The 113317-nt window shown below is 43.8% G+C and carries 132 protein-coding genes, 1 pseudogene and 1 riboswitch (1 of these 134 only partly in view); of the genes and pseudogenes, 118 read left to right on the top strand and 15 right to left on the bottom strand.

The window, feature by feature from the left end; genetic code table 11:
- From AC4EG4_RS01900 to AC4EG4_RS01775, 26 genes and pseudogenes are all read left to right on the top strand, one after another.
- Window positions 1–361, top strand: the final stretch of a protein-coding gene (locus AC4EG4_RS01900; protein ID WP_490986791.1) for a DUF2213 domain-containing protein. The gene continues 728 nt to the left of window position 1, outside the view; the window shows 361 of its 1089 coding nt (coding positions 729–1089); its start codon lies beyond the left edge, outside the window; it ends in the stop codon at window positions 359–361.
- Between the two features lie 18 nt (window positions 362–379).
- Window positions 380–838 (top strand): structural cement protein Gp24, encoded by a 459-nt coding sequence (locus AC4EG4_RS01895; protein ID WP_490986790.1) that lies wholly within the window; start codon window positions 380–382, stop codon window positions 836–838.
- 24 nt (window positions 839–862) lie between these two features.
- On the top strand, window positions 863–1759 hold the full coding sequence (locus AC4EG4_RS01890; protein ID WP_490986789.1) for a DUF2184 domain-containing protein: 897 nt from the start codon (window positions 863–865) through the stop codon (window positions 1757–1759).
- Window positions 1759–2094, top strand: a complete 336-nt coding sequence (locus tag AC4EG4_RS01885) for a hypothetical protein (protein WP_490986788.1) — start codon at window positions 1759–1761, stop codon at window positions 2092–2094. The genes AC4EG4_RS01890 and AC4EG4_RS01885 overlap by 1 nt, the downstream gene beginning before the upstream one ends.
- A gap of 14 nt (window positions 2095–2108) precedes the next feature.
- Entirely contained in the window at window positions 2109–2453 is a 345-nt protein-coding gene (locus AC4EG4_RS01880) for a DUF4054 domain-containing protein (RefSeq protein ID WP_490986787.1), read from the top strand.
- Between the two features lies 1 nt (window position 2454).
- A complete protein-coding gene (locus tag AC4EG4_RS01875; protein ID WP_490986786.1) occupies window positions 2455–2937 on the top strand; it encodes a hypothetical protein in 483 nt (160 codons plus the stop codon).
- On the top strand, window positions 2937–3305 hold the full coding sequence (locus AC4EG4_RS01870) for a hypothetical protein (protein ID WP_490986785.1): 369 nt from the start codon (window positions 2937–2939) through the stop codon (window positions 3303–3305). Before AC4EG4_RS01875 ends, AC4EG4_RS01870 begins: the two co-directional genes overlap by 1 nt.
- The gene (locus AC4EG4_RS01865; protein ID WP_490986784.1) at window positions 3302–3781 is read left to right on the top strand and encodes a phage neck terminator protein; all 480 of its coding nucleotides are present in this window, start codon (window positions 3302–3304) and stop codon (window positions 3779–3781) included. Before AC4EG4_RS01870 ends, AC4EG4_RS01865 begins: the two co-directional genes overlap by 4 nt.
- Window positions 3782–3799: 18 nt before the next feature.
- On the top strand, window positions 3800–4819 hold the full coding sequence (locus tag AC4EG4_RS01860; protein WP_490986783.1) for a DUF3383 family protein: 1020 nt from the start codon (window positions 3800–3802) through the stop codon (window positions 4817–4819).
- 13 nt (window positions 4820–4832) lie between these two features.
- Window positions 4833–5234, top strand: coding sequence for a phage structural protein (locus AC4EG4_RS01855; protein ID WP_490986782.1), 402 nt, complete (start codon window positions 4833–4835; stop codon window positions 5232–5234).
- Between the two features lie 98 nt (window positions 5235–5332).
- Window positions 5333–5593 (top strand): hypothetical protein, encoded by a 261-nt coding sequence (locus AC4EG4_RS01850; RefSeq protein ID WP_490986781.1) that lies wholly within the window; start codon window positions 5333–5335, stop codon window positions 5591–5593.
- Between the two features lie 216 nt (window positions 5594–5809).
- On the top strand, window positions 5810–9610 hold the full coding sequence (locus AC4EG4_RS01845; RefSeq protein WP_490986780.1) for a peptidoglycan DD-metalloendopeptidase family protein: 3801 nt from the start codon (window positions 5810–5812) through the stop codon (window positions 9608–9610).
- Between the two features lie 2 nt (window positions 9611–9612).
- Complete coding sequence (locus AC4EG4_RS01840; protein WP_490986779.1) at window positions 9613–10185, top strand: LysM peptidoglycan-binding domain-containing protein; 573 nt, start codon at window positions 9613–9615, stop codon at window positions 10183–10185.
- Window positions 10186–10292: 107 nt separating this feature from the next.
- The gene (locus AC4EG4_RS01835) at window positions 10293–10838 is read left to right on the top strand and encodes an NUMOD4 domain-containing protein (protein WP_490986778.1); all 546 of its coding nucleotides are present in this window, start codon (window positions 10293–10295) and stop codon (window positions 10836–10838) included.
- Between the two features lie 51 nt (window positions 10839–10889).
- Window positions 10890–11204 (top strand): phage baseplate plug family protein, encoded by a 315-nt coding sequence (locus AC4EG4_RS01830; RefSeq protein ID WP_490986777.1) that lies wholly within the window; start codon window positions 10890–10892, stop codon window positions 11202–11204.
- Window positions 11201–11983, top strand: coding sequence for a phage protein (locus tag AC4EG4_RS01825; RefSeq protein ID WP_490986776.1), 783 nt, complete (start codon window positions 11201–11203; stop codon window positions 11981–11983). Before AC4EG4_RS01830 ends, AC4EG4_RS01825 begins: the two co-directional genes overlap by 4 nt.
- A gap of 11 nt (window positions 11984–11994) precedes the next feature.
- Window positions 11995–12372, top strand: a complete 378-nt coding sequence (locus tag AC4EG4_RS01820; RefSeq protein WP_490986775.1) for a Gp138 family membrane-puncturing spike protein — start codon at window positions 11995–11997, stop codon at window positions 12370–12372.
- The gene (locus AC4EG4_RS01815; RefSeq protein ID WP_490986774.1) at window positions 12369–12728 is read left to right on the top strand and encodes a contractile injection system sheath initiator; all 360 of its coding nucleotides are present in this window, start codon (window positions 12369–12371) and stop codon (window positions 12726–12728) included. Before AC4EG4_RS01820 ends, AC4EG4_RS01815 begins: the two co-directional genes overlap by 4 nt.
- Window positions 12718–13896 carry a baseplate J/gp47 family protein gene (locus AC4EG4_RS01810; protein WP_490986773.1) on the top strand — a complete coding sequence of 393 codons (1179 nt, stop codon included), beginning with the start codon at window positions 12718–12720 and terminating at the stop codon, window positions 13894–13896. The genes AC4EG4_RS01815 and AC4EG4_RS01810 overlap by 11 nt, the downstream gene beginning before the upstream one ends.
- Window positions 13889–14527: a hypothetical protein gene (locus tag AC4EG4_RS01805; RefSeq protein WP_490986772.1), complete on the top strand. Its 639-nt coding sequence runs from the start codon at window positions 13889–13891 to the stop codon at window positions 14525–14527. Before AC4EG4_RS01810 ends, AC4EG4_RS01805 begins: the two co-directional genes overlap by 8 nt.
- Before the next feature lie 15 nt (window positions 14528–14542).
- A complete protein-coding gene (locus AC4EG4_RS01800; RefSeq protein ID WP_490986771.1) occupies window positions 14543–16729 on the top strand; it encodes a tail fiber protein in 2187 nt (728 codons plus the stop codon).
- A 23-nt stretch (window positions 16730–16752) separates the two neighbouring features.
- Window positions 16753–17103, top strand: coding sequence for a hypothetical protein (locus tag AC4EG4_RS01795; protein WP_490986770.1), 351 nt, complete (start codon window positions 16753–16755; stop codon window positions 17101–17103).
- Between the two features lies 1 nt (window position 17104).
- The gene (locus tag AC4EG4_RS01790) at window positions 17105–17212 is read left to right on the top strand and encodes a CD1375 family protein (RefSeq protein WP_490986769.1); all 108 of its coding nucleotides are present in this window, start codon (window positions 17105–17107) and stop codon (window positions 17210–17212) included.
- Window positions 17213–17255: 43 nt separating this feature from the next.
- Window positions 17256–17384 (top strand): CD1375 family protein, encoded by a 129-nt coding sequence (locus AC4EG4_RS01785; protein ID WP_490986768.1) that lies wholly within the window; start codon window positions 17256–17258, stop codon window positions 17382–17384.
- A 234-nt stretch (window positions 17385–17618) separates the two neighbouring features.
- A pseudogene (locus AC4EG4_RS01780) lies at window positions 17619–17846 on the top strand (hemoblobin-interacting domain-containing protein); the annotation flags it as partial.
- 134 nt (window positions 17847–17980) lie between these two features.
- Window positions 17981–18178: a DUF4177 domain-containing protein gene (locus AC4EG4_RS01775; protein ID WP_490986767.1), complete on the top strand. Its 198-nt coding sequence runs from the start codon at window positions 17981–17983 to the stop codon at window positions 18176–18178.
- A 43-nt stretch (window positions 18179–18221) separates the two neighbouring features.
- Here the strand turns inward: AC4EG4_RS01775 and AC4EG4_RS01770 are convergent, their stop codons facing one another.
- Window positions 18222–18419: a hypothetical protein gene (locus AC4EG4_RS01770; protein ID WP_490986766.1), complete on the bottom strand. Its 198-nt coding sequence runs from the start codon at window positions 18417–18419 to the stop codon at window positions 18222–18224.
- 107 nt (window positions 18420–18526) lie between these two features.
- On the opposite strand from AC4EG4_RS01770, the gene AC4EG4_RS01765 reads away from it, so the two are divergent.
- The 4 genes from AC4EG4_RS01765 to AC4EG4_RS01750 all read left to right on the top strand — a co-directional run bounded on the left by AC4EG4_RS01765 (window position 18527) and on the right by AC4EG4_RS01750 (window position 21253).
- Window positions 18527–18946, top strand: a complete 420-nt coding sequence (locus AC4EG4_RS01765; RefSeq protein WP_490986765.1) for a hypothetical protein — start codon at window positions 18527–18529, stop codon at window positions 18944–18946.
- A gap of 15 nt (window positions 18947–18961) precedes the next feature.
- Window positions 18962–19231, top strand: a complete 270-nt coding sequence (locus tag AC4EG4_RS01760; RefSeq protein ID WP_490986764.1) for a holin — start codon at window positions 18962–18964, stop codon at window positions 19229–19231.
- A 1-nt stretch (window position 19232) separates the two neighbouring features.
- On the top strand, window positions 19233–20078 hold the full coding sequence (locus AC4EG4_RS01755) for an N-acetylmuramoyl-L-alanine amidase family protein (RefSeq protein ID WP_490986763.1): 846 nt from the start codon (window positions 19233–19235) through the stop codon (window positions 20076–20078).
- A gap of 167 nt (window positions 20079–20245) precedes the next feature.
- A complete protein-coding gene (locus AC4EG4_RS01750) occupies window positions 20246–21253 on the top strand; it encodes a hypothetical protein (protein WP_490986762.1) in 1008 nt (335 codons plus the stop codon).
- A gap of 949 nt (window positions 21254–22202) precedes the next feature.
- Here the strand turns inward: AC4EG4_RS01750 and AC4EG4_RS01745 are convergent.
- Window positions 22203–22613, bottom strand: a complete 411-nt coding sequence (locus AC4EG4_RS01745) for a hypothetical protein (RefSeq protein WP_490977991.1) — start codon at window positions 22611–22613, stop codon at window positions 22203–22205.
- 512 nt (window positions 22614–23125) lie between these two features.
- Here AC4EG4_RS01745 and AC4EG4_RS01740 point away from each other — a divergent pair.
- Window positions 23126–23314 carry a hypothetical protein gene (locus AC4EG4_RS01740; RefSeq protein WP_490986761.1) on the top strand — a complete coding sequence of 63 codons (189 nt, stop codon included), beginning with the start codon at window positions 23126–23128 and terminating at the stop codon, window positions 23312–23314.
- Window positions 23315–24069: 755 nt separating this feature from the next.
- Here the strand turns inward: AC4EG4_RS01740 and AC4EG4_RS01735 are convergent.
- Window positions 24070–24270 carry a glycine zipper domain-containing protein gene (locus tag AC4EG4_RS01735; RefSeq protein WP_490977993.1) on the bottom strand — a complete coding sequence of 67 codons (201 nt, stop codon included), beginning with the start codon at window positions 24268–24270 and terminating at the stop codon, window positions 24070–24072.
- A gap of 498 nt (window positions 24271–24768) precedes the next feature.
- Between AC4EG4_RS01735 and AC4EG4_RS01730 the strand changes: the two genes are divergently transcribed.
- From AC4EG4_RS01730 to AC4EG4_RS01715, 4 genes are all read left to right on the top strand, one after another.
- Entirely contained in the window at window positions 24769–24957 is a 189-nt protein-coding gene (locus AC4EG4_RS01730) for a hypothetical protein (RefSeq protein ID WP_490977994.1), read from the top strand.
- Window positions 24958–25104: 147 nt separating this feature from the next.
- Window positions 25105–25536 carry a hypothetical protein gene (locus AC4EG4_RS01725; RefSeq protein WP_490986760.1) on the top strand — a complete coding sequence of 144 codons (432 nt, stop codon included), beginning with the start codon at window positions 25105–25107 and terminating at the stop codon, window positions 25534–25536.
- Window positions 25537–25598: 62 nt separating this feature from the next.
- The gene (locus AC4EG4_RS01720) at window positions 25599–25793 is read left to right on the top strand and encodes a hypothetical protein (RefSeq protein WP_490977996.1); all 195 of its coding nucleotides are present in this window, start codon (window positions 25599–25601) and stop codon (window positions 25791–25793) included.
- A gap of 98 nt (window positions 25794–25891) precedes the next feature.
- Complete coding sequence (locus AC4EG4_RS01715) at window positions 25892–26629, top strand: class I SAM-dependent methyltransferase (RefSeq protein WP_490986759.1); 738 nt, start codon at window positions 25892–25894, stop codon at window positions 26627–26629.
- A 62-nt stretch (window positions 26630–26691) separates the two neighbouring features.
- Here AC4EG4_RS01715 and lexA read toward each other — a convergent pair whose 3' ends face one another.
- Window positions 26692–27312 carry a transcriptional repressor LexA gene (lexA, locus tag AC4EG4_RS01710; RefSeq protein ID WP_490986758.1) on the bottom strand — a complete coding sequence of 207 codons (621 nt, stop codon included), beginning with the start codon at window positions 27310–27312 and terminating at the stop codon, window positions 26692–26694.
- Window positions 27313–27477: 165 nt separating this feature from the next.
- Here lexA and yneA point away from each other — a divergent pair, with 165 nt between their 5' ends.
- The 6 genes from yneA (at window position 27478) to AC4EG4_RS01680 (ending at window position 31700) form a co-directional block, all read left to right on the top strand.
- A complete protein-coding gene (yneA, locus tag AC4EG4_RS01705) occupies window positions 27478–27795 on the top strand; it encodes a cell division suppressor protein YneA (RefSeq protein WP_490977998.1) in 318 nt (105 codons plus the stop codon).
- Entirely contained in the window at window positions 27792–28445 is a 654-nt protein-coding gene (locus AC4EG4_RS01700) for a YneB family resolvase-like protein (RefSeq protein ID WP_490977999.1), read from the top strand. The genes yneA and AC4EG4_RS01700 overlap by 4 nt, the downstream gene beginning before the upstream one ends.
- Window positions 28446–28503: 58 nt before the next feature.
- Entirely contained in the window at window positions 28504–28737 is a 234-nt protein-coding gene (locus tag AC4EG4_RS01695; protein ID WP_490978935.1) for a DUF896 domain-containing protein, read from the top strand.
- A gap of 87 nt (window positions 28738–28824) precedes the next feature.
- On the top strand, window positions 28825–30828 hold the full coding sequence (gene tkt / locus AC4EG4_RS01690; RefSeq protein ID WP_490986757.1) for a transketolase: 2004 nt from the start codon (window positions 28825–28827) through the stop codon (window positions 30826–30828).
- A 206-nt stretch (window positions 30829–31034) separates the two neighbouring features.
- Complete coding sequence (locus AC4EG4_RS01685; protein WP_058384996.1) at window positions 31035–31277, top strand: YneF family protein; 243 nt, start codon at window positions 31035–31037, stop codon at window positions 31275–31277.
- 132 nt (window positions 31278–31409) lie between these two features.
- Window positions 31410–31700, top strand: coding sequence for a hypothetical protein (locus AC4EG4_RS01680; protein WP_490978014.1), 291 nt, complete (start codon window positions 31410–31412; stop codon window positions 31698–31700).
- 111 nt (window positions 31701–31811) lie between these two features.
- Here AC4EG4_RS01680 and AC4EG4_RS01675 read toward each other — a convergent pair whose 3' ends face one another.
- The 3 genes from AC4EG4_RS01675 to AC4EG4_RS01665 form a co-directional block, all read right to left on the bottom strand.
- Entirely contained in the window at window positions 31812–32219 is a 408-nt protein-coding gene (locus AC4EG4_RS01675; RefSeq protein WP_490986756.1) for a hypothetical protein, read from the bottom strand.
- A gap of 170 nt (window positions 32220–32389) precedes the next feature.
- On the bottom strand, window positions 32390–33319 hold the full coding sequence (locus AC4EG4_RS01670) for an alpha/beta hydrolase (RefSeq protein ID WP_490986755.1): 930 nt from the start codon (window positions 33317–33319) through the stop codon (window positions 32390–32392).
- 12 nt (window positions 33320–33331) lie between these two features.
- The gene (locus AC4EG4_RS01665; protein ID WP_490986754.1) at window positions 33332–34231 is read right to left on the bottom strand and encodes a hydroxymethylglutaryl-CoA lyase; all 900 of its coding nucleotides are present in this window, start codon (window positions 34229–34231) and stop codon (window positions 33332–33334) included.
- A gap of 81 nt (window positions 34232–34312) precedes the next feature.
- Between AC4EG4_RS01665 and AC4EG4_RS01660 the strand changes: the two genes are divergently transcribed.
- Together AC4EG4_RS01660 and AC4EG4_RS01655 are read left to right on the top strand one after the other, a co-directional pair.
- Window positions 34313–35497 carry an acetyl-CoA C-acetyltransferase gene (locus AC4EG4_RS01660; RefSeq protein WP_490986753.1) on the top strand — a complete coding sequence of 395 codons (1185 nt, stop codon included), beginning with the start codon at window positions 34313–34315 and terminating at the stop codon, window positions 35495–35497.
- A gap of 13 nt (window positions 35498–35510) precedes the next feature.
- Window positions 35511–35720, top strand: a complete 210-nt coding sequence (locus AC4EG4_RS01655; RefSeq protein WP_490978019.1) for a DUF3886 domain-containing protein — start codon at window positions 35511–35513, stop codon at window positions 35718–35720.
- A gap of 65 nt (window positions 35721–35785) precedes the next feature.
- On the opposite strand, the gene AC4EG4_RS01650 is transcribed toward AC4EG4_RS01655, so the two are convergent.
- Window positions 35786–36331 (bottom strand): AAA family ATPase, encoded by a 546-nt coding sequence (locus AC4EG4_RS01650; protein ID WP_490978020.1) that lies wholly within the window; start codon window positions 36329–36331, stop codon window positions 35786–35788.
- Between the two features lie 43 nt (window positions 36332–36374).
- The gene (locus AC4EG4_RS01645; RefSeq protein ID WP_490978021.1) at window positions 36375–37571 is read right to left on the bottom strand and encodes an MFS transporter; all 1197 of its coding nucleotides are present in this window, start codon (window positions 37569–37571) and stop codon (window positions 36375–36377) included.
- A gap of 394 nt (window positions 37572–37965) precedes the next feature.
- Here AC4EG4_RS01645 and AC4EG4_RS01640 point away from each other — a divergent pair, with 394 nt between their 5' ends.
- Window positions 37966–39003 (top strand): zinc-binding alcohol dehydrogenase family protein, encoded by a 1038-nt coding sequence (locus AC4EG4_RS01640; RefSeq protein ID WP_490978022.1) that lies wholly within the window; start codon window positions 37966–37968, stop codon window positions 39001–39003.
- A gap of 83 nt (window positions 39004–39086) precedes the next feature.
- Here the strand turns inward: AC4EG4_RS01640 and AC4EG4_RS01635 are convergent, their stop codons facing one another.
- Window positions 39087–39989, bottom strand: a complete 903-nt coding sequence (locus AC4EG4_RS01635) for an aldo/keto reductase (protein WP_490986752.1) — start codon at window positions 39987–39989, stop codon at window positions 39087–39089.
- A gap of 79 nt (window positions 39990–40068) precedes the next feature.
- Here AC4EG4_RS01635 and AC4EG4_RS01630 point away from each other — a divergent pair, with 79 nt between their 5' ends.
- The 7 genes from AC4EG4_RS01630 to AC4EG4_RS01600 all read left to right on the top strand — a co-directional run bounded on the left by AC4EG4_RS01630 (window position 40069) and on the right by AC4EG4_RS01600 (window position 46773).
- The gene (locus AC4EG4_RS01630) at window positions 40069–40620 is read left to right on the top strand and encodes an NUDIX domain-containing protein (protein WP_490986751.1); all 552 of its coding nucleotides are present in this window, start codon (window positions 40069–40071) and stop codon (window positions 40618–40620) included.
- Between the two features lie 104 nt (window positions 40621–40724).
- Window positions 40725–41186 (top strand): ferric iron uptake transcriptional regulator, encoded by a 462-nt coding sequence (gene fur, locus AC4EG4_RS01625; RefSeq protein ID WP_490978025.1) that lies wholly within the window; start codon window positions 40725–40727, stop codon window positions 41184–41186.
- 111 nt (window positions 41187–41297) lie between these two features.
- Complete coding sequence (gene xerD, locus AC4EG4_RS01620) at window positions 41298–42200, top strand: site-specific tyrosine recombinase XerD (protein WP_490978026.1); 903 nt, start codon at window positions 41298–41300, stop codon at window positions 42198–42200.
- A gap of 68 nt (window positions 42201–42268) precedes the next feature.
- Complete coding sequence (gene deoB, locus AC4EG4_RS01615) at window positions 42269–43459, top strand: phosphopentomutase (RefSeq protein ID WP_490986750.1); 1191 nt, start codon at window positions 42269–42271, stop codon at window positions 43457–43459.
- Between the two features lie 78 nt (window positions 43460–43537).
- On the top strand, window positions 43538–44842 hold the full coding sequence (locus AC4EG4_RS01610) for a pyrimidine-nucleoside phosphorylase (protein WP_490986749.1): 1305 nt from the start codon (window positions 43538–43540) through the stop codon (window positions 44840–44842).
- Window positions 44843–44910: 68 nt separating this feature from the next.
- Window positions 44911–46233 (top strand): diaminopimelate decarboxylase, encoded by a 1323-nt coding sequence (gene lysA, locus AC4EG4_RS01605; protein WP_490986748.1) that lies wholly within the window; start codon window positions 44911–44913, stop codon window positions 46231–46233.
- 180 nt (window positions 46234–46413) lie between these two features.
- The gene (locus AC4EG4_RS01600) at window positions 46414–46773 is read left to right on the top strand and encodes a GNAT family N-acetyltransferase (RefSeq protein WP_490986747.1); all 360 of its coding nucleotides are present in this window, start codon (window positions 46414–46416) and stop codon (window positions 46771–46773) included.
- A gap of 1 nt (window position 46774) precedes the next feature.
- Here the strand turns inward: AC4EG4_RS01600 and AC4EG4_RS01595 are convergent, their stop codons facing one another.
- Window positions 46775–47275 (bottom strand): DUF309 domain-containing protein, encoded by a 501-nt coding sequence (locus tag AC4EG4_RS01595; RefSeq protein ID WP_490986746.1) that lies wholly within the window; start codon window positions 47273–47275, stop codon window positions 46775–46777.
- 82 nt (window positions 47276–47357) lie between these two features.
- Here AC4EG4_RS01595 and AC4EG4_RS01590 point away from each other — a divergent pair, with 82 nt between their 5' ends.
- The 11 genes from AC4EG4_RS01590 (at window position 47358) to AC4EG4_RS01540 (ending at window position 58587) form a co-directional block, all read left to right on the top strand.
- Window positions 47358–48131, top strand: a complete 774-nt coding sequence (locus AC4EG4_RS01590; protein ID WP_490986745.1) for a segregation/condensation protein A — start codon at window positions 47358–47360, stop codon at window positions 48129–48131.
- On the top strand, window positions 48109–48699 hold the full coding sequence (gene scpB, locus AC4EG4_RS01585; protein ID WP_490986744.1) for an SMC-Scp complex subunit ScpB: 591 nt from the start codon (window positions 48109–48111) through the stop codon (window positions 48697–48699). The genes AC4EG4_RS01590 and scpB overlap by 23 nt, the downstream gene beginning before the upstream one ends.
- 255 nt (window positions 48700–48954) lie before the next feature.
- Complete coding sequence (locus AC4EG4_RS01580; RefSeq protein ID WP_490978034.1) at window positions 48955–49686, top strand: pseudouridine synthase; 732 nt, start codon at window positions 48955–48957, stop codon at window positions 49684–49686.
- 91 nt (window positions 49687–49777) lie between these two features.
- On the top strand, window positions 49778–50338 hold the full coding sequence (gene resA / locus AC4EG4_RS01575) for a thiol-disulfide oxidoreductase ResA (RefSeq protein ID WP_490978035.1): 561 nt from the start codon (window positions 49778–49780) through the stop codon (window positions 50336–50338).
- A gap of 13 nt (window positions 50339–50351) precedes the next feature.
- Window positions 50352–52010 (top strand): cytochrome c biogenesis ResB family protein, encoded by a 1659-nt coding sequence (locus AC4EG4_RS01570; protein WP_490978036.1) that lies wholly within the window; start codon window positions 50352–50354, stop codon window positions 52008–52010.
- Window positions 52007–53191: a c-type cytochrome biogenesis protein CcsB gene (ccsB, locus tag AC4EG4_RS01565; RefSeq protein WP_490978037.1), complete on the top strand. Its 1185-nt coding sequence runs from the start codon at window positions 52007–52009 to the stop codon at window positions 53189–53191. Before AC4EG4_RS01570 ends, ccsB begins: the two co-directional genes overlap by 4 nt.
- Before the next feature lie 218 nt (window positions 53192–53409).
- Complete coding sequence (locus AC4EG4_RS01560) at window positions 53410–54126, top strand: response regulator transcription factor (RefSeq protein ID WP_490978038.1); 717 nt, start codon at window positions 53410–53412, stop codon at window positions 54124–54126.
- The gene (locus tag AC4EG4_RS01555; protein WP_490978039.1) at window positions 54119–55900 is read left to right on the top strand and encodes an ATP-binding protein; all 1782 of its coding nucleotides are present in this window, start codon (window positions 54119–54121) and stop codon (window positions 55898–55900) included. The genes AC4EG4_RS01560 and AC4EG4_RS01555 overlap by 8 nt, the downstream gene beginning before the upstream one ends.
- Window positions 55901–55946: 46 nt before the next feature.
- The gene (gene sigX / locus AC4EG4_RS01550; RefSeq protein WP_490986743.1) at window positions 55947–56480 is read left to right on the top strand and encodes an RNA polymerase sigma factor SigX; all 534 of its coding nucleotides are present in this window, start codon (window positions 55947–55949) and stop codon (window positions 56478–56480) included.
- Entirely contained in the window at window positions 56470–57654 is a 1185-nt protein-coding gene (locus AC4EG4_RS01545; RefSeq protein WP_490986742.1) for a hypothetical protein, read from the top strand. Before sigX ends, AC4EG4_RS01545 begins: the two co-directional genes overlap by 11 nt.
- A gap of 75 nt (window positions 57655–57729) precedes the next feature.
- Window positions 57730–57862, top strand: a riboswitch (FMN riboswitch).
- A 143-nt stretch (window positions 57863–58005) separates the two neighbouring features.
- A complete protein-coding gene (locus AC4EG4_RS01540) occupies window positions 58006–58587 on the top strand; it encodes an ECF transporter S component (protein ID WP_490986741.1) in 582 nt (193 codons plus the stop codon).
- Between the two features lie 322 nt (window positions 58588–58909).
- Here the strand turns inward: AC4EG4_RS01540 and AC4EG4_RS01535 are convergent, their stop codons facing one another.
- Window positions 58910–59161, bottom strand: a complete 252-nt coding sequence (locus AC4EG4_RS01535; protein WP_038704175.1) for a ferredoxin — start codon at window positions 59159–59161, stop codon at window positions 58910–58912.
- A gap of 106 nt (window positions 59162–59267) precedes the next feature.
- Between AC4EG4_RS01535 and AC4EG4_RS01530 the strand changes: the two genes are divergently transcribed.
- The 36 genes from AC4EG4_RS01530 to AC4EG4_RS01355 all read left to right on the top strand — a co-directional run bounded on the left by AC4EG4_RS01530 (window position 59268) and on the right by AC4EG4_RS01355 (window position 90027).
- Entirely contained in the window at window positions 59268–60293 is a 1026-nt protein-coding gene (locus tag AC4EG4_RS01530; protein WP_490986740.1) for a YpbB family protein, read from the top strand.
- A complete protein-coding gene (locus tag AC4EG4_RS01525) occupies window positions 60290–61717 on the top strand; it encodes a RecQ family ATP-dependent DNA helicase (RefSeq protein WP_490978044.1) in 1428 nt (475 codons plus the stop codon). Before AC4EG4_RS01530 ends, AC4EG4_RS01525 begins: the two co-directional genes overlap by 4 nt.
- A 79-nt stretch (window positions 61718–61796) precedes the next feature.
- Entirely contained in the window at window positions 61797–62588 is a 792-nt protein-coding gene (locus AC4EG4_RS01520) for a LysM peptidoglycan-binding domain-containing protein (RefSeq protein ID WP_490978045.1), read from the top strand.
- 68 nt (window positions 62589–62656) lie between these two features.
- Window positions 62657–63286 carry a CBS domain-containing protein gene (locus AC4EG4_RS01515; protein ID WP_490978046.1) on the top strand — a complete coding sequence of 210 codons (630 nt, stop codon included), beginning with the start codon at window positions 62657–62659 and terminating at the stop codon, window positions 63284–63286.
- A gap of 69 nt (window positions 63287–63355) precedes the next feature.
- The gene (locus AC4EG4_RS01510) at window positions 63356–64117 is read left to right on the top strand and encodes a metallophosphoesterase (protein WP_490978047.1); all 762 of its coding nucleotides are present in this window, start codon (window positions 63356–63358) and stop codon (window positions 64115–64117) included.
- Window positions 64118–64183: 66 nt separating this feature from the next.
- Window positions 64184–65152, top strand: coding sequence for a YpdA family putative bacillithiol disulfide reductase (locus AC4EG4_RS01505; protein ID WP_490986739.1), 969 nt, complete (start codon window positions 64184–64186; stop codon window positions 65150–65152).
- Window positions 65153–65334: 182 nt separating this feature from the next.
- Complete coding sequence (locus AC4EG4_RS01500; RefSeq protein WP_490986738.1) at window positions 65335–66303, top strand: asparaginase; 969 nt, start codon at window positions 65335–65337, stop codon at window positions 66301–66303.
- 86 nt (window positions 66304–66389) lie between these two features.
- Window positions 66390–67079 carry a glutamic-type intramembrane protease PrsW gene (gene prsW / locus AC4EG4_RS01495; RefSeq protein ID WP_490978050.1) on the top strand — a complete coding sequence of 230 codons (690 nt, stop codon included), beginning with the start codon at window positions 66390–66392 and terminating at the stop codon, window positions 67077–67079.
- A 153-nt stretch (window positions 67080–67232) separates the two neighbouring features.
- Entirely contained in the window at window positions 67233–67907 is a 675-nt protein-coding gene (gene cmk / locus AC4EG4_RS01490) for a (d)CMP kinase (protein ID WP_490978051.1), read from the top strand.
- Window position 67908: 1 nt separating this feature from the next.
- Window positions 67909–68499: a lysophospholipid acyltransferase family protein gene (locus AC4EG4_RS01485; protein ID WP_490978052.1), complete on the top strand. Its 591-nt coding sequence runs from the start codon at window positions 67909–67911 to the stop codon at window positions 68497–68499.
- A 68-nt stretch (window positions 68500–68567) separates the two neighbouring features.
- Complete coding sequence (gene rpsA / locus AC4EG4_RS01480) at window positions 68568–69713, top strand: 30S ribosomal protein S1 (protein ID WP_490978053.1); 1146 nt, start codon at window positions 68568–68570, stop codon at window positions 69711–69713.
- A 22-nt stretch (window positions 69714–69735) separates the two neighbouring features.
- Entirely contained in the window at window positions 69736–70770 is a 1035-nt protein-coding gene (gene fni, locus AC4EG4_RS01475; RefSeq protein ID WP_490986737.1) for a type 2 isopentenyl-diphosphate Delta-isomerase, read from the top strand.
- A gap of 94 nt (window positions 70771–70864) precedes the next feature.
- Window positions 70865–72175, top strand: coding sequence for a ribosome biogenesis GTPase Der (gene der, locus AC4EG4_RS01470; RefSeq protein ID WP_490978936.1), 1311 nt, complete (start codon window positions 70865–70867; stop codon window positions 72173–72175).
- A gap of 21 nt (window positions 72176–72196) precedes the next feature.
- On the top strand, window positions 72197–73216 hold the full coding sequence (locus AC4EG4_RS01465; protein ID WP_490986736.1) for an NAD(P)H-dependent glycerol-3-phosphate dehydrogenase: 1020 nt from the start codon (window positions 72197–72199) through the stop codon (window positions 73214–73216).
- A gap of 87 nt (window positions 73217–73303) precedes the next feature.
- On the top strand, window positions 73304–73507 hold the full coding sequence (locus tag AC4EG4_RS01460; protein ID WP_490978056.1) for a DUF2768 domain-containing protein: 204 nt from the start codon (window positions 73304–73306) through the stop codon (window positions 73505–73507).
- A gap of 10 nt (window positions 73508–73517) precedes the next feature.
- Entirely contained in the window at window positions 73518–74228 is a 711-nt protein-coding gene (locus tag AC4EG4_RS01455; protein WP_490978057.1) for a YphF family lipoprotein, read from the top strand.
- Between the two features lie 172 nt (window positions 74229–74400).
- Entirely contained in the window at window positions 74401–74673 is a 273-nt protein-coding gene (locus AC4EG4_RS01450; protein WP_006829858.1) for an HU family DNA-binding protein, read from the top strand.
- 277 nt (window positions 74674–74950) lie between these two features.
- Window positions 74951–75535: a GTP cyclohydrolase I FolE gene (gene folE, locus AC4EG4_RS01445; RefSeq protein ID WP_490986735.1), complete on the top strand. Its 585-nt coding sequence runs from the start codon at window positions 74951–74953 to the stop codon at window positions 75533–75535.
- A gap of 21 nt (window positions 75536–75556) precedes the next feature.
- Window positions 75557–75778 (top strand): trp RNA-binding attenuation protein MtrB, encoded by a 222-nt coding sequence (gene mtrB / locus AC4EG4_RS01440; RefSeq protein WP_142826459.1) that lies wholly within the window; start codon window positions 75557–75559, stop codon window positions 75776–75778.
- A gap of 77 nt (window positions 75779–75855) precedes the next feature.
- Window positions 75856–76632 (top strand): heptaprenyl diphosphate synthase component 1, encoded by a 777-nt coding sequence (locus tag AC4EG4_RS01435; protein ID WP_490978059.1) that lies wholly within the window; start codon window positions 75856–75858, stop codon window positions 76630–76632.
- 5 nt (window positions 76633–76637) lie between these two features.
- A complete protein-coding gene (locus AC4EG4_RS01430; protein WP_490978060.1) occupies window positions 76638–77342 on the top strand; it encodes a demethylmenaquinone methyltransferase in 705 nt (234 codons plus the stop codon).
- 17 nt (window positions 77343–77359) lie between these two features.
- On the top strand, window positions 77360–78334 hold the full coding sequence (gene hepT / locus AC4EG4_RS01425; RefSeq protein WP_490978061.1) for a heptaprenyl diphosphate synthase component II: 975 nt from the start codon (window positions 77360–77362) through the stop codon (window positions 78332–78334).
- A gap of 85 nt (window positions 78335–78419) precedes the next feature.
- Entirely contained in the window at window positions 78420–78866 is a 447-nt protein-coding gene (ndk, locus tag AC4EG4_RS01420; RefSeq protein ID WP_008431013.1) for a nucleoside-diphosphate kinase, read from the top strand.
- A gap of 187 nt (window positions 78867–79053) precedes the next feature.
- Window positions 79054–80226 carry a chorismate synthase gene (gene aroC, locus AC4EG4_RS01415; protein WP_490978062.1) on the top strand — a complete coding sequence of 391 codons (1173 nt, stop codon included), beginning with the start codon at window positions 79054–79056 and terminating at the stop codon, window positions 80224–80226.
- Between the two features lie 2 nt (window positions 80227–80228).
- Window positions 80229–81302, top strand: coding sequence for a 3-dehydroquinate synthase (aroB, locus tag AC4EG4_RS01410; RefSeq protein WP_490986734.1), 1074 nt, complete (start codon window positions 80229–80231; stop codon window positions 81300–81302).
- On the top strand, window positions 81302–81685 hold the full coding sequence (aroH, locus tag AC4EG4_RS01405; protein WP_490978937.1) for a chorismate mutase: 384 nt from the start codon (window positions 81302–81304) through the stop codon (window positions 81683–81685). The genes aroB and aroH overlap by 1 nt, the downstream gene beginning before the upstream one ends.
- A complete protein-coding gene (locus AC4EG4_RS01400; RefSeq protein WP_490986733.1) occupies window positions 81682–82770 on the top strand; it encodes a prephenate dehydrogenase in 1089 nt (362 codons plus the stop codon). Before aroH ends, AC4EG4_RS01400 begins: the two co-directional genes overlap by 4 nt.
- 16 nt (window positions 82771–82786) lie before the next feature.
- Window positions 82787–84070, top strand: coding sequence for a 3-phosphoshikimate 1-carboxyvinyltransferase (aroA, locus tag AC4EG4_RS01395; protein ID WP_490986732.1), 1284 nt, complete (start codon window positions 82787–82789; stop codon window positions 84068–84070).
- Between the two features lie 86 nt (window positions 84071–84156).
- Window positions 84157–85410, top strand: a complete 1254-nt coding sequence (locus AC4EG4_RS01390) for a tetratricopeptide repeat protein (RefSeq protein WP_490986731.1) — start codon at window positions 84157–84159, stop codon at window positions 85408–85410.
- A 14-nt stretch (window positions 85411–85424) separates the two neighbouring features.
- The gene (locus AC4EG4_RS01385; RefSeq protein WP_490986730.1) at window positions 85425–85988 is read left to right on the top strand and encodes a ReoY family proteolytic degradation factor; all 564 of its coding nucleotides are present in this window, start codon (window positions 85425–85427) and stop codon (window positions 85986–85988) included.
- A gap of 5 nt (window positions 85989–85993) precedes the next feature.
- Window positions 85994–86446, top strand: coding sequence for a DUF2487 family protein (locus AC4EG4_RS01380; protein ID WP_490986729.1), 453 nt, complete (start codon window positions 85994–85996; stop codon window positions 86444–86446).
- A gap of 140 nt (window positions 86447–86586) precedes the next feature.
- Complete coding sequence (locus tag AC4EG4_RS01375) at window positions 86587–87090, top strand: Rieske (2Fe-2S) protein (RefSeq protein ID WP_490978069.1); 504 nt, start codon at window positions 86587–86589, stop codon at window positions 87088–87090.
- Window positions 87091–87111: 21 nt separating this feature from the next.
- Window positions 87112–87786 carry a menaquinol-cytochrome c reductase cytochrome b subunit gene (gene qcrB / locus AC4EG4_RS01370; RefSeq protein ID WP_142826446.1) on the top strand — a complete coding sequence of 225 codons (675 nt, stop codon included), beginning with the start codon at window positions 87112–87114 and terminating at the stop codon, window positions 87784–87786.
- A 38-nt stretch (window positions 87787–87824) separates the two neighbouring features.
- The gene (locus tag AC4EG4_RS01365; RefSeq protein ID WP_490978070.1) at window positions 87825–88619 is read left to right on the top strand and encodes a c-type cytochrome; all 795 of its coding nucleotides are present in this window, start codon (window positions 87825–87827) and stop codon (window positions 88617–88619) included.
- Window positions 88620–88679: 60 nt separating this feature from the next.
- The gene (lhaT, locus tag AC4EG4_RS01360; protein WP_490978071.1) at window positions 88680–89291 is read left to right on the top strand and encodes a lipoprotein heptaprenylglyceryl N-acetyltransferase LhaT; all 612 of its coding nucleotides are present in this window, start codon (window positions 88680–88682) and stop codon (window positions 89289–89291) included.
- A 52-nt stretch (window positions 89292–89343) separates the two neighbouring features.
- Window positions 89344–90027 carry a zinc metallopeptidase gene (locus tag AC4EG4_RS01355; protein ID WP_490978072.1) on the top strand — a complete coding sequence of 228 codons (684 nt, stop codon included), beginning with the start codon at window positions 89344–89346 and terminating at the stop codon, window positions 90025–90027.
- A gap of 64 nt (window positions 90028–90091) precedes the next feature.
- Here the strand turns inward: AC4EG4_RS01355 and AC4EG4_RS01350 are convergent, their stop codons facing one another.
- The gene (locus AC4EG4_RS01350; protein ID WP_490978073.1) at window positions 90092–90958 is read right to left on the bottom strand and encodes a YitT family protein; all 867 of its coding nucleotides are present in this window, start codon (window positions 90956–90958) and stop codon (window positions 90092–90094) included.
- Window positions 90959–91064: 106 nt separating this feature from the next.
- Between AC4EG4_RS01350 and AC4EG4_RS01345 the strand changes: the two genes are divergently transcribed.
- The 16 genes from AC4EG4_RS01345 (at window position 91065) to AC4EG4_RS01270 (ending at window position 105242) form a co-directional block, all read left to right on the top strand.
- Window positions 91065–91403: a nucleotide pyrophosphohydrolase gene (locus AC4EG4_RS01345; protein WP_490986728.1), complete on the top strand. Its 339-nt coding sequence runs from the start codon at window positions 91065–91067 to the stop codon at window positions 91401–91403.
- On the top strand, window positions 91400–92200 hold the full coding sequence (gene dapB, locus AC4EG4_RS01340; protein ID WP_490986727.1) for a 4-hydroxy-tetrahydrodipicolinate reductase: 801 nt from the start codon (window positions 91400–91402) through the stop codon (window positions 92198–92200). The genes AC4EG4_RS01345 and dapB overlap by 4 nt, the downstream gene beginning before the upstream one ends.
- 12 nt (window positions 92201–92212) lie before the next feature.
- On the top strand, window positions 92213–92617 hold the full coding sequence (gene mgsA / locus AC4EG4_RS01335) for a methylglyoxal synthase (RefSeq protein WP_142826439.1): 405 nt from the start codon (window positions 92213–92215) through the stop codon (window positions 92615–92617).
- Between the two features lie 11 nt (window positions 92618–92628).
- The gene (gene bshA, locus AC4EG4_RS01330) at window positions 92629–93771 is read left to right on the top strand and encodes an N-acetyl-alpha-D-glucosaminyl L-malate synthase BshA (protein WP_490986726.1); all 1143 of its coding nucleotides are present in this window, start codon (window positions 92629–92631) and stop codon (window positions 93769–93771) included.
- Window positions 93768–94901: a CCA tRNA nucleotidyltransferase gene (locus tag AC4EG4_RS01325; protein WP_490986725.1), complete on the top strand. Its 1134-nt coding sequence runs from the start codon at window positions 93768–93770 to the stop codon at window positions 94899–94901. Before bshA ends, AC4EG4_RS01325 begins: the two co-directional genes overlap by 4 nt.
- Window positions 94879–95862, top strand: coding sequence for a biotin--[acetyl-CoA-carboxylase] ligase (locus AC4EG4_RS01320; protein ID WP_490986724.1), 984 nt, complete (start codon window positions 94879–94881; stop codon window positions 95860–95862). Before AC4EG4_RS01325 ends, AC4EG4_RS01320 begins: the two co-directional genes overlap by 23 nt.
- Window positions 95863–96161: 299 nt before the next feature.
- The gene (gene panC, locus AC4EG4_RS01315; protein WP_490986723.1) at window positions 96162–97010 is read left to right on the top strand and encodes a pantoate--beta-alanine ligase; all 849 of its coding nucleotides are present in this window, start codon (window positions 96162–96164) and stop codon (window positions 97008–97010) included.
- Window positions 97003–97386, top strand: a complete 384-nt coding sequence (gene panD, locus AC4EG4_RS01310) for an aspartate 1-decarboxylase (protein ID WP_142826434.1) — start codon at window positions 97003–97005, stop codon at window positions 97384–97386. Before panC ends, panD begins: the two co-directional genes overlap by 8 nt.
- Before the next feature lie 144 nt (window positions 97387–97530).
- On the top strand, window positions 97531–100293 hold the full coding sequence (dinG, locus tag AC4EG4_RS01305; RefSeq protein WP_490986722.1) for an ATP-dependent DNA helicase DinG: 2763 nt from the start codon (window positions 97531–97533) through the stop codon (window positions 100291–100293).
- A gap of 24 nt (window positions 100294–100317) precedes the next feature.
- Window positions 100318–100488: a YpmA family protein gene (locus AC4EG4_RS01300; protein ID WP_490978081.1), complete on the top strand. Its 171-nt coding sequence runs from the start codon at window positions 100318–100320 to the stop codon at window positions 100486–100488.
- A gap of 8 nt (window positions 100489–100496) precedes the next feature.
- Window positions 100497–100973 (top strand): cell wall elongation regulator TseB-like domain-containing protein, encoded by a 477-nt coding sequence (locus AC4EG4_RS01295; protein ID WP_490986721.1) that lies wholly within the window; start codon window positions 100497–100499, stop codon window positions 100971–100973.
- A gap of 15 nt (window positions 100974–100988) precedes the next feature.
- The gene (locus tag AC4EG4_RS01290) at window positions 100989–102179 is read left to right on the top strand and encodes a pyridoxal phosphate-dependent aminotransferase (RefSeq protein ID WP_490986720.1); all 1191 of its coding nucleotides are present in this window, start codon (window positions 100989–100991) and stop codon (window positions 102177–102179) included.
- Window positions 102180–102210: 31 nt separating this feature from the next.
- Window positions 102211–103506 carry an asparagine--tRNA ligase gene (gene asnS, locus AC4EG4_RS01285; protein ID WP_490978084.1) on the top strand — a complete coding sequence of 432 codons (1296 nt, stop codon included), beginning with the start codon at window positions 102211–102213 and terminating at the stop codon, window positions 103504–103506.
- 28 nt (window positions 103507–103534) lie between these two features.
- A complete protein-coding gene (locus tag AC4EG4_RS01280) occupies window positions 103535–104236 on the top strand; it encodes a DnaD domain-containing protein (protein ID WP_490978085.1) in 702 nt (233 codons plus the stop codon).
- 12 nt (window positions 104237–104248) lie between these two features.
- Complete coding sequence (gene nth / locus AC4EG4_RS01275) at window positions 104249–104929, top strand: endonuclease III (protein ID WP_490978086.1); 681 nt, start codon at window positions 104249–104251, stop codon at window positions 104927–104929.
- Complete coding sequence (locus AC4EG4_RS01270; RefSeq protein ID WP_490978087.1) at window positions 104904–105242, top strand: YpoC family protein; 339 nt, start codon at window positions 104904–104906, stop codon at window positions 105240–105242. Before nth ends, AC4EG4_RS01270 begins: the two co-directional genes overlap by 26 nt.
- Before the next feature lie 46 nt (window positions 105243–105288).
- On the opposite strand, the gene AC4EG4_RS01265 is transcribed toward AC4EG4_RS01270, so the two are convergent.
- On the bottom strand, window positions 105289–108048 hold the full coding sequence (locus tag AC4EG4_RS01265) for a PBP1A family penicillin-binding protein (RefSeq protein ID WP_490986719.1): 2760 nt from the start codon (window positions 108046–108048) through the stop codon (window positions 105289–105291).
- A 34-nt stretch (window positions 108049–108082) separates the two neighbouring features.
- The gene (gene recU / locus AC4EG4_RS01260; protein ID WP_490978089.1) at window positions 108083–108694 is read right to left on the bottom strand and encodes a Holliday junction resolvase RecU; all 612 of its coding nucleotides are present in this window, start codon (window positions 108692–108694) and stop codon (window positions 108083–108085) included.
- Window positions 108695–109027: 333 nt separating this feature from the next.
- Here recU and AC4EG4_RS01255 point away from each other — a divergent pair, with 333 nt between their 5' ends.
- The 4 genes from AC4EG4_RS01255 to gpsB all read left to right on the top strand — a co-directional run bounded on the left by AC4EG4_RS01255 (window position 109028) and on the right by gpsB (window position 113272).
- Entirely contained in the window at window positions 109028–109396 is a 369-nt protein-coding gene (locus AC4EG4_RS01255) for a YppE family protein (RefSeq protein ID WP_490978090.1), read from the top strand.
- Window positions 109389–111659 carry a DEAD/DEAH box helicase gene (locus AC4EG4_RS01250; RefSeq protein WP_490986718.1) on the top strand — a complete coding sequence of 757 codons (2271 nt, stop codon included), beginning with the start codon at window positions 109389–109391 and terminating at the stop codon, window positions 111657–111659. Before AC4EG4_RS01255 ends, AC4EG4_RS01250 begins: the two co-directional genes overlap by 8 nt.
- Window positions 111660–111665: 6 nt before the next feature.
- The gene (locus tag AC4EG4_RS01245) at window positions 111666–112913 is read left to right on the top strand and encodes a ribonuclease H-like domain-containing protein (RefSeq protein ID WP_490986717.1); all 1248 of its coding nucleotides are present in this window, start codon (window positions 111666–111668) and stop codon (window positions 112911–112913) included.
- Between the two features lie 65 nt (window positions 112914–112978).
- Entirely contained in the window at window positions 112979–113272 is a 294-nt protein-coding gene (gpsB, locus tag AC4EG4_RS01240) for a cell division regulator GpsB (RefSeq protein ID WP_006829902.1), read from the top strand.
- Window positions 113273–113317: the final 45 nt, after the last annotated feature.

Here is a 113317-nt window from a genome sequence, read left to right as displayed (position 1 = left end):
AACAGATCTTGAAGCCGCAAAGAAAAACAATTTGTCTGAAGATGAATTGGACAAGAAAGTTCAGGAGCGGGTTGAATTGGTTTCCGGGGCATCTTCATTCCTTGGGGATGCATTTGATTTCACAGGCAAGAAAGAACGCGAAATCAAAGAAGCAGTTATTCAGAAGGTGAAGCCGGACTTTAAAGGTGATGGCAAGTCGGATGAATACATCAATGCATTCTATGATGCAACGGTGGAACGTTCGAAGCAAGATGGATTCTCTTCTACTGGAGACAATCACTTGCATACTGGCGACTACAAAGGCGATGCAGGCCTGGACGACAAGCGCAAGCAGCGTTTGAACATGCAAAATTCTAAATAAGAAAAGGAGCGATAGGAAATGCCGATTACCACATATGGGAAATATTTGTCCGAAGCTAAAGTAAAAGGGAAATTAGCCAATTACCAGCCATATAGCGCATTGACAAAAGGCGGAGGGGCACTGGTTGCATTTGGAATTGCTGTCCAGCTCGGAACGGATCGTGAAACGGTCGTGCCATTTACCGGAGGAATTTTTGAAGGTATTGCTTTGGCTCAAGAGCCGCATGACTGGGTAAATAATGCCGATGATCAGAACTATCCCGTTCAAACGCCAGTTGCTGTCGTAACCCAAGGCGTTATCTGGGTTGAAGTGGAAGAGGATGTTTTGAATGGCGATCCAGCTGTTATTGATAACACAACTTCCAACTTCCGCCCTGGCACAACCGCTACTGAAACCGTAACAGCTTTGCCAGGTGCACGATTCCGCTCCGCTGCTGTTGCCGGAGATCTTGCCCAATTAGAAATCAACCTACCTTAACCAAGAAAGAGGAGTGAAGTAAAGATGCCGACATTAAAAGAAGATGCGTTGATGCGTCCGCAGGACCTTCAAGCAATTGATACAGTCATTTATGAACCAAAGAAAGAAGAATTAATCGGTCGGACGTTATTTGGCATGAAAACAAACATCCCTGCAGGTGCTGAGTCTTATGCCTACGATGTAATGACGCGTTCTGGCGCTGCTAAAATCTTAGCTCCAGGAGCGGATGATATTCCATTGGTCGATGCAGACAAACGCCGTGAAACGGTTCGTCTTTATTCGATTGCTGCTGGTATCCGTTATTCTGTTCAGGAATTACGTCAGGCACAGATGATGAACATGCCAGTAGATGCTTCGAAAGCGGAAACGGCTCGTCGTGCGATTGCGGAAAAAGAAAACCGCTTAATCTGGCATGGAGATCCTAAATACGGAATTCGTGGAGCGGTTAACTCAGAGGGGATTCAGACAGTGGCAGTCGATGCAGGAGCGTCTACAGCTACAGAATGGGCTGAGAAGACGGGGAAAGAAATTGTCACAGATATTCGCAAAGCGCGTAATCTGGTGAACCGCTTGCCTGGCCATACTGCTAATACATTGGTCTTGACTCCAGGAGCGATGGAAGCATTGGAAGGCGAGTACAATGCGAATACGGATAAAACCATCCTTGAGTACATCCGTAGCCAAAACTGGTTTACAAACATTGTGGCCACTTCTGATTTGGAAGGACAAGGCGTAGGCGACACAGACTGCTTCTTAATCTTGGATAATTCGCCCTCTGTTATCGAAATTCTTTTGCCGATGGATATCACACGCCATCCGACAGAGTACAAGTTCCCGAACTACAAAGTCCCATTTGAAGAGCGTACAGGCGGTGTCCTGACGCGTTATCCAATGGCAATCGTGAGAGGAGATGGAATTTAATGCCGATCGTACACAATAAAGGTTTATATGTCCGTCATGCTGCAGGTGTCATGCTTGTGCCAGGAGTAAACAATGTAAAGGATGCGGATTGGAAGAAGTTCAGTGCTAATCCGCTAATGAAAAAGCTGATTGCTGACAAGGAAATCGAAGGCCATGAAAAAGCACAGAGCACCAAGGACATGAACGTGACAGAAGCCGTTAAGTTGGTACAAGATACGTTTTCTCCTGAATTGTTGCTGGAATGGGCGGAAGCGGATGAGAGAAAAGGTGTTCAAGAAGCCATCCTGGCGCAGCTTGATGAACTTCAAGGAAAGAACAGTAAAGACGAAGACTGAGGGGGCTGATCTGAATGGATGCTCTAACAACAGCTCTTAAAGTGCAATCAATTGCCAAGCATTTAAAAGCAGTAACACCAGAAGACTTAGAAATCTATATCGAGGATGCCTCATTGGAGGTGTCCTCTTCTTTGATTTCAAAAGAATACCGGGAAAAAGCAACGCGTTATTTGGCTGCACACATGGCTTCTCTTAATGTTCGGCAGCTGGTGAATCAAAAGGCTGATGGTTTGTCTCAAACGTTCCAGGCTACGGCAGGCGCCGCTCCTGGACTTGATTCGACATCGTATGGTCAGGAATACTTGAGAATCCTTCAAATGTTCAAGGCTCGGCCATCACTGAAGTTGACGGTGCTTTGATATGGCTCAAAACCGGATGAATATCAGAGTGCAAGAAGACAACTTCCCACAGCTGCAGCAATTAATTGATGATCTGACTAAATACCGACTTGAGATTGGTATCTTCGGTGAAGATGATGGTTCTGGCGAATCCTATGTGATGATTGCCAACGTCCATGAATTTGGTGTCATCATTTCAAAGGCGACTGGAAACATTGTCATTCCGGAGCGGTCCTTTATGCGTTCGACATTTGACGAAAAGGAGCGGGACTGGGCGAAGTTCATGGAAAGCCGTCTCAAGAAAGTGCTCAACTTCCAAATGACCGTTGAACAAATGTATGACCAAGTGGGTGCCAAAGCCGTTTCCGATATTCAAAAGAAAATCAGAGACTTGCGTGACCCACCGAACGCGGAGAGCACCATTGAAAAGAAAGGCTCTTCAAATCCCTTGATCGACTCGGGAGATATGAGGCGTCGTGTGACTTGGAAAGTGGTGAGGATCTAATGTTGTTTGATTTCGGCAGTCTTTTTGCGGAGTACAATCGGCCATTCCAGTATCTTCCTCAATCGGCTAGTTATCGGGATTTTGAAAAAGGTGGGCAAATGATTTCTGGCATACCCGCCGAACCAGTGGATATGGAAGGTATCATTCTCCCGCTCTCCAATGATGATCTTAAATTCGATACAGCAGGCACGTATACCAAGCAGGACCGGAAGCTTTACTTGGAAGAACCACAGGTTCTAAAAGAGAACGACCAGCTGCTCATTGATGAACTGGTTTACCGGGTGATGGCAGACAAACCATACAGCTACTATGCAGGATTCAATATCTATTTTCTCAAGCGGACAACGATAGGGGATGCGAAAACATGATTACTGTTGACCAACGAAATCAATTGGTTTTAGCGATTTATCAGCAGTTGAATATCCCTGTGATACCCGCAGATGATGATGGAGACATCCCGCCGCGGCCATATATAGTATATAGCATCATTCGGGACAATGGCAGTAATGGACAAGACAGTTTGTCGGAACGTGTGGATGAAGCTACCGAGATTTTATTCCAAGTGTATGAAAACCAAAAAGAAGGAACGCTTTCTTTTACTGTTCATTCTGAAAGCCGAGATGTTGCACAGTCCTTATGTGCGGATCTTAAAAACTTCTTTGAGCGGAGCGGCCGAGCAGAAGTGGAGGCTGCCGGTTTTGCTGTCATCGACGTTGAGACAGCCCAAGACCGCAGCATTCGGTTTGAGGATCATTACGAGCGACGCCGTGGGTTTGACGTAAGGCTTCGGTACATCGACCGCTCCGAATATGCTGAACAAAGTATCGATGAATTAACTTTATAAGAAAAAGGAGGCAGTAACATGCCATTAAGTGACGTAAAAGTACGCATTAGCACGGTGAAACCAATTGGCACCGTAGGATTTGGCACGCCATTAATTGTGGGTGAAAAGACGGGTGGTCATCCCTATACCGAATACATTGATTTAGAAGGTCTTGCCGTTGATTTTGACGACACGACAGAAGTGTACGCCATCGCAGAGACGGTCATGAACCAAGAAAATCGCCCCGCTCGCTTTGCTGTAGCTGCATTTGATCCTGAGTCAGTCGCTGTAGGAGAAAGCACGACAGCTGCAGACTTGGTAGAGGAATTGCTTGGCCAAGATTGGTATTTCCTTCTGGCTGAAGAGCGGGATCCAGTGAACATCGTAGACATTGCGGAAGTGGTTGAATCAGCTTCTGCAAACGGCCTGCCGAAATTATTCAGTTCTCAGGTCCCGACAGCAACCGATTTAACCGGCTTCGGTGAATTAGATCGGACGTTTATTGCCGTCCACCCTGATGATGAACGCATTGACGCGGCTATTGTCGGAGCGGTTGGGTCTCGTGAGGTTGGTTCTGTCACATGGCAGGGGAAAACCCTCAGAGGAATTACCCCGCAGAAGCTTTCAGCTGCTGACCTTGATGCCATTGAGAGCGTGAATGGTTATGCATATGTGAAGAAAGCAGGGGACGATGTGACATCTGAAGGCAAAGTGCTTTCAGGCGAATACATCGACGTTATGCACGGCATGGATTGGATCAAAGCGAATATCGAACAAACGGTTCAGCAAATCAAGAACCGCTCCGGTAAGATCCCTTACACAGATGGAGGAATTTCCACTCTTGAAGCAGGAGTCTTGTCCGTTTTGAAAACCGGCTACAATCAGGGCATCATTGCCGAAGATGAGGGTGGCAATCCATTGTACACAACGACCTTCCTTAGCCGCGCTGAGATGTCACCAGAAGACCGAGCGTTGCGCCGCTACACAGGCGGCAGATTTACATTTGAACTAGCAGGAGCCATCCACACAGCGGAAATCAACGGCTCTGTAAGCTATTAAGGAGGGATAATTCATGCCAGTAGGAGTATATGATTCCAGTAAAGTAATTCTCACGGTAGACAACGTTCACATTACCGGATTAGCAGATGGGACGTTCCTGACATTCGAATCGGACGCAGATGGGTTCTCGTACGCAGTGGGTGCAAACGCAGGGGATGTTGTCGTTTCTGAAACGAATGACGAAGTACGCACAGCCACAGTCACACTGCAGCAAACAAGTCCTTACGTGAAGTACCTGGACGATATCGCCAAATCCAAACGGATGGTGCCGGTATACGCCATGAATAACAATGAACCAAAAGAAAAGTCTGGTGGCACAATGGCGCGGATCCAGCGACCGGCTGCCCGCTCTTATGGCAAGGAAGCAGAGAATCGGGAGTATACCATCGTCGTATTTGATTACACGGAAGACTGATTTGAATGAAGCTAAACAAAAATAAACAAAGCAGAGAAACGAAGCAGTCCAATCGGGCTGCTTCTTTGTATTTAAAACAAAAATCGGAGGTCGACAGAATGGCTAAAATTGGAACGAAAAAACAGGTAACAGTAGAAGGAACAGAATTCACTTTTCAACACCCAGGTACACGTTCATTCACACAGATTCAGGATCGCATTCAAAACGAGAGCGGTAATTCATCGAATGAAAAATTAGCAGAAGAAATCTTTAAGCACGTAATAGTAGAACCAAAAGTGGATTTCGAATACTTCGATGAACATGAAGGTTTTGAAGAAGTTTTAAAAGAAGCATACTCCTTTCTTAGAACTGGAAAATAAAGGTGAAGAAGAGTCTTGGTATAAACAAAAGGTGATTCGGAACTGGCTATTTTGGCGACCAATCACTTCGAAAGTCCTTACCTACTCGGAAGCTATCAGAATGAGCATGCATCAGATTTATGAGGTCAATGCTGCCATGGATCGGCACATCGAATTAGAAAAAGCGGCAATGAATGGCAAGTAAGATAACCGCTCTTTGCAGAAGGGAGGGAGGATATGTCAGTAATACGTAATTTGCTCGTCAATATTGCGGCCGATTCTAATCCTTTGAGTGATTTAAACAGAGAAATGCGGGAAATGAATAGCCTCACAAACTCTGGTAGCTCAGAGCTTAACAAGATGGCTAAAAGTAATAATTTGGCGGGCAAGGCAATGAAAGGGTTGGCTGTCGGAGCTGCGGCTGCAGGAGCGGCTGTTGCAACTGTCGGAGCAGGTTTTGCTGCCGCTATCGTTGGCGCAAGCAATTACGATCAGGCGATGCGAGACATCCAAGTGACCACTGGTGCAACAACTAAAGAAATGGCTGAAATGAAAAGTATTTCCGAGAATCTCTATTCTCAAAATTTTGGAGAAGATTGGAATGATTTAGCGGACGCTGTCTCTGCTACCAAGAGCGTGACGCAATTGGCCGGAGAAGAACTGGAAATTGCAACAAAGAATGCGTTGATTTACCGGGATACTTTCAAGGCTGAAATTCCAGAGTCTATTAAAGTAGCAGACACGATGATGAAAAACTTTGGTATGACAAATACCGAGGCATTCAACCTCTTAGCACAAGGTGCGCAAAAAGGGCTAGATAAATCAGGGGAATTGTTGGATAGTGCCAACGAATACGCGCCTCAATTTAAAGCTCTCGGATTTACTGGAAATGAAATGTTCGACACGTTCAGTGCCGGATTGGAAAATGGTGCTTTTAACCTCGATAAAGTCGGCGATGCGGTTAAGGAATTTAATATCCGAAGCAAAGATGGTTCCGATGCAAGTTCACAGGCCTATCAAGCTTTAAACATGGATGCCGCTCAAATGACGAAAACCTTTGCCGCTGGAGGGCCAGCTGCAAAACAAGCATTTGACACAGTGGTTCAAGCGATAGCTAAAGTAGAAGATCCGGCTAAAAAGACCGCTATTTCTGTCGGATTATTTGGTACACAAGCCGAAGATTTAGAATCCACTGTAATTGCGGCAATGGGCGGAGCACGCAAACAATTCGATATGACCAAGGAAACAATGCAGAGTATTGCAGATATCAAATATGAGTCGATCGGACAATTCTGGCAAGGGATGGGACGGCAAATCGAATTGGGGATTGTCATACCGATTAGTAACCATGTATTGCCCGTGTTAAATCGATTGTCAAAAGGTGTTGCCGCTTATATGCCTATCGTTACAAGGGCTATTGACGATGGAATGGGGAAAGCGGGAGCTTTATTATCAGGAATGCCTGGTCTATTCAGTGGTACAATTTCAGGGATGGTCGATTTTCAATCACGAATTACCAAGGCATTTGGCCAAGAAAATGGTTTAAAAGTGATTACCTTCTTTTTAAAAATAAAAGAAGGTATGGTTTTGGCAGAAACATATTTAGGGAAAGCGAAAAGCTTAATCAACGGTGTTACAGAGGCGTTTAAAGGAAGAACTACTAATTCGGCAATGATATTAGCAGGGATAGGATTAAGTAAGGAGACAATTCTCCAAGTACAAACCATTGCCGCTCAAATTGTAGAAGAAGTAAAGTTCAGATTTGATGTATTGAAAACAGTCGCACAAAGTATTGGCAAATTCTTTGTTGCCGCCTTCAATTACCTGGCACCAATCATCATTCCCGCTCTTCAGGCAGTTCTGACATTTGCAGGTGGCATCTTTAAAAAGATACGTGATTTTTGGGAATCAGATGGTCAACAACTTATGGAAGCAGTCTCGAATGTGTTTCAAGGCATCTTCAAGGTCATTGATTTTGTTATGCCTGTTGTTCTTGGAATCATTAAAATGGTTTGGACAAACATCAAGGGTGTAATTAACGGTGCCCTGAACGTAATCATGGGAGCGGTCAAAGTATTTAGTGGATTGTTTACTGGCGACTTCGGCAAGATGTGGGAAGGTGTAAAACAAATCTTCTTTGGAGCGGTAGAATTTGTTTGGAACTTTATACAGTTGACTTTCTTCGGGAAAATACTCGGAGGTGTCAAAGCATTTGTATTAAGTTTCCGTGGATTCTTTACGGATCTATGGGGCGGTATTGTCTCCCTATTCAGAGGTGGCGGCACCCAAGCTATGATCACGATCCAAACAGCTTGGCAAAGTATATTACGACTAACTAGAGGTGTATTCACAAACATTTCGACATTCCTGGTAAATACATGGAACTCAATTAAATCTATGATTTCAGGAGCTTTTACAGGTATTAAGCTCATATTTACACAAGGTTGGAGTTTCATTAGAACTACAACTACCAATGTGTTTGGAAGTGTATGGATATTTATTACACAAACTGTGGGCAACATTTTCACACGTATTCGAGATACATGGACTTCCATTCGAAACACAACGTCCAGTACATTCGGAGAAATTTTCAACACGATCAAAACCCGCTTCACCAACATTGTTGATGCTGCTAAAGCATTGCCAGGAAGAATTGGAGCAGGCATTGGGAGTATGGCTTCCAAAGTGACGTCCGGTGTTACATCTGTAATCAATACCCTTGCTTCAACTTTAGGTAAAGGCGTAAATGGTGTAATCGGGGGCGTCAACTGGGTACTCGGAAAAATTGGCGTAGCTGAAGGAAGTCATATCGATGCGTGGCCAGTTCCTCAGTGGGCAAACGGTACTGGGAAAGGCTCGCACCCTGGCGGTCCCGCTCTGATCAATGATGGACGTGGCTCAAATGCCGGTCAGGAGTTGATCCGCACGCCCGATGGCAAGATGGGTATGTTCAATGGCAAAAACATCATTGCAAACCTTCCAAAAGGAACTCAGGTTCTTTCTGCTACTGATACCCGAGGCTATGTGGGTGGAATTCCTCAATACAATAGCGGGACGGCTGAGGATTCAGGATTCTTTTCACAAGCGAAAAACTTTGTTTTCGATAAAGCTTCTGATCTTTATAACGGAGCTAAAAACATTGGCGGAAAAGTAGTAGATGCGGCCTTTAGTGTATTTGACTACGTAAAAAACCCAAGTAAGCTGCTGGATTTGGCAATGACAACACTTGGCATCTCATCTCCTGAAGGCGGCAATTTTATTGGAGACATGGCCAAAGGAGCCTTTGGTAAAGTCAAGGACGGTGCCATTGGCTTCGTGAAGAAGAAACTGGACGCTTTCTCTGCTGCATCAAGTAGCGGCATTGCGCTCACTGGCGGTAATGGTGGCGGATTTGGAGCCCCATTCCAGTTGACGAGCCGACCGGGTCCACGTAATACGGGAATTCCTGGAGCTTCCCGGATGCACAAAGGGTGGGACTGGGCCGCTCCTGTAGGGACGCCAATTCCTTCGGTCTCGAATGGTATCGTTACCCGCAACAGCTGGCATCCATTGAGCGGTAAGTTCGTTGAAGTCCGCTCCGGTAATTTAGTCCATCGCTACCAGCACAATAGCCGAAACGCAGTCAGTGTTGGCCAGCAAGTAGCAAAGGGGCAAACAGTTGGTTACGTTGGATCTACCGGCGTTTCATCAGGCCCTCACCTTCACTATGAAGTGAAAAAAGGATTCGCAAAAGGCACGAACGGACCATTGAAGAAAGCGACAACAGCATGGGTCGGAGAACGTGGTCCGGAATTAATGCACTTGAACAAAGGCACCGAAATTTTCAGCAACAATGAAAGTAAGTCGATGGCTGCCGGTGGTAATTATCCAAGAACATCATCTTCAAACGGAGCAGTTTTCCATACAGAAGTTCATGTTACTGTTCAAGGAAATGCAGATGAAGGAAGTATCGAGAAACTGAAAAGAGCCATGCGTGACGAATTAGACGAACTGTACGATCGATTTAACCGGCAGATGGCATTCAGCAGGGAGGGATAGGAATGGAATTGAACGGCAAAGCGGTGCTGGAAGGATATGAGCTTCATGTCAGCACCGAGGATTATGATCACGGCGGAGAAGTCACCAGCCATAAGACAGAGGCAGGCTTATCGCTTACGGATCATGTTTTAAGTGAAGCGCAAATGGTATTGCTGTCCGGCATTCTTGTCCGTCCTACGCAGGAGCGGGTGCAAACCCTCATCAATAAATTGCTGGATTGGAAAAAGAACGGAACGGTACTGCAGTACGAAGGACGTCAGATAGTTCAGAATGTGCTGATCGAGACATTTAGTTTCAGTGCAGACAAGAGCATGGCGAACGGATTCAGTTTCAGTATGAAATTAAAACAGGTAAGGTTTGCGGAGATTACTTATATCCCGCAAACCAAACCTGTTACCAATGGCGGACAGAAACAAACCCAAAACAAAAAGACCGAGGTCTATCATCTGGTGAAAAGAGGAGACACATATTGGCATCTATCCAGAAAATATGGTTCAACCGTTAAACAATTGCAAACGTGGAACAAATATCCGGATAGATTTATACCTGTCGGCGTAAAACTCAGAGTTAAATAATCATCAGAATGGTATAATTACTATACGGACTAGGGTAGCTCCCGAAGAGAAGGCACCCACCTTCCTGTCCGTAAATTTATATGGGGATAATCTGGGAGGTTATCGATATGCAGGAAATTTGGAAACCGATTCACGGGTACGAAGGACTTTATGAAATCAGCAACATGGGAATAGTCAGAGCGTTAAAGAAAAAAGCATACCGTAAAGACGGGACATACCACAAAACATATCCAGAGAGAATTTTAAAGCCGGAAATTATGAAATTGAATTATCGGCGAATTCAGATATCCAAAAATGGGGTACGTGAAAAAATATTAATTCATCGATTGGTAGCCAATCACTTCCTTGATAACGACGAAAATAAACCGGAAGTCAATCACAAAGATGCCGACTCAAGCAATAATCATGTTTCAAATCTTGAATGGGTAACTCGAAAAGAGAATATCGTACATTCATTTGATAACAATTTAGTTTTCCGAGGAAAAGGAGTTCAGCTCTATAACGCCAAACTTACAGATGAAAAAGTAAGGGAAATGAGAAAAATGCACGCTACCGGGGCATGGAATTTTTCTCGAATCGCTGAAAAGTTTGGTGTGAATCGAAAAACTGCTAGCGACGCAATTCGCGGGGTTACTTGGAAACATATAGATTGATAAAAGCGCTTATGGCGCTTTTTTTCGTGTCTAAAAAGAAGGTGAAATAAGATGAGGTTTGAACATTTACCAATTGAAAAAGAAAACATTCCGTATCGATTTGATATGGCATTACCTATTGAAATTTTTACTTTTGAGATCCGCTACAATGATACACATGATTTTTTTACCATCGATCTAATTGTAGATGACGAAGTACTCGTCCTCGGAGAAAAAGTAGTCTATGGCGTCCCGTTGTTTGAAGACGTGTATGATGACCGATTTCCGGCACCGACGATCGTTCCGCTGGATGAATCCGGCAATGAGCAGCAGGTTACGTTCCAGAATCTTGGAGAAACCGTCTTTCTGGTGGTGATGAACCAATGAAGTTGTTCGGAAGATATGCGGAAATCAATTGTGCGGGCATGACCATAACCAGTGAAGCACTGGACTTGGAATTTAATGTGCCATTCGACAGCGATGTGGAGCCAAATGAATCGGAGATTCAAATCTTCAACCTGACAGCCGATACCATTAACCGGTTCAAGAAAAATCAGAAACTGGTGCTGAATGCCGGATACCGTGGAGATATCGGAGTGATTCTATCAGGCTACATTTCCAAAGTGAAAACGGATCGGCAGGGAGCCAATAAGTTAACCACGATCTATGTGTTGGATTCGGTCCCGCTAGATACTGCAAGAACATTAAACAAAGCCTACAAGAAAAACATAAAAGCCTCGCAGATCATCAAAGATCTTTTGGCCATTTTAAAGCTCGACGCAAAGGTACAGCTCGTCAAAGACAAGACCTATGCGAAGGGCTATACCCTTGATGGGGAAATCGTGGAGGCTCTTTCCGGGTTAGCGAAAGAATGCGGAACCACCTTCTTTATCAGCAAAGGCAAAGCCTACATCAGTCCGGTCCATAGCGGTGAAGCCAGTACATTCATCTTGAATGAAGAAAGCGGCCTTGTGGGGACACCTGCTCCATTTGAAGAAGAAAGTTTGTCCGGATATTCTGTCACTTCCTTGCTGCAGTATCGCCTGGCCACAGCAAATGCAATCACGTTGGATTCAAGTGTGGCAAAAGGAAAGTTTTATGTGTATTCCGGACGGCATCGATGGGGCGGGAGCGAGTTTGTTACAGAATTAGACTTGATACAGTAGGAAGTGAGCACATGAGCGGTGACATGAACTTTTATCGGAAATTTAAACAGGATATATTGCTATCGATTAACACCACGATGCCGGCGAAAGTATTGGCATATGATCAATCAAGCCAAGAGGCGAAAGTGCAGCCACTCTACAAGACGAAAGAAAGAGGGCGAGACCCCATTGCGCTTCCGGTCTTGGAGGGTGTGCCGGCACTTTCGCAACGGTTTAGTGTCGATGGCATCGTAAAAGAATACCGTCCCGTATTAAGGCCTGGGGACGTTGTGTTGCTGTCGTTCTCTCAACGGGAACTAGATGATGTATTGGGCGGTCAACCCGCTTATCCGAATCCAACCCGCTTATTTCCATTGACTGGCGCGGTCATCATAGGGGTGATTCAATGAAGACTTTCCAATTAGATGCAACCGGAGATATCGCCTTTGACCAGGACGATTTTTTAATGGTGGACGAAATAGAAGAAGTCCGCCAAGGCTTATACATTGCGCTTTCTACCAACAAACGGGAATGGTTTTTGGATCCGGCTTTTGGTCTGGACTTCAGGTCGGTTACAGGTAAAAGTACAGATACTCAGATTCGAGCGGCCGTCATCGAAGCAATCAGCCAGGAAGAACGCGTGGAACTGATTGAGGATTTGCGGATCAACAGAGATCGTCAGTCTCGAAGGCTCTCGATCTTTTTCCGTGTCCGGATCCGCAGCGGAGAAACGATAGAAAGCGAGGTGCTGCTAAGTGCTCAGTGAGCAAGGGTATCGACGAAAAACATACGATGAAATATTGAACGAGGTAGAAAATAAAGCACGTGAGCTGTACGGCGAAAACCTCAAGCTCGGGAAGAGATCGGTTATTGGCATTCTGCTGATGATCATGGCCTGGTTTCTTTCCTTGGTCTGGAAAGATAACGAAGATGTATATTATTCCGGCTTTGTTGGGACGGCCAGCGAGAAGAACCTGGACCGACTGTTGCCTCTCGGTGGCATTCGTCGTAACTTGGCCCGCTATTCGATTGGCAGCATCACGATTCAAGGAACGGCGAACTACGAGGTACCGGAAGGCTTTCAAGTGGCCACGCTTGCTGACGTGTTTTTTGAAACAACGGAAAGTGTGGTGCTGGATGCAGCAGGGGTCGGAACAGCTACCATTCAAGCGCAATTGCCGGGGCGCACTGGCAATGTCAGCGTTGGAATGATTCAGGTAATTGTGAATCCGGATGCAAACGTAGACTCGGTGAATAACCTGATTGAAACTGCAGGCGGCCGTGAGCGGGAAACGGACCAGGAAGCCAGGGAGCGCTTTGGGGTAAGTGTCGAAGGATTAGGTGCTGCCACAGTTCCATCCATTCGTGCGAGCTTACTGAAGCTTCCAAACGTTCGTGCTGCTTCAGTCGTAGACAACTATGAAAACGTCGTGGATGCCGATGGAAGACCGCCGCATTCTTTCCAGTCATATGTTTTGGGTGGAGATGACTTGGAGATTGCAGAAGCGATCTTCAATACAAAGGCAGGCGGTATTCAACCCTATGGCGATATCGAAATATTTGTAGCAGACGATGCCGGGTTTGACCATAAAGTCGGATTTTCCAGAGCGGAAGAGGTTGTTATATACGTTCGCTTGGCCATCACGAAAGATGCCTCTTTTCCGGCAGATGGCGGAGAACGAATCAAGCAAACACTCATCCAGTTTATTGGCGGAGAAGACGCTGAAGGTGCCCTGTATGCAGGACTGAATATGGGTGACGATGTGATCTACTCACGGTTGATTTCGCAAATTTTCAAAGTGTCCGGAATTGAGGACTTAACGCTGGAGCTTTCGACTGATGGAATAACCTATGCAGACGGCAACATTGCGATTGACCGGCAGCAGGTCGCTCAGACGGACAGCGAGAACATCGAGGTGACGATCGTTGTATAAAGCCGCTTCGATTCTAAAAAGATTCTCTGACGTATTCAACAAAAATGAAGATAGCAATCTAGGGAAAATCATTCAAATCTTTTCCCAGCAGCTGCAAGAAATCGAGCAGACGAACATTCGCATCAAAGAATGGCGAAACGTGGATAGTGCCGAAGGCGTTGGCCTTGAACTGATTGGTGAAAACATCAAACAGCCACGTGGTGTCGCAACCGATGAAGTGTATCGGGTCCTGTTAAAGTCAAAAATCGCTCGAAATTTATCGACTGGAGACATCAATACAATTATTCGGGTGCTTTCTCTGGCATTAGATGCAGATCCATCTACTATTCACATTCAGGAAAAATGGGGAGATCCCCTCGAGCCAGAACCGGCAGCCATTAAGATGATTGAAGTGCCATTGGCCAAAATTAACGAGTCCGGAATTGCGCCCGAACAATTTGTCCGGATTGTCCAAAAAACGGCAGCGGCTGGAGTCAAGGTCGCCTCTATCGAAATGACGGGAACTTTTCAATTTGGTGGATTGCCAATGGAAACGGATCCTGATGCCGGATTTGCAAACATCGAAGGGACCACAGGAGGCTATCTCGGCGCTGCCTTTACACCTTCGAACAATCAAGACTTGCCAATATAGAAAGGAGGACATGGAATGTCGTTTCAAGAGGAATTATTAGGATGGAATGCTCCAGGAATAGAGCCTCCTCAGTCGTTGAAGGATACCGGATGGGAGGCGCAGCAAAAACCGCCGGCTCCTTATTTCAACTGGACGTTCTATTTGCTAGATCAAGCACTGTTAGAACTACAGGAAAATGCGGTCCATAATGACCGGGTTGGCGTTGCGGGCGGAATTGCGAAACTAAATGAGGCTGGAAAACCGCTAAATGCGGATGGATCCTTAGCAGGAGAAGTTACGGATGAAGAGTTTGCAGCACATACAGGAAATGCCAGCATTCATGTTACTCTCGCTAAAAAATCGGAGTGGGATGCCAAAGAAACACCATCTGGAGCTCAAGCTAAAATCAACACCGCGATTGCTGCCCTGATTGATGGCGCACCAGGAGCGATTGATACGCTGAACGAGTTGGCAGCTGCAATGGGAGATGATCCAAACTTTGCGGCTACAGTTACAAATGCGCTAGCTTCCAAGGAAACTCCAGCCGGGGCACAGGCAAAAGTCGATACTCATAACAGCAACAAGAATAACCCGCACCAGGTCAACACTACACAAGTAAACTACTTGGGGAGTTACGTGAGAGCATCGACAGATCCTGCCAACTCTTATCCCTTAGGCATCTCGGTTTTATTCGTCGGACCATCTGTGGCAAACGGTAGTTGGCTATCCTACGGGACTGTTACAACCTATCGGTCTTTTGCCTCTAATGGGGGGACGTATCAAACTTATACACCCTACAGCGAGACACTTGGTGGGGGCGAATATCGTATAAGATACTGGCAGTATCAAGCAACTGATTGGGGAGCTTGGGAAATATTCGAGTCGACCGAGGGCGCCCAGGCAAAAGTCGATATCCACGAAGGGAAAAAAACCAACCCACATGAAGTTACAAAATCGCAGGTCGGTTTATCGCTAGTTGACAACGTAAAGCAGGCAACGAAAAATGAATTTGACACGCATGTAGCAAATGTCGTTGCGCATATAACAGCAGCTGAACGAATTTCCTGGAATGCTAAGGAAACGCCTAGTGGGGCTCAATCAAAAATTGATGCTGCAATTGCTGCATTGATAAACGGATCTCCTGGAGCACTTAACACATTGAACGAACTTGCTGAAGCGATGGGAGACGACCCTAACTTTGCCGCAACGGTTACTAATGCCTTGGCAACCAAAGAAACTCCTGCAGGCGCCGATGAAAAAGCAGAAGCTATAAGAACATGGGTAAAATCTTTTGGCATATCTGGCGGCGTACCCTTAGCCGGTGGGTCAGACTTAAATAATCTAGTTGTTCCGGGTTTTTACAGCTTTAGTAGTGGCATTTTAACTAATGCACCTACTTCGGGCGCAGGGCACTTACTTGTATTAAATAGACTAGATAACCTTTTGCCTACTCAAATATTTACGAGGGTGTATACAGGTAATATGTACACAAGATCCAGAACAGGGGCTACATCTGATTCAGCTTGGACACCGTGGACACACTTCGAAACCACTGCAGGTGCCCAGGCAAAAGTCGATATCCACGAAGGGAAAAAAACCAACCCTCACGAGGTAACAAAAAGCCAGGTCGGGCTCGGCAATGTTGCGAACGTCGAACAGGCAAGCAAAACAGATTTTGAGAACCACACAGCAGCAGGTGCGTCGACGACAGCCGTTGGCCATGTACAGTTGTCGTCCGAAGTTACCAGTATAGATGAAACAAAAGCGGCCACACCAAAAGCAGTGAAAACAGCAATGGACAAAGCAAATGCAGCGATCCCTACCAATGAGAAAGGTGTTGCGTTGGGCGTTGCTACCTTAGGATCGAACGGTTTAATTCCAGAAAATCAGCTTCCAGTAATTCCAGGAGGTTACTTCAACAATCTAGCAGAAATTACTGTTCACTCTTTAGATGCTAGGAATTTATCAGGCACTCAAACACTCTTCAATGTTACTGGCTCAGGAGTAATTATTGCTGGTCACATCAACCGAACTAACCAATCTCCGAATGCTATTTTAACCATTGACGGAGTAAACTTCAGCTTGCCAACGGCGTGGGCAGACTCTTCATCTGCAGGGGATATAAATGGGGCGCCCATACCATCTATCCAATTTGAAACTTCAGCCAGATTAACGTTTGCTGGTCTGAGTTCTGGTGCTGTCTGTTACATCAAAATGGACTAATACCTATAGAGGAGGGATATATCTTGCACACTATTAGGATTAAAGACGGAAGAATTGCCGGAACTATCATCGGAAGTTTAAAGGGTGTTCAAATTTCTGAAGAAGAAACGTTCGAAACGTTTGAAACGGCTGAAGAATTTCAAGCACGAGTATCGGCGTTGCAAGAAGCTTGGCCACAAGAACCACAGAAGCCTTCGGTTGAAGAGCAAATGGCGGAAAAAGACCGGCAAATCGAGGAGTTAAAGACAGAAGGTATTTTAAATATGCTGGCTATGACAGAGATGTACGAAACCAATATTCGTTTGGGGGATGAGAACACGAGCACGATGATGGCAGTAGCGGAACTATACGAAATGATGCTTGGAGGTTTATGAAATGGCGAAAATTTACGCGACACTCATTCAAAAAGGATTAAAAAGAATCGAGGACGTACCCGAAAACCTGCGAGAAGAAGTGCAGGCGATTCTGGATGAATCGATTTAAGCGAATCTATTACACCTGCAAACTAACAAAGGAGATGGACGATTTGGCTACTATTTACGCTACATTAATAATTAAAGGTTTTAAAACATATGCAAAGGTTCCGGCAACGATTCAGCCACAGGTGAAAGTGGTTTTGATTCAGTTGGAAGCAGAGCATCTTGTAAATGAATAATAAATCAAAAACATATTATTCCCTTTTACTAACATTGTTGCTATACTCAAATGGGGAAATAAGCAAGAAGAACTACGCTGATGGCACGCCGTATGCGATGAAAGTCGCTTGTGCGGTGTAGGCTTGTTATAAAACCGAGAGACAGAGAAGGTATAAGACAAGAATAGCGAACCAGAAACACCAGTATTAGAAGAAGCGCCGGCTGTAACAGCACTAAATCAGAATTACAATGGTACTATTGATTTCAGTCTTGATTCAGATAATGCTGATTGGAGAGAAAATCTTACTTCAATCACATTTAGTATTGACAATGGAACTCCGTTTGAATTTATAACTTCAGTAGACCGGTCACAACCTGGTGTATTAACTTCAGGTGCTTCCTATGCTGCTAATGGGACATGGACTTGGACATTTAAGTCTGAGGGTTATGAAGATGAAGTTACCCAAGCTGTAATTCAGTAATTAGCATGAACAATTGAACCTCACCTTTTGGTGGGGTTTTTCTTATGATGTAGTTGGATCATAATTTGTCGTAACGAAAATTAAAGGACTTTCCTTCCTTTTGTCGAATGTTGGTGAAAGGAAGAGGTGATGGTATGAGATGGGAATATAAAACATACAATTGGAATGCTGCTGCTACAGCGAGAAGTCAAGAAAATTTAGTTGAAGATTTAAATGTGTTAGGAAAAGATGGTTGGGAAGTTGTAGACTCGGTGCCTACGGAATTTAGAGGTGACGAAGGAATAACCGAGCAAGCCGACACAGTGGTGTATCTATTAAAAAAACAGTTATAGAATAATCAAAGAGCATCCAATCGGGCGCTCTTTTTTCTATGTTCTAAATATCATACTTTCCACGAAAATCATCAATGACTCGTCCTGCATCATCTGAGCTCAATCCTAAAGTTAAGAAATACGCGTGCATGTGGTCATAGAGCGAATCGTATTGCAGAATTTCTTCAGATAGAGATTTCTCATCTAGGTTTTGTAGATAGAGTATATGGGCCTGAATAAACTTTTTCGTTAGGGGATCCACTTATTCACTCTCCTTTTATGAATATAAAGAACTATATCAAATTAATTTATGCAGGTCAATATAAATGGTTATTTGGAATTAAAATGAGAGATGAGGTGGATTGAGATATGCCAGAGGGTTCTATGTTTAAAACGGTAGAGGAACATGATTTGTTAATTAAAGAAGATATTTTGCCTCGTTTAGAAAAAGTAGAAACCATTCAAAATGATACAAAAAGCGAGATAAAAGAAGTGAAGTCAGAGATTCAGGGAGTCAAGACTGAATTGACAGCTGTGCGGACTGCTCAGAGCAGCATGGAGCTGACTGTTTTAAAAGATGGCCAACACACGAGGGATCTGTTAAATCAATTCGTCAATCATTACTTCGCAACTGACGGCAAAGTAATGGAAAGCAAGGAGAAAGTCACCATGCGAAAACTAAGCAAAAGTGAAAAGGTTTCGATTGCATTTATCGGCATGTTAAGCGGCGGAGGGTTAGTCGCAATTACACCAATCATTTTGCATTTTTTGGACACGGCTTCTAAATAAAAGGAGGAACCCATAATGACTGCAGTATTATTTTTTGCATCAATGTTGGCACCCATCATCACAGGGCTTGTACAAATGTTTAAAAAAGCTTTTAATATACCGACAAATTACATCCCGGTCTTGGCTCTACTGATTGGATTAGCAGTCGGTTTCGCAGGACAGAATTTTACTGATTTGGATCATATCAATCGATTATGGGCAGGTGGTCTGGCAGGTCTTGCAGCTACCGGCCTTTTTGAATTGGTGAAGCAGCGCGAAAATAAACGGGAAGAGGAGGAATTCTAAGATGGCAAAATTATTGAATGATAAAGGTCATGGTGTTAACACGTGGCCGCCAAGTAAAGGCATACACGCAACCGGTGGTGTACAGGGAATGGCAGAGCATGACTTTAATGCCGCTGTGGGTGATGAAGTAGAACAATTGCTGAAGGGCAAAATAAATACGTATGGCGCACAGCCGAGCAGAGGGAAAGATGTTTCGCTTACAGCCCGGGCGAACGCGTACAACGTGGAATATCGCAAGGATCGAACATCAATCGGAATGTCTCACCATGGGAATGCAAATGGCAATAAGGACGTAAAAGGTTTTGGTGTTTTTTATTGGAAAGGTTCTGCAAACGGCAAGAAATTGGCGCAGATGCTCCTTGCTGCATACAAGAAAGAGTTTCCTGGCTATCCAATTTGGGGCAGCGGTATTTTCGAGAGTAAAGTAGGAGACTGGACAAACTTTGCAATCCTCCGTGAGACAGAAGCGCCCTTTGTATTGATTGAGTGGGATTTCTTCACGAACAATGAAGCGCGTAAACGGATGCTCACTGCAGACTACCGGAAGCGTTGCGGGAAGGTGGCAGCAAGCGTTGCGTGCAATTGGTACGGCCTTAAATTCGAATATGAAAAACCTTTGCAAGTAGTTAAGCCTGCTACACCTAAACCCTCTGTATCCATTGCTTCACCTAAACCTAACGAGGACGACGAAGTAGTCTATAAAAAAGATGCACAACCACCTAAATCATTAGAACGTGAATGGGAAATTGGTAAAAAGCTTAAAATTACTGATGGTAGCTTTGCAGATAAACCGACAACCAAAGCAGAAGTTGTTGCCTTAATCGTTCGGTCATTGGAACTTAAATAGAATACATGAACTCGTTGCATATGTATTCTAACCCTTTTGACTCCTTAAAATAGTTAAAAGGGTATTTTGTTAATTATTTGTAAATCTCAAAATGGCATTGTATTTCTATAATGTAAATATTATACTAAATAGGGTTAAAAATAATAAAGGAAGAATGTGATAGGGAAATGAGAAAACAGGTTATTTTATTTATGCTAACGGTTGTATTAGTTATATCATCTCTTGGATTATCACCGAAGAAAGCAGATGCAGATTTCGATGATAACTACAATCTTCTGTATTACGATCTATCTCGATTGGTATATGGAGTTGAAGGAAATACTTTTACACAAAGAAATGAAATTTCAACTAAAATTAACGCGGCTCATGGTGCTGGGAAATTTTCAGTTATTTCTGCAGTTACTAACGATAGAAGAGATGGAGCAAACTTCCATCCTATGAGTACCGATTCAACTGGAAGTTATCAAAGATTTATGGATAGCACAGGTTTTAAAGCAATGGCAGTAGTTGCTCCAAGAAGTGAAAAACTATTTATTTCTTTTGCTGGCACTGACACCTCATTTAGTAGTATACCTAGTACGCAGGACGCAAAAACTGCAGCTGCGTTACTTACAGGAAAAGCTCCAGGACAATTATACCAAGCGCAACTTTTCGTAAACTATATTTATGAAGCTTTTCCTTCATATCGCAACTATGACTGGTATTTCACTGGACATTCACTTGGCGGATGGCTTTCTTCAAAGGTTTATCTTGATATCCGCGCTGCTAATTGGGTACTGCCAACTAAAGATAAATTTAAATATGCTGGCGGAATTAAAAAGAAAACTATAAGTGGTGTATATAACTTTAACCCTTTGCCAATTCGTAGAGGTCAAATGAGCACAACTCAATGGAATGCGAATGTAAATAAAGTTTATAGCGCAGATGTTAAAAATCTTATTATTGACAATGAGTGGTTAAATGGTGTTTACGACATGAATAGGAGTGACTTGGCCTATATTGGTCAAAAAGGGGAAATTAAGCAAGAAAATGTCCTTCATTATTCAAGATTAAATTACAGCTCTAAGGGTACTATAGTTGATACTGGTGACTACTTAAGGCAAGCCATTCTTGCACAAAAAGAAATTTTGAGCGCACATTTGCTCAAAACTTTAAAACCATATGTAGGTAAATAAGATATAACTAAATAATTTTTGATTCTAAGCTTATTATATAGAAGGAACTTAAAATGAAGCAGTTTCATTTTGCCCAACAAGCATTTAAAAATTTGCCCAACTTTTGCCCAACTTTCCAACTACAAATAAACATAAATAAACAAAGCCGACTTTTAAGAACGTTGATTTATCAGTACTTTGTCATATGTAAATACGCATAAAAACACCAGGTATACAATCCGCACAAGTGTACATCCTTGGGAACGCGAGCAATACTTGAAAATGTATTAATAGTCATACCGCTGAAGCTCTGGGCTTCAGCGGTTTTTTTATTTGCCTAATTTTAATCATCTTGATTTAAAAGGGGGTAGATAGTTCTCGAAAGTAATGAGCAATTTATGAAAAAGTAGTCAAGGAAACGGCAGTGAAGTACATGTGGAATTATTTTACAATCAGTGTGGAGGTTTAGCAACAAGTAGCTTATAACGAGGAGACCGGACGGAACATCAAGGACATCATTCCGCACGATACGAACATTTTTGTGGAGGCAAGGATTTACGACTTGTTATAGGCACCACAATTTGATCAAGAACGTGAACCCATGACTGATGAACCAGAAAAGGCAAAGAAGCAAAGTGTTCATGACGAACCGTTAGATTAAAGAAATGAAGAAGGGGGAGTGTATCTCTCCCTTCTAAATTCATGAGGAGTGAAAATGTTACCAAATTTTTCTAAAGAATAATAGACTACACCAAAATATTGAGAAATCGAAGGAGAATTGGTGAATGATAAAGAGCCAGAATCTAAAAGAATATATCTGACGGAACTGGACTAAGGAACTTTCCCACCAAGGCGTAACTCAGGGGCCGAGCGAGGGGCCGCTGCAAAATCTAAATTTTGGTGATCTACTTAGACTGAAAATTCGCCAGGAAGTAAGAAAAGGGATGAACAACTGATGAAGAGGGCTGCATCAGTTGTTGACCGGCACTCCCTGCTCATCAAAAGTAATCCAAGGCGAATCGTCATAAGTTAGCTTTGGGTAGTCCATCCCTCTTTCTATGCTACGACCACCTATAAGATCATCGGGTAAACCCGGTGAGTGTAAGACCGTTAACATCAATCGTTCCTCTGATCGATCATACGTGTACTCGTAATGCATATCGGGCTCATCTTCAAATTTATAGATAACTTCCCAGTAACCTTGCTTGCTTTTTTGTGATACTTTTTTCATCACGGTTTCGGAGTCTGCGCCTTGTGCTTTTAAATAAGCGGTGGTTCGTTCTTCTGCTTTTTGCTCATAGTATGGGAAGTTGTAATACCAATAAAGACAGAATCCAAAAACAATAGCGAGTAGGTAAAGAAGTCTTTTTTTGTATTTCAATCTTTTCATCTCCTTTTCTTTTCAAAATTGTACCAGAAATGTATATAGAAAAGAGAAGGGAAATAAAATAAATAATTTCAGGCTAATAAACCGTCAGTGCTTAAGTAGTAAAGGGTTATGTCAGGAAAGAACCTATCATTTTCATACAAAGCACAATACCGAGAGGAGGAAGAACATGTCGATAAAATTGAATGCTGCTGTGTTAGCACTCTGGATTACGTAGATCGTGGCCTTTGACCGCAGTTATAGACGTCATGCCATGTGATAAACGCACTCATAAAACGGGAAGAGCATGACGATTTCTGAAAGCTTCCCAAGCTACTATCTGGCAAAGAATCCAGCAAAGCGTATTTACCATCGCTGCTGCTTAGTCATATGGATTGGTCAAGAAGTTCATATGTTTAAATAGGACGAAGTTAGAAGAGTGTGCTCCAGAGCTTTTTGACGTTTCCCTATCTCAAGTCAATGCGTCCCAAAGTAACTAGAATGTAGCAAAAATAGGTGACTGTATGATGTCAAATGGTATTAGAGGGTTCATTACCGGACAGAGTGCGGATTTGCTGATTATCGTTGATCCGTTTAAGCACTCAGAAGCGATGAATTCGAAAACAATTCGTGACAAAGTATGGGATGAACAGGAGTTCGCGCTTCCAATCAGCTTGAATAAAGGCGTATCTGTCATTGCGATCATGAAGCACTGACATGAGAATGGTATCATTGATCGATTGCATAAACGTTCTTCGCATGAATGGAAGCGAATTTGAAATCCCACTCGGGTAAAAGACGAAGATGACTTGCTTGATCACGAAATAGGCAAACCATTTTGTCCGGAGTTATACTTTAATAAATTTTAGACTGGTAACCCGGAATTGGTTCACGTTGAGAATGAAAGATGAGAAGCTGAGTAACGCAATCAAGGAGTGGCTGCGTATATTGAAAACGAAAGAAGTTTTCAAGGACATGTGGCAGTTTGAGAGAAAGACGGGGAATAAAGATGTGGCCATTGAAAGTTCGATACGTCTAAATACAACTTGAATACTACGTAGTTAAAAGCGGGATATAACGGTTCGAACACGAGTTCATCAGCCAACTATATAGAAGAAACTTATTTTGATTGAAATATATTATGAGCACACAAGATTATTGTTATCGATCAATTTTCATCTATTACTATACATCAATAAATAAAGTAGAGTTTAATAATTTTAGACTGATCAAGTTTTAAAATCTATGAAAATCTTTAAAAAGACCGAGTATATAATTCGCACAAGCGTCCACCCTTTAGAAAGAAAGCAATACTTGAAAATATATTTATAGTCAAACTTTTGAAGCTTTCGAGGTTGGGGGGTCTATTAAAAGTTAAATAGATCTCAAGTAATAAAATCATTCCAGTTTAGTGTAATAGGAAGCGATACAAAAAGAGAAAAAGACAGTCTTTTCAGACCGTCTTTCTCTCTTATTTTTTTGTTTTGAGAGGTATAGCGCTCCCGAATATAATGCCCAATCCCATACCCATAGCAAGGCCGATAGCTAAATTGTCTATCGCAATCCCAATAGCAGATCCAATACTTACCCCGAAGGCAATACCAACACCTATATTTGTTTCACGCTTATTGCTTTTATTCTTGTTCTCTGAGAGTTCTTTATCATCCGTCATAAAAATTGCCTCCTTATTTCTGAGTCTGATTTTTATTTTTCGATGTGAAAGCATAGAGGCCTAAAAAGATAACTAGCAATGCAGGGATGACTGTAGCACCCATAGAATTACCTCCTCGTATAAAAACTTGTTAATACTAGTACGGATACAAAGGATAGAAGTTTCGTTAACAAAAAGTTGTAACTGGAATACGCAATATTTTACATAAATGAATATAAGTTTTGAAAGAACTAATTTATTAAGAAAACTCTTACTTGGAGAAATACTATAACCCCAACTATGCTAATAAAAGCCCATACAACCTCCCAAAACCTGCATCTTCAGCAACAGCTCCCATTATAAAGTTGATAAACATCTGTAAAGTTCAGTAAAAATTTCAGTGCTTAATTTGTTTACAGGAGAATTTTTCGGGTTATAATTAAGTGCAGCCAATATGTTTAATAACTCATACTGAATTTTCCTTTTTAACGAAGGAAGATTTTGTGGGAGGGGATTAAATTGAGGAAAATCCAAGGACTTCCAAGTCTTATTGAGTATTTGGAGTCAGTAAATTATCCGCTGGCTGCAGAGCAGATTACAGATTTGATGTCGAAGAGAAAGATTCCGCACCGCAAAGCGTTCCAGGACACTGTGATTTTTAATTTGGAACACATCGACTGGTGGATTGCTGAGCAGCGGAAACGATGATGAGTTAAAGAATGTGCTTAACAAAAAAGAAGATCTCGGCTCCCGTTCTGCAAAGAAATGGGAACGGGGTTTTCCTTTTTTTTGGTAACTTTATACACTTTTGAGCGTCTACTGTTATAATAATGTAAAAAGAAGGGAAGATCGGCTATGCGTTTTTTGAAAACAATTCTTATCTTCCTCATATTTTTTTCATTCGCGGGAATTGGTGCTTATGTAGTGGGGCCGGATTTTTCAGCCGACCGATTGGTTGCAAAAGCGACAGAGGAACTGCGAAGCTCGGGCCAGATGGAAAAAATAGTGGAGTACGTTGAAAGTGATCCGCAAATGATGGAGTACGTTGAAGAGGCTCAGGCGGCTGAACAAGAAAGTGAAGCTTTGCCATTTGAAACAAGCGATGATGCAGCGGGCACCGTCATTAAAAAAGTGGGCATTACCGACTTGGCCAAGATGAAGTCAGGGATTGAGGACGGCACAATGTCTGCAGAACAAGTGATTCAGCAATTGGAAGAAGATCTCAGTGAAGAAGAAATGCTGGCGCTGAAAGTGCTGATGTATCAAGAAATTTACAAACAGCAATAACACATAAAATATGGTAGACTGATTCACGGAGACAAAGTAAATAATTCGAAGGAGGCCATTGCATGAAAACATTTCAAGTAGAATTTAATTTTGATCAAGGAAACACCATTGTTCATAACGTCCAGGCTGTGGACAAAGAATCGGCACTGGGTAAAATTCCTTCCAATGGTACTTATGAAATTTCTGATGTGGAGACAGGCAATATTTATCGCATTACAATCAATTTGGTTAATTATATAAAAGTCAGCGAGTTGTAGAAGAACTTTTCTCGATAAGCTGCACGCGGGTGCTGCTTATGCAGCATCTTTTTTGTGCCCATATGTCAAAGCAAGCAATTTGAAACTGGAGGGATTAGATGAATTTCAAAGGGTCAAGCGCATACGAAGAAAAGGATTTTTTAGCAAATTACCTGCAAAGAAGAAACCGGATTGACAGCCCCAATAATAGTATTGAAAAACCGGTGATTTATGAACTTCTTGGCGAGTTTCAAAACAAACGGATACTGGACTTAGGCTGCGGGGACGCCACTTTTGGCAAAGAGCTTCTTCAAGCGGGCGCAAATCAGTACCACGGCGTAGAAGGATCTCGGGCGATGGAGAGGCTGGCAAAAGAAAATCTAGCAGGGCTGAATGCGCGCATCAGCTTGGCTACTATGGAAACTTTCGCTTATCCAAAAGAGAGCTACGATATTGTGGCTTCACGCTTAGCGATTCACTATTTGCCGGATGTGGAACGGCTGTTTAAACAGATTTACCAGACGTTAAAGCCGCAAGGAACCTTTGTCTTTAGCGTCCAGCATCCGCTGACAACCAGTGCTTTTGACAGCAAAAAGTCTGGAGAGAAAAGAAGCAACTGGATAGTGGATGATTATTTTAATGAAGGCGAACGGCAAGAGCCTTGGATTGATAAAGTGGTGGTCAAGCATCATCGAACCATCGAAAGTTATTTTACAGCATTAACGAATGCAGGGTTTAGCGTTACAGGACTTCAAGAGGGCATGCCAAAGCGGCAGCATTTCGAGGATGTTGGCGAGTTTGATAGAAGAAAAAGAATTCCGGTTATTTTGGCTTTCAGCTGCGTGAAACTCAAATAATGAAAAGTTTACATAATAATAATACAATGAAAAAACACCGGGAAGACTGCTCCCGGTGTTTTTTAGTGAATCTGGCGGTAGACGCCGACAACTTTACCAAGGATGGAAACTTGGTCAACGATGATAGGATCCATCGATGAGTTTTCAGGCTGCAGACGGAAATAGCTTTCTTCGCGGAAGAAACGTTTGACTGTTGCTTCGTCTTCAGTCGTCATCGCTACGACGATGTCACCATTATTTGCAGTTTGCTGCTGTTTAACAATGACATAGTCGCCGTTTAAAATGCCGGCTTCAATCATACTTTCACCCATAATTTCCAGCATGAAGATATGATCATCTTCTGTACCATAGCTCTGGGGCAGTGGGAAGAATTCTTCCACATTTTCAATAGCTGTGATGGGAATACCAGCGGTTACTTTACCGATTAACGGCACATGCAAAACTGGACTTTTATCAATAAGCGCTTCGTCAGTGCTGATTACTTCAATTGCTCTTGGTTTTGTTGGGTCGCGGCGAATCAAGCCTTTGCTTTCAAGCCGTGCCAAGTGGCCGTGTACGGTCGAACTGGATGCCAAACCGACTGCTTCGCCAATTTCACGTACGGACGGTGGGTAGCCTTTTAAGCGAACTTCTTCTTTTATGAATGTCAGAATATCTTCTTGGCGCTTGGATACTTTTTTCAACAGTTTCACCTCATTTGAGTAATTCTACTTAATTTCTACCAATAGTATACCAACTCGGGCTGTGAAATGCAAACATAGGTTCGAATTTAATTCTTGACAACAACACCTGTTCGCCTTATTATGAGAACATACATTCCGAACATACATTCTCAGGAGGCGATCAATTTGACAATCATTCGACAAAACTTTTACTTAATCGCGTTTTTTGCTTTAATTGTGGCATTTACTTTGTACGCAATTCTGTCCCATAATACTAATAGTGCGCAAATGAGCCAAGTTGAAATAGAAGAAGGCGACACACTTTGGACTTTAGCTGAATCGTTCAGCGGCACAACCCCCCATCACGAATGGATAGAAGAGATTATGAAAGAAAACAATCTTTCTACTTCTAAAATTATTGCAGGGCAATCTCTTAAAATTCCCAGCGATCAATTAAAATTTGCTCCTGATGAGACCACTAAATTTGCAGGTGATACTGAATGAAAAAAAATGCATTAATTTATTGCCGTGTCAGCACGACCAAAGATACTCAGGAATCTTCACTTGAGAGACAGGAAGAGGAACTGATGAAATTTGCATTTGAACAAGGCCATCAAGTGGATGCTGTGTTTACCGATCAGCACAGCGGCTATGAAATGGACCGTGAAGGGCTGCTCGAGATGCTGAATTCGATCAAAACCGAGCAAGTCGACGCGGTATTCGTCCAAGACGAAACACGTTTAGGGCGGGGCCATGCCCGCATTGCGCTGCTGCATGTGATGAAGAAATACGGTGTGGAAGTTTACACGCTATCAGACCGGGGACCCATCGCATTAAATGACATGGACGATATGGTTCTCGAAATTCTGGCGATCGTCGAAGAATACCAGCGCAAAATACATAATGCCAAAATTAAGCGGGGCATGAAGCGCGCTGTGGAAAATGGCTATCAACCGGAAAAAAATCTAAAAGGCAAAGGCAATCCGGATGGACGGGAGCGCCTGGATTTGCCGATTGACCAAATAGTCAGCTTGAAGACCAATGGCCTGACATTCAGCGAAATCGCAGTAACGCTTCAAGGCTTTGGCTATCAGGCGAGCAAAGCAACCGTCCATCGCCGCTATAAAGAGTACGAACAGCTGATGAAAGACTAAAACGTTGCAGAAACCTGACTTTTTTTGTACCATATGTACAGAAGAAAGGTGGATGTCTATGTTATCGCCAGACAAATTAAGTCGCATAAGCCAGCTGTCACGGAAGTCAAAAACTGCTGGATTATCGCAAGAAGAAGCAAAAGAGCAATCCGCGCTGCGTGAGGAATACTTGCAGACTTTCCGCAAAACAATGCGCGGCACAATTGAAAATGTAAAAGTGATTGATCCGAACGGAAACGATGTAACTCCGGAAAAGGTCAAAAATCTTCGAGAGAATAAGTATTTGAATTAACTACTTATTCTCTTTTTCATTGTATTCTTTTCTATTGTTGACTAAACTAATAATGAATAATATTTTTTTTTGAGAGAGGATGTTACTATGTCAACCCACGCAGATCAACTTGCAGTGACTACAATTCGTACACTTTCCATCGATGCTATCGAAAAAGCAAATTCTGGCCATCCAGGATTGCCAATGGGCGCTGCTCCAATGGCGTATACATTATGGACTAAACACATGAACCACAATCCAAAAAATCCAGATTGGTTTAACCGCGACCGTTTTGTGTTGTCGGCAGGACACGGTTCAATGCTTTTATACAGCTTGCTTCACTTGAGCGGCTATGGTTTAGAAATGGAAGAAATCCAGAATTTCCGTCAATGGGATTCAAAAACACCGGGACATCCAGAATATGGCCACACGACTGGCGTTGAAGCAACAACAGGGCCACTAGGACAAGGAATTGGCATGGCAGTCGGCATGGCTATGGCTGAGCGCCATTTAGCGGCTACATACAATAAAGAAGGTTTGAATATCGTTGATCACCACACGTTTTCATTATGCGGAGATGGCGATTTAATGGAAGGCGTTGCCGGGGAAGCCATTTCTCTTGCGGGTCACTTGAAATTGAACAAACTGGTTGTACTTTATGACAGCAACGACATTTCATTGGATGGGCCGCTTGGCAAAAGTTTCTCTGAAAATGTGCAAAAGCGTTTTGAATCTTACGGCTGGAACTACTTGCGCGTAGATGACGGCAATGAATTAGACGATTTGTCTGAAAAAATTGCACAAGCTAGAAACTCTTCAGACAAACCTACATTAATTGAAGTGAAAACAGTCATCGGTTACGGCGCTCCAAACAAATCCGGTAAAGCTGATGCTCACGGTGCACCGCTTGGCGAAGATGAAATGAAATTGGTTAAAGAATACTATGAGTGGACGTTCGACAAAGATTTCCACGTGCCTGATGAAGTTTACACAACGTTCGAAAAAGCAACCGAAGAACTAGGCGCTAAAGCTGAATCTGAGTGGAACAAACTTTACGAACAATACCAATCGGCACATCCAGAATTGGCTGAGCAATTGCAAAAAGCAATTCGCGGCGACCTTCCAGAAAACTTTGATGCTGAATTCCCAACATACGAGTTTGGCCAAAAACAAGCAACGCGCTCGTCTTCAGGTGAGATGATCAACGCGATTGCGAAAACGGTTCCATCCTTCTTTGGCGGCAGCGCTGATTTGGCAGGATCTAACAAAACCAACATCAAAGGCGCTGGTGACTTTGACGCGGAGCATCCTGAAGGCCGCAACATTTGGTTCGGCGTTCGTGAATTCGCGATGGGCGCTGCGATGAACGGTATGGCTTTGCATGGCGGTTTGCATGTCTTTGGCGGAACGTTCTTCGTCTTCAGCGACTATGTACGTCCGGCAATTCGCTTAGCTGCATTGATGGGTCTTCCTGTAACGTATGTCTTCACGCATGACAGTGTAGCCGTAGGGGAAGATGGCCCAACGCATGAACCGGTCGAACAATTGGCTTCTCTTCGTGCAATGCCGAACTTGAGCGTTGTCCGTCCTGCAGATGCCAATGAAACAAAAGCAGCGTGGCGTTTGGCGTTAACAGCTAAAACTACACCAACTTTATTGGTACTTTCACGTCAAGACTTGCCAATTCTAGAAAACAGCGCAAAACTGGCTGAAGCCGGTGTTGAAAAAGGGGCATACGTCGTTTCACCTGTTGAAAATCCACAAGCGCTATTGCTGGCAACTGGATCTGAAGTGAGCTTGGCTGTAGAAGCACAGAAGCAATTGGCTGAAGAAGGCATTGCTGTATCTGTTGTGTCAATGCCATCTTGGGACCGTTTTGAAAAACAAGACAAAGAATACAAGCAATCTGTTATTCCGAAAACAGTTAAAAAGCGTCTCGCTATTGAAGTCGGTACTTCATTCGGCTGGGACCGCTACACAGGCGACGAAGGCGACATTTTGGCCATCGACCGTTTCGGGGCAAGTGCACCGGGCGAACGGATTATGGAAGAGTTCGGCTTTACAGCTGGTAACGTAGCAAGCAAAGTGAAAAACTTGATCAACGAAAACTAAGTGGGAGAATGGAGGCAGCTAATGCCTCCATTTTTTTGTTCTTTTTGCCGTAAACACCTGGATTTATACTTAGGAAAGCTCAGAAACGACTTTTCTAAGCGAAGTTTCTGTTAATTATTATCCTCCTTATGGTCATGAATCTTTTTTTATAGTATAATCCATTGTGGTGCACTACTTATTTACGCAACACGAAGGAGGTAACAAGAATGGATACATGGATCTGGATCGTAATCGTTATCGTGGCTTTACTCGCAGGTGTTGCACTTGGATTCTTTATCGCACGTCGATACATGATGAAATATTTGCAAGACAACCCACCAATTAATGAAGAAATGCTGCGAATCATGATGATGCAAATGGGACAAAAACCGTCTCAGAAAAAAATCAATCAAATGATGTCTCAGATGAATAAAGCGTCGACTAAACCTGGCAAACCAGCTAAAAAATAAAAAGTACTCTGCGGAGTGCTTTTTTTATTTTGTCTTGGAACAGCTATTAAATCGCCGCAGAACGGGTATGTTGCCTGTAAGATCCTGGTTTTATTGCTTTATAGAAAGTAAGAAACAGAGGAGGCGTTCTAAATGGCGGATCATGAAGAGTTGAAGTTTTACTTGCCGGTTATCGAAGAAGATGAAAAAGAAAAAGGCAAATTCCATCTGGAAAGCACGAGTTTAACGAAAGCATTTCCCGTATCGCTGGACAAAATTCAGGAACTGGTAAAAGACATGACGGACTACAACTTGGATACCATTGAATTGCATGTCACGGGCATTGTGAAAAGCGGACCGATTACCGAGTTGTTTATTGGAGCAGAAGGACAGGCGGGTATGAAGCTCGTACTGAATAAGAAAAAAGCGCCTTCAAAGGAGTAGCGGATTTACTTTTGAAATACGAATATTAAATAAGCAAAATAAAGGTTAGGTCGATTTTCACGAAGCATGCACATGCTCGACTTAAAATAATCATAGAAATTCCATCTTCTTTTATCCTTCAACAATCGCAAGGTATTTCTTTAATTTGCCATCAATTTCGACGACTAATACATCAGTTCTTTCTTTGGTCGAAAAAATCTTGGTTCCAATCGGAAGTTTATTTGAAAACTCATTTTCAAAATTTGCATCCTTTTCGTTTTTCATTTTTATTTCGCCAAGTTGACTGTTTTTGGTTACTGTTAAATTATCAACCCATTCAATATTGGTTTTGTAAATTATTTCATCAAATTGAAAAATATCTGCATTTGGTTCTAACATTAGTACTTCTTCTGCACCAATACTTTTATTTGTATATACTGTGGTTGTATCTGATGTTGGTAGCGTATTGTTCGTACAACCTATATTGAGAAATGATGAAACTAAAATGAGAACAGAGAAAGATAATCGATTAATTTTCATTAAGCCACCTCCATATTATCAACACGGTAATTAGACGTATGTTTTATAGAAACGTTGTATCATATCATTAATTTGTTGAGAAAATATAAAGTAAAAAAAAGCACTCCGAGGAGTGCTTTTTACTTGATGTGCGCCGGTATCGTTGCAGCCGGTAACTGGTGTATTTCTTGCTACTTGGGTGTCAGCAATCCGTAGTTCATTAAAAATTCTGCGACGGTTTCTTCGTATTCTTCCGGGTTTTTATTAAATGACTGTGCGTGTGCACCTTCAGCAAACAGCTTGAATTCTTTGGGTCCTTGCTTCAGTGCATAAAGCTCTTCGCTCATTTTGGGCAGAACAAATTCATCATTGGCACTGTGGATAAACAGTACGGGTTTTTCAATGTTTTTGACGATTTCCCTTGGCGATACGGTGGAGATGGAATAGCCATCCCGCAACTTCATGAACAAACTGGCCAGCCGTAAAGCCAATGTTGTGCGCAGCGGAGTGGTCGTTTTCATCACGTGCAGCACTTGTTCGTAAATATCGGAGTAGGCACAATCGGAAATATAAAAATCTGCGGTATCTTCCATGCCAGCATAAAGAAGCGTTGTCGCAGCACCCATCGATTCGCCGTGGATGCCGAAAAATAAGTCCTTTCCGATATGCATTTTTAAAGCTTGGACAACAGCCTTTAAATCAATTTTTTCAAAATGCCCAAAGCTGGTCGTTTTTCCGCCGGAGTCGCCATGGCGCCGGTGGTCGTAGACGACCGAATTAAACCCAAGCCGCTCGAACATCCGTGCAAATTTGAACGAATTGACTTTGGTTTCAGTTACGCCGTGGCAGATGATGACATAGCGATTTGTGTCATGCGGCTCCAGGAAAATAGCTTTGATCGGGTAGCCGTTTTCCGATTCGATCCACTGCTCGGTTTTGGGGACATTGGCGTACCAAACTTCGTCATACCGTTTGGCACTGGTTTCTCGTTCGAGGATGAGCTGTTCGTCTTTTTTCTTTACATACATCAGCCGGTTGCTGGCGATAAAACCCGCAATGGTGGTCGCGGCCGTTAAAATGCTGGAAACAATAGCGGAGGTCCAGAGTAGTTTTTTCTTCATGCTGTATTCTCCTTATGCTTGGTTTTTGTACAGCGTATACATGCCGGTAGCAATCGGATTTGTCACATGCGGCTCAATTTTATCAATAGCCTGGCATAAAAGGTCCAAATCGATGCCAGTCTGGACATCCATCCGGTGAAGCATGTTGACGACATCTTCTGTTGCGACATTGCCGGTCGCACCAGGCGCAAACGGACATCCGCCAAGACCTCCTGCAGAAGCATCAAAACGGGTAACACCCGCTTGCAAAGCTGCGGTGATATTGGCAAGTGCCATTCTGCGGGTATCGTGGAAATGCGCAGTCATCAGCACTCCCGGAAAAGCTTCGATCAGCTGAGAAAATAATTCATAGCTTTCTTTCGGATTCGCCATGCCAATTGTATCCGCAACGCTCAACTCATCGACACCCCAATCGACAAACTGGCGGCAAAGTGCGATGGTGGCTGCCGGTGAGACAGCCCCTTCAAACGGACAGTAAAATGCTGTTGAAATGCAGGCGCGCACAAAAACACCTTGATCCTTCAAGTTGAGGATCAGCGGCTTTAAAGCTGCCATGCTTTCTTCTGTGGTTTTATTGATATTTTTTTTATTAAAGCTATTGGAAACGCCTACAAATACGGCAAGTGACTGGGCATCCGCTTCACGTGCTGCAGCAATGCCGCGTTCATTCGGCGTCAGCACAAATTGGCGCCCGAGTTTTTCTGTCTTTGCGACGATTTCCTTGGCATCGGCCATTTGCGGCACCCATTTTGGCGATACAAAGGACGTTAACTCCATTTCTTGAATGCCGGCTTTTTGCAAAGCGGCTATAAAGTCAAGTTTGTTTTCGGTTTTGACAAGTTTCCCCTCATTTTGCAGGCCATCGCGTGGACCCACCTCGATAATCGTTGCATTTTTTGGTAAACTGAACATAGTATCCCCCCTGCTTTCCATTGTATAGAGGGAAGGGATAAAAGAGCAACTGGCAAACAATCAACCAAGGGGGAAAAGTTCATGTCACAGGAAATCGTTATTGTAAGCGCTGTCCGTACAGCGGTAGGTTCATTCCAAGGAGCACTTAAGGATGTGCCGGCTACACAACTAGGGGCGATCGTTATTAAAGAAGCCATTGAACGCGCAGGCGTTCAACCCGACCAGGTCTCTGAAGTCATTATGGGGAATGTACTTCAGGCAGGGCTTGGCCAAAACCCGGCGCGGCAGGCGTCCATCCACGCGGGGCTGCCGGAAACCGTCCCGGCTATGACCATCAATAAAGTATGCGGCTCTGGATTAAAGTCAATTCAGTTGGCATACCAGGCGATTTATTCTGGAGATGCAGAAATTGTCGTGGCAGGCGGAATGGAAAACATGAGCCGTGCGCCTTACTTAATGGAAAATGCACGCAGCGGTTTCCGCATGGGAGACCAAAAAGTGGTCGACAGCATGCTGGTTGACGGATTAACTTGTGCTTTCAACAATTACCATATGGGTGTGACAGCGGAGAATTTATGCGACCGTTACGATATCACACGAGAAGAACAGGACAAGTTTGCCGCTCGTTCACAGGCTCGTGCTACTGCGGCACTGGAATCCGGCAGATTTGATGACGAAATCGTGCCTGTGGAAATTCCGCAGCGCAAAGGTGATCCAGTCGTCTTTAAGACAGACGAGTACGTCAAAAGCGATTCAAACGAAGCGCGCCTTGGGAAGCTGCGTCCAGCTTTCAAAAAAGACGGCAGTGTAACCGCAGGAAACGCATCGGGCATCAATGACGGCGCAGCAGCAGTTGTGGTCATGTCAAAAGCAAAAGCGGATGAACTGGGCTTAACACCGCTTGCGACAGTCGTAGCGAACGGCAATGCTGGGGTTGATCCGGCTGTAATGGGCATCGGACCTGTGCAGGCAGTGAAAAATGCTTTGAAAAAAGCTGACATGTCACTCGGGGACATCGAGTTGATCGAAGCAAATGAAGCGTTTGCGGCGCAATCCATTGCGGTCGACCGTGAACTGAAATTCAACCACGACATTTTGAATGTCAACGGAGGCGCCATTGCCATTGGCCATCCAATCGGAGCAAGTGGAACGCGTATTTTTGTTACTTTGCTGCATGAAATGATCAAACGCGATGCCAAAACCGGCTTGGCGACGCTGTGCATCGGCGGCGGGCAAGGCATTGCAACTGTTATTAAACGTTCGTAAGGAGAGAAGATCTATGGCCAAAAGAAAAGAAGAGTCCAATAGTGTTTTGTCTGAAGACGTATTGGCAAAACTGAAACAAACAAAAAAAGACCTGCTGAAAGAAGAACAAAAGCAGGCAGAAGAAAAAGAAGCGCAGCGCTTGTTTGAACGCAAAGAGCGTGAAAAAAACTTGTCGTTCGCGGAATTGCTTGAGCGCCACGGAGATAAAGGGAATAAATTTTAGTCGAATCGATTAACGTGCAATAAAATAGCCAGTCCCTGTTTTTTCAGGGGCTGGCTATTTCTGCTTTATCGAATTTTTAGGTTAAAAAATGTTGCTATTTCTTGATACAGTTCTTCTACCGGTTTTGAACTGTCGAGTTTCAAAACGGGGCTTTGGGATACTTCCAGTTCATGCATGTGGGACACATATGTACCAACTAAGGTTTTATCTGTTGCCAAGTGATAAGTTTTACACCATTCGATAAACTCATTGGTCGGCTTGCCGGAAGTGTCTTGCCACATGGTGCTGGTATTCCCGCGTTCAGTTTCTCGTTCGAGCAGGCGTTTCATTCGCATATTTTCCTCAAGTTCCAGAAAAACAAAAAGTTCCCGGTTGCTGAACCCTTCTTTGCACCACGAAAAAACCGAACCTGACACGGCGTAGCGGTCTGTGGATTGCATATCTTTCTTATAAAGTTCCATCCGTTTTTCTACTGGGTGATTTTCAGTGAAAGAGCTGTCTTTCCAAAGATAGCGATCTGTGTCAATCCATAGACATTCAGCTTTTTCGCTAATGTATTTCGCTAACGTACTTTTGCCTGTGCCGGAAGCACCAATGATTTGGACTTTCATTTTTATCCTCCTAGATTAAGTAAATATAAAAAGAAACTGCGTTTTATTTTTTTATAGCAGTAGACGAGAATCTTGATTTTAGCACAAGCGACAGCGCGAAAATAACAAATGCCAGGCAGGCTGAAAAGACGAGTGCTGTCTGTTCTCCGAAATGCTCGATGATATAAGTATAAACGATGGGTGAAATGGCAGACAACAGGAAACCGGGCACCAGCAGTTTGCCGACAAGCGTTCCATAAGTTGCATGATCAAACAGCACGAGCGGCAAAGTCCCGCGGCTAATCGTCATAAGGCCATTGCCTGCGCCGAATAGAAAAGCAAATAACAGGGCAGCCGTGAGAAACTGGCCGCTGAAAAGACCGATGCCAAAACCAAGCGGCAAAAGCACGGAAGCAAGAATGGTTAAAGAAGTCGGATGCAGGCGAGCACCGAATAGGACTTCACAGACCCGTGCCAAAGATTGTCCGATTCCTCTAAACGTGGAAATCCAAACCGAAAGCGCGGCAGTTAGCCCAAGCCCTGTGAGAAGTGTAATCATGTGAGTAGACAGTGCAGAATTCAAAAAGTTTAACAAAGTAAAGATCAAGGCATACAAACTTCTTGCGATCCACTGCTCTCTCGCTGTCGTTTCGGAAGGGGGGAAGAAATCCATCCTTTTAGAGTCAGTTGCCATTTTATGATCGCTAAGGCGGTTGGAGGGAATTGATAGATGAAGAGGGATGGTCAACAAGGCGAAAAGCGCATAGATCAATAAAGCTATCCGCCAGCCGAACATTTCGGTTAAATAGAAGCCGACTGGCCAAAAAATGGTTGAAGCAAGTCCGCCTAAAAGCGTAATTTGCGAGATAGGGCGCTTTGCATGAATGCCTCCTATTCGTGCCAATGCCGCAAATGCTGCATCGTACAGGCATAAGCGCATGGCAAATCCCAACAGGATCCAAGACAAATAATACACTTCAATCGAATACGCCAAGGCAATGCCCCCGCAGCCAAGAGCCAGCAACACCGACCCACAAGTCATCACTCGTTTCCCTCCAAACCGGTCAATCAATTGGCCGGTCAGCGGAGATGTTATGCCCATGACAATCAGTGCAGCTGAAAAGCCCCCATAAACTATAGGTTCGCTCCAGTTAAGATCTTCGGCAATCCGTGTGCCAAAAGCAGCAATCAAGTAATAGGAAATTCCCCAACAGATGAGTTGGGAGAGGCCAAGTGAAATGACGGTGCGGCGGGTAATCATGCATACACCTCCTTGCAAAATGTGGGGAATCAATGATGGGTAGGAATAATTTCATTATAGTGTTTTATGGGATTTGGTGTTCAATTAAAATAAGATGATCCTCGCGGCCTCGTATTTTTCTTTGAATTACTTGATAGCTTAATCCATAAAGCCTCAAACTAAGTTGTTGAATATGATAAACACTTTTGAAAGACTTGAATCAATTTTATTGGAGGAATAATGAATAATTGAAGAAGTAGACTTCTTGTTCGATACCAAGATGCATATTTTTTCAGAATGAAAAATAAAAAAAGCCTAAATAAAAGTCAGAACTTTTGTGTCCGCCTGTATAGAAAGTTAGAATAAACATTGGTTAGATGTTATTGATTATTCCAAAGAGATGAGGCGAAATAGATTGGCTACAGAAAAAATGACGGCACTGGGTTTTTACAAACCCAACGCAACGACAGAAGCACCTAATTTCGAACGAGTGGAAATCGAACGCCCTAAAGCCACAGGCAGAAACATACTGGTTGAGGTAAAGGCTGTATCCGTTAATCCAACTGATTTAAAAACGCGCGACGGCAAGAAGGAAGACGATGCGTCGTTGACGATTGTTGGCCGCGACGCCGCTGGAGTAGTTGTAGAAGTGGGTGAAGAATGCAGTTTCTTCCAAGTAGGGGATGAAGTTTTCTATGCGGGAACGAGCAATATTCCAGGGAGTTTAAGTGATTTCCAATTGGTGGATGAGCGCATTGTTGGCAAAAAGCCGAAGAACATTGATTTTCCAGAAGCAGCAGCTTTGCCTTTAACGAGCATCACAGCTTGTGAAGCAATTTTTGACCGGTTGGGTGCTTCCCGCGAACCAGCTGACAACAAAGACAAAGTCATCTTAATTATCGGTGCGGCTGGTGGAGTAGGTTCAATTGCGACACAAATTGCAAAACTTGCCGGATTAACTGTAGTGGGCACAGCTTCACGTCCAGAATCCAAAGAATGGGCTGTGGACCATGGCGCCGATCACATCATCAATCACCACGAGGCATTTGGACCACAGCTGGAAGCTCTCGGATTTTCAGGAGTCCATTACATTTTCAGCTTAACGAATGTGGATGACCACATGGAAAATATGGCAAAAACCATCTTGCCGCAAGGGAAAATCTGTTCCATCCTTCCAGCTTTCAAACCGCTGCACTTGGAACTGTTTTCGAAATCGGTCACGTTCTCTTATGAACTGATGTATACTCGTTCTGTTTTCCAAACGGAAGACATGGTTTCACAGCACCACATCCTGACGCAAATTTCTGACTGGGTGGAAGAAGGAAAAATCCGCTCAACCATGACCAAGCACTTGTCGCCGCTGAATCCAGAGACATTGAAAGAAGCTTATGAAGACCTCTTGACTGCGCGCACAATTGGCAAGGTTGTCATTGAAGGACCGATCCAAAAATAAATTTATGCACGAATAGGCAGGCCGTACTCTTTGTTGAGTATGGCCTGCCTATTTTAGTGGTTCGGTTTTTAAGATAGAATCTTTTACGCCCGATGTTCCTGGTACATGTCCTGGCGCGTCAGTTTTTTTGCTTCGGCAATTTGTTCTGGTGATACTGGTGTGTTGTATGCATCAATGGTAGCTTTGATCTGCTCTGCAGAACTGGCACCTGCCACAACTGAACTGATGGTATCGTGATCGAGTACGCTATGCAAAGCTACTGCATGAAGATTGTCGTGAACCGCCAATAGTTTTTCCAGAACCGTTTTTAGTTCAGAATCACTATAGTTTAAGTAGCCACCCATTTTAGCTGCACGCTCGATTCCTTCGCCAGTCAATAATCCTTTTGCCAAAGACCCGCGCGTCACCACAGATTTGCCGGCTTGGCCAATGCTCTCCAGCAGTTCTTCCGGGCGGCGGTCCAACAGGCTGTATTGCATCATGATCGAGGCAATGTTCCCATTTTCCAAAAATCGTTTAATCACATTCGGGCGAATCGAAGAAATGCCATAAGCACGAATCAAGCCCTCTTTTTTCAACTCCTCAAAAGCTTCGATGGTTTCCTCCGAATCATCGGTGATCATGCCGCCGTGCAATTGATACAAATCGATATAGTCGGTTTGCAGGCGCTTTAGGCTCGCATGGATCTGCTCTTTAATATACGCCTTGGTTGGATTCCATTTGACTTCATCTGATCCAGTACTCCACTCGTTGCCCACCTTAGTGGCTAATACAATATCGTTTCGGCGATGTTTTAAAGCCTGGCCAACCACTTCTTCGTTTTTTCCTTTGTTGTACAAATCAGCCGTATCGAAATAATTGATGCCCTGCGCAATTGCTTCGTCGACAATAATGCCCGCTTCTTTGGCATCTGTTGGCAAAGACATGCAGCCCAGAGAGATTTCACTGACTTTGATTTCGCTGTTGCCTAATAACTTCTTTTTCATTTCTCCACCTCATTTAGTCTGTCGTTCCTTATATGGTATACTTTTCCTTAGAGAAACCACAAATGAAAAGAGGATTCCAATGAAAAAATTTGAAGAAAAAACCATTCACTCCGATCGTTTATACGAAGGTAAAATCATCAACTTGAAAGTTGATGAAGTATCGCTGCCAAACGGCCATACATCCAAGCGAGAATTGATCGAACATCCGGGAGCGGTTGCTATTATAGCCATCACGCCTGAAAATAAAATCATCCTGGTGGAACAATACCGGAAAGCACTGGAACGGTCTCTGGTAGAAATTCCTGCTGGAAAACTTGAGCCCGGAGAAGCACCTGAATATACGGCCATGCGTGAGCTGGAAGAAGAAACCGGCTACACTGCAGAAAAACTGGTCAAAATCCAAACGTTTGCGACCTCTCCGGGGTTTGCCAATGAAGTGGTTCATTTGTTTGCTGCTGAAGGCTTGAGCAAAGCAACAAATGGTGCGGTGCTGGATGATGATGAATTTGTGGATTTGATGGAAGTAACCATCGAAGAGGCAGAGCAGATGGTCATCGACGAAAAGATCTATGACGCCAAAACAGCATTTGCTGTGTTATGGGCAAAGCAGCGTTTTTCAATTGAGAATTGAAACGATTCTCTCTTTATAACAATTATAATTAAAGGTCGGATAGTATTGTTGTAATTGAGAACTCCCTTTTGATATAATAAAGGCAGTTTGAGGGAGGGCGTCGCATGGAAACCAGGATTGATCGGATCAAAAAGCAATTACACGCTGCGAGTTACAAATTGACGCCACAGCGTGAAGCGACAGTTCGAGTTTTGTTAGACCATGAAGAAGACCATTTAAGTGCAGAAGACGTCTATCTTTTGGTAAAAGATATTGCACCGGAAATCGGATTGGCAACTGTGTACCGTACACTAGAGCTTTTAACAGAATTAAAAATTGTCGATAAAATAAATTTTGGTGATGGCGTGTCGCGCTATGATTTGCGTCAAGAAGGTGCCGCACATTTCCATCACCACCTTGTATGCTTGGAATGTGGTGCAGTGGATGAAATACAGGAAGATCTTTTGGAAGATGTGGAAAATGTCGTAGAGAAACGCTGGAATTTCCAAATTAAAGACCACCGTCTTACTTTCCATGGCATCTGCTGGCGCTGCAACGACAGCAATTCTCAAAATCCATCAGAATAACGGATGCCAACAGGACGGCCCATATAGGCCGTCCTTTTTTCGTGGAAAAATGGCTGTACATTCAGGAATCGAGTAATGGGGTATTATGCAAAACATAAAGGAGGCAGACGTATGAACTTTGGCAAAGATGCACTCGACGATTACATTCATTTTCTGCGTGTTGAAAGGCAGCTTGCAGACAATACTTTGTCGTCCTATCAACGGGATCTGAAAGCATACTTGCACTATTTAAAAGAAGTAGAACAGCTGGAGTCTCTCAGCAAAGTCGAGCGGGTACATATATTGAACCATTTGCGCCATTTGAAAGAATCGGCGAATACGTCGCGGACAGTTGCACGCCATATTTCTTCTATTCGCTCTTTTCACCAATTTCTAATCCGTGAACGCATTGTTGAAACCGATCCTACCGTTCACTTGGAAATGCCTCAAATGGAGAAAAAGCTGCCGAATATTCTCTCTATCGAAGAAATAGATGCTTTGATGCAGGCCCCTGTCACCAATAAAGCCAATGGTTTGCGGGATCAGGCCATGCTGGAACTGTTATACGCCAGTGGCATGCGCATCAGCGAATGCATCAACTTGGATGTGGAGGATGTTCATTTAACAATGGGCTTTGTCCGCTGCACCGGCAAAGGCGGAAAAGAGCGGATTATACCTTTAGGAAAATCCGCACTCAAGTCGTGCCAGACCTATCTTGAAACAGGACGGTTGGAATTGCTGAAAAGTGGGGAGAAAACCGATGCCATGTTCATCAATCAACGCGGCAAACGATTGACCCGCCAAGGTTTTTGGAAACTGCTCAAGCAGCACGCCCAAAAAGCCGGAATTCAAAAAGAATTAACGCCGCATACTTTGCGCCATTCTTTCGCTACACATTTGCTGGAAAATGGTGCAGACATTCGGGCAGTGCAGGAAATGTTGGGCCATGCAGACATTTCTACCACACAAATTTATACACATGTGAGCAAAACTCGCTTGAAAGATGTTTATTCTCAATTTCATCCACGTGCTTAGAAAAGGTCTGACTTCCGACAAGGGGGCAGTATGTGGTAAGATAAAAGCGAAAATAAGGAGGAAGACTTATGACAAACAAAGCTTTTAAACGTGTACATTTAGTAGTATTGGATTCAGTGGGAATCGGTGAAGCACCGGACGCTGAAGCATTTGGAGATACAGGATCAAACACACTTGGCCATACGGCAGATGCGGTAGGCGGGTTAAACATGCCGAACATGGAAAAACTCGGACTTGCCAACATCGTTCCTGTGAAAGGGCTTGCAAAAACAGCTTCTCCGGCAGCTTATTACGGCAAACTTCAAGAAGCTTCGGTTGGAAAAGACACCATGACAGGGCATTGGGAGATCATGGGCTTGAACATTGATACACCTTTCAAAGTGTACCCAGACGGTTTTCCGGAAGCGTTAATTCAGCAGCTGGAAGAAAAAACGGGACGCAAAGTTTTAGGCAACAAACCGGCGAGCGGCACTGAAATCCTGGACGAGCTTGGGCAGCAGCACATGGAGACCGGAGCGCTTATCGTTTACACATCGGCTGATCCAGTTTTGCAGATTGCGGCTCATGAAGAAATTATTCCGTTAGAAGAACTTTACCGCATTTGCGAAATTGCGCGTGAGTTGACTTTGGAGCCGGAATACTTAGTGGGTCGAGTGATAGCGCGTCCGTTCCTCGGACAGCCTGGAGCATTCAAGCGCACAACCAATCGCCACGACTATGCGTTGGCACCATTCGGGCGGACTGTTATGAATGAGTTAAAAGATGGCGGAAAAGACGTGATTGCCATTGGGAAAATTGATGATATTTATAACGGTGCAGGCGTCACCAAATCGTTGCGCACAAAAGACAATATGGATGGCATGGATAAACTCGTTCAAGTTGCCGGTGAAGATTTTCAAGGACTGAGCTTTTTGAATTTGGTGGACTTTGATGCACTTTATGGCCATCGCAGAGATCCACAAGGGTATGGAGATGCACTGGAAGCGTTTGATGCACGCTTGCCTGAAGTACTGGAACAAATGCAAGAAGATGACTTGTTGATCATTACAGCAGATCACGGCAACGACCCGACCTTCCCAGGTACGGATCATACCCGTGAATATGTGCCGCTTTTGGCGTATTCTCCGCGATTTACAGGCGGTGAGCAATTGGACACAGGCAAAACATTCTCGGACATTGGCGCAACGATTGCTGAGAATTTTTCAGTCGCGATGCCTCAATTCGGTAAGAGTTTTTTAGCACGTTTAACTAATAAATAATGAATTTCTACAATAAATAAATCCAATAGGCTTTTAATTGATTTCTTTAGAAACTAACCTAAAAAGGCGGTAGAATTTATGAGAATGGTAGATTTGATTGAAAAGAAAAGAGACGGCGATGAATTAACAACTAAGGAAATCAAGTTCGTTATCACCGGGTACACAAACGGCGACATCGCAGATTACCAGATGAGCGCATTTCTGATGGCAGTTTATTTCCAAAATATGACTGAGCGTGAACGTGCTGACCTGACAATGGCTATGGCTGAATCGGGCGACCAAATTGACTTATCAGCAATTGAAGGCATTAAAGTAGATAAGCATTCTACCGGCGGTGTTGGCGACACAACAACTCTTGTACTTGGACCATTAGTCGCAGCATGCGGCGTTCCAGTTGCTAAAATGAGCGGACGCGGTCTTGGCCACACTGGCGGAACAATTGATAAATTAGAAGCAATTGATGGTTTCCATGTAGAGTTGTCAACAGCCGATTTCATCAAACAAGTGAATGACCATAAACTCGCAGTGATTGGCCAAAGCGGCAATTTAACCCCTGCGGATAAAAAGATGTATGCACTGCGTGACGTAACAGGAACGGTCAACAGCATCCCCTTGATTGCTAGCTCGATCATGAGCAAAAAAATTGCAGCTGGAGCGGACGCAATCGTCTTGGATGTAAAAACAGGCGAAGGTGCCTTTATGAAGACACCGGAAGATGCCAAGGAATTGGCACATGCGATGGTCGGCATTGGCAACGCGACAGGCAGAAAAACCATGGCCATTATTTCAGACATGAGCCAGCCTTTAGGCTTCGCGATTGGCAACGCATTAGAAGTCAAAGAAGCGATTGAAACTTTGCAAGGCAAAGGACCGGAAGACTTGACGGAACTGTGCATGGTACTCGGCAGCCAAATGGTTGTGGTCGGCGGCAAAGCAGAAACACTTGAAGAAGCGCGCACCATGCTTGAAAATGTTATTGAAAATGGACAGGCATTGGAATTTTTTAAGCAATTTATAGCAGACCAAGGCGGCAATCCCGCAGTGGTAGACGATGTCACATTATTGCCACAAGCTGAGTTTGTTACAGAAGTGCCATCTAAAGAAGAGGGCTATATTTCCTTTATGGAAGCAGATGAAATTGGAACCGCAGCAATGGTGCTCGGCGCAGGCAGAGCAACAAAAGAATCCCAAATCGATTTGGCTGTCGGCATCGTACTCCACAAAAAAGTAGGCGATTTCGTGAAAGCCGGCGAGTCAATCGCAACGATTTATTCCAATACACAAGAACTCGCAGAATGTTCTAAAATGATATATAATAGTATCGAATATACAAGTGAACCGGTTGAAAAAATCAAGCTGATTTCAGCTTTGATCACCGATTGACAAAAAATCTTGCTGGGTGGCTGCTCAGCAAGATTTTTCAATACATACACCATCAGGAGGGGCTTTTATTGCATTTATACGGTACACAAACAATCAATGAGCAGGGCCATTTAACAATTGGCGGAACCGATTCGGTGGAATTGGCGAAAACATACGGCACGCCGCTGTACGTCTACGACATTCAATTATTCAGAGACCGCGCCAGAGCGTTTCAGCAAACCTTTGAACAAGCAGAAATTGGCTATCAGGTTGCTTATGCTAGTAAAGCATTTTCAACCATTGCCATTTACCAGGTAGCGGCAGAAGAAAACTTGTCACTGGATGTGGTTTCTGCAGGCGAATTGTATACAGCAGTGAAAGCTGGATTTCCGGTTGAAAAGATTCATTTTCACGGCAACAACAAAAGCCTTGAAGAGTTGCAAATGGCATTTGAAGTGGGAATTGGCTGCATCGTAGTTGATAATTTCTATGAAATCAGCTTGTTAAAGCAACTTTCCGAGCAATCCAAACAATCGATGAATATTTTGTTGCGTGTCACTCCTGGAATTGAAGCTCACACACATGATTACATCACGACTGGTCAGGAAGATTCAAAATTTGGTTTTGATTTGAAAAATGGCCAGGCCGATCAAGCTTTTCAACAAACCTATAATCACGACTATTTAAAACTCATGGGTCTTCATTGCCATATCGGCTCTCAAATTTTTGATACAGGCGCATTTCAATTGGCAGCTGAAAAACTGATTCAGAAAATGGCTTATTGGAAAGAAGAAACCGGCTATACTTGTCCGGTATTGAATCTTGGAGGAGGATTTGGGATCCGCTATACAGAGGAGGACCAGCCGCTTGAACCTGCTGTCTATGTAGAGCAGATGATTCAAACAGTCCAGGAGACTTCCGAAGCTTCCAACTATCCGCTTCCTGAAATTTGGATCGAACCAGGCCGTTCGTTGATTGGCGATGCGGGAACGACACTTTACACAATTGGCTCAACGAAGGAAGTTCCAGGCACCCGCAACTATGCGGCGGTAGACGGAGGCATGTCGGACAACATCCGTCCAGCCTTATACGGCGCAAAATACAGCTCGTTGCTTGCCAATAAAGCAAGTGTTGCAGCAACGGAACAGTATACCATTGCAGGGAAATGCTGCGAATCAGGGGACAAACTGATCGAAGAGGCACAACTGCCTGCTGTAGAATCGGGAGATCTATTGAGTGTTTTCTGTACAGGCGCTTATGGGTATTCGATGGCGAGCAACTACAACCGCATTGCGCGCCCGGCAGTAGTATTCGTAGAAAATGGTGCACACCAGCTTGTCGTGAAGCGTGAAACGAATGATGATTTAATCAAACAGGACTTGAGTTATTCCCAAAAGGCTGTTCAAAAATGAAAAAAGCGAATTTGATTTTGCTGCTTTTCATCTTAGCAATGGCGATTGCTTGGGGATTTGTGTATTGGATCTTTTTCGCAGAAAATGTCACTGGTGGCTGATAAACGCTCTCTTGAGTTATTAGGTGAACTATAGTAGTATGGATAAAGCCGCTTTTAGACGAAAATGAGGGATTTAATTATGTTATTCAGATATAAGAAATCATTCGAAAAAATCGCTATGGGGCTGATGTCATTTATGCCGAAAGAGCGAGAATTGAAGAAACTGCAGCAAACGATGCATATCTATGAAGAAAATCCGGATTGGCAATTATTCCTTTGGAAAAAAGAGGATGATTTCGTCGGGTTATTAGGTGTGGAAGTTGGCGAAGCGTCTTATACGATCCACCATCTATCGGTGAACCCTTCCCATCGCGGTGAAGGAATTGGGCACGAAATGGTGGACAAAATTCAGGATATTATGCAGGATCGACAGATGCTTGCAACAGAAGAAACCGAAGCGTTTCTTAAGAAATGCCCAGTAAAAAAAGGCGACCTTTAATTTAAAGGTTCCGCCTTTTTTTTTGTTCGCGCAAACTGATGATGGAAGAACGGTCGCGCAGCCGGTGTTTGTGCATTAAATAATAAGGGTCTTGCTCGATCAAGGGAAGTCCGGAGTAATAAGATTCCACTGCCTGTTTCAGTTCTTCTGAAACAATCGGAATTTCCTGGATGAAAAACGGCTTCCGTTCCGTAACAGCATCGATCGAAGTAGTTAAAATGCCGATCAGCTTGTCGTGGTCGAATCCTTCTACCCAAATGCCGCCAGAAGCCAATTTGACCTTCGCACGGATAAAAGAGCGCAAGGCTCCCGGATAATTGCTTCTTCGCCAATGGTACATGCCCACAGCCAATTGAATCCAGCCGGTAAGAGGATGCATTTTATCTTTCGGTGCAACCATTTTCCAGTAGTCTTCGCCAACTTCATGGCATTCAAAATAATCTTTTTCTTTATTAAAATTAACAATGTATTGAATAAACAGCGGATGATGAAGTGGATGCATTTTGATCCCCTTTCTACTATAATAAGTGTAACTGCCCATTAATGGGGATGAATGAGTAATTTAACAGTCAGGTGGTACAATCATGTCATACGAAGTAAAAGTGGAGGCCTTTGAAGGTCCTCTTGATTTATTATTGCATTTAATCCACCGTTTGGAAATTGATATTTACGATATTCCTGTTTCACAGATTACTTCACAGTATATGGAACACATACGAGCGATGCAAGTCCTGGAACTAAATGAGGCTAGCGAATACCTCGTCATGGCAGCCACGCTGCTGGCGATTAAAAGCAAGACCTTGTTGCCGGTCCACGAAGGCGAAATGGATGAAATAGATTACGAGCTGGATGAGCTCGATCCGCGTGAAGAGTTGGTGTCGCGTCTCGTAGAGTACAGAAAGTACAAGGATGCCTCGATAAATTTAAAAGAACTGGAAAGCAAGCGATCGTTTATCTATACAAAAGCTCCCATGGATTTATCGGGAATTCAGTCCGCCATTCCGTACGATCAAGTCGATCTCGAAGTAAACGCCTACGACATGCTTGGGGCATTCCAAAAAATGCTTCGCCGGAAGCAGCTAAAGGCGCCTTTGTCTGCACGAATTGCCAGGCAAGAGATTTCCATCAAACACCAAATGACGTCAATCGTAAACCAATTAAAATTGTCCAAAGGGCGGACATCTTTCAGCAGCCTGTTTCCTTCGGATGACAAAACCGTATTGGTGGTGTCGTTTTTGTCAATTTTAGAATTAATGAAACGGCAAGTGATTGCGGTGGAGCAGGAAACAAACTTCACCGATTTAATGGTGGAACTTAGAAAGGACAAGTGGGAATATGAAGACGAATCTTTCCAGTAAAATAGAAGCGCTGCTTTTTGTGGCAGGGGATGATGGCTTAACGCTAAAGCAACTTCAGTTTTTAACGGAAACAGATAGCGAAAACTTGCACGCTGGTTTAAAAGAATTGGAAGTACGTTATTCGGATTCTGTAAGCGGGATCTGCCTCAAGGAACTGGCGGGTGTTTTTCAGTTGGTGACCAAACAGGAAGTGGCTGAAACCATTCAAAAACTGGTGGAAAATCCGACTGTGCAGGCATTGTCACAAGCCTCATTGGAAGTTTTGGCCATCATCGCTTACAAGCAGCCCATTACACGAGTGGAAGTGGAAGACCTGCGCGGTGTGAAAAGCGAAAAAGCATTGCATACTCTTGCCGCTAAAGGATTGGTGCAGGAAGCAGGGCGTGTCGAAGGAACTGGCCGCGCTATTTTATACGCCACGACAAAAGAGTTTTTAAATTACTTTGGTTTGAAAAATCTGGACGAGCTCCCGCCATTGCTCGAAGAAATGGAGAACGATGTGGATGAAGAAGCAGATCTTTTTATGACCAACTTTCAACAAACATTCAAAGAAGAAGTAAAAGTATAATGCATTTTAAGGAAGGCTGCGCTATTGACAGTCTTCTTTTCTTTTGAGCTTAGTGCTTCCGCTTTCGAAAGAAATGTGACATAATTCCGAGAGGAACGAACGGCATATCGAGTAATTGTAATACATTTGCAGTGCTTGGCAGGAACGGCCCAAACGGACAATTGTGCGTTTCGGTCTGCCTGCTGCAGTGTTCAGCCTTTGGTTGGACGAGCGCGTACGCTTTTCGAAAAAAATACTAATGAGGTGAACTTATTTATGGAAAGATTACAGAAAGTACTTGCTCATGCAGGCGTGGCATCACGACGTAAGTCGGAACAATTGATTTTGGACGGCAAAGTAAGAGTCAATGGAAAAACGATCAAAGAATTGGGCGTTAAAGTATCAAGCACGGATAAGATCGAAGTTGAAGGCGTTCAGCTTGAAAAAGAACAGAAAGTTTACTACTTGCTGTACAAACCGCGTGGCGTTATTTCTGCTGTTTCGGATGATAAAAACCGCAAAGTTGTAACCGACTTTTTTGGAGATATCGAAAAACGCATTTACCCGGTTGGCCGCTTGGACTATGACACTTCGGGTTTATTGATTATGACTAACGATGGCGAATTTGCCAATATGCTGACGCATCCAAAGTTTGAAATTGATAAAACGTATATCGCCCGCTTAAAAGGAATCCCGGAAAGAGACGACCTTAAAAAATTGGAACGTGGCATCAAACTTGAAGATGGCATGACTGCACCGGCCAAGGTTAAGCTTTTATCGGGTGATAAAAAGACCGGCAAAGCGATTGTTCAAATTACGATTCACGAAGGAAGAAACCGTCAAGTCCGTAGAATGTTCGAAGCGATTGGCTACCCGGTACAAAAATTGAGCCGTGAACAATTTGCTTTTCTAACCCTCCACGGGTTAAATGCAGGCGAATCAAGAGAGCTTTCAGCGCATGAAGTCAAACTATTACGTGTTCTCGCTGAAACAGGAAAACGCGTTTAACGTTCACAAACACTTCAAAACTCCAGACTTGTGGCTGTTTAAACTTTGTTATAATTAAGTTTGCATAATATCCCTCGAAGGAGGAACAAGCATGGATGAACGAGCAGTTCCACAAAAGAACGACAAAAAGAAAAAAAGAGCAATAACTAGAACCATTATTTTGGCAATTTTAATAGCAGCTATTGGCTATACCATCTACAACAGTGCTACAGCCGAAGAAGTTAGCCTGTTGGAAGTCGGAGATAAAGCACCTGACTTTACCCTGGTGGATCTTGAAGGCAACGACCATAAACTATCGGATTATGAAGGCCAAGGAGTCTTTTTGAATTTCTGGGGTACCTGGTGCAAGCCATGTGCGAAAGAAATGCCAGCTATGGATCGACAGTATGAAGCTTTCTCGAACGATGGTGTTCAAGTGCTTGCGATAAATATTGCTCAATCTGATTTTGAAGTCCAATCTTTCGCTGATCAATATGGTTTGTCTTTTCCAGTAGTGATCGATAAAACAAAAAGTGTAATGACGGCCTATAGCATAAGGCCATTGCCTACCACGGTACTTGTTAACCCGGATGGCAACATTCAGCGCATCGTTACAGGAGAAATGACAGAACAAGATATTGAAGGGTTTATGGAAGAAATCAAACCTGAATAAGGAGATTTTTTGGATGGAAAATTTACAATGTCAATGCGGTCATACGAATCCGCCTGGTACGAAACTTTGTGAATCGTGCGGGCGGTCTTTGACTGAAAAAGATCAAAACAGCAAACTGGTGGATATGCGATACGAAGGAACAGCCAGACGTTCACAAACGTATAACAAATCAATTATCGACAAAATTTGGAATTTCTTTTCAAGCGTTAAAGTGGGCGTCAGTATTATTGTGATCTTGCTGGTAGCAGCAGCCATTGGAACAATCCTCCCGCAGCAGGCTTTTGTTCCTGCCAGCACCGAGGCAACAATCCAAGCATATTATGCCGATACTTACGGCAGTATTGGACGCGTCTATCATGCGTTAGGATTCCACGATCTGTACAGCTCTTTTTGGTTTATCGCATTAGTCGGGATGTTGGCTATTTCGCTGGTAATTGCCAGCTTAGACCGTTTCGTCCCGCTTTATAAGTCATTAAAAAACCAACGAGTTCTGCGCCATCCAAGCTTTATGGACAAACAGCGTATTTATGGCAGCGGTCCTGGAGCTGAAGATACACTAGAAAAAGCAGAAACGAAGCTCAAAGAACTAAAATACAATGTCCGAACGGATAAAAATGGTCTTTTAGCGGAAAAAGGGCGCTTCTCGCGGTGGGGTCCTTATGTAAATCATATTGGTTTGATCATTTTTCTTTTTGGCGTCATGCTGCGCATGATTCCAGGCTTTTATATTGATGAAAGTTTGTGGATCCGTGAAGGTGAAACACGCGCGATTCCGGAAGTGCCAGGCTACTATCTTGAAAACAAAGGATTTGCACTCGAAAATTATACTGGTGAAGGCGGAGAAGAAGTTTTCGGTGAAGCCTTGGACCGTGTCGGTACGGTAGCGAAAAATTATCAGACGGATATTGTGCTATATCAAGATTCTGAAGATGCATTGCCAGGTGCAGCAGATGGCCAAGAAGTTGTTACGGAATACCCAATTCGTGTTAACCAGCCATTGAAGTTTGATGGATATGCGATTTATCAAATGGATTTCCGTTTGGATGAACTCAAAGCAATGACCTTTGCTTTGACCAATAAAGAAACGGAAGAATCGCTTGGAGAGTTGACCATCGATTTAATCAATCCGGTAGACACTTATGAACTTGAAAGTGGTTCTACTGTTGAATTGCTCGGTTATTACCCAGATTTTTCGGGCTTTGAAGATGGCGAACCGCAAACTGCAACACCATTGCCGAACAATCCTGGATTCCTAGTAGAACTAACAACTCCAGAAACTCCTGAAGGAGAAACCAGTTTTATCACAATTCAAAACACGGTAGAGCCTTTAGGGGAAAATGATTTCAAATTAACGTTCTTAAGCGCAGATACACGTGATGTTTCAGGTCTTACAGTTCGTAAGGACAGCACCTTGCCGATTCTCGGCTTAGGTGGTTTAATCTTCATGATCGGTGTGGCACAAGGGATGTACTTTAACCACCGCCGTTTTTGGATTCAGCAGAAGGCAGATGGTACAATCCTATTAGCTGGACATACCAATAAAAACTGGTTCGGTTTGAAAAAAGATCTAGATCAAGTTGTTGAGTATGCTTCATTGCCCGCGTACGCAGATCAGCAGGATGAAATCGACAAAGAAGAGAAAGCGGAAAAGGAAGGTGAAGCATCGTTATGAATTTAGCCGATTTAAGTTCAAATCTTCTGTATGTGGCTTTTATTGCCTACCTTATTGCTACATTTGTATTTGGTGGAGCAGTAAAAGGCAACAAAGAAGGAACATACAACTCAGAAAAACGATGGGGGAAAGTTGCAATTACCATTACCCTCATTGGTTTCGCGGCAAATCTTGGTTACTTCTTTACAAGATGGGGCGCAACTGGCCATGCACCGCTTAGCAATATGTTCGAATTTACGACTGCTTTCGGCATGACATTAGTCGGAGGATTTATCATTTTATACTTCCTTTACAAAACGGCAGTTCTGGGCATGATTGTATTGCCAGTTGCCTTATTGATTATTGCATTTGCCAGTATGTTTCCAAGTGAAGTTAGCCCGCTTATTCCAGCACTGCAAACAAGCTGGTTAGCGATTCACGTAAGCACAGTTGTTATTGCAGAAGGTATTCTCGCCATCAGCGCTGCAGCCGGTTTGATCTATCTGCTGAAAGTTGTAGATCCAAACAAGAAATCCAAGCAGCGTTTCTGGTTAGAAGCGATGATGTACTCGCTAGTTCTTGTAGTGGGATTTGTTGTAGTAAGTTCATTCTTTTCTTTGACCGGCTACGAAGCAGAGTTTACTTATGTGGACAAAGAAGATCAGGAAACAGCCATTACTTATGCTATGCCCCCTATTTTTGGGATGAATGAGTATGTCGCGTTAACAGAGGATGCCATGACGCCTCTAATTGAAACGCCTGCGCTTGTCCATGCTGGCAAATTGACTACTGTAGTTTGGTCAGTCATTGTCGGAACTATCATATATTGGTTGATTCGTTTGATTTTCAGAAAACGCATTTCGGCGCTATTGAAGCCATTTGTTAAAAATGTTAATTTGCAGCTGATGGATGAAATTGGCTATCGGGCCATTATTATTGGATTCCCAATCTTTACATTGGGTGCGTTGGTTTTTGCCATGATTTGGGCACAAATTGCTTGGTCCCGTTTCTGGGGCTGGGACCCGAAAGAAGTATGGGCATTAATCACTTGGTTGTTCTATGCCGCGTACCTGCATTTGCGTTTGGGCAAAGGATGGCAAGGTGAAAAATCTGCATGGCTGGCAGTTGTCGGCTTTGCAATCATTATGTTTAATCTGGTTGCTGTCAATTTAATAATCGCCGGATTGCATTCTTACGCATAAAGAGACGGGCCTTTTCCGGTAACGGAAAAGGCCTTTTCTTTTATCCTTTCTCGAGCATGTAAAATTTTAATTATTTCTCACTATGGAGGTATGAACAATAACGCTTCACCTGTACCTATTGGGAAAGTAGAATCTGCTTGTGGGTCTACGCTTTTCTTTATTTTTGACAGAGTTATCGGTACAATGAAACATAACAGAAGAAAGTTGGAGGGGTTATCATGTCTGAAGAGATTACGGTATTGGTAGTGGATGACGAAGAACGGATTCGGCGATTGCTGAAAATGTATCTGGAGCGTGAAGGCTATTTGGTAGAAGAGGCAGAAGACGGTGTTCAGGCATTGGACATGGCAATGGAAAAAGATTATCACTGCATCCTGCTAGATTTAATGATGCCTGAGAAAAATGGTGTAGAAGTGGCTACCGAATTGCGTGAAACAAAAATGACGCCAATCATCATGCTGACTGCAAAAGGTGAAGAAGCCAATCGGGTGGAAGGCTTTGAATCTGGTGCGGATGATTACATCGTCAAGCCGTTTAGTCCGAGAGAAGTAGTGCTGCGTGTGAAAGCAATTTTGCGTCGATCATCAGCTTATTCTCCAATTTCCAATTCAACCGTCTCGAAAGACTTGGTTGTATTCCCTCATTTAACAATTGATCACGATGCGCACCGCGTTACTGCTGATGGCGTAGAAGTGAATTTAACACCGAAAGAATATGAATTATTGTACTTTTTAGCAAAAGCACCAGACAAAGTTTTTGATCGCGAGCATTTGCTGAAAGAAGTTTGGCATTATGACTTTTTCGGTGATTTGCGTACGGTTGATACACATGTCAAGCGCCTGCGTGAAAAACTGAACCGCGTTTCAGAATCTGCAGCGAAAATGATTGTCACTGTTTGGGGCGTAGGGTATAAGTTCGAGGTTGGCAATGAATAGAATATGGAATAGTGTCGTCGGGAAGCTTTGGATTACGATCCTGCTTCTCGTTTCCTTTGTCCTTTTTATTGTGACGGTTCTGCTTTTGGAGTTTCTTGGAAACTATCATAGCGAAACGGTGGAAGAAACTTTGAATAGTGAAGCGAACATGATTGCCAATATTTTCAACGACCATGCTGAAGTAGCAAGCTCGCTGGAAATTATCGAAGATGTCATTGGAACAGAAACCAATGCCGTCATCGCTGAAGAGCCCTTTGATGACAGCTACTACATTCACGACGGGTTGAACGGCTCGGAAACCCGTGAAAAAATCCTGAACGAGCCATCTTTTCAACAAGTATTCGAATCGGATGAGACCGTGATGAAAGAAATGCTTCTGCCTTCGTTGACAGAACAAAACCGGCTGGAGTCTTATATCGTGTTAGCCAGTCCATTGCAGACAGGAGAAGAGCAGCACGGGGTTGTATTCATCTACCAATCGTTGGAAGTGATGGACCGAACTGCTGAGCGAACTACTAACATCGTCTTCCTGTCCGCGTTTATTGCCCTTCTGCTAACTACTTTTTTTGCCTTCTTTTTATCATCCCGAATCACCTCTCCACTCCGAAAAATGCGGGAAGGTGCATTTGAACTGGCAAAAGGCAATTTCGATACAAAAGTTAGAGCAACTTCCAGCGATGAAATTGGCCAGTTGGCGACAGCCTTTAATCAAATGGGCCGCCAACTAAAACACCATGTAGAAGTAATCAATCAAGAGAAAGAGCAACTATCTAGCATATTGACGTCGATGGCAGATGCGGTTATTACCTTCAATCAAGATAAAACGGTGCTGCTGAGCAATCCGCCAGCTGAGAGATTATTGCAGCAATGGATTTTTAAAAACGGCTCTACCGAAGCCCAGCCGTTGCCAGCCGAGATGCTTCATATGCTGGACCATGTGCTCGTTTTTGAAGAAGAAATTGAAGAAGAGTTGGAAATTGAAGGAGCTTACTATGCCATTAATTTCAGCCCCTTGTACAGCGGTGAGTCGATTCGGGGCGCTGTTGCCGTTTTGCATAATATGACCGAGCAGCACCGGCTAGAGAAGCTTCGCGAGGACTTTATTGCCAATGTTTCGCACGAACTGCGGACACCTATTGCAATGCTACAAGGATACAGCGAGGCAATGCTGGATGATGTTGGCGCAACAGAAGAAGAGCGCCGTGAGATGACCAAAATCATTTATGAAGAATCGCAGCGGATGGGCCGGTTGGTCACGGACTTATTAAACCTGGCGCGAATGGAATCTGGACACATGCGGATTTATAAGGAAATTGTCCAACTGAACAGTGCTATTGAACGCATGACCCTTAAGTTTTCACAGATTGCCAAAGACAGCGGTGTTCAACTTTCTTTTGAAACAACACTCGATGACTGGGCAGCCAGTGAAATGGATGAGGATCGGATTGAGCAGGTCATGACCAATTTAATCGATAATGCAATTCGCCATACTCCTGAAGAAGGGCAAGTCATTGTACGTGTCGAACAACAACAGGAGTACGCGAAAATTTCGATTAACGACAATGGCGTGGGCATTTCAGAAAAAGATTTGGAATTTGTATTTGAACGTTTTTATAAAGCCGATAAGGCAAGAACATTGGGCAAAGGCGGAACCGGTCTTGGTCTGGCGATTGCAAGCAACATCATCAAAGTGCACGAGGGCAAAATTTATGCCGAGAGTGCTGTAGGGGAAGGGACTTCATTTGTCTTTTTGCTGCCCTTAAAAAATATGTAACTTTACAAAGACAGAGACGACTAATCCTAAGAACGGGGGGAGTATATTGAATGACTCCGTTTTCCATCGGCTTTACGAAGAGTATCACCAGGATGTTTTTCAGTTTTTAATTTATTTGGTGAAAAACAGGCACTTGTCAGAAGATTTGATGCACGAAGTCTATATTCGGGCTTTTCGGGCTTATGACCGATTTGAAGGAAAAAGCTCAGAAAAAACATGGCTGTTTTCCATTGCAAAAAACGTGGCGATCGATCATTTTCGAAAAATGGCCGTGCGCAAAAAGCACTCAATGGAATACTTTGATTGGGAAACACAGCAATTGGTTTCGACGGAGCGGATTCCGGAAGAAGTTTCATCGTTGAATGAAGACAAAGTACTGTTGTACAAAACTTTAGATACGTGCACCGGAGACCAAAAAATGGTAATCATTATGCGCTTTTTCCAAGACTTATCAATAGCAGAAACCGCGGATGTTTTAGGTTGGACAGAAGGAAAAGTGAAGACCACTCAGCACCGCGCAATCAAAGCATTGCGTGAAAAATTAATAGCGAGGGAAGGGGGAGATGAAAATGCCGAATAACAAATGGACCGATGAATCCATCGAAGATTTGTTAAAGGATTTCCCCGCAATCAAAGATAACCGAACAAAAGAAGAAGTTTACAATCGGTTGACCCAGAAAGAAAAGGTCCCAAAACGTCCAAAAAAATGGCTTCCATTACTGGTCGCTGCACTTGGGTTTGTTACGGTGGGGATATTGGTCGCCACTATTATCAGCCAAAATGGGATTGATACAGCTCAAAATGCTGAAGAGTCAACTGAAGATACAACGACGACTGAACAGACCGAGCAAGACTCTGCAGCTCCTGAAGCTGAAGAATCAGGAACTGGAGAGCCGGATCAGTTTTCAATAGCCCAAACGGACTTACCGCAGCGCACAGCGGTCTACGAAGAAGCCATTGGAGACCAAACATTGATGACCATTGGCTTGACTGAAAATGCATTTGTCATACCTGTCTCCTTCCTGATTCCCCGTGAACAAATAGAAGTGGCATTCGGAGATGAAAGTCCGACATCGTATGAACTGTATCAAGAATATGCGGATAACATTGATGAAACGTTACTTGGATTTGATGAGTATCATCCATATGCAGGAACCTTTGAACAAACAACGAACGGCATTCGCCATATATTGCCGCAGGACCACCAGTACGACCTTGCTTCTGCCAGTATGGGAGTTTACTTTAATACACTTTTAGAGACATTTAAGGATGTCGAAGAAATTGAAGTAGCGAATGAAGATGGCACGACTGCAGAGTTTTCGGAAATTGGTCCAGTAGAGCCGGTTGTTCCAGAAGAGGAAAACATTGCCTATTATTCTTTTGAATCATCAAGTGGTAAAGTATATCTGGTTCCAGGGTATGATATACCATTTGCTGCTGCAGGTGAAGCAATTGAGGCCCTTACAGAAAGTCCGAACGATTTTTATGAGGCTACAGTTCCTCCAGGCATTGAGATTCAAGTGTCAGAAACAGAAGATCAAGTGCAAGTGGAAATCGCAGAGGAAGTTGACCTGAATTCACTTGATCCTCTCGTAGTAGTTCGCATGATGGAAAGCTTTGCGTTGACCGCTGATGCGTTTGGGAAAAACGTTCAAGTGGAAGGGCTGCAGATGGAAGTTTGGAATGGCTTTGACTTTAGCCAGCCATTACCGGTACCAGCAGCCGCAAACCTGTTAGAATGGCCAATACAATAAGAAAAAGAGCATTGTAAACATATTGGTTTACAATGCTCTTTCTATATACTAAGATTAGGACATAACAAAATATCGATTCATCTTCGGGGCAGGGTGCAATTCCCTACCGGCGGTAATTGAACTCTGTTCATAAGCCCGCGAGCCGTAAAACGCAGGATTTGGTGAAATTCCAAAGCCGACAGTATAGTCTGGATGGGAGAAGGTGAAGGTGCGGACGTGTGTCGTTTATGTATAAACGGAACGCTTGTTAAGTGTGCCTTTTCTCCCTTAAGCGTATTGCTTAGGGGATTTTGTACGTACATGCACGGTCCAAACTTTTCTTCTGGTGAATCACTACAAGGAGAGAGGAATATGAAGAACAAGAAGTTGCAAACGATGATCGTTATCGGGATGTTGAGCAGTATTTCGTTTATTTTGATGCTTTTCAACTTTCCACTACCTGCATTACCTGCTTTTTTGAAAGTCGATTTCAGTGATGTGCCTGCATTGATCGCAGCTGTTACAATGGGGCCGGTCGCAGGAATTTTAGTCGCATTTTTCAAAAACGTGTTGGATTGGTTGTTTGCAGGAAGTCCGACTGGAGTTCCAGTTGGCCACATGGCTAATTTTGTTACAAGTTTATTGTTTATTTTGCCAGTTTATTTTATCTACCACAAAGTAGCAACTAAAAAAGGCATGGCCTTTGGCTTGGCTGCCGGTACATTATCAATGGCAATCGGCATGAGCGTTTTAAATTATTTAGTGTTCCTGCCAATGTACACTTATTTCCTTAACATGCCTGCAGAAACAGGCAATGTGCTGTTTGGAACAATCGTTCTGGGGATCTTGCCATTTAACTTAATCAAAGGTTTGCTTTTGACTGCGGTCGTCCTGCTGATGTTCAGCAGTATGCATACGTGGATCGAAAAGCAACGGTCCTATTATTTATCATAAAAAAGAAAAGCGTAAGCAGCCGTTTAGCCCCGACAAGCGCTAGAAGCCTTACCGGTAATGGCGTCCTTCAGCCATTGCTGGTAAGACTGAAGCGACTCGAGGGGCTGGCTGCTGAAGTCTAGACATAGAAAAGCACAAGCGCCCGTGTAGATTCGACGGGCATAGACAACCCAGCAGTATGGCGTACTTTGCCACGCGGCTGGGTTGACTTATGACTCAATAATCTGGGCGCTGGAGTTTGAAATAAAAATGTAAAAAGGCTTTGCATAAAAAAAGAAGGCGTTCGGCAGTTATTCACTGCCGAACGCCTTTTCTATTTGGATCAGTCTTCGTATTTTAAAGGGTCGCCTTCGAAAGATGAATCCGCGACTTTGATGGAATCTGTTGGACAGCCTTCAAATGCATCTTCCATATCTTCCTCGAGTTCGTCTGGAACTTGTTCTGTCCCCATGTTATTATCTAAAATAACAAAAGCGATTCCTTCGTCATCATAATCATAAACGTCAGGTGCTGCAGCACCACAAGCACCACAAGCGATACAAGTATCCTTGTCGACAATGGTATACTTAGCCATATTGTTTTCCTCTCCTTTATCTCCGAACAAGTTCAGTTATACTATCGTTTTTATTCTAAAGGTGTTTGAGTAGTTTTTCAACCAAAAACCGCTAGGGGGCGCAAGCTTGTTATTTACAGAACTTATTCTTGCCATTATGAAGGCTGTCAACCGGCAGCGGACCATCTCTTCGCCTTATCATTTGATCAAAGGAAAGAAGTCTGGTCAAACGATACAGGATATTGGCTATTTTGGCTTGTATCCTTATTTTGGCGTGCTGCCAAAACTGGATAAGAAAGCCTATGACCAAACGGTTCAGCTGTTATTTTCAGAAGGACATTTACTGGATAATGAACAGGTAATTGATTTGTCTCAAAAAGCAAAAGAAATGGCGATTGCAGCTTCCCCGCTCAACGGTTGGAAATACCGAGGCAAGGAAAATCTTTTCTTCAGCCGGCTGTCACTAATTGTTCAAACTTTTTCCCATATTAGCCAGCAGGAGAAAACTTTTGACCCTATTGTCAGCAATGAAGAAGTACAGCAGTGGGTGAAAAACTATTTGAGACGAATCCATTTTCGTGATTTAGCAGTGGCTCAAGCATTTAAAGAAGAACTTTTTACTACATTAACCGCTGCAGAGGTTTCTGAAACACATAAAATGATTGTCATGGAACGATTAACTGGAGCTGGCTTAAGCGGATTGACTTGGCAGCAAATTGCCGATTCCAAAAACTTGTCTCTTATGGATGTTCAGTTAATGGCTGTAGAAACGCTTCATGGGTGGATGTCCGTCATCGAACAGACCAAACCAGTGCTTTTGCGAGGATTAATGGAAGGCATCATACAGCAATCTTCATTAACAGAAACTGCGCAGCGAACAGAAAAATTATTCGACAAAGGGTTTTCGCTGGAACAAATTGCTTCACTGCGCCAACTGAAAACCAGTACGATCGAGGATCATTTTGTGGAATTGGCGATGAACGATCCTTTTTTTAATTACATACCGTTTGTAAATCAGGCCCTTTATGAGGCGATTGTGGCAGAAAGCCGGCACAGGGAAACCAAGAGATTGCGTGAAATCAAAGAACATCTGCCGGAAGCCAGTTATTTTCAAATTCGTCTTGCACTGGCAATTAGGGAGGATCAAGAATGAATTTAGATCAGTTACTGCATTCCGCTTATGGTTTTTCATCATTTCGCCCGGGGCAGCGAGAAATTATCGAACGTGTCTTGGCTGGCAAGGATGTCATTGCGCTGTTGCCAACCGGGATGGGAAAGTCAATTTGCTACCAGCTACCGGCAAAAGTGTTGCCGGATAGCGTTTTGATTGTTTCCCCCCTATTGTCGTTAATGCAGGATCAAGTGGCACAACTAAAAAAAATGGGCGAGAAATCAGTAGTCGCCATAAACTCATTTTTAAAGCCGGAAGATAGAGAAAGAATTTGGAGTACGCTTAGTTCCTATAAATTTATTTTTATTTCACCGGAAATGCTTGTCCAGCCTTTTGTTAAACAAAAGCTGCAGCAAATTCGGATTTCATTGCTGGTGGCAGATGAAGCCCATTGCATTTCCCAATGGGGATTTGACTTTAGGCCAGACTATCTTCGGATTTCTGAAATTCTGCCGTCTTTAAATTTTCCACAAGTGCTTGCATTGACAGCGACTGCGACTGATAAAGTAACGGAAGAAATTAAAAAATATTTAGCGCTTAAAGATCCTTACGTATATCGCCATCCGATGGACCGGAAAAATATTGTTTACGACATTAAAAAGTTTGAAGAAGGACGAGACAAAATCGATTTCATCAAAGAATTTGTCCAGAAATTTAATGGTCCAGGTATTATCTATGCTGGAACTAGGAAAAAGTCCCAAGAACTATCTATGCTTTTAACAGAACAAGGAATTTCAGCCGCATTTTATCATGGGGGAATGGAGCATCAGGATCGCATGTTTGTGCAGCAGCAATTTCAAAATGGAGAGCTGCAATGGATCTGTTCAACAAATGCTTTTGGTATGGGCGTCCATATTCCGAATATCCGGCACGTCATTCATTTTCAGTTGCCCACGTCGATTGAGGGCTATGTCCAGGAAGTCGGAAGAGCGGGGCGGGATGGCCAACCTTCTTTAGCTACTTTGTTATATGCGCAAGGAGATGAAGGGCTGCTCGAGAGCCTGGTGATGGATGACTTGCCCACACAGCATGAAATCGAAGCAGTTTTCCGCGACGGAGTTGGTGCAGTGCATCTGATTGACCAGGGAGTTGTCAGAGAAACCGCATTCCGAGTCGTTTCCTACTGGATGACCCATTTGCCTGTCGAAGGCGTCATCCAGCAGATAGAGCTTTTAAGGAGCGGGAAGAGGCAGCAAGTACAAAAAATTCAACAACTGATCGAACTTGATGGATGCTTGCGCAGCTATATTATTCAATGCTTTGATCAACACCTTAAAGACAAGCCAAACAATTGTTGTGTCAACGATGGGATCGATTATCATGTCTTTGAAAGTTTTTCACTTCCTAAAAAAAAGCAGTTGCCACTTGAATGGCAGGATCGTTTAAGTGTAATATTACCTATATAAGAAACTCGTTAACTGTCATTTACAAATGAGCCTTATTTCGTCATAATAGATATATTAGTACAGATAGGGGTAGTCATCTATGGGAAATCAAAGTTATCATGAGTCGATTGAGAAAAATCGACAGGAAATATCGGTGGACAAAAACTCGGCCTTGTCGAGAGCAGCTCAGCGACAGGCACAAAAGCCTAAAGCCAAAAAAAGCAAAAGCCTTTTGATGCCTGCGTTATTTTTTATCTTTATATTAATACCGGTTTCTTTACTGATTTATGTAGCTTTTTTATTTGAACCCGATGATTCACTGACAGCTACACCCGCAGAAAATGAAGTGAGTTTTGAGATGAATTCCCAACCATCTGAGACTTCTGTCGCTGCGGCCGACGATGATGAGGATGAGCAACAAGAACAACAAGAACAAGCAGAAAAAGAAGCAGCGGCAGCTGAGAAAGAAGCGGCTGAAAAAGCAGAAGCGGATGCTGCAGCTAAGGCCGACGCAGAAGCGAAAGCTGAAGAAGCAGCGCAAGCCGAAAGAGAAGCAGCGGCGGCTAAAGCTCAAGAACAAGCTGCGGCCGAAGAACGAGCCCAAGCAGAAGCCGATGCTCAAGCAAAAGCCGAAGCAGAGGCACAGGCGGCAGCACAGGCACAAGCCGAAAAGGATGCTGAAGAAGCAGCAGATGCCGACGCTGAGGAACAGCAGGAAGAACCTAGCGCTTCCGGAAAAACCTATGTGGTTCAATCAAGTGAAACGCTTTACCGCATTGCTGTGAATAATTACGGAGCGGCTGGGGCAGCAGCAGCTGTAGAAAAAATCAAACAGGCGAATGGCTTGAGCTCAAACAGTATTAGTCCAGGACAAACCTTAGTTTTGCCATAACCTGCTACATTGATTAGCGGGCAGTTGGATAGGGAATACAAGTGACAGATTAGAAAGTAGGCGATTAGATGTTTGTTAAAAGTGCGATGGTCAAAAGAGAGAAATGCATCACAGTTAAAATGGAAGATACGGTTAAGGTAGGTTTTGACCTGCTGGAAAAGTATTCAATTGATGCGATTCCGGTTGTGAATGGGACGGAGTACAAAGGGATTTTTACTTGGTACCATGCATACCGTGCGTTTTTCTATTCTGGAAAATCAAATGAGGATTTTGTTAACTCGACTAAGATCAGCGACGTCATGGTGAACGAGAGAGTTTACTTGGGAATTGACGATGTGTACGAAAAAGCGTTGGTTGAACTCAATGATTTCCCGATTATTGCTGTTGTTGAAGACCACCAATTTTTGGGAATCGTTACCCGCTTTGATATCGTCAACCAATTGCAAAGTGCCTTTGGGATGAACAAACCGGGCTATCGCATCACGTTTACTTCGGTAGAATCCGAAGGACGTATTGGTCGTCTCGGAGAAATTATCGAAAAGTATAAGGAATCCGTAGTTTCGCTCGTTACATTTGATGAAACCAATAAAATGGTTCGCCGCATTGTCTTGAAGATTAAAAAGAAAGACAATGTCGATCGATTTGTGAAAGAACTGGAAAAATCCGGTTTCCGTGTATTAGACATCGCAGAAGATTAATAGCAGAATAAGAAGAAAAAGCATAAGCCTCGCTTATGTTTTTTCTTCTTTTTGGAAGGAACTTTTATAATGAAAAAGATACTTGGTGTTGTTTTTGCAGCTACGGCGCTGCTTCTTTTTATGGTCCGGAATGCTTTTTCGGAAAAACTCGTAGAGGAAACCGTGGAATTGCCGACAACTCTACCATTCAAACCGTTTAAATTACTGTTCATGGCCGATATCCACCGCAGAGTCGTACAGGCTGATTTGCTTGATTTCCCTGTTGATGTAATCGTGATCGGAGGCGACTTGGTTGAAAGGGGTGTACCGCTAGAACGGGTCGACAAAAACATTGGAAACTTGACGGCACTTGCTCCGGTTTATTTTGTGTGGGGCAATAATGACCGAGAAGTTGACGAAGCTTCACTTAGGGGAATTTTCGACAAGCATGGTGTAATTGTGTTAGACGATCGGTCAGTGTCTCTTTTTGGCAATGAACAGTTAAAATTGGTTGGGTTTGACCGTTTTGCATACAAGCCAAATGGTTTCGAAACGGCGTTTCAAGATGTAGGGGAACAAGATACGGTTATATTTGTTTCTCACACCCCATTTGATTTTTGGAAAGTAAAAGGGCGGTATGCTGCAGACTTATTGCTTGCTGGACATACACACGGAGGACAAATTCGCATTGGACCTTTCGGTTTATTTAGAAAAGGCTCAATCAAAGTAAAAAAAGATCGAATCGAACTCATCAGCAATGGCTTTGGTACGACAGGTTTGCACTTGCGGCTTGGCACCCAGGCGGAATACCATGTGCTGACTATATTTCCTAAAATCAAAGCAGAAAAATAATATTTGTATCCCTGCAGATAAATCGAGTATGGTTAGAATAGGATTACGTACAGGAGATGTTTTAAAATGGAAAATGTAGATGCAGTAATTATTGGCGGCGGTCCATGCGGCTTATCCGCAGCGATTGAGCTCAAAAAACGCGGCCTATATCCGGTGGTGATCGAGAAAGGCAATATCGTCAATGCGATTTTTAATTATCCTACGCACCAAACTTTTTTCAGCACTAGTGAAAAATTATCGATTGGCGATGTGCCATTTATCATAGAGGGGAGTAAACCAAAGCGAAACCAGGCATTGGTTTACTACCGTGAAGTCGTCAAGCGGAGCGGCATTCAAGTGCGTCCGTTTGAAACGGTTCAACGGGTAGAAAAGGACAGTCAATTTACCGTGACTACGTCCAAAGGACAATACCAGGCCAAGTACGTCGTGGCAGCGACCGGTTATTATGACCAGCCCAACAAACTGGAAGTCGAAGGTGCCGGACTGCCCAAAGTGATGCATTATTTCAAAGAAGGACATCCTTATTTCGACCAGGACGTTCTAGTGATTGGCGGCAAGAACTCGGCAGTGGATGCTGCTCTCGCTTTGCATAAGGCCGGGAGCCGTGTAACGGTGTCCTATCATGGCACAAGCTATTCCAAGAGCATCAAGCCATGGATTTTGCCAGAGTTTGACGGGTTGGTGAGAAAAGGGGAAATCTCGATGCTGTTTGATTCGATGGTCGACAAAATTACGGACCATGCCGTGGAACTAACAGTCAACGATCAAAAAGAAACGATTCCAAACCAATTTGTTTTTGCGATGATCGGCTATCATCCGGACCATTCATTTTTGCAGTCGATGGGTATTTCCATTGCCCCCATTTCTGGACGCCCCTCTTTTGATGAAGAATCGATGGAAACTGATGTAGAAAATTTGTACGTTGCTGGAGTGATCGCAGCAGGCAATAATGCGAATGAAATCTTTATTGAAAATGGTCGCTTTCATGGACAGCAAATTGCGGAAGCTATTGCAAAAAAAGAAAGCACATATTGAGTGTGCTAAAGCTTCGCTGCTCCCACCTAGAGCAAAGGATTCTGTATAAACGCGCTAAATGAGAGTTTATTCTTTGAGTCTTATAATTAACTATTTTTTTATCTACAAGCACAGCACATATTGATTGTGCTTTCTTTTTGTAGTTTTGAATCTATTGTGAAACCGTGAAAGGGAGTTAGAAAATGAAAAAGAAAGTATCGTTGATTACCACGGGTGGAACTATCGCCAGTAGAGAAATTTCCAATGGCTTACTGAAATCAGGTGCCATTTCCGGAAAGGAACTGGCTGAACTTTGCCAGTTGCCAGAAGAAATTGAAGTAAAAGTGATTGATGTTTTCCAATTGCCGAGTATGCACATCGGCTTCGAGCAAATGCTGACGGTTAGAGAAGCGATTCTTCAGGAATTACAGGATCCGGAAGTTGAGGGGGTTGTTGTAACTCACGGTACCGATACGTTAGAAGAAACAGCTTATTTTTTGGACCTGACAATTGATGACGACCGTACAATGGTCATCACAGGCTCACAGCGTTCTCCTGAAGAAGTTGGAACCGATGTTTATTCCAATCTGCGCAATTCAATTTACGTAGCAGTAGACCATAGTTTGAGAGGAATAGGGGCAGTTGTAGTCTTTAACGAACGGATTTACAGTGCCAAATACGTCAAGAAAGTCCATTCCAGCAACTTGCAAGGCTTTGATTCGTTCGGGCATGGCTATCTTGGTATTATCGACAATGACACGGTACGGGTTTACCAAAAACCTGTATTACATGAAGTACATACAGTTAAAGGCCCATTGCCGCGAGTGGATATCATAAAATGCCATTCTGGTCAAGATGGCTATTTGGTCGATATGCTGGTGTCGGGTCCTTCCAAAGGCATCGTACTGGAAGCGGCAGGCAGGGGGCAGGTTTCTCCACACATGGTTGATGCACTTGATCATGCTGTCAGAAAAGGAATTCCGGTCATCCTGACAACAAGTGCTGAAGAAGGCAACGCGTACCCTGCCTACAGCTACCCAGGAAGCGCACATGACCTGCTGACTCGCGGTGTTGTGCTCGGAAGTGACTATGACAGCAAAAAAGCACGCATCAAACTTTCGGTTTTATTGTCCACCGGTGAGTCTATCCAAGCGGATGCTTTTGAAAGATAAAAGCCGTTGCAGACTGCTTGGAAAAGCTGAAAATCATGCTGATAAACATGATACAATAACGGTAATCCAAACAAAGGGGTAGGCCGATGATTATTCTATTAACTGTAGCAATAGCCCCGAGTTTAGCGTTGTTTAGTTATTTGTATTTGCGTGACCAGTTTTCCAGCGAGCCATCTAAATTGCTATTTCAAAGCTTTTTGTATGGTGCAGCTTTAACATTCCCTATTCTCTTTGTTCAATATGTGTTTGATGCAGAGGGCGTCTTTACCAATAGCTTTGCACAGAATATATTATTTTCCAGCTTTGTGGAAGAGTTTTTTAAATGGCTGGTTCTGCTAATTGCCGTTTATCGCCATGTTGACTTTGAAGATCCTTACGATGGCATCCTTTATGGGGCAAGCGTGTCTTTGGGTTTCGCCACAGTCGAAAATATATTGTATTTGTTGGAGTTTGGCATGCAAACCGCTTTCATACGTGCATTCTTGCCAGTATCCAGCCATGCCTTATTTGGCGTTGTAATGGGCTATTATTTTGGCAAGGCGAAGTTTTCCAAAAGCAGTAAACGCTGGCGGTTGATTGGCTGGGCATTTGCCAGCTCAGTGATTCTCCATCTTGCTTACAACTCAAGTCTTTATGTTTACGATAATATTATGTATGGAGCTATTCCATTTATGTTATTTCTTTGGTGGTTCGGCCTACGGAAAGTAAAGCAGGCCCATCAACTTTCGCTGTCACATTACCATGACCACAATTCGTCGGCGCAATCAGGTGAATAAAACAAATACTCTGAGAAAAAGTCTTATACATTAAGACTTTTTTTGTTTAAAAAAATATAACCTATTAGATTTTCTGACGGAGTCGAGTCTTCAAAGACACTCCCGCTTTTCTTATGTTAAAATATGATGAATACATATGATGAGGTGACTATTTTGACGAAACCGATACAAATAGCGATCGATGGGCCAGCGGCTGCGGGCAAAAGCACAATAGCGAAGATCGTTGCAGAAAAACTGGGCTATGTATACATCGATACCGGTGCTATGTACCGAGCGATTACATTAAAAGCTTTAGCTGAAGGAATAAACATGGCCAGCAATGAAGAAGCGGGCCAGTTGCTATCGAAAACAGAAATCGACCTGCAGCCGTCTGAAAATGGCCAGCTGGTTTTCCTTGATAAAGAAAATGTGACAGAAGCGATCCGTTCTCAGCATGTTACCAAAGCTGTTTCAGAAATGGCGGCGCATGAACTGGTTCGGATCCGGATGGTTGAGCTGCAGCAGCAACTCGCTGAAGGACGCGGAGTGGTTATGGATGGCCGGGATATTGGAACTGACGTCCTGCCGGATGCTGCACTAAAAGTATTTATGTCCGCATCAGTCGAAGAACGTGCAAGAAGACGGTTCGAAGAAAATAAAAAAAGAGATATCCGAACGCCTCTTGAAGAACTTCAGGCTGAAATTTCCGAGCGGGACAAAATGGACAGTGAGCGTGTTGTTTCTCCGCTGCGTCAGGCAGAAGATGCGATTTATCTTGATACAACCGACTTAACGATTGATGAAGCTGCGAAGAGCATATTAAAACTGGCTGAAGAGAGGTTGCTGTAAAGTGAATTTATACGCGTTTGGAAAAGGACTAGTGAAAACAGTATTAAGCCCTTTATACCGCTTTGAAATAATCGGCGCTGAAAATTTTCCGAAAGAAGGCGGCATTCTGCTGTGTTCCAATCACATACACGCACTTGATCCACCGGTAGTAGGAATGACAGCCCCAAGAACCGTCCATTTCATGGCAAAAGAAGAATTGTTCAAGGCGCCAATTCTTGGGCCGCTCTTGCCGAAAGTAAATGCTTTTCCTGTAAAGCGGGGAATGAGTGACCGCGAAGCTCTTCGTACTGCATTGAAGATATTAAAAAGCGGAGAAGTTGTAGGGCTGTTTCCTGAAGGGACGCGGTCTACAGATGGTGTCTTGAAAAAAGGGCTCAGTGGCGCAGGATTCTTTGCGCTGCGGGGCAATGCAGATGTAATGCCTTGCGCCATCATTGGTCCTTATAAGACGTTTCGCAAAGTTAAAGTTGTTTATGGTGAACCCATCCGAATGGAGCCATTTCGCGAGCGAAAAGCGTCAGTAGATGAAGTGACAGAAGCCATTATGTCCAGTATCCAGAAAATTCTTGATGACTATGCGGTTAATAAGTGATAATTTTTGTTTTTATTAGAGAATTCGAATAAAATAGAAAGTGGATAGTTTGTGAAGGAGGGCTACTTATGTCAGAGGAAACGAATATGATGGAAAACCGTGACTTCCAAACAGGAGATCGCGTAATAGGGATAGTTGCCAAAATAGAAGAAAAAGCAGTAACCGTAACAATTGAAGGGGCGCCTTTTGATGGCATTATTCCCATCAGTGAGTTATCAAGCCTGCATATCGAAAAGGCATCAGATTCGGTTGAAGTCGGAGATGAATTGCATCTGATCATCACGAAAGTAGAAGATGAAAATTTCGTTTTATCCAAACGCAAAGTGGATGCCGAGCAAGCTTGGGATGAATTAGAGAAAAAATTCGAGTCAGGCGAGATTATCGAAGCAGAAGTTAAAGATGTCGTAAAAGGCGGATTAGTCGTCGATTTAGGCGTCCGCGGATTTGTTCCGGCTTCTTTAGTGGAAGATTATTTTGTAGAATCATTCGAAGATTACAAAGGAAAAACGCTAACATTTAAAATTGTTGAAATGGAAAAAGAAAATAATCGCTTGATTCTTTCTCATCGAGCGGTTATTGAAAAAGAAAAAGAATCTCAAAAAGTTCAAGTCATGGAAAAAATTCATGCTGGAGACGAGATGAAAGGCAAAGTACAACGCATTGCGTCTTTCGGAGCTTTTGTTGATATCGGTGGTGTGGATGGTTTGGTCCACATTTCTCAGCTGTCGCATGAACACGTAGAAAAGGTCTCTGACGTTGTAACGGAAGGCCAAGAAGTGACAGTGAAAGTACTGTCTGTTGACCGGGATTCCGAACGGATTTCCTTATCCATTAAAGACACACTTCCTGGACCATGGGACTCTATAGATGAGAAGGCGCCAAAAGGTTCTGTTCATACAGGAACGGTCAAGCGTCTGGTCAGCTACGGTGCATTTGTGGAAGTCTTGCCGGGAGTGGAAGGACTCGTCCATATTTCTCAAATTGCGCATAAGCATATCGGAACCCCAAATGAAGTATTGACTGAAGGCGAAGAAGTTCAAGTAAAAGTTCTTGAAGTCAATAAAACCGATAAGCGTCTGTCACTTAGCATCAAAGAGCTGCAGGAAAAAGAAGGCGATCAGGATTTCTCGAAATACGATATGCCTGAAGAGTCTACTGGATTCTCAATCAGTGATGTAATTGGCGATAAACTAAAAGGGTTTAAGTCCGAATAAGATGTCGAGAGCTGAACGTAAAATGGATCATATACAATTTGCTTTATCGACAGGACAGAGCAGAAAGAACATGTTTGATGATATTCGGTTGGTCCATCAGGCCTTGCCGGATTCTGCAGTTTCCGACATCAGCATAAAACCAAAAACAGGTGATTTGAACTTGAAATCACCTGTTTTTATTAATGCCATGACCGGCGGCGGCGGCCGAGACACCGAGCAATTAAATGGATTGTTAGCACGGGTTTCGAAAGAGACGGGAGCGGCAATGGCCGTCGGGTCGCAGATGGCCGCGCTGAAAGACCGCAATGAGCGACAATCTTACGCGATTGTCAGAAAAGAAAACCCCAATGGCATTTTGCTGGCCAATCTTGGCAGTGAGGCAACAATCCAGCAGGCTCAGGAGGCGGTCGAGATGATCGAAGCCAATGCGCTGCAAATCCACTTGAACGTGGTGCAGGAGTTGACTATGCCTGAAGGTGATCGTGATTTTCGTGGAGCACTGGACCGCATACAGGCGATTGCAGAAGAGCTTACAGTGCCTGTGATCATTAAAGAAACGGGTTTTGGCGTGTCGCGTGAAGCTGCAGGGAAACTTAGCCGTACCGGAATTTCTGCAATAGATGTCAGTGGCTTTGGCGGGACGAATTTTGCCTTAATTGAAAATGAACGCCGCAGACGCAAGCTGGCGTATTTTGAAGATTGGGGCATTCCGACAGCAGCTGCAATTGTGGAAGTGAAGAGTGTTTTTGGCAAAACGGTTCTCGCTTCAGGCGGCATCCAGGATGCCCAGGACATGATCAAAGCATTTTTATTGGGTGCTGATGCAGTTGGCCTGGCTGGATCGTTTTTGAAAACAGCGATGCAGGATGGCGAAAAACAGCTAATCACTGATATTAATGGGCTTTATGAAGATCTTGCGATGATGATGACTGCGTTGGGAGCTAAAAATTTAGCAGATCTGCAGAAATGTCCTGCGGTCATTTCCGGAGAGTTGGCGCAATATCTTACTGCAAGAGGCTACAATCCGGCATCTTACGCAAATCTTAAGAAAAACTGAATATTGCACATTTTAGGGGGATGGACATTTAACAGATGCCATCGCCTTTTTCGTGTATAATAGGCATATCAGAAGTGGAAGGATGAATTTAACTATGTCAAAACCGGTAGTAGCAATAGTTGGCCGGCCGAACGTTGGTAAGTCCACGATATTCAATCGCGTGGTAGGAGAACGGGTTTCTATAGTGGAAGATATTCCAGGAGTGACTCGTGACCGTATTTACAGTTCTGCAGATTGGCTGACACATGAATTTAACATTATTGATACAGGAGGCATCGATCTTCGAGACGAGCCATTCCTCGAACAAATTCGCCAGCAAGCAGAAATTGCTATGGACGAAGCGGATGTCATCATATTCCTTGTGAACGGACGTGATGGTGTCACAGCGCAAGATGAACAAGTAGCGAAGATCTTGTATCGCGCAAAAAAACCGGTTATTTTAGCCGTCAACAAAATCGATAATCCCGATATGCGCCACATGATTTATGATTTTTATACACTTGGAATGGGTGAACCTTTCCCACTTTCAGGATCACATGGTCTAGGATTAGGGGATCTATTGGATGAAGTAGCCAAAAACTTCCCGAAAGATGACGAAGAAGAATACCCAGATGATGTGATCAAGTTCTCATTGATTGGCCGCCCGAATGTCGGTAAATCTTCTTTGGTCAACTCATTTCTGGGTGAAGAAAGAGTTATTGTTAGTGAAGTGGCCGGAACAACACGTGACGCTATAGATACTCAATATGAATACAACGAACAGCCTTATGTCATTATTGATACGGCCGGTATGCGTAAAAAAGGGAAAGTCTATGAAACAACTGAGAAGTACAGTGTTTTGCGTGCATTGCGTGCGATTGAACGCTCGGATGTTGTTTTAGTAGTCTTGAATGCAGAAGAAGGCATCCAGGAACAAGACAAAAAAATCGCCGGCTATGCTCATGAAGCTGGAAAAGCAGTCATCATTATCGTCAATAAATGGGACGCCATCGAAAAAGATGAAAAAACAATGAATGTTATGACGCGAAAAATTCGTGAGCATTTCTTATTTTTGGATTATGCACCGATTATGTTTGTTTCCGCGATCAGCGGCAAACGAGTCCACAGCATTTTAGAAATTGTCAATAAAGTGAACGACAACCATTCAAGACGCATCCAATCAAGTACCCTGAACGAAGTCATTGAAGATGCAGTTGCTATGAATCCTGCGCCGTCTGATAAAGGCCGCCGTTTGCGCCTTTATTATGCAACGCAGGTGGCAATCAAGCCTCCGACATTTGTGGTCTTTGTCAATGAACCGGACTTGATGCACTTTAGCTACGAACGTTTCTTGCAAAATCGGATTCGTGAAAGCTTCGATTTCGAAGGAACTCCTCTTCGTTTGATTACAAGAGCTCGTACTTAAGGTAAAAGGTGGTTTCAGCTTATGGAAAAAGTATCTGTTTTTGGAGCAGGGAGCTGGGGAACAGCATTGAGCTATGTCCTCGCTCAAAATGGTCACGATTTATTGCTTTGGACACATCGCCAGGAACAGGCGGATGAAATCAATCAACATACAAACAAGCGCTATTTGAAAGATACCCGGCTGCCAGAAAGCCTGAAAGCAACCAGCGATTTGGCTCAGGCAGTTCATCACGGAGACATTTTTGTATTGGCAGTTCCAACAAAAGCCATCCGTGAAGTTTGTCAGGACATCAAAAAAATTCTGAATCGAAAAATTTTGTTTGTCCATGTTTCAAAAGGCATTGAACCAGACTCTTTAAAGCGAATCAGTGAAATGATTCGTGAAGAGATACCAGAACAATGGATTGAAGACGTTGTTGTGTTGTCAGGGCCAAGCCATGCGGAAGAAGTGGTGCAAGAGCACCCTACGACTGTTACAGCAGCTTGTGAGAATACCGCAGCGGCTAACCGGATCCAAGATTTGTTCATGAACCACTATTTCCGTGTTTACACGAACACGGATGTGATTGGTGTTGAAATTGGCGGCGCTTTGAAAAATATTATTGCGTTGGCAGTTGGGATAACGGATGGTTTAGGGTTTGGAGATAATGCCAAAGCTGCTATCATGACGCGCGGCCTGGCAGAAATTGCACGGCTCGGTGTGAAGATGGGAGCGACTCCTTTAACTTTCTCTGGGTTGACCGGAGTGGGCGATTTAATCGTCACTTGTACGAGCGTTCATTCGCGCAATTGGCGTGCAGGAAACATGCTCGGCAAAGGAAAGTCTCTGGACGAAGTACTGGAAGAAATGGGCATGGTTGTCGAAGGCATCCGAACTACAAAAGCGGCTTATCAGTTATCGCATGCATACAATGTTCCTATGCCAATAACAGCTGCACTTTATTCGGTTCTATTCGATGAGGTATCCACCGACGAAGCAGTTGAAAAGCTGATGGGACGCATGAAAAAGAATGAGATGGAAGATTTGATTAACTTACTTTAATTGTCACAAAAGAAGAGGGTGCTACAAGCTGCCTCTTCTTTTTTTATGCTATACTATTGACTGAAACACTATGAAAGGCGGGCAATTATGAGTGCTTTAGATAAAATGTGGGTATCATTTGCTGGAATTGCTTTTTTGATGATTTCAATGGGCTTTATCTACTTAAGCAGATACAAACTGAACAATGGCATCCTTAAATTTCTTTTTGCGTTAGTTGCATATATTTTGCTGATTCTTGGATTCTTTATCATGGTATTCACAGTATTCAGCGGCCCTACCGGCGGCGCATGAGGTGAGAAAAATGAAAAAAACAACATTAGCTGCATTGCTTCTCCTCGTTGTGGGATTTTTGGCTTCATGCGGATATCCACAAAGTGAGAGAGCCGAAAATCAAGTTCCCTACGAAGATCAATTGATTACTGTCCAAAATGCGGTCAATCAGTACAGAGGTGCAACTGGTGGGTTATTGCCGATAAAGACAAGGGATATGGAAGTTGATCAATACATCAAGTATCCAATTGATTTTTCGCTAATTGTTCCTACTTACACCGCAGAAGTGCCTACCAATGCATTTGAGACAGGCGGTATTTTTCAATATGTCTTAATGGACGTTGAGGAAAGCCCCACTGTAAAACTGGTCGATTTGCAAGCAGCAGAAGCCATCAGATCTGTCAATGTCCGCAAAAGTGCAAACGGAGGGCAGGCGCCAATTTCTGAAATCCTAGCAGATAACGTTTACAAGTTTAACCACGAAGCTATGGGATTTTCTGAAGAGCCAACAGTTGTCAGTCCCTATAGTGGCCGGAATTTGCCAATGGTGATTACGGGCAGTGGAGATGTCTATATCGATTATGCTATGGACCTTTATTCAGCTTTACAGGAGTATGAAGGTGAGTTAGAAGCTGGACAGGATATTCGATTTATTCTTTATGAAGATCATCCTGTCGTCCCAGCATATTCACTGCCGTACACAATAAATGAAGAAAACGAACCGATCTTTTTAGCAGAGTAAAAACATTGAGATAGCGCGTTTTTAATAGAAATGTCCCCTTTTTAGAAAATTTTGTTAGTATTTGGTGGTTTTATTGAAAAAGCGGGCTGTTTGTTGTTGCTATGCGATTTTCGTTGTGATACTCTTTTTACAGGATTGATGGTTGCATCCCCTTTGAGAGGAGGTGAATAGCATGAACAAAACAGAATTAGTGAACTCTGTTGCTGAAGCAGCTGAACTTTCTCGTAAAGACGCTGCCAAAGCAGTTGACGCTGCATTTGAGACGATTCAAGACGCTCTAACTAAAGGTGAAAAAGTACAGTTGATCGGTTTCGGTAACTTTGAAGTACGCGAACGCGCGGCCCGCAAAGGACGTAACCCACAAACTGGCGCTGAAATTGAGATCGCTGCAAGCAAAGTTCCTGCATTTAAGCCAGGTAAAGCGCTTAAAGACGCAGTGAAGTAAGCTTTAGCCTCTGTACATAGGATGACTTTTGCGAGACACAATCTTGCAAAAGTCATTCTTTTTTTGAGTCAACAATTTTGCGAAACACCTGTGCGTATGCTACGATTCATGTGAGAAAAGCGGAGGCGGCCGTTCTGCTCCGACAGGCATAAGACGATTTGGCGAAGCAGTGTGACTGAAAATCTACGTGCATTACATAAAACGTAAAATGAAAATTACCGGCAGCCATCCTGCTGCCAAAAAAATAACCGATTCGTCTTCAACAGGAGGAAACAGAATGATAGATGTAAAAACGCAAAAAGTAGACCTTGATAAAATTGAAAAAGCTGTCTCGATGATTTTAGAGGCGGTTGGGGAAGACGTAAACCGAGAAGGACTGAAGGATACGCCTAAAAGGGTAGCTAAGATGTATGCAGAAGTATTTTCCGGGTTGAAAGAAGATCCCAAAGAATATTTCAAAACCGTTTTTCATGAAGGACACGAAGAATTGGTGCTCGTCAAAGATATTCCTTTCTACTCGATGTGTGAACATCACCTCGTTCCATTTTTCGGCAAGGCGCATATCGCCTATATTCCGCGTGACGGGATCGTAACCGGATTAAGCAAGTTGGCGCGTGCTGTTGAAACGGTCGCAAAACGTCCGCAGCTTCAGGAGCGGATTACTTCAACAATTGCAGATTCACTTATGGAGACCTTAAATCCGCATGGAGTTTACGTAATGATTGAAGCGGAGCATATGTGCATGACAATGAGAGGAATCAAGAAACCTGGTTCCAAAACAGTGACAGCTGTTTCCCGTGGAATTCTTGAAACAGACGATATCAAACGTTCGGAAGTCATCACATATATCAATATGAACTAATACGGAAAAGCAGGTGGGAAAATGGCTCAGACAGAATATATTGTAATCCGTGCACAAGAAGACGGCGTGAACGTAATTGGATTAACACGAGGAAACGACACAAAATTTCACCATACTGAAAAATTAGACAAAGGCGAAGTGATGATTGCTCAGTTTACGGAGCACACTTCAGCTATGAAAATTCGCGGGAAAGCGGAAATTCATTCTGCCCACGGTATCGTTGAAAGCGACGCTAAAAAATAAACGATATTGGATGAAGGCAAGGCTTTGCCTGTGATATACTATAGTAGTATGGCTAAATCATGAATGGAGCAAGCAGTATGAAGGGACATCAAATACAATCAAAAATTAATGCTTTGGAAGTCGAGATATTGACTGCTGTACAGCAGCGGACTCTCGATCAATTTACAGAAGGCCCGTCCGTCAAAGAGTCTCGTTTGTTTTTTTTGCTATTGCCTTTTTTCGACGGGAAAAATTGGTCAGCTGAAATTGAATCTTCTGCAAAAACGGTGTCCATTGTCTATGCTGCTTTGCATGCCCATGACCAAGTCAGAGAAGACGTTCCCATCATCAAAGAGCAACAGCTGACGGTGCTAGCAGGGGACCTCTACAGCGGAATTTACTATCAGATGTTAGTCAACTCTAAAAACATTTCCATGGTCCAGCAATTGGCATCTGCTATTATCCAAGTGAGCGAAAAGAAAACTTCTTTTTTTGAAAAAACAATGCGCTCCGAGAACGAGATCGAAGAAGCCATAACGGTCATTGAAACTGAACTTTTATTAACATTTTATAGATTTTATAATTTTTCTGAATATACGCAGCTTGCAAAACAGACATTGCTTTATTTACGTTACGCTGAAGAGCTGAAGCTACTGCAGTCAAAAAAGTATACACATTTTTTGCGTGAACTGAATGGCAATCTTGTTCACGAAATTTACACAGAACATTGGTTGCTGGAAAAACTGGATAGCCTGCATGGGCAAATTTTAACGGCTATAGCCGACTGTTCACTTGATTACGAATTGACACAATTCTTGCTTCATCAAATAACCCCGCACCAGCATAGAGCTGAGCAGCTGACCCGAGAAGGATGACTGATATGCCTAAAACGAAAGAACAAAAAGTCCACGAAGTATTTGAAAAAATTTCTGAGAACTACGACCAAATGAATTCGGTCATTAGTTTCCAGCAGCACAACAAATGGCGTGAAGATACGATGTATAAAATGCAGGTTCCAAAAGGGGCAGCGGCTATCGACGTTTGTTGCGGAACTGCCGACTGGACCATCGCACTCGGTGAAGCCGTTGGGGAAACAGGCCGGGTTGTCGGGCTTGATTTTAGCCAGAACATGCTAAACGTTGGACATGAAAAAACCAAAGATATACCGCAAATTGAGCTAATCCGAGGAAATGCCATGGCTTTGCCTTATCCCGATAATTCTTTCGACTTTGCGACAATCGGTTTTGGATTACGCAACGTACCGGATTACCGCCAAGCGCTTTCTGAGATGCACCGTGTCCTTAAGCCAGGTGGGATGATCGCTTGCCTCGAAACGTCACAACCTGAAAATATTGTTTTCAAGCCATTTTTTAGACTGTATTTTCGATTCATTATGCCGGTATTCGGTAAACTATTCGCTAAAAGCTACAAAGAGTATTCATGGCTGCAGGAATCGGCTAAATCTTTCCCCGGCATGAAACAATTGGCGAAGCTGTTCACAGAAGTCGGTTTTGAAAAAGTGAAATACAAGCCCTACACAGGAGGCGCCGCAGCCCTCCACCTAGGAATCAAAAAAGTAAACTAGCGGGAGAAGGATTTAAAGTGGAAAAGATGAAGTTGAAATTGCTCTATTCCGACCTTAGACCGGAACTGGAAATGATCGAGAAGGAATTGGAACAGGCAGTGGATTCCGAATCTCTGCTTTTAAATGATGCGTCTCTTCATTTATTGCAGGCCGGAGGGAAACGAATCCGACCTGTTTTTGTTTTGCTTGCAGGGAAGTTTGGCGATTACAATATCGATGTCATGAAACGTGTGGCTGTGCCGCTTGAGCTGATTCATATGGCTTCACTGGTCCACGATGATGTAATTGACGATTCGGAAATCCGAAGAGGCCAGCCAACTGTCAAAGCGCAATGGAACAACAGCGTGGCAATGTACACAGGTGATTTTATTTTAGCGCGTGCGTTGGAGCAAATTACTGAAATTGAATCTCCACGGGTTCACGAGATCCTGTCAAAAACATTGATTGAAGTTTGTCGCGGTGAAATTATTCAAATCAAAGACAAATACAAGCTCGACCAAAACTTGCGCGATTATTTCCGGCGCATCAAACGGAAGACAGCGTTGTTGATTTCTTCAAGCTGTGAACTAGGTGCACTTGTTTCCGGTACGGATGAAAAGACAGCTGCACATTTGCGCCGTTTTGGCTATTTCATCGGCATGTCTTTTCAAATTATCGATGACATCCTTGATTTCACTTCTACAGATGAAGAGTTAGGGAAACCTGCAGGCAGCGATTTTATTCAGGGAAATATTACCTTACCCATTCTATGTGCACGGAAAGATCCTGAAATCTACGCTATGCTGCAAGCAAATTTGAATAGAGATTTGTCCAATGAAGAGCGATTGCGCGTTGTTCGGACCATACGAAACAGTTCGGCTATTGAAGAAGCGAAAGCGATGAGTGAGCGCTACTTGGAAAAAGCTTTGCGAGAACTTTCTTTCTTGCCGAAAGGACAAGCCGTGAAAACAATGCGCAAAATTGCATTCTTTATTGGCAAGCGCAATTTTTAAGTTGGCGGTTGACAAATGGTTCGACAATGATAGTATTTTTTAGTGTGGGCAAAAAGCCCGAGCTTTTAATAGAGGAGTGTTTACATTGGAAAAAACATTTTTAATGGTTAAGCCAGATGGCGTTCAACGCAACGTAATTGGAGAAATCGTCGCACGTTTTGAAAAAAAAGGATATCATTTAGCAGGTGCTAAATTGATGCAGATTCCTACTGAATTGGCTGAAGAGCATTACGGCGAGCACAAAGAGCGCCCATTCTTCGGTGAATTGGTTGAATTCATCACTTCAGGTCCTGTATTCGCAATGGTTTGGGAAGGCGAAAACGTTATTTTGACTGCACGTCAAATGATGGGCGCTACAAACCCTAAAGATGCAGCTCCAGGAACGATCCGCGGCGACTTCGCCGTTACTGTCGGCAAAAACATGATTCACGGATCAGATTCTGCTGAAAGTGCAGAACGTGAAATCGGCCTTTTCTTTAAAGAAGAAGAATTGGTATCATACGAAAAAACAATGAACAGCTGGGTTAACTAATCCCTGTTATCGAAAAAGCCGTCCCAAATTTGGGGCGGTTTTTTTATTGGAAGCAAAAACTTTAAAAACAGGCTCATTTTCAATTGATTGAAGTTTCACTTTATGTCACTTTCTTATAGAATTGAAGAAATGCCTTATGGTATAGTGGTACATAAATACTTTAGCACGTTGAAGGGAGAAAGTGTAAATGCGTTATTTAACAGCAGGAGAATCACACGGTCCACAATTAACTGCCATCATAGAGGGGTTGCCGGCACAGCTGCCTTTGACGGCAGACCTGGTTAATAAAGAACTAAAAAGACGCCAAGGCGGACATGGCCGTGGAAGACGGATGCAGATTGAAAAAGATACGGTAGAGATCGTTTCTGGCGTTCGGCATGGCAAGACATTAGGTTCTCCTGTCGCTTTGGTCGTCACAAATGACGATTGGAAACACTGGACTTCTATTATGGGAATTGAACCGATCGAAGATACAGAAGAGGTGAAACGCCAAATTTCGCGTCCACGACCTGGACATGCCGACTTAAACGGTGGCATGAAATATGGTCACCGGGATCTGAGAAACGTCTTAGAGCGGTCTTCAGCGCGCGAAACAACAGTGCGTGTGGCCGTTGGCGCAGTGGCCAAGCAATTGCTTGCAGAACTCGGCATTAAAATTGTTTCACATGTGACCGAAATTGGCGGAATTAAAGTAAACCCAGAGAGCTACCTTGGGAAAACCGCAGACGAGATCCGTGAAATTGTAGAAAACGATGCGGTTTATTGCGCAGATCCTTCCGTTACCAAGCAGATGACGGATTTAATCGACCAAACTAAGAAAAATGGTGATTCTATCGGTGGGACAGTGGAAGTGATTGTAGAAGGCATGCCAGCAGGAATTGGCAGCTATGTCCATTACGACCGGAAACTGGACGCCAAACTGGCAGCGGCGATTATGAGCATCAATGCCTTTAAAGGTGTGGAATTTGGTTTAGGATTTGAAATGGCCAGAAAACCCGGCAGTGAGGTTCATGATGAAATTCTGTGGGACGAAGAAAATGGCTATACACGCAAAAGCAATAACTTGGGTGGATTTGAAGGTGGTATGACGACTGGGATGCCGATTATCGTCAGAGGTGTTATGAAGCCGATTCCTACTTTGTACAAGCCGCTACAAAGTATTGATATCGAAACGAAAGAGGCGTTCCAGGCAAGCATCGAGCGTTCTGACAGCTGTGCGGTTCCAGCTGCGTCGATTGTGGCTGAGCATGTAGTGGCGTGGGAAGTGGCGAATGCTTTGCTTGACCAATTTGAAGCAGACCAAATGCCGCGCTTAGCAGAAAACTTGAAGAACTACAAGAACTACACGAAGGAGTTTTAAGCATGAAACAATTGCGAGTCGAAGCTGATCGTCCTTATTCAGTTCATATCGGTGTGGGTGCGTTTGCTTTGTTTGCTGATGAGTACCGCCCTTTGCTGGAGAAAGCAGACCGCATTGTCGTTATTGCAGATGAGCAAGTAGCACAACTTCACTTGCCATACTTATTGGAATTTTTAACAGAATGGGACGTCCGTGTATGGACGGTTCCTGCCGGAGAAAGCGCAAAATCTGTGGAGACCTATATGGCTTGCCACAGCTTTTTGCTATCCGAAAACTGCTCTAGAGATTCTCTACTATTGGCTTTTGGGGGTGGGGCTACTGGAGACGTCGCAGGGTTTGTTGCTTCAACTTTTATGCGGGGGATTCCATTTATTCAGTTGCCAACTACGATTTTAGCCCACGACAGTGCAGTTGGGGGCAAAACAGCCATCAACCACGAGTTGGGCAAAAATATGATCGGTACTTTTTACCAACCAGAAGCAGTTTTATATGACAGCAAGCTGCTTGCCACTTTGCCGCCGGGAGAAGTTCGTTCTGGTATGGCTGAAGTGATCAAACATGCGTTTATTTCCAACCAAGAATGGTTGGAGGAATTGCTAGCCATTCGTGATTTCAATGACATGACAGAAGAGGATTTGAACCGGCATTTGGAAAAAGGCATTGCTGTAAAAGCAGCGATCGTTGAAGAAGATGAGTTTGAAGGCGGTGTCCGAAAGTACTTAAACTTTGGACATACATTGGCACATGCGCTGGAAGGCCATCTTGGCTATGGCAAACTTACGCATGGAGAAGCTGTTGTTTTAGGTATGGCATACGCCTTGCTGTTATCGGATCATGCTAAACTGAACAAATTTATAGAGTGGTCAGGTGTCAACGGTTACCCCCTCCATTTGCTGCGGGAAATCCAATTTGAAGATTTGTTGCCCTATATGAAAAAAGACAAAAAATCTTCCAGAGGTGTGTTGAACTTTGTGCTGCTTGAAAAGACAGGCATGCCGTTTGTTGAAAAAATAGAAGAGCAGCGTGCACAAGCAGCTTATGAAAAACTCGTCTTACAGATAGGAGAGGTGATTTGATGATACGTGGAGTCAGAGGTGCCATTACAGTTTCTGCCGATCAGCCAGAAGAAGTACTAAAAGAAACAGCCCGGCTAGTTTTAGAAATGGCCAAGGAAAATAACATTGAGCCGGACCAAGTTGCTTCTGTCATCATCTCAACGACGACAGACATTTCGTCAGCATTTCCTGCAAAAGCGGTTCGAACTATTGAGGAATGGACCTATGTCCCGGTTATGTGTACGCATGAAATGGACGTCCCTGGCGGCATGCCGTTGTGCATCCGTGTCATGATGCACGTCAATACAGAACTTGGCCAGAAAGAAATTCATCACATTTATTTGAATGAAGCCATAAAATTGCGTCCCGATTTGGCCGCTAAAAGCCAGGTGAGTTCGAAGTGACGACCCATATTTTAATCATTGGATTGGGCTTGATTGGCGGTTCATTAGCAAAAGCTCTTCAACGCAATCCGGATGTTCATGTGGCAGGGTATGATGCCGATCCATCAACTGCCAGAAAAGCGTTTAAAATGGGCATTATACATAGTTCTCCGCCATCACTTGAACAAGCCGCATCCGAAGCAAATATCATCGTCTTTGCTACGCCAGTTGGTGCTACAATTAAGCTGATGGAACAAAGCAAATACTGGAGTCTCAAAGACGATGTCATCCTGACAGATACGGGCAGCACGAAATTGCAGATTATGGAAGCGGCAAAAGGACTCAACCATTTGTTTATCGGGGGACATCCAATGGCCGGTTCACATAAAAGCGGCATCGAGGCAGCGAAAGAAGTCTTATTTGAAAATGCTTTTTATATTTTAACGCCCGGTGATAATACGGATAAAAAACGTCTTCAGTTTTTGAAGGAATTATTGGTGGTTACAAAAGCAAAAGTGGAAGTCCTACAGGCAGAAGAACACGATCACATGACTGCTGTTGTTAGCCATTTTCCTCATTTGATTGCGGCCTCACTTGTTCACCAACTGGACCAAGAAGATAAATTTCCGTTTGCCCGGCAATTGGCAGCCGGCGGATTTCGCGATACAACGCGCATTGCTTCAGCCAATCCGGAAATGTGGCGGGATATCACAACGCAAAACAATGCCATGATTGTCCAGCAACTTGGCAACTGGATGGAGCAGATGGAGCAGCTGAAAGATATGCTTGTGAAAAATGAACCAGAGCCAATTGAGCAGTTTTTTGCACATGCCAAAACGGTGCGGGACGAACTTCCAATCGCTGGACGTGGGGCAATGTTTTCTGTTTTTGACCTTTACATTGATATACCAGATGTTCCTGGCAGCATTTCAGAACTGACGGGCTATTTGGCAGAAGAAGAAATCAGCATCGTCAACATTCGCATATTGGAAACGCGAGAGGATGTTTTCGGTATACTTGTCATCAGCTTCCAGACAGCAGAAGACCGCAACCGTGCCCAAAAATGCATCTCCGCACGGACAGTTTACGATTCGTATATTTCCTGAAAGGACGGATAAGCCCATGGCATTATCGCTAAGCTATAAAAAACCAACCTTAAAAGGCAGCATTCAAGTGCCTGGAGACAAATCAATATCTCATCGAGCCATCATGTTCGGATCAATGGCAACAGGTACAACGACGGTTGAAGGCTTTTTAATGGGGGATGACTGCCTAAGCACCATCTCATGCTTTAGAAAACTTGGTGTAGAAATCGACATCGCAGACAACTTGGTGACCATCCAGAGTGAAGGCGAAGATTCTTGGCTGGAGCCTTCAGAAGTGTTAGATACTGGCAACTCAGGAACGACAACACGTCTGATGCTTGGCTTAATGGCTGGAACCAGTTTTCATTCCGTATTGGCAGGTGATGAGTCGATAGCCAAACGGCCAATGAAGCGCATCATTAATCCGCTTCGTGAAATGGGCGCAGACATTCGTGGGCGTATGGATGGACAATATACGCCTTTGGCAGTTCAAGGAACAGCACTTAAAGCAATTGACTATACACTGCCAGTTGCCAGTGCTCAAGTGAAATCTGCCATTTTATTGGCTGCATTAAAAGCGGACGGCAAAACAATCATTCATGAGCCAATCGCTTCGCGCGATCATACGGAAATCATGTTGGAACATTTCGGTGCGACAATTGCGCGGGAAGATCACTTGATCAAGCTTGAAGGCGGTCAAAAGCTGACGGCTGCACATGTTCAGGTGCCAGGTGATATATCGTCCGCTGCATTTATGATCGGTGCTGCTTTGATAACCGATAACAGCAAAGTGACTTTAAAAAATGTCGGCATCAATCCGACTCGGACAGGCATTTTGGATGTCGTCGAGCAAATGGGTGGCCGTGTTGAAATAGAAGAAATTGATACACAAGGAGAACGTTCAGCCGATCTGACTGTCACTTCGAGTGCGTTACAAGGAATTGAGATTGGTGGAGATCTTATTCCACGTTTGATCGACGAAATTCCACTAATCGCCCTCATTGCGACTCAAGCAGAGGGCACAACTGTGATCAAAGACGCTGAAGAGCTGCGAGTCAAGGAAACCGACCGCATTGCTGCAGTCGTCAAGGAATTGTCGAAAATGGGTGCAAACATCGAAGCAACAGAAGACGGCATGGTTATTCACGGGCCAACACCTTTAACAGGTGCTCAAATGACTTCTTACGGTGATCACCGTCTTGGCATGATGGCTGCGATCGGAGCTTTAGCGGCTAACGGAGAAGTTGTCATCGATGATCCCGGCTGCATCTCAATTTCCTATCCAAACTTCTTTGAACAATTGAATTTACTGACAAATTGACTCTCCTGCTGGGGAGTTTTTTTATTATGACAAAAGGAATCTTTCGTGTAGGATGAGAGTAAGAACGTGAAAGAAAAGGTGATGGGATGGCTAATATACAAGAGATACAAAAAGCAGTTGAACAAGGAGATCCGAATCTCCTGAATACATTATTGGAAAGCTATTTGCTGCAGGGAGATCCTGATGAACAGTATGGGTTATCGGAATGGCTAGCAGAAATCGGCTTTGTGGAAGAGGCCATTAAAGTGCTGGAGCATTTGCAGTATATTTTTCCGGAAGAAGCGCAGCTGATTATCGATCGGGCTAATTTGCTGATTGATGCCGACCGGGAAGATGACGCGTTGAACGCGTTAATGGAAGTGCCTAAAGACGACGAGTTATATGCACAGGCGCTTGTTACACTGGCAGACTTGTTCCAGCTGCAGGGCTTGCTTGAAGCAGCTGAGAACCGCTTGAACGAAGCGATTGAACTAATGCCGGATGAGCCGCTTTTGCAGCAAGCGAAAGCGGAACTGCTATTGGATTCCGGCCGTTATTTGGAATCGGCCAAGATTTATCAAGAGCTTGAAGCCCAACAGGTCGTCATTGAAGGCGTCAACATTTCTGAACGGCTGGCAGAGGTTTACAGTGCTGGAGCTGCATATGAAGAAGCATTGCCTTATTACGAGAAAGCGCTCGAAGATTTGGCCACGCCGGATGTGTTGTTTGGCGCAGCATTTGCCGCTTTTCAGACACGCCAATACGAAATGGCTGTCCGCCGGTTGGATGAATTGATTCGGGTCGATGCGGATTATTTTTCTGCTTACCTATTGAAGGCGCAAAGCCTGAACATGTCGGAAGACTATGAAGCCGCTTATCAAGCAATAAGCGAAGGTATCGCTAGAGACGAATTTGATAAAGAATTATACTTGTTCGCTGGCAAACTGGCCATGAAACTTGGCAAAGCACAAGAGGGTGTAGGCCATTTACGCCAGGCCATCGCATTGGACCCGGAATACATGGAGGCCATTTATACGCTGGTATCGTATTTCCATGCAGAAGAACAGGATGAAGACGTGTTGGAACTTGCTGCAATGGTAATTGAAAGCGGGGATGATTGGGCTGGTCTATACCCAATGATTGCAGAAGCCTACGAACGATCTGAAAATTATCAACAAGCTACTGCCTATTACGAAAAAGCTTATCCATCTTTTAAAGATGACTCCGCATTTCTTAAAAAATACGCCTTATTTTTAATTGAAGAAGGAAAACGAGCAGCTGCCCTCGAAATTATTAAAGAGTTGCAGGCATTAGAGCCTGAAAATCCTGAGTGGTTTGACTGGCAGCAATCGTTTGAATGAGAGGAGGAAAACTCATGACCGCTTCAGTTTCTATTGGTGAAAAAAAGCAATTTGTCCGTTGGTTTCTGCAATCGTACAAGATGAAAAGACGTGAATGCATTTGGATTCTTAATTACATGTTGAGCAACGAAGACCTGCTTGAAAAAACCCATTTTGTTGAAGAAGCACATTATTGTCCGCGTGCCATGGTCATGTCCTCTACCGAGTCGAAAGAAATACCTTTTCGATTTTATAAAGGAAATTTAATGACAGCAGATGCAGAAAAGTCGTTTCACGATTTGCGGCTGAACCCCGACGACGATTTGTATGTTCAATTGAACTTTCCGAGCATTCCGCCGCCAGCGCTCTACTTATCAGTGTTGGAAGAAAACCCGTATATGCCTAAAAATGCTTCAGTCAACGAACAGGATCGCTTAATTGCTGAGAAAATTCTTGAAGAAAGCATGTTGACCTTCCAAGAAGAAACAATTTACAAGCAAATTGATGAGGCATTGGACGCCAATGATCGTGAACGGTTTTTCAAACTGTCCGCGATGCTTCAAGCGTTTAAAACTTTCAAAAAAACGGAGAGTGAGTAAATCTTATGTACTTTGTTGGAAAAGAGATGGATCAGTATATAAAGCAGCAGGATTATGTGGATACAGCAGTAGTGCCGTTGCTTCAGTTGGATTTAAGTGCCAACGGAATGAAACCAAGTGCTGGGGCTTCGGAATACTTGCAAACTTTAACTGCATTATTGGAAAAGCAATTTAAAGGGCGGATACTTTTGCTTCCGCCCGTTTCTTATGCCAAAATAGCGAATCGGCAGCGAATTGCGGATGAACTATCAGAAGAACTGCAACAGACAGAGTTCAAGCATGTGTTTTATTTGACGACCGATTCTGAATGGCGAACCATTGACAGCCTGAAAAATGTTTTATGGCTACCTGCAATTCCCATCGAAGATATGGACCAATCCTTTAAGAAATCGGTCATGGAAGATCAGTTGAGACAAGTATTGCCGCTATTTACGAAAGAATGGTCACATCATTCATGAAATGTTCACAAACTCTGTGAATACGCTGATTGCGATATTGACCTAAAGATTTGATTGATATATCATTAGGTTGTCCTAGTAATTATATTTGAATGAGTATGTCCATTGGACTGACCTTGAATGTTAGAGGGGGGAAAAGGATGAGTAATAATCGTGTATCACGACGTCAATTTTTAGGCTACACATTAACAGGTGTAGGCGGCTTTATGGCAGCAGGAATGTTGATGCCTATGGTTCGTTTTGCGGTAGACCCGATACTTCAGCAACATGAAGGCGGAGATTTCGTTTTAACTGATCAAGCTGTAGCTGATATCACTGAAGAACCAGTACGTGTTGACTTTTCATACGAACAAACGGATGCATGGTACGTATCTGAAGTGACAAATTCAGCTTGGGTGTATAAAGAAGGCGATAAGTTAATCGCGCTTTCACCTGTGTGCAAACATTTAGGATGTACAGTGAACTGGGCCGGAGATCCAGAAAATCCGACACAATTCTTCTGTCCATGCCACGCAGGCCGTTATGAAAAAAACGGACAGAATATTCCAGGAACACCACCGCTTGGGCCACTGGATGAGTACGAAGTACGAGACCAGGATGGCTTTGTTGCTATCGGTGCAGTAAGAGAAAACACATTAGTTTAATAGTTAGGGGGTACGACACCAGTGCTAAACAAGTTATATGATTGGGTTGATGAGCGATTAGACATCACGCCTATCTGGCGTGACATTGCTGACCATGAAGTACCTGAGCACGTAAACCCCGCACACCACTTTTCAGCATTTGTTTATTGTTTTGGAGGACTTACATTTTTCATTACAGTGATTCAGATCTTATCCGGTATGTTCTTAACAATGTATTATGTACCAGATATTGAAAATGCTTGGCAGTCGGTTTATTATCTTCAAAACGAAGTTGCTTTTGGAGAAATTGTGCGTGGGATGCACCACTGGGGAGCTTCTCTTGTAGTTGTTATGATTTTCCTTCATACACTGCGAGTATTCTTTACGGGTTCTTACAAGAAACCTCGTGAACTGAACTGGGTCGTTGGCGTTTTGCTATTCGGCGTTATCCTTGGATTAAGTTTCACAGGCTACTTGTTGCCATGGGATATGAAAGCCCTATTTGCTACAAAAGTTGGGATTGAAATTGCAGCATCTGTACCTGTGATAGGGGAAACAATCAAAATTCTGCTTGCCGGGGATTCAACAATTCTAGGTGCACAGACTTTGACACGATTCTTTGCTATCCACGTCTTCTTCTTGCCTGCAGCTTTGCTTGGGTTGCTAGCTGCTCACTTTATCATGATCAGAAGACAAGGTATTTCAGGACCGCTATAATTTAGTCCGCAACACGGATTTATTAAGGAGGGAACACTATGCATCGCGGAAAAGGGATGAAATTTGTAGGAGATTCGCGTGTTCCAGGTATGGAATTCCGTAAGCCGAATGTTCCTAAAGATTACTCCGAATACCCTGGTAAAACAGAAGCTTTCTGGCCAAACTTCCTTTTGAAAGAATGGATGATTGGTTCAGTCTTCTTGATTGGATATTTGCTTTTGACTGTTGCTCATCCGTCGCCTCTTGAAGGCCAGGCTGATCCGACTGATACAGCATATATTCCTTTGCCTGACTGGTATTTCTTGTTCTTATACCAATTACTGAAATATGAATTTGCTTCCGGACCATTTAACGTCGTGGGTGCCATCATTATGCCGGGTCTAGCTTTCGGTGCACTGATGTTGGCTCCATTCTTAGACCGCGGACCGGAAAGACGTCCTTCGAAACGTCCATTGCCGACAGGATTTATGCTTCTTGCTGTGGCTTCTATCATATTCCTTACATGGGAATCGGTAGCAAATCATGACTGGGAAGCTGCTGAAGCGCAAGGACAAATTACGGAAGAAGTTGAAATTGATACAACTGATCCTGGATATGAAATTTACTCTGCTTCAGCATGTATCAGTTGTCACGGTGATAACCTTGAAGGGGCAGTTGGTCCAACGCTTGTTGGCACTGGCTTGTCACCAGAAGAGATCGCTGAAATTGCTGTCAACGGTATCGAAGCAGATGGAGCGCAAACCATGCCTCCTTCATTTGAAGTCGGTGTTGACGGATCAGAAGAAGATCTGCAAGTTCTAGCTGAATTTATTTCAGGCCTTGAAGCTGAATAATAAAAAGTAAAAAGAGCCGGGAAACCGGCTCTTTTTTTCTACCCTGAAAGGAAGATCATCATGCAATCTTTCGCAATTAAAATTTCCGCCTGGCTGATGTACCGGCCATTTTTAATTTTATTGTTTTTTGTCAACTTGGGTGGAACAATATATGGATACATATGGTATGGCTGGCAATTGGCAATAACGGAGCCGATCTTTTTAATCTTTGTTCCCGACAGCCCAACCGCAAGTCTGTTTTTCACCATCGTTCTAGGGTTGTGGATTTTTGGCAAACGGAATCGATTAATTGAAGCTTTGGCTTTTGTGACTTTGATCAAATATGGTTTGTGGGCAGTTGTAATGAACTTGCTGACGCTTTGGGAAACCGGTTCGATTGGTTTGATTGGCTGGATGTTGATTGGTTCTCATTTCGCTATGGCACTTCAAGCGGTTCTCTATATAGAACATTATCGCTTTGGTTGGATTTCGGTAGCCTTAACTGCCGTCTGGACTTTGCACAATGATGTCATCGATTATGTCTTTGGGCAAATGCCAATTTACAGTACCTTAAGTGAGTACAGCAGCCAAATCGGCTACTTTACATTCTGGCTGTCCATAATCTGTGTCAGTTTCGCCTTTTTTGTGGCTCATCTGAACCGATCGCAATCCGTTTCGGTTGACCATAATTGACTAAGCCAAGTAAAATAAGAGTATAAAGCAAAGGAGAGGTGTTGATTTACACATGGGTTTTGGTGGCTATATCATATATTTTATCTTGTTGCTGATCATCCCGATTTGGGCTCAATTTAAATTAAAACGAACATACAAAAAGTACTCGAAAGTTCGCTCTACTTCCGGCCACACAGGGGCGCAAGTAGCACGCACCATTTTGGATGCCAACAATCTTCAGGATGTTAAAGTCGTAGAGAGCCGCGGTATGCTCAGCGACCACTACAATCCGATGACCAAAGTTGTGGCACTCAGCAGCCATAACTATCATGAAGCTTCTGTTGCTGGAACAGCAGTCGCAGCTCACGAAGTTGGACATGCGATACAGGATGCGGAAGACTATTCGTTTTTGCGCCTTCGCCATCGTTTGGTGCCAATCGTAAATATTTCATCGAATATGTCATGGGTATTTATCATGATTGGGTTCTTTTCCGCTTGGAGTGGGGCACTGTTGATCGGGATTATCCTGTTGGCAGCCGGTGTGGTTTTCCAATTGGTCACATTGCCAGTGGAGTTCAATGCTTCTAACCGGGCAATGGATCAATTGCTGTCGCACAACATCATTCGAAACGATGAAGAACGCCATGCTAAAAAAGTATTAAGTGCAGCCGCGATGACGTATGTCGCAGCTACTGCAGTTGCAGTTCTTGAACTGGGACGATTGATCTTGATTTACACAAGCATGAACCGTTCATAAAAAACGGCCCCGTAAAAGGGCCGTTTTTTCTATGTCCATATTTGGAAAGCTTTTCAGTACGAGATCACCCAATCGGCCTTTTTTCTTCATCAAGAGTAAATCCTTCGCCCATCACGTCATGGACTTCCATTAAGGAAACAAAGGCGTGGGGATCAACGGAATTGATGATGCTTTTCAATCGGACAATTTCATTTCTCGCGACCACACAGTACAGGACTTCACGTTCTTCTTTTGTGAAATGTCCATAACCGCGCAGAATGGTAATGCCTCGATCCATTTCGACAGCGATCCGGCTGGCGATTTCTTCTTGTGAATTTGAAATGATCAATGCCCCGCGTCCTGCATAAGCACCTTCCTGAACAAAATCAATGACACGAGCTCCCACAAATACGGCTACTAGTGTATACATCATGGAACGGTGGTCGAGAAATGTCAGCCAAGACAGCATAATAACGGCTGCATCAAACAGAAACATTGTCTTTCCCATGCTCCAGCCAATGTATTTTTGCGCCAGACGCGCAAGAATATCAACTCCACCTGTAGTCCCGCCAAAACGAAAAATAATGCCAAGGCCTACTCCAACAAAAACGCCAGCAAATAAAGCTGCCAAAAAAAGATCGTCCTGCAAGTTAATTTGAATCTCATAGACCAGAAAAATCTTCAGAAATACAGAAACCGCAACTGTTCCGATAATGGTATAAAAAAACACTTTTCTGCCCAACAGTTTCCAGCCAACGAAAAATAACGGAATGTTTAAGAGCAGGTTCATCAATGCCGGATCCCAATGGAATAAAAAATACAAAATCAACGTAATTCCGGCAAATCCGCCTTCACCCAATTCATTTTGGATATTAAAGTGAACAAAGCCAAAACTATAAATGGCCGCACCTAACAAGATAAAAAATATGTTTTTTATTTTCAGTTCTTTCAATTTGCTAAGCTCCTTTCGTAAATAATTCCTTTTGTATTATCGTTCAATTTTAGTATTTTGACAACATCACCAGTTTTCTTTACGATTGATTGAGGAGTGTGATGGCATGAACAGTGATAAATCCATGAAACAGTTGCAGCAAGATGTTGACGAGTATATTGGACAATTCAAAGAAGGTTATTTTCAGCCGGTGGAAATGATGGCCCGGATGACAGAAGAACTAGGTGAACTTTCCAGAGAAGTCATGCACGAATACGGACCTAAGAAAAAGAAAAGTTCCGAAACTGAAAACAGCATTGAAGAAGAAATGGGCGATGTCCTGTTCGTCTTGATTTGCATGGCAAACTCGATGGACATTGATTTGGCGCAGGCCCATGACCGAGTAATGGATAAATTCAACAGCAGAGACAAAGACCGTTGGACACGAAAGGATGGAGACAAATGACAATTCGCGTAGCAATTGCAGGGGCACGAGGAAAAATGGGCAAAGAAGCCGTACATACCGTAATGAACAATCCGGACATGGAATTGGTAGCTGTTCTGGATTATAAAGAAGTTGGAAAGACCTTAGCCGATACAAAGTTATTTCCGTCTGACTATACAGCACCAATCTTTTTAGACCTGAAAGCACTCTATTCGGAAACCCACCCGGACGTGCTGGTTGACTTGACCACACCTGAATTTGTATACGACCACACCAAACAAGCCTTAGAATTAAACATACGTCCAGTTGTTGGAACGACGGGCTTTTCAGATGAGCAGTTGGAAGAACTGACTACACTCGCAAAAGAGTCAAAAATAGGCTGCATCATTGCCCCGAATTTTGCAGTGGGTGCCGTCTTGATGATGAAGTTTGCAGAACAGGCAGCCAAGTATTTGCCGGATATTGAAATTATTGAAATGCATCACGACCAAAAGTTGGATGCTCCGTCCGGAACAGCGATGAAAACGGCTCATTTGATTTCCCAGGAACGTCCCATTCATGAACAAGGACATGTCCGTGAAAAAGAAACCATTCCCGGTGCGCGGGGTGCCAATTACGATGGCATGCGTATCCACAGCGTGCGTTTGCCTGGGCTCGTAGCTCATCAGCAGGTTCTGCTCGGTGGAGATGGCCAGCTTCTAACACTGCGCCATGACTCGTTTAACCGCGGCTCGTTTATGTCAGGCGTCATTTTATCCATTGAAACTGTGATGGAAAAAGAAGAACTTATTTATGGATTAGAACATATTATCGTTTAAAGGGGAGAGACTATGAAAATCGCTTTGATTGCCCATGACCGAAAAAAAGATGACCTAATCCAATTTGTGACTGCCTATCAGCCAATTTTGGCCCAACATACACTTTACGCAACAGGGACAACAGGGCAGCGCGTCATTGATGGGACCGGCTTGCCCGTCATCCGCTTCCAATCTGGTCCCCTCGGAGGCGACCAGCAAATTGGTGCGATGATCGCCCAAAATCAAATGGATATGGTTATTTTCTTCCGAGACCCGTTGACTGCACAGCCACATGAGCCTGATGTGACTGCATTGATTCGTTTGTGCGATGTTTACGGCATTCCACTTGCGACCAATATGGGAACAGCTGAAGTGCTGTTAAAGGGGCTGGAAGAAGGATTTGTCGACTGGCGTTTGATCGGAGAGCGAAGAGGATAGGAGAGAACACTGTGCGGAAAATGAAAATCGGCATCACTTGCTATCCAACAGTTGGAGGGTCGGGGGTGATTGCTACGGAATTAGGAAAAATGCTGGCAGAAAAAGGGCACGAAGTGCATTTTATTACATCCAGTACTCCTTTTCGGTTAAATAAGACCTATGCCAATATTTTTAGCCATCAGGTGGAAGTCAATACGTATTCGGTCTTTCAGTATGCGCCTTATGACATTGCACTGGCCACGAAAATTGCGGAAGTAATCAAAAACGAAGAACTGGATTTGATGCATGTCCACTATGCGATTCCCCATGCCGTATGCGCCATTCTCGGACGTGATATGGCCGGGTCCAATATTGGCATCGTGACGACCTTACACGGCACGGATATTACGGTGCTAGGGTCTGACTCTTCATTAAAAGAAGCGATCCGCTATGGCATTGAAAAGTCGGATATCGTAACAGCGGTTTCGGATTCACTGAGAGACCAGACTTATGATTTGATCAAGCCCGATAAAACCATCGAAACGGTGTATAATTTTGTCGATGAAAGAGAATATTCCCAAAAAGATTCTGCAAAGCTTAAAGAAGAGTTGGGAATAAATACCGACGAAAAAGTGATGATTCACGTTTCAAACTTCAGAAATGTCAAGCGGGTGCAGGATGTTGTGGAGACGTTCTCGCTGACTCGCCAACACATAAACTGCAAATTGCTATTGGTGGGTGATGGACCCGAGATGGGCCGGATCATTCAGCAGGTGCGGGAACTTGGATTGAATGAACATGTCTTGTTTCTTGGCAAGCGGGATGGTGTTGCTGAGTTTTACAACATTAGCGACATCAAACTTCTGCTCTCAGAAAAAGAAGCATTTGGTTTGGTCCTGCTGGAAGCCATGGCGTGTGGTGTTCCAGTGATTGGAGCGAATATTGGCGGCATGCCGGAAATTATTGAGCCGGGTATCAATGGTTACTTGGTTGAATTGGGCGATACGCAGCAGGCTGCCGATTATGCTGTAAAAATGCTTAGTGATAACGTATTGCTGCAACATTTGCAGCAAGGAGCATTGTCGACAGTATCGGAGCGTTTTCATTCCACTAAAATTTTGGAGCAATACGAAGACTTGTACGAACGGTTGTTAGACAAGGATGCAGAACGATGAAAACAGCCATCAAGATCATTGGGATTTTGAAAGGTGCTGGCTTTGAAGCTTATATGGTCGGTGGTGCCGTGCGTGATTTCCTACTGGGCAAAACACCGCACGATATTGACATTGCCTCTTCAGCATCTCCCCAGCAGGTGAAAAGACATTTCAAACGAACGGTCGATACAGGAATTGAACACGGAACTGTTCTGGTACTTTTAGATGGGGAAGGCATCGAAGTGACGACGTTTCGCACAGAAGGCAGCTATTCGGATAATCGCCGTCCAGATGCAGTCGAGTTTGTTCAGTCACTTGAAGAAGATTTAAAGCGACGAGATTTTACCATCAACGCGATGGCAATGACAGAAGAGTTGGACATCATTGATCCGTTTGGCGGAAAAAATGATCTTCAGAAGAAACTTATCCAATCGGTGGGAGATCCGGATGAGCGCTTTCAAGAAGATGCTTTGCGTATGCTGAGAGCGGTGCGGTTTTCCGGACAGCTGGATTTTGTAATTGAAGAAAAAACCCTCCAATCGATCCAGCGCCATGCCAAACTAATCGGATCAATTGCTGTCGAACGGCTGAAATCGGAATTAGATAAAGTATTCACCAATCCGAATACCGAAAAAAGTATGAACTACTTGGAGAAAACCAAACTGACAGAGGTTTTGCCTGCAGGCCATCTTTTCGAAATGGACTGGACACTTTACAAGCCAAACGAAAAATCTGTTTATGGTTGGTTTTATTTGTTGGCTAAGCAAAACCGGCCATTTTCAGATGTGAAGGCTTATCGGTTTTCCAATGAGGAAAAGCGTCTTATTGAGCAGAGTTTGGTTTTGGCGCGGATCGAACTGTGGGACAACTGGATAATTTATCAGTATTCAATCGACCAACTAGAAATGGCTTCGCGTGCAACAGGCAAAAAATTGGATGCTGCAGCAGCAAAAAAACAATTGCCTATCCAATCAAAATCCGACCTCGCAGCAAATGGTCAGGATTTGATGCAATGGAGCGGAGATCGTTCAGGTCCGTGGCTCAAAAAGTGGATTGAAAAAATGGAAAAGCATATTGTTTACGGTGAACTAAAGAATGACAAAGAACTCATAAAGGACTGGTTTCTCCATGAATATCACCGTCACACATAAATTGGCCAAGCGTTTGATCGAGTCGAACGGGGAAGCGATATCCGGCCAGCAACTGGCAGACGAGTTCGGCATTTCCAGAACCGCAATTTGGAAACACATTAAAGAACTTGAAGAAAAAGGCTATGCTATCGAGTCAATCAAGAAAAAAGGCTACCGTCTGGTTTCCATTCCCGATACATTGGAGCCACTGGCCATTCAAACAGGTTTGAAAACCAAACGGATTGGCCAAAAAATCGAATACGTGGAAAGCTGTTCTTCAACTCAAATTATTGCGCACCAGCTGGCACAGGAAGGCACTCCAGACGGTACGGTAGTACTGACAGAAGCCCAAACAGCCGGACGCGGCAGAATGGCTCGGAAATGGGATTCGGCAGCCGGAAAGGGCGTTTGGATGAGTATTATCCTGCGACCGGATGTAGTGCCTCAAAAAGCGCCGCAATTCACGCTGGTTGCTGCTGTAGCGGTCGTCAGAGCCATCGAAGAAGTAACCGGGCTGCAGCCGAAAATCAAATGGCCAAATGACATTTTACTGAACGACAAAAAATGCACAGGCATTTTGACAGAGCTGCAGTCAGATGCTGATGGCATACAGGCGTTGATTATTGGCATTGGGTTGAATATCAATCAGGACAAAGAGGATTTTGATCCGGAAGTTCAGGATATTGCGACTTCGCTGAAAATGAAAAGCGGAGGCCTGGTAAGCCGCCAAAAACTGGTTCAGTCTTTGCTGTACTATATGGAAATCTATACACAGATGTACATCGAAGAAGGTTTCGGTATGCTTAAAATTTTATGGGAAAGTTATTCAACAACCATCGGCCATCCGGTTCGGGCAAGAATGACGAACCAGACGCTTGAAGGTATTGCGGAAGGAATTACCGATGATGGTGTGCTGCAATTGCGGACAGCGGATGGCAAGCTTCATGGCATTTATTCGGCTGACATTGAAATGGCGGATTAGAAGAAATGATTTTTTTCTCCTGAATTCGATGCAGAGGACTTCATATTCGAGTCCACCTTATTCACTAAGCATAGAATATGTTTTTTCCTGAGATTCTGGTATAGTGGTTTTAACGGGCGGTATCGCTTGCGAACTGCACCGAACAACCGCAACACCCTTAAATTTCATAACAAACAGATCTGCCTTGATCATTTACACGACAGGGACGGAGGAAACCAAACACACATTTACTGTTCTTCTGTCTTTTTTTCGGCGGAAGGGCTTTTTATATGGTTTTCTTCCCGAGAGGAGAGAAAAAATTGTTGATTTTACAAACGGTGGACGAACTGAAAAACTGGGTTCGAGAAACCAAAAAAACGGGCTACACCATTGGCCTTGTGCCAACGATGGGCTTTTTGCATGAGGGCCATTTGTCTTTGGTTGAAAAAGCCAAGGCGGAAAATGATCAGGTGATCATGAGTATTTTCGTCAACCCAGCTCAATTTGGCCCGAATGAAGATTTCGATCGTTACCCAAGAAACTTAGAGCGCGATCGGCAATTAGCTGAAGGGGCGGGAACGGACGTTATTTTTGCGCCAAGTGTGGAAGAAATGTATCCGCGTGATAGCCAAATTAACATAAGTGCAGGAAAATTGGCTGATGTACTATGCGGCGCCAAAAGGCCCGGCCATTTTGACGGAGTCTTAAAAGTGGTCACCAAACTGTTTCATTTAACCCAAGCCGACGTAGCGTATTTTGGCCAGAAAGATGCCCAGCAGCTTGCCATCATCGAATCGTTCGTGGCAGATTTTAATTTTCCGCTGACGATCAGCAGAGGGGAGACCATTCGGGAAATGGATGGACTGGCGAAAAGCTCGCGCAATGTTTATTTAAGTCCAACTGAACGGGAAGAGGCACCTTATTTGAGAAAAGCATTGGAAATGGGCAAAGCTTTATTTTTGCAAGGCCAGGATCCACTAGAACCGATGACCCAGTATTTGAATGAACACACATCTGGAAAAGTGGATTATATTGAGCTGCTGGATTACCCAACATTGGTGGCGGACATTCAAAACGATGCTATTTTGGCACTTGCCGTACAGTTTGAGAAAGCCCGTTTGATCGACAATATTATTTTTCAACCTAAAGGAGAACTCAACCATGCTTAGAATGATGCTCAATTCAAAAATTCACCGTGCCACGGTGACAGAAGCCGATTTAAATTATGTGGGAAGCATTACAATCGATCAGGATCTGCTGGATGCAGTTGGCATGCTGGCCAACGAAAAAGTGCATATTGTCAACAATAACAATGGCGCCCGTTTTGAAACGTACATCATTGCAGGAGAGCGCGGCAGTGGCGTCATCTGTGTCAACGGAGCGGCAGCGCGTCTCGTGCAGCGCGGGGATATCGTCATTATTCTGTCTTATGCTTATGTGATGAACGAAAATGCCCGTGACCACAAACCTACCGTTGCTATTATGGATGCCAACAATCAAATCAAAGAAATTATCCATTACGAGCCCGAAGCGACCGTTATGTAAACAGAGCAGCCCTAGAAAGTTTCGGGGCTGTTTTTCTTTTTCGCAAAAGCTTAGAGAAGAAGATTGAATTTTCGTCTTGAAAGCGGAAAACGACAGGATATGTTACAATTTTTTTAGGCAATCACCTAAGAAAGAGGGGCTAAGATGAACACGCAAAAGTATGTCGTTGTCGATATTGAAACAACGGGCCATTCCCCTGCAAAAGGTGACCGGATTATTCAACTGGCAATGGTGACGATTGAAAACGAAGTCATTACCGATACATATACGCAATTTATTAATCCAGGGCGAAATATCCCGTTATTTATACAGGACTTGACGAATATTACGGACAAAGATGTGGCAGAGGCAAAAGCATTTGAGTTTTACGCAGAAACCGTCTACGAAAAAATGCAGGATGCAATTTTTGTAGCACATAATACTAATTTCGATTTGCCGTTCCTGCAAGCCGAGCTTAAACGAAGCGGCTTGCCAAACTGGCAGGGAATCACAATGGATACAGTCGAATTGGTTCGGCTTATGTATCCGACGGCATTTAGCTTTAAATTGCAGGACATCACGTCAGAGCTGGGAATTCCATTGGAAAGTGCACACCGTGCAGACGACGATGCCATGGCGACAGCGCTGCTGTTTTTGCGGGCTAAAGCAGATCTGGAATTGTTGCCATACGACACATTGGCCTTTCTTCATAAACGGTCTTTCCAGCTTAAATCGGATTTATCGCGATTGTTTTTTGAACTGACACAAAGGAAAAGAAGTGCCCAAATGGATTCTTTTGATCGATTTCAAGGAGTCCCCCTAAAACCAAGAAATTCCTTTGCAGCAAATCCCGGACAGTCTGAATCGCAGCCGCGCGACTGGCGGGAAGGACTGGAAACCGTCTTTCCGAATTTCGAAAGACGGCCAAGCCAATACAGCATGATGGCGTCGATTGAAGAGGCATTGACTCATAAAAAAGAAGTGGTTATTGAAGCTTCGACGGGAATGGGCAAGACCATTGCCTATTTGCTGCCGGCGGCAAATTACGCCCTTTCCAGCGGAAAGCAAGTCTTGATCAGTACCTATACGACGCATCTTCAGGATCAGCTCGTCTTGAAAGAAGGACGAATGGTTGAATCCTTTATCGGTTCGCCGGTCCGGATTTCGTTGATCAAAGGCTTATCGCATTACATTGATTTGGCGCGTTTTGTCGAATTGTTGCAAGGGGATGATGAGTCTTACGACGAAACCTTCACCATCATGCAGGTGTTGGTTTGGTTGACATCGACAGAAACCGGCGATTTGAATGAAATTAATGCATCGAGCGGCGGTCAGTTGGTGTTGGATAAAATTAGGCGCTCGCATATTCGCAAGTTGTCAAAACAGGAAAAGCAAGCTGATTTTTATGAGTTTGCGCTGAAACAAGCGCAGCATGCCCACATCATTGTCACCAATCACGCCTTTTTGCTAAACCAGCATTTGAGCAAAAAAACGATTTTGGCCAATGTCGATGCTTATATTTGGGACGAAGCCCACCAAGTTGTGCAAGCGGCAGTGTCGCAGCATGAAAAAACTTTTGTTTATACGCAGTGGAAATATATATTCGGCCAACTTGGCAGCTTGGCCGAGCGGCAGCTATTTGCGTCACTCGTTGAGACTGCTGATCGTACCGGTTTTTCGAACATACCAGAGCTGCTGAAGCTGGAGTCGCTGTTCCAAAAGTTCACATCGTTGTTTGACGAAGTTTCGAGTTTAATGGCAGCCGAGTTTGCCGCGAAGTTTGCTGCAAGCCGCCACAAAAAAAATGCGTCTCTTCTCAGCGAACTGGCACTTGAAGACAGCCGCTTTCTGGAACTTCTGCGCTATTTGAACGAATGGATTGATTTGTCGCAGCTCATTTTGCAAAAAGCTGAACGCCTAACCGAAAAAACCATTCAAGATCGCTTGACGATTGCCGACTGGCGTTATTGGACAGAGGAAATGATGGTCAAGGCCGTCGAGTTTAGTGAAATTTTTGTGTTCCCGTTGACGGATGAAGTGAGCTGGATCGAAGGGGATTTAAGAAGTTTGCCTACTAGTTTGTCCTTGTACAAGCGGCCATTTGCAGTAGCATCCCTGGTGGATAAAGTTGTTGCCTCTGCACGTGCGGACAAAGCGGTGATTTGGCTGTCCGGTACAATGACTGTTCCAGCAAATGACCGGTTTATCGTCAATCAAATCGGCATCCCACAGCATGTGCCCATTTTGAAATTTGAGCCGCCAAAAGATTTTTATCAAGGAGCACATGTCTACATTGTAGAAGATATGCCGGACATTCAACAGGTATCGCAGCATGAATACATCGAGTCGGTAGCTGATGCGGTAATTCAAACCGTCATTGTGACCGAAGGGCGTTGTTTTGTGCTCTTTACGTCACAGGACATGCTGCGGAAAACCGTCGATTTGATTCAGGATACGGGCTTGTTGGAAGACTATATGTTGTTTGCACAAGGCATTTCGTCAGGCAGCCGAATGAAATTGCTGAAATCGTTCCAGCGTTTCCAAAAATCAGTACTGTTTGGTACGAATAGTTTCTGGGAAGGCGTTGACGTACCGGGAGATGCCCTCAGAGCGGTAGTAGTGGTGCGGTTGCCGTTCACTTCACCGGACGAACCGATTTTTAAGGCACACTCTGAAATTATCTCACGTGAAGGCATCAATCCGTTTCTCCACTATGCCTTGCCTGAAGCAGTGCTTCGATTGCGGCAAGGGTTTGGCAGGTTGATCCGGTCAAAAAATGACAAAGGTTTGTTTATCGTGCTGGACCGAAGAATCGAAACCAAATCTTACGGCAGTGAATTTATAAGCGCGTTGCCGAAAGTCAAAGTGTCGAAGGTGTCTTTAGAAAAGATGGTAACCGATATTGAAGCTTGGTATAATAAGCAATGATATAACGAAAGGATGGGCGCAAACATGGAATCAAAAATTGAAGTCATCTCTACAGTTGAACTAACGTATCAAACCGATTTATATAAAGTAGTGGATGCCTTGAACCGTACTTTAAAAGACAAAAATTTAATGTTTGGTCTGGCACTCGATAAAGAAGATGCTGAAAAAGCCATTTTTACCATATATAAAACATAGGTGATGACATGAGACAATGGATTACATTTATACTCGGATTTTTATCGTTCTTGGCAGTCGCTATCATCATTCTGGTTTTGTACGTTGGCAATAAACCCTATTCAGAAACAGAACAACAAGCAATCGACCGCGCAAAAAGCGAGCAATTGATCGAAGAAGTGGAGCGGGCTTATGTGTATACCAATACATCGGCTTCTGTCACGGTTCTTGGAACAAACAGCAATGGAGAGCTGACGGCTGTTTTTGTGCCAGAAGGCGATGGCGACATGCAGACCACTCCGCTGGAAGACAAAATCACTGCACAACAGGCGCGTGAACTGGCTCTTGCCGAGATGGACGTGAAAGACATTCTTCATACTAAATTGGGGATGGAAAGCGACGGTCCGGTATGGGAAATCGCATTTCTGAGTGAAGAAGATAGCTTGAACTATGTCTATCTGTCTGCGAGCGATGGTACTTGGTGGAAACGCATATTGAATTTGTGAAAGGGCGGAAAAAATTTGATTAACTTAGCACATCGTGTACAAACCTTAACACCTTCTACAACGTTGGCAATCACCGCAAAAGCGAATGAATTAAAAGCACAGGGAGTAGACGTTATTGGCCTTGGGGCGGGAGAACCGGATTACAATACACCTGCGAACATTCTAGAAGCTGCCTACCAGTCGATGAAAGAAGGAAAAACCAAATATACTCCTGCTGGCGGCTTGCCGGCATTAAAAGAAGCCATTATCCAAAAATTACAGAGAGACCAAGGGCTGAGCTACCAGCCGTCTGAAGTGATGGTAGGCATTGGTGCAAAACATGTCCTGTATACGCTATTCCAAGTATTGCTGAATGAAGGCGATGAAGTGATTATCCCAATTCCTTATTGGGTCAGCTATCCAGAGCAAGTGAAATTGGCGCAAGGCGTTCCTGTATACATAGAAGCGACAGCCAGCCAGGAGTACAAAGTCACTCCTCAGCAATTGAGAGAAGCGGTGACGGACCGGACAAAAGCCGTCATCATCAATTCTCCAAGCAATCCGACAGGCATGATTTATTCAAAAGAAGAATTGGAAGCACTGGCAGAAGTTTGCCGCGAGTTCGATATCCTGATTGTTTCAGATGAAATTTATGAAAAATTGATCTATGGAGACGTTGAACATACGTCTATTGCAACTCTTTCTGACGATGCAAAAAATCGCACCATTGTCATCAATGGCGTTTCCAAATCGCATTCGATGACAGGCTGGCGCATTGGCTACGCAGCAGGCGACGCTGAATTGATTAAAGCAATGACGGATTTGGCGAGTCATTCCACGTCCAATCCAACAACCACTTCACAATATGCAGCAATTGAAGCATATAATGGTCCACAAGACACTGTAGAAGAGATGCGTCAGGCATTTGAAAGCCGCTTAGATGCAATTTTCCCGAAACTGCAGGCTATTCCAGGCTTTACGGTTCTTCGTCCACAAGGCGCATTTTACCTGTTGCCGGATGTTTCAGAAGCGGCAGCGAAAACCGGCTATGCATCGGTTGATGATTTTGTGACGGCTTTATTGACAGAAGCGAACGTCGCGGTTATTCCGGGTTCTGGTTTTGGCGCACATTCAACAATTCGTTTGTCTTACGCCACATCGCTTGAAACTTTGACGGAAGCTGTAGAGCGAATCGAACAATTTGTAACATCAAAATGGAAAGACTAAGACCACACTATTCTTTGGAGGCTATCGCTGGATGAAAAAAATTACCATTGCCGAAATGGCTAAATATAACGGACAAACAGTAAAGTTAGGAGCTTGGATCGCGAATAAGCGGTCAAGCGGGAAAATTGCATTTCTTCAGCTGCGCGACGGTTCTGGATTTGTCCAGGGCGTTGTTGTAAAAGCGGAAGTGGGCGAGGAAATCTTCGCAGCAGCTAAAGCGTTGACGCAAGAAACGTCCCTTTATGTAACAGGAGAAGTTAAAGAAGACGAACGTTCTGCATTCGGCTACGAGCTGGCTGTGACGGGCATTGAAGTGATTCAAGAAGCAAAGGATTTCCCCATTACGCCAAAAGAGCACGGTACGGAATTCCTGATGGACAATCGTCATTTGTGGCTGCGTTCACGCAGACAGCACGCTGTCATGAAAATCCGCAATGAAATTATTCGTGCCACGTACGAGTTCTTTAATGAAAATGGCTTTGTGAAAGTAGATCCGCCAATTTTGACGGGCTCATCTCCGGAAGGGACATCCGAATTATTTGCAACCAAATATTTTGAAGAAGATGCATATTTGTCGCAGTCTGGCCAACTTTATATGGAAGCTGCTGCAATGGCACTTGGAAAAGTATTTTCGTTTGGTCCAACTTTCCGTGCAGAAAAATCCAAAACACGCCGCCACCTAATCGAATTTTGGATGATTGAACCCGAAATGGCATTTGTGGAGCATGCGGAAAGCCTGGAAGTGCAGGAGCAATATGTTTCCCATATTGTCCAGTCCGTCTTGAACAACTGCAAATTGGAATTGGAACGTCTGGAAAGAGATGTATCGAAACTTGAAAAAATAAAAGCGCCATTCCCGCGCGTTTCTTATGATGACGCCATCAAGTGGCTCAATGAAAATGGCTTTGATGACATCAAATGGGGAGAAGATTTTGGCGCGCCGCATGAAACGGCTTTGGCAGAAAGCTATGATATGCCAATTTTCATCACCAATTATCCAATCGGTATCAAGCCATTCTATATGCAGCCGCATCCGGAACGTGACGATGTTGTGTTGTGTGCAGACATGATCGCACCGGAAGGCTACGGGGAAATCATTGGCGGATCTGAACGCATCCACGATTATGACTTGATGAAACAACGGATTCAAGAACATGGCTTGGATGAAGACGCTTATGCCTGGTATTTGGATCTCAGCAAATATGGAGCGGTTCCGCATTCTGGATTTGGCCTTGGCCTTGAGCGAACAGTTGCTTGGATCAGCGGTGTTGAACACGTCAGAGAATCAATTCCGTTCCCGCGTCTATTAAACCGGTTATACCCATAAAATAAATGAATGGAAAGGTGGTTGGGATATGAAACAACCTAATCGGCTGCAAACGTGGATCGAGCAGGGGAATGTTAACATTTCCCAGCTTTTTTTTCAGTTTTATAAAGAGCTGAAGATTACAGACGAAGAAGCCATGCTGCTTATGCACATTCAGGCATTTCAACAAACCGGAAACCAGTTTCCGACGCCTGACGAAATTGGTGCACGCATGATGACTTCGCAAAAAAGCGTAACGACCATGTTGCAAAAATTAATGCAACAAGGATATTTGGCCATTGACCAAACGACTGAACATGATGTGCTGACAGAGATCATTTCCCTGCAGCCTTTATGGGATCGGTTACTGGACTGTGTATTTAAAGAACAGCACGAAACGAAAGAAAACACCCAAAAGGAATTGGAAGGAGAGATTTTCCAATTGTTTGAGCAGGAGTTTGGGCGATTCCTGTCGCCGATGGAAATTGAGACCATTTCCATGTGGATGGACCAGGATGGCCATACACCGGATGTAATCCGAATGGCGTTGAAAGAAGCGGTTATTTCGCAAAAAATCAGCCTGCGCTATGTAGACCGGATCTTATTCGAATGGAAAAAGAAAAACATAAAAACCTCTACACAAGTGACGAAACATGCAAGTTCTTTCAGAGAGAAAAATATTCGGATTCAGCCGACAGAGAACGTTGCGAAAAAAGTACAGTTTTACAATTGGCTGGAAGACCGCAATTAGAAGGTGATATAGATGATGTCTAAAAAAGAATGGCTTGTTTGCTTGGAAGAGATGGATGCTATGTTTCCAGATGCCCATTGTGAATTGGTTCACCGAAATCCGTTTGATTTATTGATCGCGACACTCCTGTCGGCACAATGCACAGACAAGCTAGTGAACCGGGTAACGGCTGATTTATTCCAGAAATATCATACGCCTGAGGATTATGTGTCGGTTTCACTGGAAGAACTGCAGCAGGACATCCGCTCAATCGGTTTGTTCCGCAACAAAGCAAAAAACATCCAGGCACTCAGCCGGATCCTTATCGATGAACAAAATAGTACCGTGCCAGCCGATCGGGATCTCTTAATGACGCTTCCAGGAGTTGGACGAAAAACAGCCAATGTAGTCGTTTCCGTTGCTTTTGGAATTCCGGCCTTGGCAGTAGATACACATGTTGAACGTGTGGCCAAACGCCTCGGTTTGAATCGCTGGAAAGACAATCCGCTTCAAGTGGAAGAAACCATTATGAAAAAAACACCGGCAGATGACTGGTCAAAAACCCATCACCAGATTATCTTTTTTGGCCGTTATCATTGCAAATCACAAAATCCGGGCTGCCATATCTGTCCATTATTCGACCGATGCCGTGAAGGGCAAAAACGTGAGAAAAAAGGACTCATCAAACATGAAATCGTTACAGAAGTTAACTAAAGAACAGATTGATCCGTATTTTTTGGAGTGGCAAAAAATCTCCACAGAGTTATCCCAACTGCACAGTCAGCGGGATAAACGCTCAAAAGAAGCCACACAGACAGGTATTGAACTGTATATTCATTTATTGGCTCATTGCCGCAACGCGTTGCAAAACAGCAAATTTGAGCCGTTGAATGGCTCTGAGCGCTTATCATTTATTAAGGCTTCTCCAGGTAGTTATGCGGCTTACCGCCAATTGGATGAGTTGTTTACCGAACTGAAGAAAGCAATTGCAAGAAAGCGGATTGAATTCAAGCATTTAAATGAATAAAATGACAAACCCCCGAATGCAAAAGCATTCGGGGGTTTTTGAAGGTTTAATTATTGTTTTCACTGTCATTTTCAGTATCTTGGTTGTCGTTATTTCCGTTGCCATTATCATTTTCATTGCTGTTTTCATTATCGTTCCCATTGCCGTTATCTTCATCATTGTTTCGGTTCCCACTGCTATTTGCTGAAGGTGTTTCACTTTCTTCTTCTTCAGTAGGTTCTTCCGGAACATCAACGGGCTCTTCTACAGCAGGTTCTTCAACAACCGGTTCTTCTGTTGCTGGTTGTTCTTCTGCTGGTTGTTCTTCAACGGGCTCTTCTTCAACGGGCTCTTCTTCGACCGGCTCTTCTACAACCGGTTCTTCTACAACCGGTTCTTCTTCAACGGGCTCTTCTTCAACAGGTTCTTCAACAACCGGTTCTTCCACCGGTTCTTCTGGCGCTGCTGCAAGTTCTACCACGGTCGATGCGGGATCGCTTCGCTGAGTGCTGTTAACTGCCACCACGCGGAATGTATAGGTTTTTCCTTCTTCAAGTCCATTGAAGGTATAAGACTGGCTTGGTGATGTGGTGAGCACGGAACTCGAACCATCGACTTCTACCGATACCTCAAAAGACACATCGTTATCATTAAAGTTCCAAGACAACTGAGCTGAATTGCCTTGAACATTTGCACGCAATCTGGTTGGTGTGGCTAAATCTTCTACCACATAACGCTGTGAAACTGAATTTGGTTCAGTTCCGCGGGCAAACAGTTCAGAGCTTCTCATGCCGTATGGGGTGAATGCACTAGCCAATTTTAAAGGCTCAGAACCCACTTCAACCACTTGTTCGGTTACTGATTCTGGCTGTTCAAAACGAGCGGTTTCTGGAGATGAAATCTCCGACATGACATTTTTAAACAGGCGCTGAGACAGTAGACGTTCATTTGATGCTGTATCAATTGGAGTACCTCTGTTTGGGTAACCGCTCCAAACGGAAATGGAATAATCGGTTGTATAACCTGCAAACCACACATCCAAAGCAGAAGTGGAGTCTAGTCCATAATCCTGAAGATCGGCAAGTGAGTAATTGGTTGTCCCGGTTTTCCCGGCCATATCCAACCCATTGATGGCAACTTCTTTACCGGTAGAACCAGGTACATTCAAGTCGACAGCATCTCTAAGCATGTCTGTTACCATGTACGCAGTGCTGTCTTTCATTGCTTGTACGGGTTCTGGTGCTACGATTTGTTCAGTTGAACCGTCACGAAAAACGATTTTCTTGATCGTATGTGGTTTGTTAAATTCCCCTTGGTTTCCAAATGCTGCATAAGCACCTGCCATTTCAACTGTAGAAAAATTAGCAGCTCCTAAAGCAGTGGATTCATAAATGTTTTCCATATTCAGTCCAACGTTGCTCATAAATTCCCCTGCATTTTCTGTACCGACTTCCTGCAATGTTTTAACTGCAGGGATGTTGCGTGAGCGATACAGTGCTTCGCGAATGGTCATTGTACCGAGAAATTGACCATCGACATTACGGATTTCCTGGTCGTTGTCTTCGTAAGAATACGGCTCATCCACAACCGTTTGGCCAGTAGACCAATCCAAGTATTCGATGGCAGGTCCATAGTCCAATAAAGGTTTGATTGTTGATCCAACAGCGCGATCTTTTGCCGTTGCATAGTTATGGCGGACATCGCCAGTATATTCACGTGCTGCACCAACAGCGCTTATTCCGCCAGTTTTCGTGTCTACGACGGTCATAGCTGATTGGACTGTGTCATCAAAAAACAAATCAGAAGCCATCGCTTCGTTAACTTTAGTTTGGACAAAAGGTTCTAAAGTTGTGTAAATTGTCAGGCCTTCATCCAATGAGTAATCGCCTTCGAGTGTCTCAAGTTCGTCCTCGACCATTTCCATGAATGCAGTGTATTCAGCATTTGGTGTTTGCTGTTGGCGTTCACCTTCTGGAACTAATGAATCGATTACAGGCACTGCCTGAGCCGCTTCTTTTTCTTCAGTATTGATTTTTTCATGCTGATCCATCAGGCTTAGAACGACATTTCGGCGTTCTTCTGCACGTTCTGGATTTTTAAACGGGTTATAGCCGTTCGGGCTTTGAGGCATTCCTGCCAACAATGCCGTTTCAGAAAGCGTCAGCTCGCTTAATGGCTTGCCATAGAAATATTCCGAAGCTGTTCCGAATCCATAAATATTGCCAGACATCAGAATTTTATTGAAATACATTTCAAATATTTCTTCTTTTTCGTATTCTTGTTCCAACTTAAATGCCAAGTAAGCTTCTTGTGCTTTTCGTTTTAAGGTTTTGTCATTTGTCAAAAATGAATTTTTGATCACTTGCTGAGTAATCGTGCTGGCACCTTGTGAGCCAAAACCGCCAGTAATGTTGGCGATGACTGCACCGCCCAAGCGGATAACGTCGATCCCAGAGTGATCGTAAAAACGGTTATCCTCAGTTGCTAAAATAGCATCTTCAATCGTTTTCGGAATATCGTCGTAATTTACATATTCCCGATTTTCTGCTGTGATATAAGGTATTTCTGTTTCACCGTCTGCAGCATAGAACGTTGGGCTGATTGGATCACGAAGCAATTCCTCATCAATTTCCGGTGCGCTGCTTGCATAGTAAGCAAATAGAGAGGCTCCAAAAACAAACCCTGCTATCCCAATAGCCACCAGTGCCAATACGATGCGTTTGATCCAGGTCACTGCGGGAGATTTCTTTTTCTTTTTATTGGTCGTTTTCTTTTGGCGTTCAATTGCTTTTCGGCGTTCTTCACGCGAAATTTGCTTATCGCTCAAGTTTTGTTCCTCGCTTTCGTATACATGATGTTGCTTAAAGCTTGTTCAAAAGAGGCAAGTAGTTAATGCGGGGAAATGCTCCAGGTGTTAGTTCAAAAGAAGTTTCTTCAATTTCTTGTAAAGTAACTGATTTTCTTCCGCCTGTCATCATTCGGTTCCAAAACACTTCGAGTTCTCCATAAGGCATAATAAAATATCGTTGCCAGGATGAAAAACGGATAATCATAAATGCCACTCCGTTTTGTTTGACCACTTGGGACATATGATGAACTTGATGGTCATGAATGTTTTTTAATGGAAACGACGTTTTGCTCTCTGTTTCTTTTGCCTCAAAGTCGATATACTTTCCGTTCCAAACACCGTTGTAATCGGTCGTTGAAGGAGACTGAAAATATGCTTCCCGAATAACCGCAGCACTTCTGGAAGGGTATTCCACTTTAACAATTTGAAGTGGCACCGGTTTTTTATGGATGACTGCCAGCCCCAACTGTAAATAGTAATCATTGGTTTCGTTCAACTCGTCCTCAAGTGTTTTGCCTCGGTTGCTAAAGGAAAAGTCTTTCTTCTTTTTCTTGGCCGTTTGTTCTTTGGTTGGCTGTTCTTTGGACGGAACAAACTTTTTACCATTAGGATAATTGATTGCCATTGTGACACACCTCGCTTACTCTATCATATCACAAGCTTTTAGACGACTGATATGATGAAAGGTTTCAACAATTTAAGTCGGAGAATTGACGGTTTGGATTGTTGCTTTAAAAACATTTGCTTCCGGTTCGCTGGGTCAGTTTAATTTTGTAGATAGCCAAAATGCATATTCTATATATACTTCCCTATAAACGAGTCTACGAATCCATCACTTGTATATCCTTTAATAATAACGGATTTCTTTACTTGTTCCAAATGGAAGGAATGTCTGTTCGATAAAAGTCGTGCCGTTTTCGGGAATATGATAAACTAATGGCAATGGAGGGGTTGCAAAATGACAGTTAGAGAACTCTCTTCTGCATTATATGACGAATGCGGAAAATGCCAGGACCGCTTTTTTGAAATGCGTGAAACGGATGCGGTCCCGGACTTTTATAAAGATGTTAAACCATATGCTGACTACTGGCACGGCAAAATAAATGAATGGCAAAGGGAATCCCTTTTCTATATTCAGCAAGAGCGGCCGAAGTATGTCCATAAGCCGACAATCGACACCGCGGCAGAAGGCATGGCGCAGTTTTTTGTTCAAAGTTTTTATAAGGAAACCAGCAAGAAACGTTTTATTCAAACCATTCAAGCGGCTCAATACACGCTGCAGACATTTATGCTGGCCATCGATGAAAAGAGTGCTGAGAATGATTAAGCGAAAGAAATTGCCTGAATTGATGAATGAATGGAAAACAGAACCTGATATGATGGAACGGATTGTCCATTGGCATACACGGCAGGAAAAACCAGCACGGTACGCCGAATTTCCTCCAGAGATGCACGACAGCCTAAAAGCAGCTTTGCGAAAAAAAGGCATTGAACAATTGTATACACATCAGCGCGAAGCATTTGACTTGGCGATCTCCGGCAATTCGTTTACCGCAGTTACGCCGACAGCTTCCGGCAAATCTTATTGCTACCATTTACCGGTGCTGCACAAAATCTTAAACAACCCGGGCGCACGTGCTTTGTACTTGTTTCCCACAAAAGCATTGGCACAGGATCAAAAAAGTGATTTGCACGATTTGATTGAGAAAACGGAAGAAGAGATTCTGTCTTATACGTATGACGGGGACACTTCTCCGGCAATCCGGACCAAAGTGCGCAAAGCAGGGCAAATCGTTATGACCAACCCGGACATGCTGCATTCAGCGATCTTGCCGCATCACACAAAATGGGTTTCGCTTTTTGAAAACCTTCATTATATAGTAATCGATGAACTGCATACTTATAAAGGCATATTCGGAACACACGTGGCGCATGTCATTCGCAGGCTGAAACGGATCTGTGAATTTTATGGCAGTAATCCGGTTTTCATCTGCACTTCGGCCACCATTGCCAATCCGAAAGAATTGGCAGAAAATCTGACCAACAGCACACATAAGCTGATTGATCAAAACGGTGCACCTTCTGGCAAAAAACACATTGTCTTTTACAATCCGCCGATTATTCATCCGACTTTCGGCGTTCGCAGAAGTGCGATACTGGAAGTTCGCGATTTGGCCACACACCTGATTAAAAATGGCATTCAAACGATAGTCTTTGCCAAAAGCCGGGTCCGCGTTGAAATGCTGGTAACGTATTTGCAGGCCATCACGAAAATGAAACTGCAGGATGATTCGATCAAAGGCTACCGTGGAGGCTATTTGCCGACGGAACGGCGCGCTATTGAAAAGGGATTGCGCGATGGTTCAATTCAATGTGTCGTGTCCACCAACGCGTTGGAACTTGGTGTGGACATTGGCCAACTCCAAGCGTGCATTATGACCGGTTATCCTGGCAACATCGCCAGTGCTTGGCAACAGGCAGGACGCGCGGGACGCCGTCAGGATGAGTCACTGGTTATTTATGTGGCGCAGTCAACTGCACTGGATCAATACATCATTAACCATCCCGAATACTTGCTGGACCAATCGCCGGAAGAAGCACGCATTCATCCGGAAAACATCATCATCTTGATGGACCATTTGAAATGTGCTTCTTTTGAACTGCCATTTCGCATTGATGATCAGTACGGAGAATTCGAAGTTCAGGAACTGCTGGAATATCTGCAAGAAGAAGGGGTACTTGTGCGGACATCGGATCGCTGGCATTGGATGAGCGACCGCTTCCCTGCACACGATATCTCTTTGCGATCGGCCTCACAGGAAAACGTCGTCATCATCGATCAATCCGTTCCGTCCGATACACGCGTGATTGGTGAAATGGATCGCTTTAGTGCCATGACGCTGCTGCACGAGGAAGCGATTTACCTTCATCAAGGAACTCAGTTTCAAGTAGAGATCCTGGACTGGGAAGAAAAGAAAGCCTATGTCAGAGAAGTCGACGTGGATTATTTCACCGATGCCAACTTGGCAGTAGAGCTGAAAGTAATGAGCGAAGACAAAGACAAGCAAATGAACGCTTCGGAAGTTTTTTATGGAGATATTGCTGTCTTGGCGATGCCAACGATTTTCAAAAAAATACGATTTGATTCGCATGATAATATTGGCTCAGGGCCGATTTCACTGCCGCCGGAAGAGCTTCATACTTCGTCAACTTGGCTGAGCTTTGCCAAGCCCGAAGATTTTTCCGAAGCGGAATTGTCGGATACGATGACCGGAGCGGCTTACGCCATTGAATCGTTTATTCCTGTGTTTGTTCAATGTGACCGTAGAGACGTTCATGTGGTGCCGCAAGTAAAATCGCCCCATAACGATATGCCATCGTTTTTCATACATGATTCCTATCCAGGCGGCATCGGAATCAGCGAACGAATTTACGACTTGTGGAAGCCTTTGCTTGATAAAGCGCAGCAGCACATTTCGGAATGTCCATGCCTCGATGGGTGTCCGTCATGCATTGGTGCGCAGGATGCGGCCATCAGCATGAAAAGCCATGTGATAAGGCTATTGGACGAGCTTCGCAAAGAGGAGTGAAAGAATATGTCATTTGAAAACAAACTTCTCCAGATGAAAGGCATGCTGAAAAAACAGCCGGCAAAAAAACAACAGCCCAAAGCTGCAGAGCGGCCGTTGCACGTAGAGAAGTGGAATGGGATTGGGCTGGAACTCATTGAAAATAAATTTGGTTTCGTTTTTCGCAAGAAAATCATTTATCCGTTTGATACCCGGCACGGGTCAGTTGTATTAAATGAACTGGATCCTGTGCTGAGGGCTTGGAAAAATGTTGACTTTGAACATCCCTTTAAACTAAAAGAACAAGATCCCCTTGTCTTTTTCGATACCGAAACAACGGGCCTCAGCGGAACCGGAGCGTACATTTTTTTGATTGGCCTGTTGGTCAAGCGCAGCGACCATTTTGAAATGATGCAATACATCATGCCGGATCCTTCGCATGAAGCTGCGTTTCTATACGAAACGGGCTTATGGAAAACAGATGATCCCATCATTTTTTCTTATAACGGCAAAAGCTTCGATTGGCCGCAACTAACATCCCGCTGGACCATGCACCGAAATATTCTTCCTAAGCTGCCGGTGCCGCGCCAGATTGATTTGTTTCATGGTACAAAGCGAATTTGGAAAAATGAACTGGTCCGAATGAAGCTCAGTACCATTGAAGAAGAAAAGCTCGGATTTGCGCGGCAAGGAGATGTGCCTGGCTACTTAATTCCTGCTATCTACCTGGATGCTGTAAAGAGCGGTTTTCCAGACGGTTTGGCAAAAGTTCTGTACCACAACGAGCTGGATATTCTTTCGCTCGTGTCGCTGTATGTGCTGTCATCCAATTTGCTGATGGAGGATATGGAGTCGGAAACAAGTGGCGCCTATACCAATATTGGTAAGTGGTACGCGGACTTAAAACAATTTGACCAAAGCGCAGCGTATTTGGAACATGTAACGGTGGAACGGGGGGCCTCTTCTGCGTTGGCACGTTATTTGTTGGCCATCCAGAAAAAAAGAGCGGGCATGCACGAAGAAGCGGTCAAACTGTTTAAAGAAGCAGCGCCTCACTTGCGCGGCAGCATCGAAGTGGAAGCGTGGATTCACGCATCAAAACTCTACGAACATCAATTGCGGGACTTGGATCAAGCGATGATCATGGCTGGTTTTGCAAAAGAAGCGAGTGAGTATACAAAAGTCCGGGAGTCGTTGATCCTGGACATTCGCAAGCGGCAAGTGCGCCTGGAAGAGAAAAAACGTAAAAAAAGTCCTGAAGTTGCCGAGAACTAAGCACGAAAAATCCACCTTATGATATACTTATTGTAATGTAGCTTTTTTATGGAAGGACGATTGGAATGGACAATAAATTTACATCAAAGGATATTTTAGAAAAAGATTTCAAAACAGCAATGCGTGGGTACAACCAGGATGAAGTAGATCATTTTCTGGATGAAGTGATACAGGATTATGAAGCTTTTGCCAAGCGGATTGAACAACTTGAAAACGAAAACAAACGCTTGCGCATGGAACTGGAAGACACGCCAAGAAAACAGGCAACGCCGGCACCGGGAACGACAAACTTCGATATTCTGCGCCGCTTGTCCCATCTTGAAAATCATGTATTCGGCAACAAACTGGACAATAACTAAACGATTGTTTTATTGTGCCAAATGACGTATACTAGTAAAGCCATT

The organism is Planococcus sp. TJ-201 (genome assembly GCF_058268495.1).
Note: the sequence above shows the minus strand (reverse complement) of the source record. Positions and strands in the feature narration are given on the sequence as shown.

Excerpts from the sequence above, each read along its gene's own strand:
- AC4EG4_RS01840 (WP_490986779.1), top strand. The coding sequence starts at position 9,613 with ATGGAATTGAACGGCAAAGCGGTGCTGGAAGGATATGAGCTTCATGTC.
- AC4EG4_RS01825 (WP_490986776.1), top strand. The coding sequence starts at position 11,201 with ATGAAGTTGTTCGGAAGATATGCGGAAATCAATTGTGCGGGCATGACC.
- der (WP_490978936.1), top strand. The coding sequence starts at position 70,865 with ATGTCAAAACCGGTAGTAGCAATAGTTGGCCGGCCGAACGTTGGTAAG.
- AC4EG4_RS01500 (WP_490986738.1), top strand. The coding sequence starts at position 65,335 with ATGAAAAAGAAAGTATCGTTGATTACCACGGGTGGAACTATCGCCAGT.
- AC4EG4_RS01545 (WP_490986742.1), top strand. The coding sequence starts at position 56,470 with ATGCCGAATAACAAATGGACCGATGAATCCATCGAAGATTTGTTAAAG.
- aroH (WP_490978937.1), top strand. The coding sequence starts at position 81,302 with ATGATACGTGGAGTCAGAGGTGCCATTACAGTTTCTGCCGATCAGCCA.
- AC4EG4_RS01670 (WP_490986755.1), bottom strand. The coding sequence starts at position 33,319 with ATGAAGAAAAAACTACTCTGGACCTCCGCTATTGTTTCCAGCATTTTA.
- AC4EG4_RS01890 (WP_490986789.1), top strand. The coding sequence starts at position 863 with ATGCCGACATTAAAAGAAGATGCGTTGATGCGTCCGCAGGACCTTCAA.
- asnS (WP_490978084.1), top strand. The coding sequence starts at position 102,211 with ATGAAAAAAATTACCATTGCCGAAATGGCTAAATATAACGGACAAACA.
- AC4EG4_RS01430 (WP_490978060.1), top strand. The coding sequence starts at position 76,638 with ATGCCTAAAACGAAAGAACAAAAAGTCCACGAAGTATTTGAAAAAATT.
- AC4EG4_RS01590 (WP_490986745.1), top strand. The coding sequence starts at position 47,358 with ATGTCATACGAAGTAAAAGTGGAGGCCTTTGAAGGTCCTCTTGATTTA.
- AC4EG4_RS01865 (WP_490986784.1), top strand. The coding sequence starts at position 3,302 with ATGATTACTGTTGACCAACGAAATCAATTGGTTTTAGCGATTTATCAG.
- AC4EG4_RS01875 (WP_490986786.1), top strand. The coding sequence starts at position 2,455 with ATGGCTCAAAACCGGATGAATATCAGAGTGCAAGAAGACAACTTCCCA.
- AC4EG4_RS01660 (WP_490986753.1), top strand. The coding sequence starts at position 34,313 with ATGTCACAGGAAATCGTTATTGTAAGCGCTGTCCGTACAGCGGTAGGT.
- mgsA (WP_142826439.1), top strand. The coding sequence starts at position 92,213 with ATGAAAATCGCTTTGATTGCCCATGACCGAAAAAAAGATGACCTAATC.
- AC4EG4_RS01720 (WP_490977996.1), top strand. The coding sequence starts at position 25,599 with ATGAAAACATTTCAAGTAGAATTTAATTTTGATCAAGGAAACACCATT.
- deoB (WP_490986750.1), top strand. The coding sequence starts at position 42,269 with ATGACAAACAAAGCTTTTAAACGTGTACATTTAGTAGTATTGGATTCA.
- AC4EG4_RS01300 (WP_490978081.1), top strand. The coding sequence starts at position 100,318 with ATGGAATCAAAAATTGAAGTCATCTCTACAGTTGAACTAACGTATCAA.
- AC4EG4_RS01830 (WP_490986777.1), top strand. The coding sequence starts at position 10,890 with ATGAGGTTTGAACATTTACCAATTGAAAAAGAAAACATTCCGTATCGA.
- AC4EG4_RS01715 (WP_490986759.1), top strand. The coding sequence starts at position 25,892 with ATGAATTTCAAAGGGTCAAGCGCATACGAAGAAAAGGATTTTTTAGCA.
- AC4EG4_RS01860 (WP_490986783.1), top strand. The coding sequence starts at position 3,800 with ATGCCATTAAGTGACGTAAAAGTACGCATTAGCACGGTGAAACCAATT.
- AC4EG4_RS01600 (WP_490986747.1), top strand. The coding sequence starts at position 46,414 with ATGTTATTCAGATATAAGAAATCATTCGAAAAAATCGCTATGGGGCTG.
- AC4EG4_RS01630 (WP_490986751.1), top strand. The coding sequence starts at position 40,069 with ATGAAAAAATTTGAAGAAAAAACCATTCACTCCGATCGTTTATACGAA.
- AC4EG4_RS01515 (WP_490978046.1), top strand. The coding sequence starts at position 62,657 with ATGTTTGTTAAAAGTGCGATGGTCAAAAGAGAGAAATGCATCACAGTT.
- AC4EG4_RS01295 (WP_490986721.1), top strand. The coding sequence starts at position 100,497 with ATGAGACAATGGATTACATTTATACTCGGATTTTTATCGTTCTTGGCA.
- fur (WP_490978025.1), top strand. The coding sequence starts at position 40,725 with ATGGAAACCAGGATTGATCGGATCAAAAAGCAATTACACGCTGCGAGT.
- AC4EG4_RS01800 (WP_490986771.1), top strand. The coding sequence starts at position 14,543 with ATGTCGTTTCAAGAGGAATTATTAGGATGGAATGCTCCAGGAATAGAG.
- lhaT (WP_490978071.1), top strand. The coding sequence starts at position 88,680 with ATGCAATCTTTCGCAATTAAAATTTCCGCCTGGCTGATGTACCGGCCA.
- AC4EG4_RS01510 (WP_490978047.1), top strand. The coding sequence starts at position 63,356 with ATGAAAAAGATACTTGGTGTTGTTTTTGCAGCTACGGCGCTGCTTCTT.
- AC4EG4_RS01320 (WP_490986724.1), top strand. The coding sequence starts at position 94,879 with ATGAATATCACCGTCACACATAAATTGGCCAAGCGTTTGATCGAGTCG.
- AC4EG4_RS01845 (WP_490986780.1), top strand. The coding sequence starts at position 5,810 with ATGTCAGTAATACGTAATTTGCTCGTCAATATTGCGGCCGATTCTAAT.
- AC4EG4_RS01535 (WP_038704175.1), bottom strand. The coding sequence starts at position 59,161 with ATGGCTAAGTATACCATTGTCGACAAGGATACTTGTATCGCTTGTGGT.
- AC4EG4_RS01270 (WP_490978087.1), top strand. The coding sequence starts at position 104,904 with ATGAAATCGTTACAGAAGTTAACTAAAGAACAGATTGATCCGTATTTT.
- gpsB (WP_006829902.1), top strand. The coding sequence starts at position 112,979 with ATGGACAATAAATTTACATCAAAGGATATTTTAGAAAAAGATTTCAAA.
- aroB (WP_490986734.1), top strand. The coding sequence starts at position 80,229 with ATGAAACAATTGCGAGTCGAAGCTGATCGTCCTTATTCAGTTCATATC.
- AC4EG4_RS01455 (WP_490978057.1), top strand. The coding sequence starts at position 73,518 with ATGAAAAAAACAACATTAGCTGCATTGCTTCTCCTCGTTGTGGGATTT.
- AC4EG4_RS01655 (WP_490978019.1), top strand. The coding sequence starts at position 35,511 with ATGGCCAAAAGAAAAGAAGAGTCCAATAGTGTTTTGTCTGAAGACGTA.
- AC4EG4_RS01255 (WP_490978090.1), top strand. The coding sequence starts at position 109,028 with ATGACAGTTAGAGAACTCTCTTCTGCATTATATGACGAATGCGGAAAA.
- AC4EG4_RS01570 (WP_490978036.1), top strand. The coding sequence starts at position 50,352 with ATGGAAAATTTACAATGTCAATGCGGTCATACGAATCCGCCTGGTACG.
- resA (WP_490978035.1), top strand. The coding sequence starts at position 49,778 with ATGGATGAACGAGCAGTTCCACAAAAGAACGACAAAAAGAAAAAAAGA.
- nth (WP_490978086.1), top strand. The coding sequence starts at position 104,249 with ATGATGTCTAAAAAAGAATGGCTTGTTTGCTTGGAAGAGATGGATGCT.
- AC4EG4_RS01765 (WP_490986765.1), top strand. The coding sequence starts at position 18,527 with ATGCCAGAGGGTTCTATGTTTAAAACGGTAGAGGAACATGATTTGTTA.
- AC4EG4_RS01755 (WP_490986763.1), top strand. The coding sequence starts at position 19,233 with ATGGCAAAATTATTGAATGATAAAGGTCATGGTGTTAACACGTGGCCG.
- AC4EG4_RS01450 (WP_006829858.1), top strand. The coding sequence starts at position 74,401 with ATGAACAAAACAGAATTAGTGAACTCTGTTGCTGAAGCAGCTGAACTT.
- AC4EG4_RS01435 (WP_490978059.1), top strand. The coding sequence starts at position 75,856 with ATGAAGGGACATCAAATACAATCAAAAATTAATGCTTTGGAAGTCGAG.
- AC4EG4_RS01870 (WP_490986785.1), top strand. The coding sequence starts at position 2,937 with ATGTTGTTTGATTTCGGCAGTCTTTTTGCGGAGTACAATCGGCCATTC.
- fni (WP_490986737.1), top strand. The coding sequence starts at position 69,736 with ATGGATCATATACAATTTGCTTTATCGACAGGACAGAGCAGAAAGAAC.
- AC4EG4_RS01635 (WP_490986752.1), bottom strand. The coding sequence starts at position 39,989 with ATGAAAAAGAAGTTATTAGGCAACAGCGAAATCAAAGTCAGTGAAATC.
- AC4EG4_RS01680 (WP_490978014.1), top strand. The coding sequence starts at position 31,410 with ATGGCGGATCATGAAGAGTTGAAGTTTTACTTGCCGGTTATCGAAGAA.
- AC4EG4_RS01855 (WP_490986782.1), top strand. The coding sequence starts at position 4,833 with ATGCCAGTAGGAGTATATGATTCCAGTAAAGTAATTCTCACGGTAGAC.
- dinG (WP_490986722.1), top strand. The coding sequence starts at position 97,531 with ATGAACACGCAAAAGTATGTCGTTGTCGATATTGAAACAACGGGCCAT.
- AC4EG4_RS01750 (WP_490986762.1), top strand. The coding sequence starts at position 20,246 with ATGAGAAAACAGGTTATTTTATTTATGCTAACGGTTGTATTAGTTATA.
- AC4EG4_RS01460 (WP_490978056.1), top strand. The coding sequence starts at position 73,304 with ATGAGTGCTTTAGATAAAATGTGGGTATCATTTGCTGGAATTGCTTTT.
- AC4EG4_RS01385 (WP_490986730.1), top strand. The coding sequence starts at position 85,425 with ATGACCGCTTCAGTTTCTATTGGTGAAAAAAAGCAATTTGTCCGTTGG.
- aroC (WP_490978062.1), top strand. The coding sequence starts at position 79,054 with ATGCGTTATTTAACAGCAGGAGAATCACACGGTCCACAATTAACTGCC.
- panD (WP_142826434.1), top strand. The coding sequence starts at position 97,003 with ATGCTTAGAATGATGCTCAATTCAAAAATTCACCGTGCCACGGTGACA.
- AC4EG4_RS01735 (WP_490977993.1), bottom strand. The coding sequence starts at position 24,270 with ATGACGGATGATAAAGAACTCTCAGAGAACAAGAATAAAAGCAATAAG.
- AC4EG4_RS01245 (WP_490986717.1), top strand. The coding sequence starts at position 111,666 with ATGTCATTTGAAAACAAACTTCTCCAGATGAAAGGCATGCTGAAAAAA.
- AC4EG4_RS01790 (WP_490986769.1), top strand. The coding sequence starts at position 17,105 with ATGGCGAAAATTTACGCGACACTCATTCAAAAAGGATTAAAAAGAATC.
- mtrB (WP_142826459.1), top strand. The coding sequence starts at position 75,557 with ATGGCTCAGACAGAATATATTGTAATCCGTGCACAAGAAGACGGCGTG.
- AC4EG4_RS01555 (WP_490978039.1), top strand. The coding sequence starts at position 54,119 with ATGAATAGAATATGGAATAGTGTCGTCGGGAAGCTTTGGATTACGATC.
- AC4EG4_RS01525 (WP_490978044.1), top strand. The coding sequence starts at position 60,290 with ATGAATTTAGATCAGTTACTGCATTCCGCTTATGGTTTTTCATCATTT.
- AC4EG4_RS01520 (WP_490978045.1), top strand. The coding sequence starts at position 61,797 with ATGGGAAATCAAAGTTATCATGAGTCGATTGAGAAAAATCGACAGGAA.
- AC4EG4_RS01250 (WP_490986718.1), top strand. The coding sequence starts at position 109,389 with ATGATTAAGCGAAAGAAATTGCCTGAATTGATGAATGAATGGAAAACA.
- xerD (WP_490978026.1), top strand. The coding sequence starts at position 41,298 with ATGAACTTTGGCAAAGATGCACTCGACGATTACATTCATTTTCTGCGT.
- dapB (WP_490986727.1), top strand. The coding sequence starts at position 91,400 with ATGACAATTCGCGTAGCAATTGCAGGGGCACGAGGAAAAATGGGCAAA.
- AC4EG4_RS01595 (WP_490986746.1), bottom strand. The coding sequence starts at position 47,275 with ATGCATCCACTTCATCATCCGCTGTTTATTCAATACATTGTTAATTTT.
- AC4EG4_RS01760 (WP_490986764.1), top strand. The coding sequence starts at position 18,962 with ATGACTGCAGTATTATTTTTTGCATCAATGTTGGCACCCATCATCACA.
- AC4EG4_RS01685 (WP_058384996.1), top strand. The coding sequence starts at position 31,035 with ATGGATACATGGATCTGGATCGTAATCGTTATCGTGGCTTTACTCGCA.
- AC4EG4_RS01740 (WP_490986761.1), top strand. The coding sequence starts at position 23,126 with ATGTCAAATGGTATTAGAGGGTTCATTACCGGACAGAGTGCGGATTTG.
- AC4EG4_RS01580 (WP_490978034.1), top strand. The coding sequence starts at position 48,955 with ATGGAAAGATTACAGAAAGTACTTGCTCATGCAGGCGTGGCATCACGA.
- AC4EG4_RS01465 (WP_490986736.1), top strand. The coding sequence starts at position 72,197 with ATGGAAAAAGTATCTGTTTTTGGAGCAGGGAGCTGGGGAACAGCATTG.
- ccsB (WP_490978037.1), top strand. The coding sequence starts at position 52,007 with ATGAATTTAGCCGATTTAAGTTCAAATCTTCTGTATGTGGCTTTTATT.
- AC4EG4_RS01850 (WP_490986781.1), top strand. The coding sequence starts at position 5,333 with ATGGCTAAAATTGGAACGAAAAAACAGGTAACAGTAGAAGGAACAGAA.
- AC4EG4_RS01280 (WP_490978085.1), top strand. The coding sequence starts at position 103,535 with ATGAAACAACCTAATCGGCTGCAAACGTGGATCGAGCAGGGGAATGTT.
- aroA (WP_490986732.1), top strand. The coding sequence starts at position 82,787 with ATGGCATTATCGCTAAGCTATAAAAAACCAACCTTAAAAGGCAGCATT.
- AC4EG4_RS01880 (WP_490986787.1), top strand. The coding sequence starts at position 2,109 with ATGGATGCTCTAACAACAGCTCTTAAAGTGCAATCAATTGCCAAGCAT.
- AC4EG4_RS01700 (WP_490977999.1), top strand. The coding sequence starts at position 27,792 with ATGAAAAAAAATGCATTAATTTATTGCCGTGTCAGCACGACCAAAGAT.
- AC4EG4_RS01355 (WP_490978072.1), top strand. The coding sequence starts at position 89,344 with ATGGGTTTTGGTGGCTATATCATATATTTTATCTTGTTGCTGATCATC.
- AC4EG4_RS01375 (WP_490978069.1), top strand. The coding sequence starts at position 86,587 with ATGAGTAATAATCGTGTATCACGACGTCAATTTTTAGGCTACACATTA.
- AC4EG4_RS01390 (WP_490986731.1), top strand. The coding sequence starts at position 84,157 with ATGGCTAATATACAAGAGATACAAAAAGCAGTTGAACAAGGAGATCCG.
- recU (WP_490978089.1), bottom strand. The coding sequence starts at position 108,694 with ATGGCAATCAATTATCCTAATGGTAAAAAGTTTGTTCCGTCCAAAGAA.
- AC4EG4_RS01540 (WP_490986741.1), top strand. The coding sequence starts at position 58,006 with ATGAAGAACAAGAAGTTGCAAACGATGATCGTTATCGGGATGTTGAGC.
- AC4EG4_RS01610 (WP_490986749.1), top strand. The coding sequence starts at position 43,538 with ATGAGAATGGTAGATTTGATTGAAAAGAAAAGAGACGGCGATGAATTA.
- AC4EG4_RS01645 (WP_490978021.1), bottom strand. The coding sequence starts at position 37,571 with ATGATTACCCGCCGCACCGTCATTTCACTTGGCCTCTCCCAACTCATC.
- AC4EG4_RS01885 (WP_490986788.1), top strand. The coding sequence starts at position 1,759 with ATGCCGATCGTACACAATAAAGGTTTATATGTCCGTCATGCTGCAGGT.
- AC4EG4_RS01365 (WP_490978070.1), top strand. The coding sequence starts at position 87,825 with ATGCATCGCGGAAAAGGGATGAAATTTGTAGGAGATTCGCGTGTTCCA.
- AC4EG4_RS01325 (WP_490986725.1), top strand. The coding sequence starts at position 93,768 with ATGAAAACAGCCATCAAGATCATTGGGATTTTGAAAGGTGCTGGCTTT.
- AC4EG4_RS01820 (WP_490986775.1), top strand. The coding sequence starts at position 11,995 with ATGAGCGGTGACATGAACTTTTATCGGAAATTTAAACAGGATATATTG.
- AC4EG4_RS01345 (WP_490986728.1), top strand. The coding sequence starts at position 91,065 with ATGAACAGTGATAAATCCATGAAACAGTTGCAGCAAGATGTTGACGAG.
- AC4EG4_RS01695 (WP_490978935.1), top strand. The coding sequence starts at position 28,504 with ATGTTATCGCCAGACAAATTAAGTCGCATAAGCCAGCTGTCACGGAAG.
- scpB (WP_490986744.1), top strand. The coding sequence starts at position 48,109 with ATGAAGACGAATCTTTCCAGTAAAATAGAAGCGCTGCTTTTTGTGGCA.
- folE (WP_490986735.1), top strand. The coding sequence starts at position 74,951 with ATGATAGATGTAAAAACGCAAAAAGTAGACCTTGATAAAATTGAAAAA.
- prsW (WP_490978050.1), top strand. The coding sequence starts at position 66,390 with ATGATTATTCTATTAACTGTAGCAATAGCCCCGAGTTTAGCGTTGTTT.
- AC4EG4_RS01665 (WP_490986754.1), bottom strand. The coding sequence starts at position 34,231 with ATGTTCAGTTTACCAAAAAATGCAACGATTATCGAGGTGGGTCCACGC.
- AC4EG4_RS01835 (WP_490986778.1), top strand. The coding sequence starts at position 10,293 with ATGCAGGAAATTTGGAAACCGATTCACGGGTACGAAGGACTTTATGAA.
- AC4EG4_RS01380 (WP_490986729.1), top strand. The coding sequence starts at position 85,994 with ATGTACTTTGTTGGAAAAGAGATGGATCAGTATATAAAGCAGCAGGAT.
- AC4EG4_RS01505 (WP_490986739.1), top strand. The coding sequence starts at position 64,184 with ATGGAAAATGTAGATGCAGTAATTATTGGCGGCGGTCCATGCGGCTTA.
- AC4EG4_RS01650 (WP_490978020.1), bottom strand. The coding sequence starts at position 36,331 with ATGAAAGTCCAAATCATTGGTGCTTCCGGCACAGGCAAAAGTACGTTA.
- AC4EG4_RS01560 (WP_490978038.1), top strand. The coding sequence starts at position 53,410 with ATGTCTGAAGAGATTACGGTATTGGTAGTGGATGACGAAGAACGGATT.
- rpsA (WP_490978053.1), top strand. The coding sequence starts at position 68,568 with ATGTCAGAGGAAACGAATATGATGGAAAACCGTGACTTCCAAACAGGA.
- AC4EG4_RS01775 (WP_490986767.1), top strand. The coding sequence starts at position 17,981 with ATGAGATGGGAATATAAAACATACAATTGGAATGCTGCTGCTACAGCG.
- AC4EG4_RS01675 (WP_490986756.1), bottom strand. The coding sequence starts at position 32,219 with ATGAAAATTAATCGATTATCTTTCTCTGTTCTCATTTTAGTTTCATCA.
- AC4EG4_RS01895 (WP_490986790.1), top strand. The coding sequence starts at position 380 with ATGCCGATTACCACATATGGGAAATATTTGTCCGAAGCTAAAGTAAAA.
- tkt (WP_490986757.1), top strand. The coding sequence starts at position 28,825 with ATGTCAACCCACGCAGATCAACTTGCAGTGACTACAATTCGTACACTT.
- AC4EG4_RS01815 (WP_490986774.1), top strand. The coding sequence starts at position 12,369 with ATGAAGACTTTCCAATTAGATGCAACCGGAGATATCGCCTTTGACCAG.
- AC4EG4_RS01725 (WP_490986760.1), top strand. The coding sequence starts at position 25,105 with ATGCGTTTTTTGAAAACAATTCTTATCTTCCTCATATTTTTTTCATTC.